This is a genomic window from Paenibacillus sp. TC-CSREp1 (assembly GCF_050171015.1).
Taxonomy (GTDB): Bacteria; Bacillota; Bacilli; order Paenibacillales; family Paenibacillaceae; genus Paenibacillus; species Paenibacillus silvae.
The window spans coordinates 1-115,343 of sequence record NZ_JBNOKM010000016.1 but is presented as its reverse complement, the minus strand read 5'-3'; the positions used below and the strand labels follow the sequence as shown (position 1 = coordinate 115,343).

The 115,343-nt window shown below is 48.9% G+C and carries 91 protein-coding genes, 1 pseudogene and 1 riboswitch (1 of these 93 running past the window's edge); of the genes and pseudogenes, 68 read left to right on the top strand and 24 right to left on the bottom strand.

Going from position 1 to position 115,343, the window contains the following annotated elements:
- From ACQSGY_RS23360 to ACQSGY_RS23350, 3 genes are all read left to right on the top strand, one after another.
- A protein-coding gene (locus ACQSGY_RS23360; protein ID WP_427181092.1) for an AraC family transcriptional regulator crosses the window boundary here: on the top strand, positions 1-1,729 show its 3' portion. The gene continues 275 nt to the left of window position 1, outside the view; the window shows 1,729 of its 2,004 coding nt (coding positions 276-2,004); its start codon lies off the left edge, out of view; it ends in the stop codon at positions 1,727-1,729.
- Positions 1,730-1,878: 149 nt separating this feature from the next.
- A complete protein-coding gene (locus ACQSGY_RS23355) occupies positions 1,879-2,730 on the top strand; it encodes an aldo/keto reductase (protein WP_427181090.1) in 852 nt (283 codons plus the stop codon).
- A 30-nt stretch (positions 2,731-2,760) separates the two neighbouring features.
- Complete coding sequence (locus ACQSGY_RS23350; protein WP_427181088.1) at positions 2,761-2,940, top strand: hypothetical protein; 180 nt, start codon at positions 2,761-2,763, stop codon at positions 2,938-2,940.
- 83 nt (positions 2,941-3,023) lie between these two features.
- Here ACQSGY_RS23350 and ACQSGY_RS23345 read toward each other — a convergent pair whose 3' ends face one another.
- A complete protein-coding gene (locus ACQSGY_RS23345; RefSeq protein WP_427181087.1) occupies positions 3,024-6,203 on the bottom strand; it encodes an alpha-mannosidase in 3,180 nt (1,059 codons plus the stop codon).
- Positions 6,204-6,419: 216 nt separating this feature from the next.
- On the opposite strand from ACQSGY_RS23345, the gene ACQSGY_RS23340 reads away from it, so the two are divergent.
- Positions 6,420-7,349 (top strand): AraC family transcriptional regulator, encoded by a 930-nt coding sequence (locus ACQSGY_RS23340; RefSeq protein ID WP_427181085.1) that lies wholly within the window; start codon positions 6,420-6,422, stop codon positions 7,347-7,349.
- Positions 7,350-7,509: 160 nt separating this feature from the next.
- Here ACQSGY_RS23340 and ACQSGY_RS23335 read toward each other — a convergent pair whose 3' ends face one another.
- From ACQSGY_RS23335 to ACQSGY_RS23325, 3 genes are read right to left on the bottom strand one after another with little or no spacing between them, the layout of a single operon-like run.
- Positions 7,510-8,196: an ABC transporter ATP-binding protein gene (locus tag ACQSGY_RS23335; RefSeq protein ID WP_427181184.1), complete on the bottom strand. Its 687-nt coding sequence runs from the start codon at positions 8,194-8,196 to the stop codon at positions 7,510-7,512.
- Positions 8,196-8,663 (bottom strand): ABC transporter permease, encoded by a 468-nt coding sequence (locus tag ACQSGY_RS23330; protein ID WP_427181083.1) that lies wholly within the window; start codon positions 8,661-8,663, stop codon positions 8,196-8,198. Before ACQSGY_RS23330 ends, ACQSGY_RS23335 begins: the two co-directional genes overlap by 1 nt.
- Before the next feature lie 32 nt (positions 8,664-8,695).
- Positions 8,696-9,031, bottom strand: coding sequence for a winged helix-turn-helix transcriptional regulator (locus ACQSGY_RS23325; RefSeq protein ID WP_145405802.1), 336 nt, complete (start codon positions 9,029-9,031; stop codon positions 8,696-8,698).
- A gap of 105 nt (positions 9,032-9,136) precedes the next feature.
- Here ACQSGY_RS23325 and ACQSGY_RS23320 point away from each other — a divergent pair, with 105 nt between their 5' ends.
- The 3 genes from ACQSGY_RS23320 to ACQSGY_RS23310 all read left to right on the top strand — a co-directional run bounded on the left by ACQSGY_RS23320 (position 9,137) and on the right by ACQSGY_RS23310 (position 11,117).
- The gene (locus ACQSGY_RS23320) at positions 9,137-9,517 is read left to right on the top strand and encodes a RidA family protein (RefSeq protein ID WP_427181081.1); all 381 of its coding nucleotides are present in this window, start codon (positions 9,137-9,139) and stop codon (positions 9,515-9,517) included.
- A gap of 78 nt (positions 9,518-9,595) precedes the next feature.
- On the top strand, positions 9,596-10,579 hold the full coding sequence (locus tag ACQSGY_RS23315) for a carbohydrate deacetylase (protein WP_427181079.1): 984 nt from the start codon (positions 9,596-9,598) through the stop codon (positions 10,577-10,579).
- Positions 10,580-10,877: 298 nt separating this feature from the next.
- Positions 10,878-11,117 carry an AbrB/MazE/SpoVT family DNA-binding domain-containing protein gene (locus ACQSGY_RS23310; RefSeq protein WP_188594445.1) on the top strand — a complete coding sequence of 80 codons (240 nt, stop codon included), beginning with the start codon at positions 10,878-10,880 and terminating at the stop codon, positions 11,115-11,117.
- 170 nt (positions 11,118-11,287) lie between these two features.
- On the opposite strand, the gene pdxA is transcribed toward ACQSGY_RS23310, so the two are convergent.
- From pdxA to ACQSGY_RS23290, 4 genes are all read right to left on the bottom strand, one after another.
- On the bottom strand, positions 11,288-12,289 hold the full coding sequence (gene pdxA, locus ACQSGY_RS23305) for a 4-hydroxythreonine-4-phosphate dehydrogenase PdxA (RefSeq protein WP_427181077.1): 1,002 nt from the start codon (positions 12,287-12,289) through the stop codon (positions 11,288-11,290).
- On the bottom strand, positions 12,286-13,581 hold the full coding sequence (locus tag ACQSGY_RS23300; protein ID WP_289376145.1) for a four-carbon acid sugar kinase family protein: 1,296 nt from the start codon (positions 13,579-13,581) through the stop codon (positions 12,286-12,288). Before ACQSGY_RS23300 ends, pdxA begins: the two co-directional genes overlap by 4 nt.
- 316 nt (positions 13,582-13,897) lie before the next feature.
- Positions 13,898-14,884, bottom strand: a complete 987-nt coding sequence (locus tag ACQSGY_RS23295; protein WP_111270184.1) for a 2-keto-3-deoxygluconate permease — start codon at positions 14,882-14,884, stop codon at positions 13,898-13,900.
- A 251-nt stretch (positions 14,885-15,135) separates the two neighbouring features.
- Positions 15,136-16,785, bottom strand: coding sequence for a PrpR N-terminal domain-containing protein (locus tag ACQSGY_RS23290; protein ID WP_427181075.1), 1,650 nt, complete (start codon positions 16,783-16,785; stop codon positions 15,136-15,138).
- A 185-nt stretch (positions 16,786-16,970) separates the two neighbouring features.
- Between ACQSGY_RS23290 and ACQSGY_RS23285 the strand changes: the two genes are divergently transcribed.
- The 5 genes from ACQSGY_RS23285 to ACQSGY_RS23265 all read left to right on the top strand — a co-directional run bounded on the left by ACQSGY_RS23285 (position 16,971) and on the right by ACQSGY_RS23265 (position 20,957).
- Positions 16,971-17,189 (top strand): hypothetical protein, encoded by a 219-nt coding sequence (locus tag ACQSGY_RS23285; protein ID WP_427181073.1) that lies wholly within the window; start codon positions 16,971-16,973, stop codon positions 17,187-17,189.
- Between the two features lie 145 nt (positions 17,190-17,334).
- A complete protein-coding gene (locus tag ACQSGY_RS23280) occupies positions 17,335-18,042 on the top strand; it encodes a PspA/IM30 family protein (protein ID WP_427181071.1) in 708 nt (235 codons plus the stop codon).
- Between the two features lie 42 nt (positions 18,043-18,084).
- Complete coding sequence (locus tag ACQSGY_RS23275) at positions 18,085-19,116, top strand: TFIIB-type zinc ribbon-containing protein (protein WP_289376140.1); 1,032 nt, start codon at positions 18,085-18,087, stop codon at positions 19,114-19,116.
- Positions 19,117-19,139: 23 nt separating this feature from the next.
- Positions 19,140-19,910 carry a TPM domain-containing protein gene (locus ACQSGY_RS23270; RefSeq protein ID WP_216518876.1) on the top strand — a complete coding sequence of 257 codons (771 nt, stop codon included), beginning with the start codon at positions 19,140-19,142 and terminating at the stop codon, positions 19,908-19,910.
- A 21-nt stretch (positions 19,911-19,931) separates the two neighbouring features.
- Positions 19,932-20,957, top strand: coding sequence for an SPFH domain-containing protein (locus ACQSGY_RS23265; RefSeq protein WP_427181069.1), 1,026 nt, complete (start codon positions 19,932-19,934; stop codon positions 20,955-20,957).
- Positions 20,958-21,062: 105 nt separating this feature from the next.
- Here ACQSGY_RS23265 and ACQSGY_RS23260 read toward each other — a convergent pair.
- Positions 21,063-22,078 (bottom strand): annotated as a pseudogene (locus tag ACQSGY_RS23260) (zinc-binding alcohol dehydrogenase family protein).
- Between the two features lie 179 nt (positions 22,079-22,257).
- On the opposite strand from ACQSGY_RS23260, the gene ACQSGY_RS23255 reads away from it, so the two are divergent.
- The 6 genes from ACQSGY_RS23255 (at position 22,258) to ACQSGY_RS23230 (ending at position 28,792) form a co-directional block, all read left to right on the top strand.
- Positions 22,258-22,638 carry a winged helix-turn-helix transcriptional regulator gene (locus tag ACQSGY_RS23255; RefSeq protein WP_426333887.1) on the top strand — a complete coding sequence of 127 codons (381 nt, stop codon included), beginning with the start codon at positions 22,258-22,260 and terminating at the stop codon, positions 22,636-22,638.
- 287 nt (positions 22,639-22,925) lie between these two features.
- Positions 22,926-23,153, top strand: a complete 228-nt coding sequence (locus ACQSGY_RS23250) for a DUF896 domain-containing protein (protein ID WP_090924289.1) — start codon at positions 22,926-22,928, stop codon at positions 23,151-23,153.
- A gap of 146 nt (positions 23,154-23,299) precedes the next feature.
- Entirely contained in the window at positions 23,300-24,259 is a 960-nt protein-coding gene (locus tag ACQSGY_RS23245; RefSeq protein WP_427181067.1) for a ring-cleaving dioxygenase, read from the top strand.
- An 80-nt stretch (positions 24,260-24,339) separates the two neighbouring features.
- On the top strand, positions 24,340-25,428 hold the full coding sequence (locus ACQSGY_RS23240; RefSeq protein ID WP_427181065.1) for a low temperature requirement protein A: 1,089 nt from the start codon (positions 24,340-24,342) through the stop codon (positions 25,426-25,428).
- 196 nt (positions 25,429-25,624) lie between these two features.
- On the top strand, positions 25,625-28,408 hold the full coding sequence (locus tag ACQSGY_RS23235) for a glycoside hydrolase family 3 C-terminal domain-containing protein (RefSeq protein ID WP_427181063.1): 2,784 nt from the start codon (positions 25,625-25,627) through the stop codon (positions 28,406-28,408).
- A 192-nt stretch (positions 28,409-28,600) separates the two neighbouring features.
- The gene (locus ACQSGY_RS23230; RefSeq protein ID WP_090924244.1) at positions 28,601-28,792 is read left to right on the top strand and encodes a hypothetical protein; all 192 of its coding nucleotides are present in this window, start codon (positions 28,601-28,603) and stop codon (positions 28,790-28,792) included.
- A gap of 324 nt (positions 28,793-29,116) precedes the next feature.
- On the opposite strand, the gene ACQSGY_RS23225 is transcribed toward ACQSGY_RS23230, so the two are convergent.
- Positions 29,117-29,317 (bottom strand): hypothetical protein, encoded by a 201-nt coding sequence (locus ACQSGY_RS23225; protein WP_427181062.1) that lies wholly within the window; start codon positions 29,315-29,317, stop codon positions 29,117-29,119.
- Between the two features lie 820 nt (positions 29,318-30,137).
- Positions 30,138-30,377: a hypothetical protein gene (locus ACQSGY_RS23220; RefSeq protein WP_427181060.1), complete on the bottom strand. Its 240-nt coding sequence runs from the start codon at positions 30,375-30,377 to the stop codon at positions 30,138-30,140.
- 80 nt (positions 30,378-30,457) lie between these two features.
- Here ACQSGY_RS23220 and ACQSGY_RS23215 point away from each other — a divergent pair, with 80 nt between their 5' ends.
- The 19 genes from ACQSGY_RS23215 (at position 30,458) to ACQSGY_RS23125 (ending at position 57,631) form a co-directional block, all read left to right on the top strand.
- Entirely contained in the window at positions 30,458-31,207 is a 750-nt protein-coding gene (locus ACQSGY_RS23215) for a hypothetical protein (RefSeq protein WP_427181058.1), read from the top strand.
- Positions 31,208-31,443: 236 nt separating this feature from the next.
- Positions 31,444-31,590: a hypothetical protein gene (locus ACQSGY_RS23210; RefSeq protein WP_427181056.1), complete on the top strand. Its 147-nt coding sequence runs from the start codon at positions 31,444-31,446 to the stop codon at positions 31,588-31,590.
- 662 nt (positions 31,591-32,252) lie between these two features.
- Positions 32,253-33,275 carry a sialidase family protein gene (locus ACQSGY_RS23205; protein WP_427181055.1) on the top strand — a complete coding sequence of 341 codons (1,023 nt, stop codon included), beginning with the start codon at positions 32,253-32,255 and terminating at the stop codon, positions 33,273-33,275.
- Positions 33,276-33,372: 97 nt separating this feature from the next.
- On the top strand, positions 33,373-34,125 hold the full coding sequence (locus ACQSGY_RS23200; protein ID WP_427181053.1) for a copper homeostasis protein CutC: 753 nt from the start codon (positions 33,373-33,375) through the stop codon (positions 34,123-34,125).
- Between the two features lie 459 nt (positions 34,126-34,584).
- Entirely contained in the window at positions 34,585-36,051 is a 1,467-nt protein-coding gene (locus tag ACQSGY_RS23195; protein ID WP_427181051.1) for an alpha-L-fucosidase, read from the top strand.
- 1 nt (position 36,052) lies between these two features.
- Positions 36,053-37,876, top strand: a complete 1,824-nt coding sequence (locus tag ACQSGY_RS23190; RefSeq protein WP_427181049.1) for a beta-galactosidase — start codon at positions 36,053-36,055, stop codon at positions 37,874-37,876.
- A 109-nt stretch (positions 37,877-37,985) separates the two neighbouring features.
- Complete coding sequence (locus ACQSGY_RS23185; RefSeq protein ID WP_427181182.1) at positions 37,986-38,852, top strand: sugar phosphate isomerase/epimerase family protein; 867 nt, start codon at positions 37,986-37,988, stop codon at positions 38,850-38,852.
- Positions 38,853-38,947: 95 nt separating this feature from the next.
- Entirely contained in the window at positions 38,948-40,006 is a 1,059-nt protein-coding gene (locus ACQSGY_RS23180) for a Gfo/Idh/MocA family protein (RefSeq protein ID WP_427181048.1), read from the top strand.
- A gap of 877 nt (positions 40,007-40,883) precedes the next feature.
- Entirely contained in the window at positions 40,884-42,296 is a 1,413-nt protein-coding gene (locus ACQSGY_RS23175; RefSeq protein WP_427181046.1) for an alpha-L-fucosidase, read from the top strand.
- Positions 42,297-42,644: 348 nt separating this feature from the next.
- On the top strand, positions 42,645-43,589 hold the full coding sequence (locus ACQSGY_RS23170) for an ABC transporter permease (RefSeq protein ID WP_253299407.1): 945 nt from the start codon (positions 42,645-42,647) through the stop codon (positions 43,587-43,589).
- A 15-nt stretch (positions 43,590-43,604) separates the two neighbouring features.
- A complete protein-coding gene (locus ACQSGY_RS23165) occupies positions 43,605-44,513 on the top strand; it encodes a carbohydrate ABC transporter permease (protein ID WP_111273468.1) in 909 nt (302 codons plus the stop codon).
- A gap of 192 nt (positions 44,514-44,705) precedes the next feature.
- On the top strand, positions 44,706-46,340 hold the full coding sequence (locus tag ACQSGY_RS23160; protein ID WP_427181043.1) for an ABC transporter substrate-binding protein: 1,635 nt from the start codon (positions 44,706-44,708) through the stop codon (positions 46,338-46,340).
- A 355-nt stretch (positions 46,341-46,695) separates the two neighbouring features.
- Positions 46,696-48,933, top strand: a complete 2,238-nt coding sequence (locus tag ACQSGY_RS23155; RefSeq protein WP_427181041.1) for a helix-turn-helix domain-containing protein — start codon at positions 46,696-46,698, stop codon at positions 48,931-48,933.
- 146 nt (positions 48,934-49,079) lie between these two features.
- Positions 49,080-51,392, top strand: a complete 2,313-nt coding sequence (locus ACQSGY_RS23150) for a glycoside hydrolase family 3 N-terminal domain-containing protein (RefSeq protein ID WP_427181180.1) — start codon at positions 49,080-49,082, stop codon at positions 51,390-51,392.
- Positions 51,389-54,613 carry an alpha-mannosidase gene (locus ACQSGY_RS23145; RefSeq protein ID WP_427181040.1) on the top strand — a complete coding sequence of 1,075 codons (3,225 nt, stop codon included), beginning with the start codon at positions 51,389-51,391 and terminating at the stop codon, positions 54,611-54,613. Before ACQSGY_RS23150 ends, ACQSGY_RS23145 begins: the two co-directional genes overlap by 4 nt.
- Positions 54,614-54,699: 86 nt before the next feature.
- A complete protein-coding gene (locus ACQSGY_RS23140; protein ID WP_427181038.1) occupies positions 54,700-55,578 on the top strand; it encodes a sugar phosphate isomerase/epimerase family protein in 879 nt (292 codons plus the stop codon).
- Positions 55,579-55,590: 12 nt separating this feature from the next.
- Entirely contained in the window at positions 55,591-56,463 is an 873-nt protein-coding gene (locus ACQSGY_RS23135; RefSeq protein ID WP_427181036.1) for a sugar phosphate isomerase/epimerase family protein, read from the top strand.
- Between the two features lie 225 nt (positions 56,464-56,688).
- The gene (locus ACQSGY_RS23130; protein WP_111270376.1) at positions 56,689-56,913 is read left to right on the top strand and encodes a DNA-binding protein; all 225 of its coding nucleotides are present in this window, start codon (positions 56,689-56,691) and stop codon (positions 56,911-56,913) included.
- Between the two features lie 289 nt (positions 56,914-57,202).
- Complete coding sequence (locus ACQSGY_RS23125) at positions 57,203-57,631, top strand: VOC family protein (RefSeq protein WP_427181034.1); 429 nt, start codon at positions 57,203-57,205, stop codon at positions 57,629-57,631.
- 170 nt (positions 57,632-57,801) lie between these two features.
- Here the strand turns inward: ACQSGY_RS23125 and ACQSGY_RS23120 are convergent, their stop codons facing one another.
- On the bottom strand, positions 57,802-58,662 hold the full coding sequence (locus ACQSGY_RS23120; protein ID WP_427181032.1) for a hypothetical protein: 861 nt from the start codon (positions 58,660-58,662) through the stop codon (positions 57,802-57,804).
- A 236-nt stretch (positions 58,663-58,898) separates the two neighbouring features.
- Between ACQSGY_RS23120 and ytxJ the strand changes: the two genes are divergently transcribed.
- The 10 genes from ytxJ (at position 58,899) to ACQSGY_RS23070 (ending at position 71,471) form a co-directional block, all read left to right on the top strand.
- The gene (ytxJ, locus tag ACQSGY_RS23115; RefSeq protein WP_427181178.1) at positions 58,899-59,438 is read left to right on the top strand and encodes a bacillithiol system redox-active protein YtxJ; all 540 of its coding nucleotides are present in this window, start codon (positions 58,899-58,901) and stop codon (positions 59,436-59,438) included.
- A gap of 87 nt (positions 59,439-59,525) precedes the next feature.
- Entirely contained in the window at positions 59,526-60,290 is a 765-nt protein-coding gene (locus ACQSGY_RS23110; protein WP_427181030.1) for a hypothetical protein, read from the top strand.
- 32 nt (positions 60,291-60,322) lie between these two features.
- On the top strand, positions 60,323-61,510 hold the full coding sequence (locus tag ACQSGY_RS23105) for a helix-turn-helix domain-containing protein (protein WP_216518816.1): 1,188 nt from the start codon (positions 60,323-60,325) through the stop codon (positions 61,508-61,510).
- Between the two features lie 371 nt (positions 61,511-61,881).
- Positions 61,882-61,959 (top strand): potassium-transporting ATPase subunit F, encoded by a 78-nt coding sequence (locus ACQSGY_RS23100; protein ID WP_145405852.1) that lies wholly within the window; start codon positions 61,882-61,884, stop codon positions 61,957-61,959.
- A gap of 95 nt (positions 61,960-62,054) precedes the next feature.
- Positions 62,055-63,734, top strand: coding sequence for a potassium-transporting ATPase subunit KdpA (kdpA, locus tag ACQSGY_RS23095; RefSeq protein WP_427181028.1), 1,680 nt, complete (start codon positions 62,055-62,057; stop codon positions 63,732-63,734).
- Positions 63,735-64,055: 321 nt separating this feature from the next.
- Positions 64,056-66,056: a potassium-transporting ATPase subunit KdpB gene (kdpB, locus tag ACQSGY_RS23090; RefSeq protein WP_427181176.1), complete on the top strand. Its 2,001-nt coding sequence runs from the start codon at positions 64,056-64,058 to the stop codon at positions 66,054-66,056.
- Between the two features lie 69 nt (positions 66,057-66,125).
- Positions 66,126-66,689 carry a potassium-transporting ATPase subunit KdpC gene (gene kdpC, locus ACQSGY_RS23085; protein WP_427181026.1) on the top strand — a complete coding sequence of 188 codons (564 nt, stop codon included), beginning with the start codon at positions 66,126-66,128 and terminating at the stop codon, positions 66,687-66,689.
- Between the two features lie 63 nt (positions 66,690-66,752).
- Positions 66,753-69,044, top strand: a complete 2,292-nt coding sequence (locus tag ACQSGY_RS23080) for a histidine kinase (RefSeq protein ID WP_427181174.1) — start codon at positions 66,753-66,755, stop codon at positions 69,042-69,044.
- Positions 69,045-69,131: 87 nt separating this feature from the next.
- Complete coding sequence (locus ACQSGY_RS23075) at positions 69,132-70,766, top strand: ATP-binding protein (RefSeq protein ID WP_427181025.1); 1,635 nt, start codon at positions 69,132-69,134, stop codon at positions 70,764-70,766.
- Positions 70,767-71,471, top strand: a complete 705-nt coding sequence (locus tag ACQSGY_RS23070) for a response regulator (RefSeq protein WP_427181023.1) — start codon at positions 70,767-70,769, stop codon at positions 71,469-71,471.
- A gap of 88 nt (positions 71,472-71,559) precedes the next feature.
- Here ACQSGY_RS23070 and ACQSGY_RS23065 read toward each other — a convergent pair whose 3' ends face one another.
- Both ACQSGY_RS23065 and ACQSGY_RS23060 read right to left on the bottom strand, forming a co-directional pair.
- Complete coding sequence (locus tag ACQSGY_RS23065; RefSeq protein ID WP_427181021.1) at positions 71,560-72,816, bottom strand: sensor histidine kinase; 1,257 nt, start codon at positions 72,814-72,816, stop codon at positions 71,560-71,562.
- A complete protein-coding gene (locus tag ACQSGY_RS23060; RefSeq protein ID WP_427181019.1) occupies positions 72,809-73,492 on the bottom strand; it encodes a response regulator transcription factor in 684 nt (227 codons plus the stop codon). The genes ACQSGY_RS23065 and ACQSGY_RS23060 overlap by 8 nt, the downstream gene beginning before the upstream one ends.
- 116 nt (positions 73,493-73,608) lie before the next feature.
- Here ACQSGY_RS23060 and ACQSGY_RS23055 point away from each other — a divergent pair, with 116 nt between their 5' ends.
- Genes ACQSGY_RS23055 through ACQSGY_RS23045 form a run of 3 tightly spaced genes read left to right on the top strand, consistent with a single transcriptional unit; the run spans position 73,609 to position 75,818 of the window.
- A complete protein-coding gene (locus tag ACQSGY_RS23055; protein WP_427181018.1) occupies positions 73,609-74,106 on the top strand; it encodes an FMN-binding protein in 498 nt (165 codons plus the stop codon).
- Positions 74,103-75,035, top strand: coding sequence for an FAD:protein FMN transferase (locus tag ACQSGY_RS23050; protein WP_427181016.1), 933 nt, complete (start codon positions 74,103-74,105; stop codon positions 75,033-75,035). The genes ACQSGY_RS23055 and ACQSGY_RS23050 overlap by 4 nt, the downstream gene beginning before the upstream one ends.
- Complete coding sequence (locus ACQSGY_RS23045) at positions 75,036-75,818, top strand: RnfABCDGE type electron transport complex subunit D (RefSeq protein WP_145405769.1); 783 nt, start codon at positions 75,036-75,038, stop codon at positions 75,816-75,818. It abuts the gene before it with no gap.
- A 69-nt stretch (positions 75,819-75,887) separates the two neighbouring features.
- Here ACQSGY_RS23045 and ACQSGY_RS23040 read toward each other — a convergent pair whose 3' ends face one another.
- The gene (locus ACQSGY_RS23040) at positions 75,888-77,189 is read right to left on the bottom strand and encodes an alpha-glucosidase/alpha-galactosidase (protein WP_111270387.1); all 1,302 of its coding nucleotides are present in this window, start codon (positions 77,187-77,189) and stop codon (positions 75,888-75,890) included.
- 195 nt (positions 77,190-77,384) lie between these two features.
- Here ACQSGY_RS23040 and ACQSGY_RS23035 point away from each other — a divergent pair, with 195 nt between their 5' ends.
- The 6 genes from ACQSGY_RS23035 to ACQSGY_RS23010 all read left to right on the top strand — a co-directional run bounded on the left by ACQSGY_RS23035 (position 77,385) and on the right by ACQSGY_RS23010 (position 83,764).
- Complete coding sequence (locus ACQSGY_RS23035) at positions 77,385-78,218, top strand: AraC family transcriptional regulator (RefSeq protein ID WP_427181014.1); 834 nt, start codon at positions 77,385-77,387, stop codon at positions 78,216-78,218.
- A gap of 128 nt (positions 78,219-78,346) precedes the next feature.
- Positions 78,347-78,542: riboswitch (cobalamin riboswitch) on the top strand.
- Positions 78,543-78,707: 165 nt separating this feature from the next.
- Positions 78,708-79,646, top strand: coding sequence for a nickel ABC transporter permease (nikB, locus tag ACQSGY_RS23030; protein WP_289376115.1), 939 nt, complete (start codon positions 78,708-78,710; stop codon positions 79,644-79,646).
- The gene (gene nikC, locus ACQSGY_RS23025) at positions 79,647-80,480 is read left to right on the top strand and encodes a nickel transporter permease (RefSeq protein ID WP_427181011.1); all 834 of its coding nucleotides are present in this window, start codon (positions 79,647-79,649) and stop codon (positions 80,478-80,480) included.
- A gap of 17 nt (positions 80,481-80,497) precedes the next feature.
- Complete coding sequence (locus ACQSGY_RS23020; protein ID WP_427181010.1) at positions 80,498-82,111, top strand: ABC transporter substrate-binding protein; 1,614 nt, start codon at positions 80,498-80,500, stop codon at positions 82,109-82,111.
- Positions 82,108-82,935, top strand: a complete 828-nt coding sequence (locus tag ACQSGY_RS23015) for an ABC transporter ATP-binding protein (RefSeq protein ID WP_427181008.1) — start codon at positions 82,108-82,110, stop codon at positions 82,933-82,935. The genes ACQSGY_RS23020 and ACQSGY_RS23015 overlap by 4 nt, the downstream gene beginning before the upstream one ends.
- Entirely contained in the window at positions 82,925-83,764 is an 840-nt protein-coding gene (locus ACQSGY_RS23010) for an ABC transporter ATP-binding protein (protein WP_427181006.1), read from the top strand. Before ACQSGY_RS23015 ends, ACQSGY_RS23010 begins: the two co-directional genes overlap by 11 nt.
- Positions 83,765-83,954: 190 nt before the next feature.
- Here ACQSGY_RS23010 and ACQSGY_RS23005 read toward each other — a convergent pair whose 3' ends face one another.
- The 6 genes from ACQSGY_RS23005 to ACQSGY_RS22980 all read right to left on the bottom strand — a co-directional run bounded on the left by ACQSGY_RS23005 (position 83,955) and on the right by ACQSGY_RS22980 (position 91,940).
- Entirely contained in the window at positions 83,955-86,915 is a 2,961-nt protein-coding gene (locus ACQSGY_RS23005) for a DUF5704 domain-containing protein (RefSeq protein ID WP_427181004.1), read from the bottom strand.
- Positions 86,916-87,362: 447 nt separating this feature from the next.
- On the bottom strand, positions 87,363-88,640 hold the full coding sequence (locus tag ACQSGY_RS23000; RefSeq protein WP_427181002.1) for an S-layer homology domain-containing protein: 1,278 nt from the start codon (positions 88,638-88,640) through the stop codon (positions 87,363-87,365).
- 334 nt (positions 88,641-88,974) lie between these two features.
- The gene (gene csaA, locus ACQSGY_RS22995; RefSeq protein ID WP_427181000.1) at positions 88,975-89,304 is read right to left on the bottom strand and encodes a chaperone CsaA; all 330 of its coding nucleotides are present in this window, start codon (positions 89,302-89,304) and stop codon (positions 88,975-88,977) included.
- A 150-nt stretch (positions 89,305-89,454) separates the two neighbouring features.
- The gene (udk, locus tag ACQSGY_RS22990; RefSeq protein WP_184187096.1) at positions 89,455-90,087 is read right to left on the bottom strand and encodes a uridine kinase; all 633 of its coding nucleotides are present in this window, start codon (positions 90,085-90,087) and stop codon (positions 89,455-89,457) included.
- Between the two features lie 205 nt (positions 90,088-90,292).
- The gene (locus ACQSGY_RS22985; protein WP_427180999.1) at positions 90,293-91,420 is read right to left on the bottom strand and encodes a DUF4179 domain-containing protein; all 1,128 of its coding nucleotides are present in this window, start codon (positions 91,418-91,420) and stop codon (positions 90,293-90,295) included.
- Positions 91,404-91,940, bottom strand: a complete 537-nt coding sequence (locus ACQSGY_RS22980) for an RNA polymerase sigma factor (RefSeq protein WP_427180997.1) — start codon at positions 91,938-91,940, stop codon at positions 91,404-91,406. The genes ACQSGY_RS22985 and ACQSGY_RS22980 overlap by 17 nt, the downstream gene beginning before the upstream one ends.
- Before the next feature lie 355 nt (positions 91,941-92,295).
- Here ACQSGY_RS22980 and ACQSGY_RS22975 point away from each other — a divergent pair, with 355 nt between their 5' ends.
- From ACQSGY_RS22975 to ACQSGY_RS22960, 4 genes are all read left to right on the top strand, one after another.
- Positions 92,296-93,132: a PRD domain-containing protein gene (locus tag ACQSGY_RS22975; protein ID WP_111270398.1), complete on the top strand. Its 837-nt coding sequence runs from the start codon at positions 92,296-92,298 to the stop codon at positions 93,130-93,132.
- Between the two features lie 212 nt (positions 93,133-93,344).
- On the top strand, positions 93,345-95,279 hold the full coding sequence (locus ACQSGY_RS22970; protein ID WP_427180995.1) for a beta-glucoside-specific PTS transporter subunit IIABC: 1,935 nt from the start codon (positions 93,345-93,347) through the stop codon (positions 95,277-95,279).
- A 249-nt stretch (positions 95,280-95,528) separates the two neighbouring features.
- A complete protein-coding gene (locus ACQSGY_RS22965) occupies positions 95,529-96,995 on the top strand; it encodes a glycoside hydrolase family 1 protein (protein ID WP_111270400.1) in 1,467 nt (488 codons plus the stop codon).
- A gap of 134 nt (positions 96,996-97,129) precedes the next feature.
- Complete coding sequence (locus ACQSGY_RS22960; protein ID WP_427180993.1) at positions 97,130-97,597, top strand: hypothetical protein; 468 nt, start codon at positions 97,130-97,132, stop codon at positions 97,595-97,597.
- Positions 97,598-97,723: 126 nt separating this feature from the next.
- Here the strand turns inward: ACQSGY_RS22960 and ACQSGY_RS22955 are convergent, their stop codons facing one another.
- Both ACQSGY_RS22955 and ACQSGY_RS22950 read right to left on the bottom strand, forming a co-directional pair.
- Complete coding sequence (locus ACQSGY_RS22955) at positions 97,724-100,756, bottom strand: DEAD/DEAH box helicase (protein ID WP_427180992.1); 3,033 nt, start codon at positions 100,754-100,756, stop codon at positions 97,724-97,726.
- Positions 100,753-102,597: an SWIM zinc finger family protein gene (locus ACQSGY_RS22950; protein WP_427180990.1), complete on the bottom strand. Its 1,845-nt coding sequence runs from the start codon at positions 102,595-102,597 to the stop codon at positions 100,753-100,755. Before ACQSGY_RS22950 ends, ACQSGY_RS22955 begins: the two co-directional genes overlap by 4 nt.
- A 224-nt stretch (positions 102,598-102,821) precedes the next feature.
- Between ACQSGY_RS22950 and ACQSGY_RS22945 the strand changes: the two genes are divergently transcribed.
- Positions 102,822-103,640: an endonuclease/exonuclease/phosphatase family protein gene (locus ACQSGY_RS22945; RefSeq protein WP_427180988.1), complete on the top strand. Its 819-nt coding sequence runs from the start codon at positions 102,822-102,824 to the stop codon at positions 103,638-103,640.
- 187 nt (positions 103,641-103,827) lie between these two features.
- Here the strand turns inward: ACQSGY_RS22945 and ACQSGY_RS22940 are convergent, their stop codons facing one another.
- The gene (locus ACQSGY_RS22940; RefSeq protein WP_427180986.1) at positions 103,828-104,655 is read right to left on the bottom strand and encodes a methyl-accepting chemotaxis protein; all 828 of its coding nucleotides are present in this window, start codon (positions 104,653-104,655) and stop codon (positions 103,828-103,830) included.
- A gap of 371 nt (positions 104,656-105,026) precedes the next feature.
- Here ACQSGY_RS22940 and ACQSGY_RS22935 point away from each other — a divergent pair, with 371 nt between their 5' ends.
- From ACQSGY_RS22935 to ACQSGY_RS22905, 7 genes are all read left to right on the top strand, one after another.
- Positions 105,027-107,303 (top strand): glycoside hydrolase family 88/105 protein, encoded by a 2,277-nt coding sequence (locus ACQSGY_RS22935; protein ID WP_427180985.1) that lies wholly within the window; start codon positions 105,027-105,029, stop codon positions 107,301-107,303.
- 219 nt (positions 107,304-107,522) lie between these two features.
- Entirely contained in the window at positions 107,523-108,854 is a 1,332-nt protein-coding gene (locus tag ACQSGY_RS22930) for an ABC transporter substrate-binding protein (protein ID WP_216518862.1), read from the top strand.
- 101 nt (positions 108,855-108,955) lie between these two features.
- Positions 108,956-109,906 carry a carbohydrate ABC transporter permease gene (locus ACQSGY_RS22925; protein ID WP_221443899.1) on the top strand — a complete coding sequence of 317 codons (951 nt, stop codon included), beginning with the start codon at positions 108,956-108,958 and terminating at the stop codon, positions 109,904-109,906.
- On the top strand, positions 109,903-110,751 hold the full coding sequence (locus ACQSGY_RS22920; RefSeq protein ID WP_427180982.1) for a carbohydrate ABC transporter permease: 849 nt from the start codon (positions 109,903-109,905) through the stop codon (positions 110,749-110,751). The genes ACQSGY_RS22925 and ACQSGY_RS22920 overlap by 4 nt, the downstream gene beginning before the upstream one ends.
- A 27-nt stretch (positions 110,752-110,778) precedes the next feature.
- Positions 110,779-112,614, top strand: a complete 1,836-nt coding sequence (locus ACQSGY_RS22915) for a histidine kinase (protein ID WP_427180980.1) — start codon at positions 110,779-110,781, stop codon at positions 112,612-112,614.
- Positions 112,611-114,218 (top strand): response regulator, encoded by a 1,608-nt coding sequence (locus tag ACQSGY_RS22910; protein ID WP_427180978.1) that lies wholly within the window; start codon positions 112,611-112,613, stop codon positions 114,216-114,218. Before ACQSGY_RS22915 ends, ACQSGY_RS22910 begins: the two co-directional genes overlap by 4 nt.
- A gap of 267 nt (positions 114,219-114,485) precedes the next feature.
- Complete coding sequence (locus ACQSGY_RS22905) at positions 114,486-114,977, top strand: GNAT family N-acetyltransferase (protein ID WP_427180977.1); 492 nt, start codon at positions 114,486-114,488, stop codon at positions 114,975-114,977.
- Positions 114,978-115,343 lie beyond the last annotated feature (366 nt).

Here is a 115,343-nt window from a genome sequence, read left to right as displayed (position 1 = left end):
GGGTGAGGGTACAGGGCTGAGCTTTGAAGCACCGGATCAAACTCATGCATGGTCTGGTTATCTCGTCGTATATGAGGTGGTACCAGCATCTTCAAAGGATCGACAGAGCCTGGCACAATCGTATAGTTTTGCTCCCGCTACACTATTGCCGATTCAGGAGAAATGTGAAGCCATGGAGCGTTTGCTGCAAGCCAATGATTCGCTGGACAAGCTGCAGGCCCAGTCCTATTTTGTGCCCTTCGTGCACGAGATTCTCAGACAAAGAAAACAGCTGCTCACGCAGACCGGGAACACTCGCACCAACATGGTTTCTCAAGCCATTCAATATATACAGGTACACTATAGTGAACCGATTACTGCGGAGAAGCTGGCGAGCAGGTATCATTGCAGCACCAGTTATTTATCACGTTTATTCCGAAGTCAGATCGGTCTTGGGCCGATCGAGTATTTGATCCATGTACGTGTGCACCGGGCCAAGCAGCTGCTTCTGAAGTCAGGTGCCAAAATTCAGGACATTGCAAGCCAGGTGGGTTATGCAGATGTCTATTATTTCAGTCGGTTGTTTAAAAAATATACCGGTCATTCCCCGCTTCGATATCGCGCAGAGCATCAGGGGAAATTGAACACTCGGGTTCAGAATAATCCATTGCGTGCGTTAGAATCGTCTATTGTCTCCAACTCCTCACCTTCTCATAATGAGAATGAATCTTATTATCAGTGGAGTTGGGAAGGGGATACATCCATGTTTCGATTTTCAAGACCAGCCTTTGGAGCCATGATGGTACTGTGCACATCATTGATTCTGAGCGCTTGTCAGGCAAGCACAACTACGGGGGGAACTACTGCTCAGCAGCCCGCCAGCTCTGCGGCTGCAGCGACTGTATCAGACAGCACAGCTGTAGAAATGCGGACATATACACATCTGAAGGGCCAGTCGGACATTCCTGTGCACCCGCAGCGTGTTGTCAGCCTCTTTCATCTGGGGGAGCCTATAGCACTTGGCGTGAAGCCAGTGGGCACAACGACATACGTTATGGATAATCCGCATATCAGTGACAAGACCGGCATTACTGATGTTGGAGTTCCGCCGGATGCAGAGAAGATTTTGGCGCTGGAGCCTGATCTCATTGTCACGACACCAACCTTTGCCGAGCTTGTGGAAGGCGGGTATGAAGCGTTGAACCGGATTGCCCCGACAATTGTTGTCGAGCAAAAAAATGATCCGATCCAAGATGTGGAGATGTTCGGTGATATTCTTGGAAAGCAGGAAGAGGCGAAGGAATGGATTGCGCAATTCGAGGCCAAGATTGCAGCCTACAAGGAGAAAATCAAACCTTATGTCAAAGAGGACGAGACTTTCACGATCCTGAATGTGCGTCCAGACACACTGATGGTATACGGGGATACCAACATGGGAGGCAATATTTTATACAAATACCTTGGTCTGAAGCCAGCGGCGAAAGTTGATTCGGATGTCATCCATGGCGATACGTGGGAAATCTCGAGCGAGGTCATTCCCGAATATATCGGTGATCGTTTGTTCCTGGCGGTAAACAAGGGAGCAGAGGAGAAGGTCAAGGATGTGCAGAAGCTTATCGATGCCTCACCAGCAGGGAAATCGGGGCATGTGTACTTTATTGATTTTGATGAATTCCTGCCAAGTGACACTATTGCGGTAGAAAAACAGCTGGACATCATTACAGACATATTAACGGGGAAAGCTCAGTAATTCTATTTTCCCGGAACGTTATCCGGGCTGGAGCGTAGTTTGCATTGATTCAGGCTTGTGTACAAGGGTAGAATAACGAGAGAGCGGTTCAATTTTTCCCATCTTATTCAGGAAGAAGGATACTACCTTATACAAAGGAGAGTTCTCGAATGAATCATATCCCGGAGTACACATTAAATGATGGCCTGAAAGTACCTGCGATTGGATTTGGTACATACAGTCTGAAAGGGGAGGCTGGCGTTCAATCGATTGCTTCTGCACTGGAAGCAGGGTATCGCTTGCTGGACACGGCTTATAACTACGAAAATGAGGCGACAGTTGGCAGAGCAGTCAAGAACAGCTCCATTACGAGAGACAAGCTTCTCATTACCTCCAAGCTGCCCGGACGATATCATGCCTATGACAAAGCGCTGGTCGCAATTCAGGAGTCGTTGTACAGAGCCGATCTGGACTATTACGATCTGTATCTGATCCACTGGCCGAATCCCAAGCAGGATAAGTATGTTGAGGCGTGGCAGGCTTTAATCGAAGCGAGAAAACGTGGATATATCCGCTCCATCGGTGTCAGCAACTTCCTGCCGGAGCATAATGAACGGCTGATTCAGGAGACGAGCGTGGCGCCGAGCCTGAACCAGATCGAGCTGCATCCGTTCTTCGATCAGGCGAATCAGCGGCAGCAGGATGCGAAGCATGGCATTGTCAACGAATCTTGGAGTCCGATTGGACGGGGCAATGATGCGGTGCAGGATATTTTGAAGCATGAGGACATTCTTCGGATCGCAGATACACATCGCAAAACGCCAACTCAGATTATTCTGCGCTGGCATGTGCAGCTCGGCTCCATTCCTATTCCCAAAGCAGGCTCGCTGCAGCATCAGCAGGAGAACATTGATATTTTTGATTTCGAGCTGAGTGGAGAAGAGATGAAGATTCTGGCCTCGTTTAACCGCCCGGATGGACGATTGTGGAATCAGGACCCGAGTGAGTATGAGGAATTTTAATAAGCTGCTGCAGGAGAGGACGATGAACATTTGGCGGCGAATTGGTGGCTTGCGCTAATCATTATGGTTGTGGTTAACGGAATTACAGCCTGGAGTCTATGGACAGGCAAACGAATCAGCCCGAGAGCGAGAAAATGGTTTTTTGCTGTGACCAATGTGATCGGATTAGGTCTGGCCATCTCTCAATTTTTCTGGATGGATTTTAGCTAAAATAAAGAAGGGCTGCCTCCGTGTCGGAATGACAGGAAGCAGCCCTTTTCTATTGGTTGAAGTTAGTTGGTACGGCCATTGATTCAGTTGTTTACCCGTGGAATGCGGAACGTTAAAATCTCATATGGCTTGATGTCAAAAGTAATACGTGCATTCTCTACGTGGAACTCCGCTTCGATGTTCTCCATCAGATCACATGCATACGCTGTTGAAGCTGCTTGCTCAGGCAATTGCAGGGAGGCACGGCTGCGGCGGCCATGGGCTTCATACACACGGATGATCATGTCATCGTTGTCCTCGGCTTTTTTAATAACCTCAAGCACCACATTTTCCTGATCTACGGAAGCAAGGGACCACGTACCCGGCAGCGTACCGCTTTGTGAACCTATTTCCAGGCCGACCAAAGGACGGTTCAGATCATAAGCGGCCTGAATGACACGTCCCTCACGGAAATCACCCTGATGCGGATAGAGCGAGTAGGTGAATACATGCTGCTCTTTATCGGCATTTTCGTTCGGATACGTCGCGCTTTTGATCAGGGACAGACGCATCACCGAATTGTGAATGTCATATCCGTATTTGCAGTCGTTAAGCAGGGCAGCACCGTATCCGCTCTCGGCGAGATCCGCCCACTTCTGACCACATACCTCAAACCGCGCCTGATCCCAGCTGGTGTTGCGGTGTGTAGCACGTTCCACGTTACCATACTGAATTTCATAGACGGCTTTCTCACTCCAGATATCGAGTGGGAACGCAACTTTGAGCAGCAGGTGCTCCTGTTTCCAGTCTACAAAGGTACGGAAATCAATTCGCCGTGTATGTGCATAGAAAATGATCGTCTGCTCAACGACAGAGTCCAGGAACTGTCTCTTCACTTGAAGCACGGAACGAACCGGCCCGTTTTCGAGCCATTCCATCGACTGCAGGTCGTTGATCTCCCACATATGCTGTTCGTAATAATCGTCAATATTCCATGCCTCATACTCGGCAGGACGATCCTCGAATACCTGCAGCACGTTGCCACGCTCGCTGGCTTGCAGCAGTTCACGCCCCTCCAGCTTGTCCCATACCGATATGAATTCGGCACTGTCATTCAGGCGAATATCGTACCAAGGGGTTTCGATGGAGCGCTGTTCGGACTGCCACTGGGCAACGGATACCCCTGCGATGCCAAGTTCAGCGGCGCTATCCGGTATGATGCGGAACGTTTTGTATCCTGCAGCCGGCACGCTCTCAGCGAGGAACACAAGGCCGCCTTCTTTCGTGAGCTGGCTTGGTACAGGACGCTCACCATCGTACACCGTTACTTTTTTCGCCAGTGAAGGCAGCTCCACCACATCGGTCCGGGCAAAGCCGGTTGTGTTAAATACAACAATCGCTTCACCATCTGACGTAATCCGGCTTACGATGCCGTTCAAGGCGCTGTTCTTCAGCTCGTCCGTGACACGCAGCACCTCTTCATACTGCTCCTGCGAATCGACGTAAACCTGCTCAATTGAGCTACCCGGCAGAATATCATGGAACTGGTTCAGCATCGTCAGTTTCCATGCATGCTCCAAAGCATCGGTTGGATATGCTGCCTGTGCATCCGCCTGACGTTGAATCATAGAGAACAGCTCTGCATCTGCCAGCGCAAATTCACTGTGGCGGTTGTAGCGTTTGTTTCGGGCCATGGATGTGTACGTACCGCGATGGTACTCCAGATAAAGCTCCCCTGACCAGCGCGGAACCGAACGGACTCCGTCCAGATTCTGTTCCAGCTTCTCAAAAAATTCACGTACAAAGGTGCGCTTCACCGCCGGTAAACCTGGCAGTCCTTTTTCAAGCCGTCTGCCGTGCTCCAGCATTTCATCCGTTGGCCCGCCGCCGCCGTCTCCAAAGCCGAAGCACTGCAGCACATCGGTGTTGATATTTTTGTTCTGATATCGCTGCCACGTGCCCTTCACTTGTGAAGCATTAAAACGTCCGTTGTATGTTGTTTCGAAACGGTGCTTGCCGAATTCCGGGTGGGGAATATAGTCTTTGGCCGTAATGAAATGCGTCAGCACCTCGGAGCCGTCAATACCTCTCCAGTACATCGTGTCGTTAGGAATCTGGTTGGTATCATTCCAGGCAATTTTGGTCGTCATAAAATAATCGATCCCGCTCTTGCGCATAATCTGCGGCATCGCTGCACTGTATCCGAATACATCGGGCAGCCAGAGCACACGGTTCTCTACGCCGAATTCTTCTTTGAAGAAACGTTTGCCATAGATAATCTGACGGATCATCGATTCGCCCGAGATCAGATTGCAATCGGCCTCCAGCCACATCGAACCTTCCGCTTCCCAGCGTCCCTCGGCAACCTTTTCTTTAATTTTCTCATATAACGAAGGGAAGTCGGCTTTCAGGTATGCATAGAGCTGCGGCTGCGAGGACATGAACGTATACTCCGGGAACTTGTCCATCAGATAGAGCACACTCGCGAAGCTGCGAATGACCTTCTCCCGTGTCTGATCGAGCGTCCACAGCCAGGCCACGTCGATATGGGTGTGTCCGATACAGTGAACGGTCGGGATATGATCAGCTGCAGGACGAGTTTCGCCATAGACATGGTTTTGCAAATACTCCCGTGCCTCCAGCACGGATGCATGGAACGCTGGGCTGTTTTCCTGACGTAAATCGAGCAGATTCACCGCTTTGTTCAGTTGTTCAATCAGCTTCAGGCGCTCCAGGTCATCCTCGCGCAGCAGGTCTGCAGCATCCAGTGCAGCCTTGATGTCATAATACAGATCGGAGACGGCCTGATGATGCTCGGCAATATAGACGTTCAGGAAAACATCGGCAGCGGATGTGCTGCAATAGGCATACAGCGCAAGCTCGAACTCTTCGCCTTTGACAGCGGCAGGAGTCAGGTCAATTTCAGTATGGTTCACATCCAGGCCGCAGATCAGCTCACCATTCAGGAATGCCAAAAACTGCGGATTATCATAGTTCCAGATGTCGGTCGCACCGGTTACGATAGCACATACGACTTTTTTTCCTTCCAGATGATCAGGAATACGGATGCGTGTTTTGAAGCAGCTGTGTACATCCTTACCGCCCCACCCGTCACCCTTGCGGAATACATTCCACGAAGAAGGATCTTCATGTACGAGGTCCCACGAGTGGTAACCACTCTCTTTATGATAAAGCTCTGGTATATACGTTTTGGAAGTCAGGCGTGCGCTTTCCAAATGTTTAACAATCGTATGGATTCGAGTGGACAAGGAGTTAGCTTTCATATTGGTTTCCCCACCTTGAGATTTAGTAAGTAGACTGTAAGCCTAGCTGTGACGGTTAGCTGTGTAAAAAGAACAACGTTGAAAACGCTGACATTCAGCTCCATCATATCAAACCCGCAAAGCTCCAAACTACGTAATGTATGCTGAAAATACCGTCTTTTTATTGCATTTCATGCTAAAATAAAGTCAGGCATGATCAAGAAAGGAGGCATATCCATGACATCGTCGGTTCTGTCATATGAGAAGGGATATGCGATCCAGGTGAACCAGCCGGGTGATCCACTGTTCTATCATCTGGATTATGACGAGCGCTCGCATGAACTGAATATGGAGTTTCAGCATTTTCATGATTTTTATGAAATCTGCATTCTGTTAGACCGCAGTGCGGCGCATATTATTGAAGGCAGTTTGTACGAGATGCAGCCCTATGATATCGTTCTGCTCCGGCCTTCCTTGCTGCATAAAACCCAGTATCCCAAAGGCCTGCCGCCCAAAAGGTTAATGATCAACTTTGCTATGCCTCGCAGCTTGCCTGGACTTGAGAGCGATTACAGGGAGCTGTTTAACCTATTTCATGCGCAGGTTCCGATCTTTCGCTTCTCGGAGGAGCGACGGGGGGAAATCCTCGCGCCTATAAACGATATTTTTGCGATATCACAGCATCCTTCACCTATACAGTCGGTGGCTATTCATCATAAATTTGTTGAGTTTCTATGTGGTCTTCATCGTTATGCGGCAGAGAATGCCTATGTACGTGAGGAAACAGGCTCGTCCATGTCACGCCGTATGTATGCCATTGCATCGTATATTCACAGTCATTATCAGCAGGAGCTATCGCTGGATGAGGTGTCCAGACGTTTTTATGTAAGTGCTCATCATTTATCTCGCCAGTTTAACAAAGTAACAGGTTTTACGTTTACGGAGTATGTGCAAATGACCCGGATTCGTAATGCGCAGCAGCTGCTGCTGCATTCCAGTGAGAAAATCACAGATATTGCTGCCAAGTGCGGCTTCGCAAGTTTCTCCCAGTTCAATCGTATCTTTAACAAGCAGAGCGGTATGTCACCAAGTGCCTATCGCCGCAGCAGACCCGCGCAGGATGAGCGTCAGTCGGTGTTTGCAGCGGCAGGGCAGAAGGTGAACTGAGCGAACGAGCGGGTGTAGCGCATAGAGCGTCTGAACGGGATAAACGAATAGAGTGAGGAAGCCTCACGCCAAAACAGGAAGAGTCAGCTGCCAAGAAGCGAGCTGACTCTTCACCATATAGGGGAATGATATCATTTTGATTCAGTCGGTCAAGCTTGGTTTAAGATGATGCGGCGAGTGTTAAAGTTCCGTCATTCATCCTGTATACCTTATCGCAATAAGCGAGCATACGTTCATCATGAGTAACCATAATCGCGGCTTTTTGGCGTGATTTTACCTCTTGCGCCATAAGACTGACCACTTCATGTGCCCGTTTGGTATCCAGGCTTGCTGTCGGCTCGTCCGCCAGGATCAGATTCGGATCATTCATCAGAGCACGAGCAATGGCTGTCCGCTGTTTTTCACCGCCTGACAATTCCTCCGGGAATTTTTGCAGCTTCTGTCCAAGCCCCAGCTCTTCCAGCAGCTTCGTGGCAAATTGTCGGTGTTCCTTGGTGATGGCTCCAGACATTCGTTTTACGACGAGGAGCTGGTCCAGAACATGCAGATAAGGAACTAGATTCGACGATTGCATAATAAAGCCGATTTCTCTTAATCGGATGTGAGATAATTTTTTCTCTGTAAGTGTCGATATTATATTTCCGTTCAGTCTGACTTCTCCTTCGGATGCTTTCAGCATCGCTCCGGCAATAGACAAGAAGGTACTTTTACCAGACCCGGATGGTCCAACGACAGCGACAAATTCTCCCGGCTCCACGGATAAGGATACATGATCGAGCGCCTTAACCTGATGACTCCCTTCACCGTAAACCATCGTGACTTCATCCATCTGTAATCCTTTAGTCATCATTCAACCCTCCCGAGCGCTTTGAGTGGATCAAATGTGATTTTGCGAACGGATACCATCGAGCTTAACATGGCTATTACGAGCAGGATGATGGAGTAAGTCACTACTAGGCTTGTCTCCAGCTTGAACGGCATGCCTTTAGGCCTTATTGCGGCAGTTGCATAAGTTAGCAGGATTCCAACAACAATACTTGTCAGCGACAGTATGAATACTTGCGATACAATCGCTTTACTCAGAAACCGGTTGCTGGCACCGATTGCTTTCATAATGCCGAACTGATTCGTTTTTTGCATCGTGATGACATAAAAGAATACACCAAGTACAAACGCAGAGATGGCAAGCAAGAAGGGAAGCATCATCAGAATCGTACCGTTCTCTTCCTTGTATCCAGGCATGCCTTGTACTGCCTCGCCCCGAGTAACGGTATCCGTACCGGACAGCTTGTTGTTGATTTCAGCTGAATCCAAATTTTTGCATGAAGGGGTAACACAAACAAGCATTAACGATTCTGTGTACCCCACTCGCACAGCTGTTCCAGTACAGGTAGAAGCGTCTGAGCTTTGGGTGTCAGTGAATATTCTACCTTGGGCGGAATTTGCGGAAACTCCTTGCGCTTAACTAATCCATCGGTCTCCAGCTCTTTGAGCTGTGCACTTAAAACCTTGTAAGTGATCGTTCCAATCTGCCGCTGCATTTCATTGAAACGAACGGGTTGTTTGGCGGCTAACAGATATAAAATAATCATCTTCCACTTCCCACCGATCACTGACATGGTGTAGCCAAAAGGTGTATCTTGAATAGCCATATTCTCGCTGTTTAAGTCGGATATGCCCATGCTTACACTATCCTTTCAGATAGTACCTATCATCATTGTGCGTACTATCCTAATCTTTTTGCCCAGTCTATACTAGCCTTAATTCAAAGTAAAGGGGCTAGGAACATGACCAAAATTCAAACATACAATCACCATCTTTGGGATCATGGCATCTCTCAAGGCTACTGTGTCGACAACACCCTATATATCTCTGGACAATTTTCTCACAATACAGAAGGCAGCTTTGTTGGATTGGGTGATATTCAGACACAAGTATTACAGACATTAGAGAATCTGGATACCGTGTTGGCGCAGTTTGGTGCAACGAAGTCCAATCTTGCATATGTTGAAATATACTTAACCCGGGCGCAGGAGCATGGGGAGGCTGCCATCGAACTGTTTAAACAATATGTTGGTGAGCATCGGCCAGCAGGCAGCATGATCGGGGTGAGTTATCTGGCGTTTCCAGAGCAATGGGTAGAGATCAGAGCCGTTGCTAAAATATAAAAGGCATGTGCCCCAATCTATCCTCTGATCTATTGCATTTAATATGGGAAACAGGTGAGAGAACGGAGCGATCACGTCATGAAACAATTGATCATCAATGCCGATGATTTCGGTCTGTCACCAGGCGTGAACCGAGGGATTATTGAGGCATATCAGGCTGGAGGGATCAGCAGCACAACGCTAATGGTGAACATGCCCGGCTTCACAGATGCCGTAAGGCTGGCACGCTTGCATCCAGAACTGGGGGTGGGTCTGCATTTTAATCTGACCTATGGTCGACCTGTATCTGATGTGGGGCTTGTTCCGTCTCTTGTTCAAAAGGACGGCTGCTTTCATTCAATTAGCGAGATCAGCAGCAGAGAGCGGAGCGAGATCGAGATCGAATTGTTAGCCCAGTGGGATCGGTTTATTGCCTCAGGCTTGTACCCGACACATCTGGACGCACATCATCATTTGCACCAGGTTTTGCCGGAAGTATATGAAGCTATGGCACAGTTAGCTGTCAAAGAAAACATTCCGATGCGGCGACTCCAGCAGCCACATACCTTGAGTGGAAACCCGGTTTTGATTCCAATCCAGGTTGATCAGGTTTTGTTGGACACTTATGATGCGGAGCATGGGTTACAGAAGCTGCTCGGTTATCTTCAACATCTGCCACAAGGTTCGACTGAAATCATGTGTCATCCCGGATATGTCGACGAGACATTACAGGCGTTGTCCAAATTAACCAAAGAACGGGAATCCGAGCTGGCTGTGTTTTGCAATCCTGCAGTCACCAAAACCATTCAGGCCCTTGGTATTCGCATGATCCATTATGGGTTGCTTGAATCTGCCGTAAACGAACCTGTTCCTACATCTTCCATCGTTGTATCCGATGCAGACAACGCGTCTCCCGTAGTACCCGTACAGTCACTGAGGCCAAAAAGATCCGTATCGCAACGGAAGAGCTTTGGAAAGCGAAAGCTCAAACTTCACCCGTTGCAAAGGAGGAAGGGGCGTCAGCGGGCACTACCAAGAAAAAAGACAAGAATCACTATGAGGAAAAAAGAGAAAAAGAGGTGAGCAACCGCTGCTCTTGCATCTAATTATTTGCTGTTTATGCAATATGCATAGCAGCTCTCCATACATATGGATTATTCGGTTACAGGCTGTTTCAGATTCATTTCTACGAAATTATTTTTTGCGTTCTCCTTCTTGATCTGGCTAGGGATTGTTCTGCTGAGATGGATTATAGGTTTAGATGCAAAATCTCTAGTTCAACTTATATAGTAGATTCATGTTTTGAATGTATATACTATGTGTATACGAAAGAGGGCGTGATAAAATGAAACAAAGAACTCTAAATCAAGAAGGGGTATGTATGTCAACGACCGTACAGAAATGGGGAAACAGTCTGGGTATTCGAATTCCTGGTCATATCGCTGGCAAAATTGGGGTTCATCAAGGGACGGAAGTTGAGCTGATTGTAAGTGACGATCGTAAACTTATCATAGTACCTCAAAAGAAAAAGCCAACGTTGGAGGAATTGTTGGACAAATGCAAGCCAGAAAACCGTCATGACGAAATTGATTTTGGTAGAGAAGAGACGGAATTAATCTAAATGAACGCAGATCGGGGAGATTTAGTCTGGATAAAGTACGCACGTTTTTGTAGTCATCTGAGTCATACATAAATTAAATTCAAAAGAGCAAACCCGCTGAAACAAACGGGTTTGCTCTTTTCTCTAATATTATATTGTCTATATAGGTATATGTGAAAAAAGTGCTCCCCTTACACCAAGTCCTTCGGCGCAAGCTCAATGGCGGAACGAATAGCGGCCAGCATGCTTTTATCGTCGGCAATGTTTTTGCCTGCGATATCAAAGGCAGTACCGTGGTCAACCGATGTGCGGATAATGCCGCCTTTCAGGCCAACCGTGATGTTCACCCCTTCTTCAATGCCCATCACCTTGATTGGGGCATGGCCCTGGTCATGGTAGCAGGCTACGACAATATCGAAGTCACCCCGGCCGGCGCGGAAGAAGAGTGTGTCCGCCGGAAGTGGACCAACGACGTTAATGCCTTCCTGCTGCGCGCGCTCAATGCCGGGCTGCAGCTTCTCTTCTTCTTCCCCATTGCCGAACAGGCCGTTCTCTCCGGCATGAGGATTAATCCCGCATACTGCGACGCGCGGATTCTCAAAGCCTGCTTTTTTCAACGTATCATGAGCCAGCTTAACAACCGTGTAGGTTCTTTCCGGGTTAATGCTCGCAATGGCATCAATCAGGCCCATATGTGTGGTCAAGTGAATAACGCGCAGATTCGGCGTAGTCAGCATCATGGAGAAGTCCGCGGTGTCCGTCAGGTCTGCCAGAATCTCCGTATGGCCTGGATACAAATGGCCTCCCATATGCAAGGCTTCCTTGTTGAGTGGTGCGGTGCAGATCGAGTGAATCTGTTTCTTTTTCGCCAAGTCAATGGCTTTCGCAAGAAATTGGAAGGCCGCATCGCCCGCAGCAGCAGATACTTTACCGTACTCCAGATCAGCAGGCACGAGATTCAGGTCGATGACATCCACTGTGCCGAATTCGTATTTTGCTTCCGTTGGCTCCTGAATCGCATTCACCTTCAACGTGGAACCGATCACGGGCAGCACACGCTCCAATATTTTGGCGTCACCGATGACAAGCGGGTTGCACTGATCATACACTTCTTGATGGCCCAGTGCTTTCATAATAATCTCGGGTCCAATGCCTGCGGCATCACCCATCGTAATACCTACGGTTGGTTTCATACGAGAATGCCCCCTTTTAATTTTTGAATCGCATGGATAAAGACGTCCGGTTTGCCGAATCCGCCTGCTTTGGTAATCACATATAAATCTTCAATACCCATAAATCTGGAGATCGGCACGCCGATTTCAAGCTCATCTAGTAGCTCAAAGCCGCTGATGTTCCATTTTATACAAATCTGTTTGGCTGTATCGCCACCTGTCATGGATACCCCTTTGAACAGTCCTTCCTCCAGCAATCTGGCACAGATTTCACCGATGGCACGTACAATTTCGTTGCTCACTTCGGTAGGGTTCAACCCCCGATTCTCACCGGTGGCCCGTGCCAGCTCGATATCGATCGATTCAGCGGTGGAGTAGAGCACCACATCTTGTCCCTCCAGCGCTTTGGTTCTGATCTCGTCGTAGACCCGTTCCATTTCCGCTGTACGGTCTTCCTCTGCCGATACGGCTTTGAACGAGTGGAAGGATACGGATGCAATCCGGGACTGGCGAAGCAAGCGATATAACTGCTCACGAGAGTTTTTGTTCACGCTGCCGACAACGGTCAGGATCGGTCCTGAATTCGGCGTTATCGTTAGCGCTGCTGGTTTGGATTCAAGCTCGTAGTGAGCGGGTAGATAGTTGGCAATTCCTGCTGAACCCGCCCAGGCAAAGGTATAGGGCATGTCATGCGTCATCTGCAAAATCAGCTCCAAATGCCGTTCCTCAGTGGAATCTACCAGCACATACGGAATGTTGTTTTGTTTCAACCGCTCCAGTTTGGCATGAACTTGCTGTTGTCCGGCTTCCAGATCACCAATGGTAATCTCGCCCACGTTGTACTTGGTCTGCTGTTTGAGCAAGTCTGGCAGATAAGAGATCGTCACAGGTGTCTTGGGATCAAGGGCAATCTCCGTCTCCGCGAGCGGTACACCGTTCAGGTAATGAATACCCTCGCGAATGGTGCGGTTATTTTTCGGATAACCTGGAGCAATCATCATAAAGTCCGGCTGTACAACGTCATATACTGCATCAATTTCGATGCCGATATTGCCGCGCATGGTGGAGTCCATTTTTTTGAAAATAGTATCAAATCCGTTATCCATCAGCAGCTTGGCCGCACGGTATACACGATCATAAGCTTCCTCTGCCGAGATGGAACGGCTATCTGTATCAAAAACAACGGTATCATACGATGCCAGGGATCCTTCATCCATATTAAATAGAACACTTGTCTTCAAGCCGTGGCGGGCAAGCTGCACCCCGCTGTCATTGGCACCGGTCAAATCATCTGCAATAATGGCCAGTTTCATGCAGTTATCCCCTCCTTATTATTTCGTTTGTTACGTTACCCATATCAATTGAACCAAAGGTGTTTACACGGATCACTCCGATGACAGAATAACCTTCCAATCGCTGTTATCCCCGGATTTCTTCGATTCCCTTGTCCAAAGGGGAAAATCCGGTGAACAGCATATGCTTCCGATGCAGCTTTCTTTCAGAAAGCTTTCAGGCGACCGCTTCGCTTTTCCAGGTTTTTTCTGTCCTCTCCGTTAGTGTGTAAATAAATAGTCCAACTTTTATGGTTGAAAAATTTAGAAATGAAATATCTCAGTTTCACGTCTGCATTTATGTGGTCGGTCGTTCATTATATTTGGCGACACCGCCTGATTTCTCCAGTCGTTTGGAGAGGAAGCCAATAAAGATCGGCAACAGTATCGCCGTTGTCACAACACTTGCTGCAATTTGCACCGTAGCGATCTCTGCAATGGGACCAAAGGAAGCGTTGGCAGCCACAATCGCCGCTGGAGTCCCTACCGCATTACCTGCTGTGGAGCCTTCGGATGCGCCGACAATCGGATTCCAGCCAATCGCTTTGAAGAGCAGGTATCCAATACCACCCGTCAGAAGCACGGTCAGCACACCAAGCAGAATTCCGCCAAGTCCACCCTGGATAATGGAAGAGAAGTTAATCCCCATACCTAGTGCAAAAGCAAAGAACGGTACGAGCTTGTCACTGCCTTTGTGCAGCCATTCAGCCATATTGCGATCCAGATTACCAATAATGACACCAACGATCAGTGGAAGCAATACCGCAACAAAGGACATCGGAGAGAACATTCCGTTGGCAAAGCCCATTGCGCCGAAGATCGAGAGCGCTACCATTGTGAGAAACGGTCCGTCACTAAGTGCAAGGAACGGATAGGCTGCTTTGTCATCTTCTTTGCCGTATTGACCTGCAAGTGCGATGTACAACCCACCGTTGGAATTAGTCATAGCCGCGATAATCGCCAGCGGGGCAAGTCCCAGGAACAAGCCGCTCGAGTCGGCAAATAAAATCGCGATAAAACCAAGACCTGCACCGATCGCCCATTTGAATGTAAGCAGGGTCAAGCCTTTGCCGACAGAGGAGCCGGCTGTTTTAAACGTAATTTGTGTACCCGCGATCAACAGGAATAGCGCAATGAGTGTGCTGGCGCTGTTGACAAAGAGTGCTTCTGTAAAACCGCCGATGCGCAGGGCATTCGGAAAAAATGTATTGATTGTTGCACCAAGCAACAGGGGAACAACCATCATACCGCCAGGGATGCGATCAAGAGTAGCTTTAATGTTCATTGTCGTAGCTCCTTATGAAGTAATCGTTTTCTTGAAGCGCTTGCAGGGATTATGTTAACGCATGTTGTTTAATTTAGCAACAATAAATTATTATAAATTTAAAATACATTTAAAAATGTTTAAAAATGCAACACATTGGCGTGTAGATTAAATCCAATCAAACGATCAAATAAAAGGACAAAGAAAAATTGATACAACAGCTCGTAGAGATACCATGAAAAAAGTCCATAAAAAAAGACGTAAACTTAAAGTTAATCTTTAAGTTTACGCCATAATGTGGCCCGGTTAATCCCCAGGCGCTCAGCAGCTTTGGATTGATTGTTATTTTCCTCTTGCAGCACGAGCTGAATCACTTCTTTCTCAATCTCTTTCAGCGTGCCATTCAGCTTCATCGCACCTGCATTTACCGCAGACTGTTGGTGGAGCAGACGGGTTAAGGTTCCGCTTGTGATCACATATTCCGGCTCGTTAAGCGCGGCTTGTTTGATCAGATGTTTCAGCTGGCTGACGTTCATGTGTGCAGCCTGATCACGGATCAGCTGAAGCGCATCCTCCTTGATTCGAACCGCTGTTGTGCCGTATTGGTGATAATATCCGGTCAGGAAATGCTGCATCAAGGGCTCAAGGTCCTCGGTACGGTCAGCAAGTCCTGGCATGATGAGGATGTTTAGCTCTAACTTGAGTGTCCAGTCTGGATCAGGCACGTTATCGCTCAGAATAAACAGACCGATGTTATTCTCTAGACACGACTGGATAAAGGTCAGCAGCTCGGGATCATGCAGGCGTGACTCGATCTGATTCAGCTCCACTGTTTTTACCTTGGCCAGTGGAATTTTGTGCAAATGGCCTGATGGCACTTGAGAGAGATCAATCTGTAACAGAAGTCCGCCACCAGAGTGCATCTGATGCATGTGTTTGACCAGAAAAGATTTACCCGAATCGGCTTCACCCAACAAGTATATCGGTTCATGATGCGTATACAGCGCGCGAATGTTCTTTACTATCGCCTGCATAGCAGGTGATTCGGCAACAATGGGTTCCATCGAGGAATCGGTAAAGGTGGTAATGCCGAATTGTGCAAAGGCATAGGGCTCTCCTTTTTCCAGCAGATACACCTTGTAGCTCTTGTTATCCAGCGTTGTTTCGTAAGCCTGCACCGTTAATTGATAATCGTCTACCATGAATACGTTCTGAATTCTGGATTGGTGGAATTCCAGGCTTGTATTCATCAAATACAGGTGGTTTGCGGTGAGTGGATTGTGGTCAAAATCAGTCAGGTTCTCCAGCACCACTTCATTCTGTTCGCCCATGATGAGCAGGTTCGGGTGCTCTTGGGTAACGAGGTCATTCAGAATGACGGATACCGTCTGATTTTTGCTTAAATACCGGTATACCAGTTGTGCATCCTCCATGGCTCTGAGAATGGATTCCGTGCCGGATTGGATCAATAAACCTTCCAGACCGTAGGCCTTGGCCGTGTTCACAGTGATGACGTCACCCACAATCTGCTGGTAACCGGATGCTTTCAGCTCCAGCAGCAGCCGGGCAACCTCCTCCGAGCTGTGGATCGTATACACCTTGAGCGGCAGATCCATCAGGTCGATAATAGACTGTGCACCCGATGTAATATTGGAAAAACCCACGATCGCGGTATGTCCGTTGAACTGACTTGCGAGTGTGAGGGAACGGATCATATCATAGCCGGACAACTGCACATCAATGACCGGTACGGTCACCGCCTGTTTGATGAGCTGCGCGGTTCCGCCGCGGCTGATAATGATCTCGGCACCATTTTTTTCAGCCTGCACAGCCAGCTCCACACCCTTCGCCAGGTCGCCCACATCGGTTTGAACGGCTAACTGAGGATAGCGGGGTATACAGTCTTGTATAATAGGAATCATTGACTCGTAAGGAGCAATGAAGTGAACTCGTGTACGCATAGTTTTCCTGCCTTTTATAGATTCATTGATCCCTTTATTATAGCTAACTTGAAGAAGAAAGGCATCCTTGGAGCGATGTGATGAACTGCACTGAAGGGAGGAGAGATCTATTTCAAAATTAAAGCATTCGGAAGGAGTGGGGACATATGCCGAATATTCATAAAGCAGCTGATCCTGATCAGATTATCCAGAGTGTGGTGGAGCGTTTCCCGTGCAGAGTGCTGTGGAGTGAAGGACGTCCATGTCTGGAATATCAGCAGGAGGAGGATGTGGCGGTGATCACTGAATATGTTCAAACGACATACGGGGTGCAGCTGCTGGATGTATTTTTCACAGCGGTAGAGAGCTTGCCTGAGGAGACATAGTGGGAGTTGCAGAGTGCTTGGAAGAGATAATTCTGTTCGGAAAATGAGACAATGACGAGTTGTACTCGTATGAAAAATGAAACGTATGCCGTCCTATTCATGTATTATAGTATACATATGAACACACCCGAAGGAGGAACGATTAATGGGAATCTTATCGAGGTTTAGAGACGTGATGAAAGCAAACGTGAACCACATGCTTAGCCGGGCAGAGGACCCGGAGAAGACGGTCAATGAGTATATGCGTAGTCTGAGCAGTGACTTGGGACAGGTGAAGGCAGAGACGGCAGCGGTGCTGTCGGATGAAAATCGGGCAAAGCGGGCACTGGATGAGTGCCAGGCTGAGGTGAACAAGCTGCAGCGTTATGCGGAGAAATCCGCCGAGTCGGGTGATGTAGACAAGGCACGCAGTTTCCTGGAGAAAAAGGTGAAGCTGGCGGATAAACGCAACGAGCTGCAGGCGGCTTACGACCGGGCATCGGCTAAAGCACAGATGATGAAACATATGAACGACAAACTCGTTGCCGATCTGGAGAAGCTGGAAGCGAGACATGCCGAGCTGAAAGGTCGAATGGCAGATGCCAAGGCGCAGCAGCAGTTAAATGAACGGAATGTGTCTGCGAGCCGTGCGGAATCCGCGTTTAAAGCGATGGAGGATCAAGCGAATCAGGCACTGAATGAAGCGGAAGCATTGGCCGAGCTTCGTGCGGGCACGCAGGAGGACGATCTCGACGAACTTATTGCACAGCTGGAGCGGGATATGAACGCAGATGCGGGTAATAAGCAGAGTGAGCAACAGACTCCGAGCGCAGACGAGGAGCTGGCAGCGATCCAGAAGAAGCTTGGGAAATAGAGGGGAAGCCAGTACATTTGATTCAGACATGGAGGTGAGCAGATGCCGGTAGTAGAGTATAAATGTCCGAACTGCGGCAGCGGCATGATCTTTGACAGTGTATCCGGTGCATTGTCTTGCCCGAGCTGCGGAAGAGAGGACAATATTGAACAGCTCCCCGATCCGATGAAGAGACAGGTATTCACGGAGGATGAGGTGAAGGAATACCACTGCAACAGCTGCGGAGCAGATATTGTTACCGAACCGGAGACGAGTGCAACGACATGCAGCTTCTGCGGTGCGGCGGTTGTTCTGAGTGATCGGCTGACGGGCAAGCTGGCCCCGGCGATGGTGATTCCTTTTTCCATCAACAAAGAGCAAGCGAAACAGGCATTCAAAAAATGGTGCAAAAACGGTCTGCTCACACCCGGCGGCTTCATGACCGCAGATCGAATCCAGAGCATTACCGGCATCTATGTACCGTTCTGGCTGTATGATTTACATAACCGAATTGAAGTCCATGCTCAGGGCACCAAGGTCAGGTCCTATACGCAGGGTGACTACCATTATACAGAGACGCAGCATTTTGATATTTATCGTAAAATTCGGTTGGAGTATGTGAATCTGCCTATAGATGCGTCCGAGAAAATGAATGATGAGCTGATGGATAAGCTGGAGCCCTTTCCATACGGTGAGCTGAAATTGTTCAAAACCCCGTATCTGGCGGGATACATCGCGGAAAAATACAGTTATACCGAAGACGAGCTGCTTCCCCGAGCCAAGGATAAAACGAGATCTTATATTGATTCATACATTGCGTCTACTGTCTCGGGATACACCAGTGTGAGCTATACGGATAAACAGATTGATACAACGATGAAAAATGCAGATTACGTGCTGCTGCCGGTATGGATGGTAAACTATAATTACAATCGGAAACAGTATACCTTTGCGATGAATGGACAAACGGGTAAAGTGGTGGGCAAGCCACCGATCAGCAAAGCCAAAGTCGCAGGATGGTTCACGGGTGTCTCTGCGGTGTCGTTAATATCGCTGAAGCTGGTGTCCTGGATGATGGGAGGCGGATTCCTGTGATTAAAAAAAGACCTCTGACTGCCATGGCTGCGCTTATTGTCCTTATAGTGACCCTGTTCGCTCCGATCTTGCCGATGTCATCGGCTTCCGCAGCGGAGAACAAAAATCTCATCTATGATGAGGCTAACCTGCTCAGTGAGCAGGACCGCAATGAATTGAATGCACTGGCGAATCAATATTCGGCGGAGCGGCAGACAGACTTGATCATTTATACAACCAACAACGATGAGCATAAGGATGAGAAGCTGCTGACCGAGGAATTTTATGATGATCGGGCACCGGGATATGACAAGCCGCACGGCAATACGGTAATGCTTACGTTAGACATGTACAATCGTAAAGTATACGCTGCAGGTTTTTATAAAGGTGAAGAATATGTCGATAACAGCAGGGTTGATAAAATTACAGAAAAAATAGCTCCAGACCTGACAGACGGTAATTACCGAATGGCTTTTGAAAAGTTTCTAAATCTGTCTTACGAATACCTGGACCTCAAGCCTGGGGTAAATCCAGATAATATTCTTTTTAAAACATGGTTTCAAGTGGCTGCATCCTTGGCTGTTGGTGGCGTTGTTGTTGGAGTGATGATGTATCGCTCCGGCGGACGTGTGACGGTGAACCGTTCAACCTATGAGGATTCCAGCAACTCTCATGTGATTGATCGTCAGGATCGATACATTCGCACAACGGTCACCAAGCGTAAGATTGAGAAGAATAACAACAACGGCGGAGGCGGCGGTGGAGGTACAACCGCGGGTGGACATTCTCACAGCGGCAGCAGCCGGTCTTTCTAAATTGAAGGGATGGGATCGAGTATGGGATTTTTCAGAAATCAGTTTTCCAACGTGGTGGAGTGGGAAGAATTCAGAGATGATATGATCTTCTGGAAGTGGAGCAATCGCGAGATCAAGAAAGGCAGTAAGCTGATAATTCGCGCAGGGCAAGATGCGATCTTTCTGAATAACGGCAAGGTGGAAGGGATTTTTGAAGACGAAGGTTCCTTTAATATTGATTCGGAGATTATTCCGTTTCTGTCTACGCTGAAAGGTTTCAAGTTTGGATTTAACAGTGGGATGCGTGTTGAGGTGCTGTTTGTAAACACAAAAGAGTTCACCGTACGTTGGGGCACGCAAAGTCCGGTGTTAATTCCGACACCGCAGCTTCCGGGCGGTATGCCGATTCGGGCGAACGGGACGTTTAACTTCAAAGTGAGCGACTATGTGACGCTGATTGATAAGGTTGCGGGCATTAAGCAGAGCTATCTGGTGGAGGATGTCAAAATCCGCATCACATCGGTGCTGGATCAGCTGCTGATGAAGTGGATTAGCCGTGAGGGCAAAGATATGTTTAATTTACAAGCGAATGCTTCGGATATTGCACGCGGTATTCAGGAAGACCTGGATATGCAGATGATGGATATCGGAATTGGCATTACCGGCTTCCAGGTGATGAGCTTCAACTATCCGCAGGAGATTCAGGATATGATCACCAAAACAGCCTCGCATGAAATGATCGGCAATCTGCAGAAGTATCAGCAGGTGAGCATGACGGACGGCATCTCATCCGGTAAAGTGCAGGGCGGCGGCGCGGCCTCGGATATGGCCGGCATGATGATGGGCATGAACATGGCAAATGAAATGATGAAAAACATGAACCAGAACAATTCAAGCTCGAATCATGCAAACCAAAGCAACCAGAATCAAGGTCAACAACAAAATAGTAATGGGGGAGCGTCTCAGCCTTCCAATGGCGATGGCAAGAAGCCAAACTTTTGCCCGAACTGCGGCACTAAAAATGAAGGGGCTAATTTCTGTCCGAACTGTGGACAAAAGCTGGCCTAATGTAACAGATATATGAAGAGCCTGCTCCGCAGTAAGTTTTGACTACGGTGCAGGCTCTTTCTTCTCGCTTTTCGCATGGTATAGCTTTACTTGCTCGGGTTTATATTAAAAATGTTCTAACACGATTTTTCCAATCGTTGTGCCTTTTTCTAATAATGAATGGGCTTTTCTTAAATTTTCAGCATTGATCGGGGTAAGACGTTTGTTTAAAGTCGTTTTGATGACTTGGCTATCAATTAAATCAGCCACTTCATTCAAAAGTCGATGTTGTTCGATCATGTCTTCTGTCTGAAACATGGATCTTGTAAACATCGTCTCCCAAACAAAGGTGGCACTTTTGTTTTTGAGTACAGTTAGATTAAGCGGAACATCTGTTTCAACAATAGAGCAAATTTTCCCTTGAGAGGCAATGGACTTCGACATGTTTTCCCAATGTTTTTCAGTTGTGTTCAGGCAAAGAATGTAATGAACAGTTTCAAATCCCACCTGTTTTAATTGTGGAACGAACTCTTCAAAGTGATTGATGGTATGATCCGCCCCATGTTCCTTTGCCCAGGCAATGGATTCAGGTCGGGAGGCTGTACCAATAACGGTTAACCCAACCCGTTTCGCCAATTGAATGGCTATAGAGCCAACTCCGCCAGCGGCACCAATAATTAAAATGGTTTTATTTTTATTTTCATCAGGATTACGACTAATGTTCATACGATCAAATAAAGCCTCATAAGCCGTAATTGTCGTTAGAGGCAGTGCCGCAGCTTGTGCAAAATCCAAAGATTTCGGCTTTTTGCCTACAATCCGTTCGTCTACAAGTTGAAATTCACTATTCCCACCTTGCCGAGTGATGTCACCAGCGTAGTAGACCTCGTCTCCTGGTTGAAATAATGTACAATCCGCTCCAACTTCTTCAACAATGCCTGCTACATCCCAGCCTAATATTTTAGGATCTTCCTCAACTTTTTCTTTTGGTGATCGAACCTTGTAGTCAACCGGGTTTACAGCCACCGCTTTGACACGAACAAGCAATCCCGACCTGCAGCAACTGGCTTATTGAGCTCTACATCTAACAAACTTTCTGGATGCTCAATGGGTAAGTAACGATACAAACCTACAGCTTTCATTGTTTCCAACATTCTTCATCCTTTCCTATCATCTGATTATGGTTTAAAGCAACAAGAGCAGATAGATCGTTTTAATGTCTTTACATTTGTTATAATAGGGTAAACACTTATTTTTCGTAAGTACGCACATTTTTGTCGTATAGTATTCATTTTTATACTAATACATGATGGAGGTACACATGGACGATAGTTATAACCCATACTCTGCTTGTCCTGACCCCTACGGATGCCCTGTGGAGGCAACGCTCGATGTCATAGGAGGGAAATGGAAGGGCATTATTTTATATTACTTGCTTTCAGGGACAAAGCGTTTTAATGAATTTCGCAGACTGATACCTGACATTACACAGCGGATGCTGACTCTTCAGCTTCGTGAGTTGGAAAATGACGGAGTCGTGCACAGAGAAGTCTATAGAGAAATTCCACCGAGAGTAGAATATTCGTTAACCCCGTTCGGTTTTACACTGGAACCCATTATTATGCTGATGAGGGATTGGGGAGAAAGATACAACAAAGAGATTGCTATTAAAAGGGGTGCTTCGGAAAGTACTGAGTCTTAGTTCAGGTAATGGACTCTTTAAACATTGGAAATAGCAGATGATACTGTTCTCTGCTGTTTCCTTATTCAAATGGCTTATTTCCATTCCGGTCAGTGTTGTATGGAGCAGCTTAAAAATACAGGACAAGGAGTTTTTAAAACAAAGTGTTGACATCCGTTCCGTAATCATTTATCTTTATATTAAGATATTTAATTTGAATACAACAAAGAATAGTGACAGCAACCGCAAGGCAAGAATATACTCAAATAAATATCTATAATCCAGGTACAGGAGGAGTGGTCCAGATGATGATTCCAACATTGACGCGAATTAATGAGCTCGCGCGAAAAGCGAAAGCGGGTGGATTGACGGAGATGGAGCAGGCAGAGCAGACTCGCCTTCGGCAGGAATATCTGCAGACCTTCCGTGGTTCGGTCAACGACATTTTGCTGAATGCGACCATCTATGATCCAAACGGCGATGACGTGACTCCAGATAAATTGAAACAAGAGCAGGCTTCCAGACAGAATCCATAGAGGAACTGCTCGGAAGATAAACACTAGTGCGGATGAGGCATTATCTCTGCACTAGTTCTACAGATCATATATCTTAATTTAAAGATAATAAAGAAAATATAAAAATTGCGATATCAACGAACATACAATCCAAGGAGGAAATAATTATGAACATTCAAACAACAGGTATCCACCACATTACGGCTTTTGCCGGAGATCCACAGGCCAATGTTGACTTCTACGCCGGAGTTCTGGGACTTCGTCTCGTGAAAAAAACAATAAACTTTGATGCACCGGATGTATACCACCTGTACTTTGGAGATGAACACGGCAGCCCTGGCACAATCATCACCTTCTTCCCGGCAGCAGGGTCACCTCGAGGTCAGATCGGCGGCGGGCAGGTCGGCATCACGTCTTATGTCATCCCACCAGGCTCAATGGACTTCTGGCAAAACCGTCTGGAAGGCTTTAATATCGAAGTGACCAGAACCCAGCGCTTTGATGAACCGCTGCTGCAATTCGAAGATAGCGAAGGTTTGCGTCTGGAACTGGTTGAACGGGAAGAGGGCGCAGCCAATACGTGGGTGCAGGAAGGCATCCCGGCTGAACATGCGATTAAAGGTTTCGGCGGAGCTGTTCTGTTCAGTGTGAACCCGCAGCGTACCATGGATGCATTGGAACGTATTCTTGGATTCGTGAAAGTAGGCGAAAATGAAGAGTTCGCCCGCTTCCGTTCCATCGGTGATATCGGGAATATTGTGGATGTACCTGTTACCCGTGTTCCGCTGGGTATGGGCGGCGCAGGGACTGTGCACCATATCGCATGGCGCGCGGTGGATGATGCACAGCATGTCCAGTGGAGCGAGGCTGTGCGTGACTACGGATACCAGCCAACCCCGGTGCGGGATCGTCAGTATTTCAACGCTATTTACTTCAGAGAAGCAGGTGGTATACTGTTTGAGATCGCAACTGATCCTCCGGGCTTTGCAAGAGATGAACCGGCTGAAGCGCTGGGACAGAAACTGATGCTGCCGGAATGGTTCGAGCAATACCGCACGCAGATTGAGGATAATCTGCAGCCGATCCAGGTCAGAACACTCACACCTGCAACAGCTGTGACGGAGTAAGGTAGAGATATTAAATAAGATGTGCCCGGAGCACGTTCTCTGGGCACATCATGAATTTTAACCCAAAGGAGCATTGAGGGATGATGGAGAAAAAGGTCACCTGGCTGGAACTGTTCTATGATTTGCTTTTCGTCGCGGCAGTCTCCAAAGCTGGCCATGTACTGCTGCATGCCGAGCATGGCGTAATACCATTTGAATATCTATTGAAATTCGTGCTGATCTTCATCCCGGTATGGTGGGCATGGGTGGGGCAGACTCTGTTCATTAACCGCTATGGTCAGGATATTCTGAGCCACCGGATTTTCCTCATCCTTCAACTGCTGTCCGTGCTGGTGATGACGGCGAGTTTGTCCACTCATTTTGACGAACACTATCTGGCCTTCTTTGTTGGATATATCGGTTCCAGAGCGTTTACCGCGATTCAATATCTGACGATCCATAAGTCAAAAAGCAAGCATCAGCAGCAGGCTGCCCGTTTTCTGGGCCTCTCCTTTATCATTGGCATTGTGATTTCATCCGGCTCCCTGTTCTTTGATTCATGGGTGCGTTATGTGATCCTGTACGCGGGCATCGCTGTAGATATTATTTTACCGCTGCTCGGTCGTAAAAACCTGGTCAGAGTGCCTGTGCAGACACATCATCTGCTGGAACGTTTTGCCCTGTTTACCCTGATCCTGCTGGGAGAGTCCGTGGTAAGTATTATCGCGGTATTGTCAGCGGATCATTGGGACCTGCCGTCTATTCTGTTTACCGTCTTCACATCGTTGTTTGTCATCGCTATGTGGTGGCAGTACTTTGATAACGTGGAGAAAAAGGTGAGCAAAGAGATGCAGACAGCCGGGCAGGCCATCATCTACGGGCATCTATTTATATACATCTCCATGAGCATGATTGCCGCGTCCATTCAACTGCTGTACCTGAATCAACTGAACTACGAATTTATGCTGGCCTTTGTGTTTGGCTCGGTGCTGCTGTATTTCCTGTCAACGACGCTGGTGTTCCATCGCTACAGACACCCGCATCTGCGTCTGAGTCCACGTCATATGGTAATTATGTTGAGTTTGTTAGCTGTCTTTGTGGTGGTGGATCTGATCTACCGTGTTCCCGCATATGTCATCATGGGTGAGGATATGCTGTTCTTCCTGGTGTATGCGAAGCTGACGACCTGACCTGTGCTTATATAAAATAAGAGAGCCGCGAACAGAACCTGTTCGCGGCTTTAGTATTTGTTATATGAACATAAATATTTCTCATATATTTTCATACCTGCAATCTGTTAATATGAGACTATGTACAAGTAAATCTGCCATATTCACGAATTTCGTTATTATACAGATATGGGGATGACAATCAGGAGGGAAATCTTTGAGTACAAATCTAATTGGTGTTCCATTGGAAGGGTTTGCAGAGTTTAGCAGAACGGTAGCTGCAGAAGGAGCCGTTTTGCTTAAAAATGAGGGACAGGTTCTTCCACTCGGACGTTCCGAAAACGTTTCAGTTTTTGGCCGAATTCAAGTGAATTATTATCGCAGCGGCACAGGGTCAGGCGGCAGTGTGCACGTCGCGTACACAACGAATCTATTGGACGGACTACGCAGCAAAAAGAACATTACCGTTAACGAAGAATTGGCGGCCATTTATGAGAAGTGGATCGAGGAAAATCCATTTGATGATGGCGGGAAGGTTTGGGCTGCCGAGCCGTGGAACCAGAAGGAAATGCCGCTCACAAATGAGCTGGTGGCACAGGCCAGAAGACAATCGAGCAAAGCAATCGTGGTCATTGGACGCACCGCAGGGGAAGATCAGGATAATGCAGATGCACCCGGAAGTTATCGTCTGACCGACGATGAGAAGGCGATGCTGAAGCATGTGACGAACCATTTTGAACATACGATTGTGGTTCTTAACGTCTCGAATATTATGGATATGAGCTGGCTGAACGAAACGGTTCTGCATCCGATTCAAGGTGTAATCTACTCCTGGCACGGGGGCATGGAAGGCGGTAACGCCATTGCGGACGTATTGGTGGGAGACGTGACGCCAAGCGGAAAATTGACGGATACGATTGCCTATTCTATTGAAGATTACCCGTCTACAAGCAACTACGGCAATGAGTTCAAGAACCTGTATCAGGAAGATATTTATGTAGGTTATCGTTTTTTCGAAACGTTTCGACCTGAAAAAGTACAATTTGAGTTCGGTTATGGTCTTTCTTACACGACATTTGCGACTCAAACCGAGGAAGCTCGAACCGTTACCGAGAACGGGGAGACGTTGATCGAAGTTCGGGTGAATGTGACCAACTCTGGCACGACTTATGCGGGTAAAGAAGTGGTTCAGATGTATTATGAAGCACCGCAGGGAGAGCTGGGACAACCGGTGAAGGCGCTCGCGGCTTTTGGCAAAACAGGATTACTGCAGCCCGGCGACTCCGAGCTGTTAACGATCCGCTTCCCTGTTTATCGCATGGCTTCCTATGATGATGCGGGTGTGACGGGATATGCTTCTGCCTATGTGCTTGAAGCGGGAACATATCGTCTGCACGTGGGTACGAGTGTGAAGCAGACCAGTCATGTTGGCATCGATGGCCAGGAGGGTTATGTTGTAGACAGCGTTCAACTGGTAGAGCAATTGCAGGAAGCGATGGCACCAACGGAAGACTTTACACGTATGAAACCAGGCGCACGCAAGCCAGATGGAACCTACGAGCTGACTTATGCAGCTGTACCAAAACGCAGCGTGTCCATCGCGGATCGGATCGCACAAAACCTGCCGCAGACGCTGGAGCAGACGGGCAATCAGGGCTACAAGCTGAGCGATGTGAAGGCGGGTAAAGTGAGTCTGGAGGCTTTTGTAGCTCAGCTGAGCGATCAGGATCTGGCAGCGCTGGTGCGCGGGGAAGGCATGAGCAGTCCGCTGGTTACTTCGGGAACCGCCTCGGCTTTTGGTGGCGTAAGCGACAGTCTGTTTGGTTATGGCATTCCAGTGGCTTGTACGGCAGACGGCCCATCCGGTATCCGTATGGATAGCGGGGAGAAGGCGACACAAGTCTCCATCGGTACACTGCTAGCAGCAACGTGGAACGCAGATTTGGTAGAAGAGCTTTATGTGATGGAAGGACAAGAGCTGCTGCGCAATCAGGTGGATACACTGCTCGGGCCTGGACTTAACATTCGCCGTAGCCCGCTGAACGGTCGCAACTTCGAATATTTCTCGGAAGATCCGTTCATCTCGGGTGTATTTGCCGCGGCATGTACGAAAGGCATTATGAAGGGTGGCTCCAACGCCACACTGAAGCACTTTGCCTGCAACAACCAGGAGAAACACCGCAGCAAGGTCGATGCTGTTGTGTCCGAGCGTGCCTTGCGTGAAATCTACCTGAAAGGTTTCGAGATCGCAGTAAAAGAGGGTGGAGCCAACTCCATCATGACCTCCTACAATCCGATCAACGGACACTGGGCCGCGTCCAACTATGATCTGAATACTACCATCCTGCGCGGAGAATGGAACTTTGATGGCATTGTGATGACGGACTGGTGGGCCATTATGAACGATGTAGTAGAAGGCGGAGAAGCGGATCGCAAGTTCACGAACTGGATGGTTCGCGCACAGAACGACCTCTATATGGTCGTGCCAAACTATGGTGCAGAGATCAACGGCTGGGACGACAACACGATGGAATCATTGGAAAATGGAACCCTGACTCGCGGTGAGCTGCAGCGCTCCGCGATCAACATCTGCAAATTCATCATGAATGCGCCGGTATCCTCACGCAAACATGAGATTGTAGAGAACGTGGCTTCCTTCCAGGCCAATGCGTCCCTGTCCGCTTCGGACGCTCAATTACTGTCTGAGAATGCACAAGTTAAACCTGAGGTAACAGGGCCTGTGTATATGAAAGTCAATGAAGCTGGCCAGTATCGGATTATTGTGCAGATCATGTCTCCAGAGCCTGAGCTGGCACAAAGCGCATGTAATGTGCTGCTGAACGGTCAGCTGGCAACAACGATTCAAACGAATGGTACGGAAGGGAAATGGATCAGACAAAAGCTGGTGAAAGTACAGCTGGAAGCCGGACTGTATGAGCTGAAGCTCGACTTTACCAAACCGGGCTTGCAGATCGACTGGATTGAGTTTAAACAGGTCTGATATAGATGTGTTTAATCTGTCCTTGAGGTCTAGCTGACCAAAGTGGTCTGCATTCTTACTTATCCAGGCTGGTTTAATAACAGAGGACACTGCTTGCGGTGTCCTTTTGTTGTAACCGGAGAAGCGGGCTGTTATGATCAAGGTACGGGATCGTGGAGAAATCGAACAATGGGGTCAGGGGTGTGGTAATCAATGAAAAGATACAATTATTTAAGTCCGATTCTGCTGATTGTTGTGGCGTTGATCGTCCGGGGGCTGGTCACGAATGTGTGTATGCTGTTTGGACTGTCTCAAGAGGTGTCCAGCAATATAGCCATGCTTGCGATGATTATTGTGGCTTTGATTATGTTTAACCGAATGACAAAAGCCCGGCGTAACAAGTAGATAGTTACAATCTGCGATGGGTCAAGTAGATAGAAAAGAGAAAATTTGAAAGCCCTTTATTTATTTTATAAAGGGCGAGGAACATGGCTGACTTGAACAGGTCACGAAGACGTTAGGACACGATACAAAGACGATGTAGAGATTCTTCTGCCTCGTCTTTTTTGCTTATGTGTGAGAATTTCTTTATACATAAAAGAAACGGCACAGGATATTTCCTATACCGTTTCAGATTTGATTTTTATGCTGAGTTCTGCGTCTGAGCTAAACTTATGACATTGCTCTTGAAAACCATTTGTCTTGGATGGAGAAAGTAGTGTGAATATATTAATTTCTTTTTTCATGATCTAATCGCCGACGAAATACCAGAGCCGAGACAGCAAATATAATAAAAGATAATGTTGAGGCAGCAGTAACCATCTTCAACACATTTCCTATTGGTGGATTAAACCATAGAGCAACAGAGAAGATTAAAACGGCACCAGTTAAACCCATTCCCAAAATCGAAAATGCTAAAATTTTGTTCATCGAATCACCTCACATATACAGACGCAAAAAGGTGGAAACAGTTTTCCTTTTTTATTTTGTTTAAAATTCCAAAAATAATAGTTCAACTGCTTATATGTACGACACACCATATCAACTAATTTTATATATTAAGTACGAGAATCCAATCATAGAAGTATATCGCGTTGGTTGGCATGATGTTTATGATGATGCTGTTAAGAAAGATTCGAGGATAGTTGTGTTGAACATCATAAACAACATTCAGCTTGAAATATTCACAACATTTGATTCATAGAAATTGTAGTTTACGCCACCACGTTGCTCATCCGTTGTTGCACCTTCATATGACCATCCTATGGTTTTTACCGAAGGGGTAACTAAGTAATCTGGATTCAATCACACTTCTATGGAGCCTGACACATGGTATCATCCGTAAAGGTATACCTTTACGGACGATGTTAAACCCTCAGGAACAGCCTATTTCTTTTGATAATTGTCCTGGGAAGATCGATGAGAAGAAACAGAGCAAATTGCAAGTTACTCTGTTTCTTTATCTACATATATTTAAACTACCTAGGATAAATCTCTTATAGTAAATCAAATAATTATATTCATATGGTCAACTTAATTCGTATAAATGAACATCTGACGGTTGCCAACCTTCAAACTATATGTTCCAGAGTATTTTACATTTCCTGTGTACGACCAGTAATAAGTGGACTTCCCTACCTTCACTATCTCCTAGATTTGAGTTAAAATTTTTCCCTGCAAACATTTTGTAGTATAAGGAATATTTTTTCGGCGGATCCACCACTCGTGTGATTCAGTTTTCACTCCTGATTCACTTCGAATCATTTTTTTTGTTCTTTAGCATATAGTCATATATTAGTAAAACAGCTGCTAATAAAATGAAAAACACAACGAATAAATTATCAAATATACCCGGATACGAAGGTGTCAAATCAAATCCGGATTTCCCTTGGGCCGCTATCCCTCTAGCTATAACGGCAGATACTCTTTCTACTGTGAAAAAAAAACCTGCCACAATTAAGGAGATAAAAGAAATCGCTTTATAATCCAAATAAATCAATCCTTTCCAAATATAAAATATATGATACAATTACATAATAACACCAAATAATGTAGTAAAGAGGAGGAATTATGAAAGAAAATATTCTAAAGTCATTTTTAGCCGTAGGAGTGGTTTCTGCTTTATTTGCAGCTAACGTAGGTGCAAGTGCTTCATCAATTGAAAATACTAACATAGAATCAACAACAGACCATGTGTTAATAGATGTTCAAGGCAAACAAATCGAATTCAATCTTGACCCAGAAGTACAGGGGAAAATCTCCAATAAAGCATTAGAAGGAATTGTAGGACAAGTAGATGATGGAGATGTTATTACTATTCATAAAATAGTTCCTGCGTCATCTTCGCCTGGTCCAATTTCATCTATTACGAGGTTGAGTAATACGGGGGATGTGTCAACAAATGCCTGGTATGATTTGTGGGTCAACTGGGATCCCTTAATTAAAAGCAATATTTCTCGCGATAACGCAACCTCAGCTCAACAAATTATTTCAGTTGCAGCAGGGAAAACGATATCTCTTAGTTCAAGTGTCACCAAAAAAACTAGTGCAAGTGTCGGAGTACAAGCAAGTGCACCAACAGCACAAATAAATGGTAGCATAACACAAGAAATTAGCACTACTTACAGTACGAATGAAACATGGACAGGTCCATCTGAAGCTTCCGGCTATAGATCCAGAATATTTTATTGGACTGGATACGTAGATAGAGGTAGTTATTCCATCCGAGGTTACGGTAATCTTTCTGGTGATCTCTATGGCCCTTATACTGGTAGTTATACAGAACCTACGTACTATATTGAATGGTCTAGAGATATTTAATAAAACGCAAAAAAAGAGTGTTTGAAGATAAGTGATATTATCCCCTTTAGGTGGATAGTGTGAAAAGAGCACACGTATGATGTGATCTGGCACTATCTTTCAAAAGGGGATTTTTTCATGGCCATTAAAGGCCAGAAGTTTAAGATATATACACCTGAGTTCAAAATGATGGTGGTACGAATGCATTTGTAGCTACTTCCCTTTTCATACCCTGTCCTCACTATATCAATTACTACATGAATGAGTTCTTCCTATTACGTAATTATCGAGGAAGGGGTGTTGGAGAAGAAGCGATGCGACAGATTATTGGAAGCTCCAGGGCAATGGGAATTGCAAACAAATCCCACCGGACGAAACGAATGAGCGAAACGCTTCTGGCGTAGAACACTTAGCACATGTACTAACGGGAAATGCACCGAAGAACTTGGTCATCATCCTGAAGATGGAGAAAAGCTAGTCTTTCGCTTCAGCACGAGTTCTGAAAAAGTGAGTAATTAGAGAAGCTGTTCCTTATTCATAGGTTTAGTAATAAACAAGGTTATACGATATTCTTTGAACTAAATGGAACGCTAGCTTAATAAAAAATCATCATCGTGATGAACTGTGGTTTACACCCAGTAGATGATAATAGGGATCGTTGTAGAAAATCAAACGATCCTTTTTGGTATAGCCTTTAACATATTGTCAATGTTCTGTTCACAAGTATATGTCTAAAAGGAATTACTACCAGCATTACGCCGGTATGTTACAGGGATTAGGGAGATATTTTTGAGGAAGCTCATATACAAGTATTGACGTTCAATACCTAACGTTTTAGACTAAAGATATAATTTAATAACAATAATAATAACAAAAATAACGAAAGTAACAAAAGAAGTAGATAGCAAAATGGATAAAGGTATAAGAAATTAAAAGAATCAAATTGTAATAATTATAGCCAAGCATGAAGTTCATGAAAGCCGTGGAAACCTAGACTAGATTAACTGGATCAACTATAAACTATAGTTTACCGTCTTTATTACTCCATTTTACAGGAGGCTCACTCATGGCCATGATGGCTAACAAACAATATGTTTTTCGGGAAGGTCAGCCGTTTCAGAGCAGTCATGGTTCTACGGTAGCGGTTCTGCCAACGGGTGTTGTTATTGTGGCGTGGTTTGCAGGGCTGCATGAGAAGTCGAGTGACACGGCCATATGGATAGCGGTTCAGGAGCAGGAAGGTTCATGGTCTGCACCGCGTAAAGTGGCGGATGAAGAAGGCGTTCCACATTGGAACCCGGTGCTGTATGCACAAGGCAGTTCACTGGTACTCTTTTACAAGGTAGGGCACGAAATTACACATTGGCACACTCGCTTCATACGCTCGGAGGATGGCGGGTACACGTGGACTGCTGCTCGTGAGCTGGTATCTGGTGATGTGGGCGGTCGTGGTCCGGTGCGTAATCATCCAGTGCAGCTGGCGAGTGGAACGATATTGGCGCCAGCTTCTATAGAACGTTTGGACCCGGAGATGCCGGGCAAGCAGGTGTGGGAAGCCTTTGTTGATATTTCAATGGATGAGGGCAGGACATGGACCAAAAGCGCATCTGTGCCGATGAATTTATCTGTTTATGTAGGGGCCGGGCATTGGTTTGCCAAAGGTCTGATTCAGCCTGCCCTGTGGTCTGCTTCGGATGCTGAACATGTACATATGCTGCTTCGCAGCACCGAGGGATGGATTTACCGCAGTGACTCGGCGGATGGCGGGTACACGTGGTGTGAAGCTTACCCGACAGAGCTGCCAAACAACAATAGCGGCATTGATGTCACACGCATGGAGAGTGGCTTGCTTGCGCTTGTTTACAATCCAGTTAGCGGATATTCAACAGAGAGCCCCCGGACCCCGCTGGTAGTTGCTTTTTCGAATGATAATAGTGAGACCTGGGGGCATGAATGGGTGCTGGAGGATGAACCCGGAGAGTATTCTTATCCTTCCATCGTATCTCAAGGGCAAAGTCTGTACATTACGTATACGTGGAAAAGAGACCGGGTTGCGTTCTGGAAACTGAACGTTCAATCATCGGAATAAGGAAGGACCGCAGAGACGCTGAGCAGGCGTTTATTCGGTCCTTTATAGCGTGGTTTGCTGGATGTTTTTATGTTGATCAGCGTGAGGAGGTGCCTCTATGAAGGAGCAGTCTAAAAGACAGCCCATATTAGAAGTCATTGCTACAGACACAGCAGATGCCCGAGCGGCAGAGCAGGGCGGGGCCGACCGTATTGAGCTAGTAGCGGCAATGACCGAAGGCGGGCTTACACCCAGCTATGGTGTGATTGAACAGGTTGTAGCGAGCGTTTCGATTCCCGTGTATGTAATGATTCGCCCTCATAGCCGCTCGTTCTGCTATAGCCCGGACGATATTCGCGTAATGACAGAAGATGTACGTGTAGCCAGAGCGCTGGGAGCGGCGGGGGTTGTGATTGGGGCTCTGACAACAGAGGGAGAGGTGAATCGGTCATCTTTACAATCTTGTCTATCCGAAGCCAACGGACTGGGGGTTACGTTCCATCGCGCTATGGATGCAAGTTCAAACTTGCTGGCAGCGCTCAAGGACCTGGGCGGTATCCATGATGCGAGTGAGAGAAATGTTGTCGAGCGGGTGCTTACATCGGGAGGAAAGTCAGCGGTATCCGAAGGTCTGCCTGAGTTGAAGCAGCTTCAGGAGCTGGGACAGGCGCTGAACATCGCTGTTATGGCGGGATCGGGTGTGACCATTGAAGGCATATCAGACCTCGTGAGTGCAACCGGTATTACAGAAATTCATATGGGATCAGGCATGCGCCAAGGAGGCAGCTTTCAGCAGCCTGTTGACACACAGCTTGTTACCGAGGCCAAAGCACGGCTAATACGTGCCGTGCAGCAGTTGGAGTCGTACTAGTATTAAGCAATGAGGGTTGCGAGGTGTAGTAGGTTATCGAGAAAGTCAGTGACATCAATCGAGATCAGAACCACGTGAAACACGTAACGTAAATTGTAAAGCGAACAGAAGCACGAATGACAGAACGACAGAGGCCAAGGAAGAACGATGGATTAAACATGGGATGATCAATGTAGGTATAGATAGCTTCTATATATAAGTTTAACTATTCATTTACACGTTAACGGAGAGGACAGAAAAAACCTGAAAAAGCGGAGCGGTCGCCTGAAAGCTTTCTGAAAGAAAGCTGCATCGGAAGCATATGCTGTTCAACGGATTTTCCCCTTTACAAAAGGGAATTAAAAAAATCTGGGGATAACCGCTACTCTTCAGGTTATTCTGTCATCGGAGTGGTGTGTGTAAAATCTTTAGTTCAATTTATATCGTAAAGAAAGCATGCACACAAGGGAGTGAGAGTCCATGAGTTCAACGCAATCACCAGCCGATTGGATCAAAATGGCGGCACAGGTCAGCCCGTCAGAACGGCAGAAGAGATGGCAGGAGCTGGAGTTTTATGCGTTTATTCATTTTACCGTGAATACCTTTACAGATCGGGAGTGGGGCACAGGGGAGGAAGACCCGGCAATCTTTAACCCTTCCGAGCTAAGTGCGGAGCAGTGGGTGACGTCCTGCAGGGCAGCAGGCATGAAGGGACTGATTCTGACGTGCAAGCATCATGACGGGTTCTGTCTGTGGCCGAGCCGTTATACAGACCATACCGTTGCTGCGAGTCCCTGGAAAGAGGGCAAGGGTGATCTGGTGCGGGAGGTTGCGGATGCCTGCCGTGAAGCTGGCTTGAAATTTGGAGTATATCTCTCTCCTTGGGACCGCCATGAAGCTTCATACGGGGATTCGGAGCGGTATAATACATTCTTTCTATCACAGCTGCGCGAGCTGCTTACGAATTATGGCGATATTTTCTGTGTGTGGTTCGATGGGGCATGTGGTGAAGGTCCGAACGGGAAAAGACAGGTCTATGATTGGGATGCATATTACGCGCTCATCCGTGAACTTCAGCCGGAGGCTGTCATTTCAGTGTGCGGCCCGGATGTCCGCTGGTGCGGTAATGAAGCGGGACATACGCGGGAATCGGAATGGAGCGTGGTACCCGCGCATATGCAGGATAATGAGAAGATTCAGGAGCAGTCACAGCAGGTGGATGATGGCGAGTTTGCCAAAAGGGTCAATACACAGGACAGTGATCTGGGCAGCCGGGGTGTTATCCGTAATTATGCTGACAAGCTGGTGTGGTATCCGGCCGAGGTGAATACCTCGATTCGCCCAGGCTGGTTCTATCATGCTCATGAGGATGATGAAGTCAAAACACTGGAAGAGCTGCTCTCCGTATATCACGGTGCCGTAGGTGGCAATGCCTGTTTTCTGCTGAATCTGCCGCCAGATCGGCGTGGATTGATTCATGAAAATGATGTCGGGCGGCTGCGCGAGATAGGCTCAGTGCTGCGTGCAACGTTTAGCGAGAATTTGGCTGCAGGTGCGCAGGCAGCGGCTTCGGAGACGATGGACGACGCGCATGGAGCATCAATGATACTGCATTCAGGTGAACAGAGAGATGTCTATTGGTGTCCGCCCGAAGGGACGGAGCAGGCATGGATTGAATTGCTTTTGCCGGAAGAACGGACATTCGACCGTGTAATGCTGATGGAGCACATCCAATCAGGGCAGCGGATTGAGCGATTTACACTGGAGGTGTGTGGATTGGATGGTCTGTGGCGAGATATTTATGCTGGAACGGTCGTGGGGTATAAGCGCATCTGTTGTTTTCCCAAAGTGACAGCCCGCCGCGTTAGGTTAACCATTCAGGAGTCCAGATGGTATCCAACATTATCGACATTCAGCCTACATAACAGTAAGCGGGAGGGCGTGTAGGATGGCAGTGCTGACATATCAGGGATCGCAATTCATGCTGGATGGCAAACCGATTCACCTTCTGTCGGGTGCCATTCATTATTTCCGAGTTGTGCCGGAATATTGGGAAGATCGGCTGTTGAAGCTGAAGGCCTGCGGGTTTAACACGGTGGAGACGTATGTGCCGTGGAATGTGCATGAGCCGCAGCCGGGAGTGTATTGTTTTGAAGGCATGGCCGATGTGGAGCGGTTTATTCAGCTGGCAGGAGCGTTAGGTCTGCATGTAATCCTCCGCCCGAGTCCATATATCTGTGCGGAGTGGGAGTTTGGCGGCTTGCCGTCCTGGCTGCTGGCAGATGACAACCTGCGGCTGCGCTGTACCGATCCGACCTTTCTGGCGCATGTAGATCGGTACTATGATGTGCTTTTGCCCAGATTAAAACCGTTTCTGAGCACCCATGGCGGGCCTGTTATTGCCATGCAGATTGAGAATGAATATGGCAGCTTTGGCAATGATGCGGGTTATCTGAGCTATTTGCGGGATGGCATAGTACAGCGTGGGATCGATGTGCTACTCTTTACCTCAGATGGACCAACCGATCATATGTTACAGGCCGGTTCGGTGCCTGGGCACTTGGCAACCGTTAATTTTGGCTCAGGTACGGAATGGGCATTTGCCAAGCTGCGTGAATACCAGAGAGAAGAACCGCTAATGTGTATGGAATTCTGGAATGGCTGGTTTGATCACTGGGGCGAACCTCATCATACCCGGGAATCGGCAGATGTAGCCGAGGTGCTGGAGGAGATGCTTGAAGCTGGCGCGTCGGTGAATTTTTATATGTTCCATGGCGGTACAAACTTCGGATTTTATAATGGCGCCAACTGTCAGCAGAAGCATCAGTATGAACCGACCATTACAAGTTACGACTACGATTCGCTGCTTGGTGAGTCAGGTGAGCCGACAGCCAAATTCTACGCCGTGCAGGACGTTATTTCACGATATCGTCGTTCGAAAGAACAGACTAATGGATCTAAATCGAAAAATAATGGATCTAAAGAGGAAGATATGGCCTTGCCAGAATCCATTAAAACGGCCGCCTATGGCAGAGTGGAGATGACGCAAAGGGCAGCGTTGTTTGAGCAGCTGGCTGTGCTGGCTGTACCGGTGCAGCGTACCAATCTCGAGCCGATGGAGAAGCTGGGGCAGGATTATGGTTTTATCAGCTACCAGACACACATATCAGGGCCAAGAGAGCGGCAGGAACTGGTCGTTCAGGAGGTGCGAGACCGTGCGTTGGTGTATGTGGATGGGAAGCTGCTCGGTGTGCTTGAACGTGGGCCCGGGGGAGCGACCATATCATTTGAAGTCCCGCCGCAGGGTGCAGACCTTTGCATTCTGGTTGAAAATATGGGGCGAATCAATTACGGTCCGTACCTGAGAGACCCGAAGGGCATCACGGAAGGGGTGCGGCATGGATTTCAGTTTTTATATGACTGGACCATTCACTGTTTGCCGATGCGTGACCTTTCAGGTCTGAGATTTACGGAGCAGCAGCACGGCATGACGGCAGATGCAGCAGACACACCATTTTTTTATAAAGGCAGCCTTCATATTCAGGACACAAGTGATGTAAAGGATACATTTCTGCGTCTGGATGGCTGGACGAAGGGTGTTGCATATGTAAACGGATTCAATCTGGGTCGCTACTGGAGCATAGGACCGCAGCAGACGTTGTATGTACCTGCGCCGCTTCTTCGCCAAGGAGATAATGAAATTATAGTATTTGAACTTCATGGAACAGCCGATGCAGCTGTAATGTTCGTAGATAAGCCGGTTTTAGGCTAGAAAAGGAAAATCGTTGAGCCATGCGATTATTGGCAATTGCTCTGTGTGCTGGAAAACGGTATACGTTGGGTATGGATACCCATCACAGGAGAGGGAGAGGATGAGCAAGATGAAAGTTGGACTTAGCACGTACAGTTTACAGCAAGCTTTGGATCGTAAGGAGCTGAGTGTGCCGGATGCCATTCGCTGGATTGCCGAGCAGGGCGGTCAACATGTGGAGATCGTGCCGATGGGCTTCAATCTGATGGACAATCCAGAGCTAATTGAAGAGATCAAAACGGCTGCGCAAGAGGTGGGCATTGAACTCTCCAATTATGCGGTTGGTGCAAACTTTGCTGTTCAGGAAAGTGCCGAGGCGGTGGAGCAGGAGATTCAGAGCGTTATGCGTCATGTGGACGTGGCGGCGGCTCTGGGGGTGAAGCTGATGCGGCATGATGTTGCTTTCCGGCCTGCAGCCGAAGGAACGGTAGCTCAGTTTGAAGCAGACCTGCCCGGACTGGTCAAAGCATGCCAGCGCATTGCCGATTATGCGGCAGGTTTTGGAATTACGACAAGTGTGGAGAACCACGGATATTACGTACAGTCGAGCGAGCGCATCCAGCGTTTGCTGCATGAGACGGGGCGGGATAATTTCAAAACCACACTGGACATCGGTAATTTCCTCTGTGTCGATGAAGATCCGGTGAGTGCGGTGAAAAACAACATCCCTTATGCGTCCATCGTGCACGCCAAAGACTTCTACTGGCGACCTTCTACCCGCAATCCTGGCGAGGGCTGGTTCCAGACATCCCACGGCAATTATTTGCGTGGAGCCATCGTGGGTCATGGCGATATCAACATGCCTGAGGTATTTCGTGTGCTGAAGCAATCCGGGTATGACGGTTACATCTCGATCGAATTTGAAGGTATGGAGCACTGTCAGACCGCTTCGCGGATCGCCATGGACAACGTGCGTCGTTTGTGGGAAGAGGCGTGATCTGAGGTAATATCGGGCTTGACTTGTCTTATATATATAGCTCTGCGGAGCTGAGCATCATAAATTCATTTTTTATCCAATGGAGGGATAGTGAAATGTCCAAATTAAAAGTCGCCGTTATCGGTGCCGGTTCCATATCGGATTGTCACCTGCAAGCCTATGCCAGCAACCCGGAAGTGGAGATTTATGCAATCTGTGACCTGAACGAAACTCGTGCTGCCGATGTAGCCAAGCAGTATGGTGCAACTCATGTGTTTACGGACTATAGGGACCTGCTTGCCCTGCCAGAAATCCATTCCGTCAGCATCTGCACATGGAATGATTCACACGCCGAGATCAGTATTGCCGCTCTGGATGCAGGAAAAAACGTGCTGTGCGAGAAACCGCTCTGCCAGACCGTTGAGGATGCGTTGGAGGTTGAAAAGGCTGTGCGCCGCAGCGGAAAGCTGCTTCAAGTTGGCTTTGTTCGCCGATATAGTGACAATGCTCAGATTTTGAAAAAGTTCATCGACGAAGGCGAGCTGGGTGAAATCTATTATGCCAAAGCCTCCAGCCTGCGCCGACTTGGCAATCCGGGCGGCTGGTTCTCGGATAAGAGCCGCTCCGGGGGCGGCCCTTTAATTGATATCGGCGTACACGTCATTGACATCTGCTGGTACCTGATGGGCAGACCGAAGGTGAAGTCCGTCTCTGCCAACGTCTCCAATCGGCTGGGCAATCGTGCCAATATCCGTAACCTGTCGTTCTATAAGGCCGCAGACTATGATGCGGAGCAGAACAACGTGGAGGATATGGCCAATGCATTAATTCGTTTTGAAAATGGAGCAAGCCTGCTGGTCGATGTCAGCTTTACCCTGCATGCCAAGGCGGATGAAACCTCCGTCAAGCTGTATGGCGACAAAGGCGGCGCCGAACTGGAGCCGGAAATCTCCATCATTGGCGAGAAGTTCAACACCATTCTGAATATGACACCACAGGTGGACTTTAAGTCCTTTGACTTTATGGGCTCGTTCCGCAACGAAATCAACCATTTTATTGACAGCACGCAGGGGCGCAAAGAAACCCTGAGCCCCGTAGAGGACGGCGTAGAGGTAATGAAAATGCTGTGCGCCATCTACGAATCCGCACGCGAGGGACGGGAAATTTCGTTATAGATTACACAAAACGGAGTACTCCCGTGTAAATCTGTTTTTGAGCCCCCCTAACCGGAGGGAACAGATAACCCGACGTACCCAGTTACCCAAACGACAAGGTAAACCAGTCTGTGCCCGTTGTAAAAATTCCATTTACATGTGAAACGGAGAGTGCAGAACCAATCTGGAGAAGCGAAGCGTGCGCCTTTGTCCCCGGATTTCCCCATCAGGGAAAAATAGTTCGAAGAAATTCGGGGATAACAGCGATCGGAAGATGGTACTGCAATCGGAGTGACCGAGTGTAAATCTGCATTAGGCGAACGTTAAGGTTTTTGATCCCACCTAACCGGAGGGAACAGATAACCCGACGTACTCAAGTTACCCAAACGACAAGGTGAAACCGTCTGTGCGCGTTGTAAAAATTCATTTACACGTGAAACGGAGAGTGCAGAACCAATCTGGAGAAGCGAAGCGTGCGCCTTTATCCCCGGATTTCCCCATCAGGGAAATAGTTCGAAGAAATTCGGGGATAACAGCGATCGGAAGATGGTACTGCAATCGGAGTGCCCCAGTGTAAATCTGCATTAGGCGAACGTTAAGGTTTTTGATCCCACCTAAACGGAGGGAACAGATAACCCGACGTACCCAAGTTACCCAAACGACAAGGTAAACAGTCTGTGCGCGTTGTAAAAATTCATTTACACGTGAAACGGAGAGTGCAGAACCAATCTGGAGAAGCGAAGCGTGCGCCTTTATCCCCAGATTTCCCCATAGGAAAAATAGTTCGAAGAAATCCGGGGATAACAGCGATCGAAAGATGGTACTGCAATCGGAGTGACCGAGTGTAAATCTCACTTTTTTCCAACGCGAGACATTTTAACTTAAGGAGATGACCCTTTTGACCGAAACCAAAATCCCCCTGCCAGAGCAGGAAGAGCAGATCGTTGAAGCCGGTGTACACAACTTTAGCAAAGAGGATGAATGGGTAAAGCCTGAAGATCCCTTGCTGCTGGATCGGCTGGAGTGGTTCAAGGACCAGAAGCTGGGGCTGATGATGCACTGGGGACCATACTCCCAGCTCGGTTTGGTGGAGTCGTGGGCGCTGAGCGATGAGGATGGCGACTGGTCGCGGGATGACGTCGACTGGACGGATGATATGGAAGACTTCAAGCGAGAATATTTCGACCTGAACAAAACCTTCAATCCGATCCGATTCCAGCCCGAGCAGTGGGCACAGATGGCTGCAGACAACGGCTTCAAATACTTCCTGTTCACGACCAAGCATCATGACGGCTTCTGTATGTGGGATACGAAAACAACCGATTACCGGATCACGGGAAAGGACACACCGTTCCACAAGCACAAATACGCTGATATCTGCCGGGTGCTGTTCGATGCTTTCCGGGCCAAGGGGCTCGGCATCTCTGCATATTTCTCCAAAGCCGACTGGCATACCCCGTATTACTGGGCTCCGGGAATGGAGCGCGGACGCCATATGTGGCGCGGGCCTTCTTACGATCCGCACAAGTATCCATGGATGTGGGATAAATTTGTAGAGTTCACCCATGAGCAGATCATGGAGCTGCTGACGAATTACGGACGCATTGAATGCTTGTGGCTGGATGCGGGCTGGGTTCGTGAAGGCCGCCATGGGCAGGATATCCGGCTTGGTGAAGTGGTTGAGCGAGCAAGAAAAACAACGCAGCCATGGCTTCTGTCTGCCGACCGTACTGTAGGCGGGCCGTATGAGAATATTGTAACCCCGGAGCAAACGATTCCGGAGCATCCGATGAATATCCCGTGGGAGAGCTGTATTACCGTGGGACATTCCTTTGCATTTGGCTTCGATGATCAGTACAAATCAGGGCGTCAGCTTGCCCACATACTGCTTGAGGTCGTGTCCAAAGGTGGCAACCTGGCATTAAATGTTGGTCCTCAGCCGGATGGCCGCCTGCCGAAAGGAGCGATTCGGGGCATTCAGGGACTGGGGGAATGGCTGAACACCCACGGCGAGGGCATCTATGGCACCCGCATCTGCGCACCGTATTTCACGAAGGACTGGGCCTTTACACAAAAGGCAGACATCAATACCGTTTATGCCTTCCGTATCTATCGCAACGAGAACGAGAACCTGGAACAGCAACTGATCATCCCTTATTTGGAGAAGGTAGAGCGTGTTGAACTTGTAGGTAGCGATGACGTACTTTCGTATCAGCAGACGACAGACGGGCTGCTCGTGGAGCTGCCGCGATCCGCTACGGATGGGGAAGCACCCATCACACATACGTTCAGATTGGTCACCACATCATAAACATACATGTCAATTCCGGGGGAGATATAAGAGCCCCCGGAATTTTATTTTGGATACATATGAGATGTAATTCCTGAAGATAAACAGCTTTAAACGCTTGCTCCGCAAGGGTTTTTGGAATAAAGAGAGGTCGGAGAAAATTGCAAATTGATCAAAAAGCCCCCGGCAAGGTACTATCAAATCAAGAAAGCGCTACCTGATATGAATGTTGACATTGATTAGATCGTAAGCCATGAATTAGTCTCTTAAAAGAAGATTTAAGGGATGTGAATGTAATGTATTATTACACTTGAGGTTTGAGAAGGAGTGACGCAAATGAGTCGAGCTACGGAAAGCATACCTGCGAACATGGACCTGCAGCAGATGAATCAGGCGGAGCCCAAGCGGCAGCATCCATTCATCCGAAGCCTCAAGAAGCACTGGGAGCTTTACCTGCTAGTGCTGCCCCCTGTACTGTATCTGCTGATTTTCAAGTACATTCCGATGGTCGGTGTACAGATTGCCTTCAAGGATTTCAGTGTAGTCAAAGGCATTTGGGGCAGCCCGTGGGTAGGATTCAAGCATTTTGAGGCTTTTTTTGAGTCCCCGAACTTCTGGTTGTTGATCAAAAACACGATTGGCATCAGCTTTTACTCCCTGCTTGCCGGTTTTCCGATCCCGATCCTGCTGGCGCTGGCGCTGAACGAGATTCGAACGGGATATTTCAAAAAGACTGTGCAGATGGTTACGTATGCACCGCATTTTATCTCTACCGTTGTTATGGTCTCCATCATCATTCTGATGCTGTCCCCGCATGTGGGCGTTGTTGACAAGCTGTTCTCCATGCTGGGCTTCCCGATGACCAACTTCATGGGCATTCCGGAATACTTCAAGTCCATCTATGTATGGTCGGGGGTATGGCAGGGGATGGGGTACTCCTCCATCATCTACATAGCGGCCTTGGCGGGAGTGGACCCGTCCTTGTACGAGGCAGCGAAGATGGACGGTGCTTCCCGGCTGCGGAAAATATGGCACATTGACCTGCCCACCCTTGTTCCGGTCACGGTGATCATGCTGATCCTGAGTCTCGGCAGCATTATGGGCGTAGGCTTCGAAAAAATATATCTCATGCAGAACCCGCTTAACACGAGTGCCTCAGAGGTGATCTCCACGTATGTGTACAAGGTCGGTCTGATCGGAGCCAACTTCAGCTTTTCCTCGGCCGTTGGATTGTTCAACTCCGTAATCAACCTGATTCTGCTGATTATTGTTAACGGCATTTCCCGCAAAGTATCCGAGAACAGCTTGTGGTAAAGGAGGAGTGTATCCATGTTTAAACGGATGAACCGTAACCGGATCAAGGACCCGATCGGGGACCGCATCTTCATGACGCTTAATTATATTTTTCTCATCGCCATTCTGTTGACGGTGTTCTACCCGCTCTTGTACATTGTCAGCTCCTCGTTCAGCTCGTCGCGTGCCGTAACATCCGGTCAGGTGTGGCTGTTCCCGGTGGATTTCAATATCAAGGCGTACATCTCCATCTTCAAAAGCCAGCAGCTCATGCTGGGCTTCTACAATACGATCCTCTACACCGTGGTCGGTACCTTTATTAACGTAGCGCTGACCGTCATGCTGGCCTACCCGCTTTCCCGCAAATCGTTCTACGGACGGGGAGCGATCATTATTTTTATGATGATCACGATGTTTTTTGACGGGGGTCTGATTCCGACCTACCTGCTGATGAAGGATCTTCATCTGCTGGATACCCGCTGGGCGATGTGGCTGCCTGGAGCGCTTGCGGTGTTTCAGGTTATCGTTGCCCGCACGTTTTTCCAATCCTCCATCCCGGAAGAGCTCGGGGAAGCGGCCGAGATGGACGGGTGCCGCGATATTCGCTACCTGATCAGTGTTGTACTGCCGCTATCCAAGCCGATTCTGGCGGTCATGACCCTGATGTATGCGGTCGGTCACTGGAATGCGTATTTCGATGCGCTCATCTATCTGCGTTCCGAGAAGCTGTTCCCGCTGCAGTATGTGCTTCGTAATCTGCTGATTCTGAACGCGGCTGACCCGGCGATGCTGGCCAATACAAGCCAGCAGCTGCGAGATCAAGGGTTCGAGCAGGTATTGAAATATGCACTCATTGTTGTCGCAAGTATTCCGATCCTGATCATGTATCCATTTGTACAGAAGCATTTTGTCAAAGGGGTCATGGTGGGTTCCCTCAAAGGTTAATCTGCCAGAGGATAGAGGATCATCTTTATTCATTTCACGATCATATACGTGCTCTGCTATAACTCCAGTGGGAGTCGGCCTTTGAAGGGAGGTGGGGGTACGTGCCGGCTTCCGGGATTGGTTTTCAGAAACCTGTATACCCGTATAGCATGACCCAAGGTTTGCCGTTATGAACAAAAAGGAGGAGTCAGATTGAGAAAATCCTGGATTTCGATGTTGTTTCTGATCTTTGCTTCAATGGCTTTGTTGTCGGCATGCAATTCGTCCGAGAAGGCAGAGGGAGGAAGCGAGGGGAGCGGCGAGAGCGGCGGCCCGGTTACGATGACCTTTTTTGCTCCGCAGGGCAAAGCGTCGATGGAAGAGAATGAATTTACCAAGTTTATCGAGAAGAAATTCGACGTCAAGCTGAAATGGGATCTGGCTCCGACCGATGCGCTGCAGGACCGCAGACAGCTGCTGCTTGCCAGTGGCGATTATCCTGAAGTTTTTCTCCACGGCAAGTTCACGACCTCAGACCTGCAAACCTATGGTAAACAAGGTGTGTTCCTGCCGCTTCAGGACTTGATCAAGCAGTACGGCCCGAATCTGACCAAAGTGATGGAGGAGAAGCCGTACTTCAAGGACGCCATTACGGCACCGGATGGCAACATCTACGCCCTGCCTATTTTTAACGAGTGCTACCACTGTACGTATGCCCAGAAATATTGGATCAACACCGATTGGCTGGATAAGGTGGGTCTGAAAATGCCTACAACGACCGACGAACTGTACACCGTTCTGAAGGCGTTCAAAACACAGGACCCGAACGGCAACGGTAAAGCCGACGAGATTCCGCTCACAGGTGCTCCGAACAAATATGTATGGAACGGCAATATTGATGCGTACTTGATGAACAGCTTTATATACAACGATAACGACAAATACCTGATTGTGAACGATGGCAAGGTGAGCTTTGCGGCCAATCAGGAGGGATGGAAGAAAGGGCTGGAGTACATGCACAAGCTGTATGCCGAAGGTCTGATTGATCCGGCTTCCTTCACGCAGAATGACCAGGCTGTAGGTCAGCTGGGGAATAAGGAAGGTGATGAGGTGGTTGGCTCCATTACAACTGCACTCGTCAGCTATCTGGTGAATACGTACGACAAAAACATTACCCGCCACCAGCACTGGGATATCGTGCCGCCGCTGAAAGGGCCAGATGGTGTGCAGACCACAGGGGCAACGCAGAGTGTAGGCGAGTTCGAATTTGCGATTACCAACAAAGCAACCGAAGCGCAGCAAATCGCCGCAATCAAAATCGTGGATTATATGTTCAGTGAAGAGGGAGCGCTGTACGCAGAGTATGGCCCGACAGAAGGAAAGGGCTGGAAGAAGGCTGATCCGGATGAGAAAAACATCAACGGTGAGCCTGCCAAGTACAGCTACTACAATCTGCCTGAGCGTGATCCAAACGTAGTTGTGAACGAGAGCTGGTCACAGATCGGTGCGCATGACTTGTCCAATACATTCCGCAATCTGTTTGCAGAGGGTCAGGACCCGCTGTCTGCGGAAGGATACGGTACACGCCTCGCCCAGGCGACAAATGTATACGCACCATATGCACCGAAAGAGGTCTATCCGGCGAATGTATTTATTCGTCCAGAGGACACCGAGTCAGCAGCTCAGCTGACGACAGCGATCAAAGATTACGTGCAGACCAATATGGCACAGTTCATCATTGGCAGCAAGAGCATTGAGAAGGACTGGGATTCCTATGTCAAAGGATTCGATGGACTTGGCCTGAGCAATTATCTGGAAATTTATCAGCGTGCAATTGAGAAAAAGTAATCTATATAAGTTGAACCAAAAATATTACACAGTCCACTCCGATGACAGAATAACCTTCCAATCGCTGTTATCCCCAGATTTTTTGAATTCCCTTTTCCAAAGGGGAAAATCCGGTGATAAAGGCGACCGCTCCGCTTTTTCAGGTTTTTTCTGTCCTCTCCGTTATCGTGTAATTGAATAGTTCAATTTATATATATGGACTGTCCCGTCTGTCACCTGTGACCGGGGCAGTCCTCTCCTATGACAACCCCACGTCATTCGATATAATGTACAGCATATTTACGAAATTTCAGTGAACAAGGCAAGTGGTTGTCGTCATGCAGCATGAAATGGAATTGGTGGGGGGACGCGGGAGATGAGCAACAATTGGTTCAGACGTTTGCTGTTATCGTATTTGCCTATATTTTTTATTGTGACGACGATTCTGTTTTTTATTTTTTTCCAGGTTTTTAATGAGCAGAACCGCAGGGAAGCACTCAAGGCGAATGAATTTCTGGCCTCACAGGTCACACAGTATCTGGACAATTCCTTGCGCTCAATTGATTTCAAGGTGCTGCGCGAGATTTTGACCAATTCCAATCTGAAAAACTATTTCTCGGTATCTGGCAGCGAGGATGTATATGCCGGCATTCAGGCAGTCAAGGTCATCGATGAATTGAAGATAGAATATCCGCTGATTGACTCGGTGTATTTGGTCAGATACAGCGATAACACGGTTTTTAGCAACGGTAAGGCCGTACCAATTCATGACTTCCCGGATGCTGCATTTATTGAAGATAGCCGCTCCAGGGATGAGCAGAAGTGGGTCGGTGCGCGGTCATTCAAGGCATTCCCATCCCAGACGGCGGAGCAGGTCATTACGATTGTACGCAATGCCGCCAACGGACGAGGACTGGTTGTGACAAATGTGGAGCTGAACACACTGCGCAAATCCATTATGCAGATGTATGACCCGGAGTTTACGTTTGTGAACATTTACAATCGGGCAGGAGGCAGCCTGTGGCACAACGGAATGCCTGAGGATTACACATCTGGCCCTACCCTTGCCTCCAAAACAGCAGCGGCTTCGGGAGAAGTATTCTCTGAATTTACGTCCAGCTACAGCGGCTGGAAGGTGCAGACCGGGCTGAACAACGGAAAGATCGTCAAGTTTGCCCTGCAATTTTATAATATCTGGTTTATCTTTGCTGCTGGTGTTGTGCTGGTCGGGGTGGCATGGGTCGTCTATGTGACTCGTAGAAACTATAAGCCCATTCAGCAGATCGTGACGTTGATCCAGACCGTATCTTCACAGAAACCGTCTGCGCTGAATTATGGCAAGGAGAATGAGTTCCGTTTTATTCATACGACACTGGAGCGCATGATTGATCAGACACGGCAGTATCAGGAGGAGCATGAGGAGAATCTGATTTTGCAGAAAAAAGTCTTCTTTCAGGAGCTGCTCGAAGGTACACGAGATTACTCGGGTCATGAGCTGTCTGCCAATATGAGCAGGTTCAAGCTGCCGGAACTGGAGCATCGCTGGGCTGTGCTGGTGGTGGAGATGGATCGGTATGACGTATTTGCAGCGGAGTACCATCAGCAGGACCAGGCTCTTCTGAAATTTGTGCTGTCCAGCATTCTGCAGGAAAGTGCGCGGCATGAAGGAACAGACGTGTGGGCCGAGTGGGTCTCCGATCAGCGTCTCTATGCGATTCTTTGGCTGCCGGAGACAGAGCATTCGGAAGAGATGGAAACACGTTTGCTCACCGATTATCTGGACCGGATTGGGCAATATCTGAATTTTACCGTCACGATCGGGGTGGGCCGGGTTGCGGTTGATCTCCGCGGGCTGCGAGCTTCCCTCAAAGAGGCTGTGCACGCGCTGGAATACAAGGCTGTGCTTGGCACCAATCGTATTATTCCATGTAGTGACGTACCGAATTCCACCAATGATGTGTATGAGTTTCTAAAAACAATCTCCCTGCTGGTGCAGGCACTGCGTCTGTCGGATGACGTCTGGGAGCAGCATTTCGAGCGACTCTTCAAGCAGATTCGCCAGTCGGTCCTGTCGCGCCAGGAGATTATGAACACGGTGCAGCTGTTGTTCCAGCATTATAATCGGGAATTTGCCGAGCTGCCGCAGGAATATAAGGAGACGTGGGCTGCAATATTTACACCGCTGCTGCCAAGGCTGGAAGGCTGGGAGACGCTGGACGTTCTGCGAGAGCTGTGTCTGGAGGGTTTCCGGGAACTGGCCCGTCAGATGCAGACACTGCATTGCTCTCGCAAGCATCGGTCACATATTTTGGAGATTCGCAAATATATCGAGGAGCACTATAACAATCCTGACCTGTCTCTGAATTACCTGAGTGATCTGTTCGATATCAACCCGAAGTATCTGAGCAAGCTTTTCAAAGATGAGCTTGGAGAGAAGTTTGTGGATCTGCTCATCAGTCACCGCATCGAAAAGGCGAAGCAGCTCATGCAGGAGACAGACAAAGCCATTCAGGAGATCAGCGAAGAAGTGGGGTACACAAACTATAATTCCTTCAACCGGGCTTTTAAAAATGTCGTGGGCATGGCTCCGAGTGACTATCGCAAGGCGATGTGAAGGCGGTGAGGTTGAAAGTATGGGAAGTGTGAAGGGATGCTGGCAGCGCAGGTGATAGACTCGGGAGTTGCTAGTCAGGTGATGCTGGTGATAGCCGTGCCAGACCAACTCAAACACAGGAGGAGAATGTGCACATGCAAACGCAAATGGGCTACAAAGACGCTTCGCTCCCCATTCAGCAGCGGGTACAGGACCTGCTTGAACGAATGACTACCGCAGAGAAGATCGGGCAGCTGATTCAGCCTATGGGCTGGAAGATGTACAAGAAAGAGACAGATGGCACCGTACAGATAACGGAAGAGTTCAAAGCGGAACTGGCGCAGGGTGGTGTTGGCTCGCTATACGGTGTGCTCAGAGCTGATCCGTGGACAGAGGTCACGCTGAAGACGGGACTGACACCGCGCCAAGGGGCGGTAGCAACAAATGTGATTCAGCGCTATGCAATAGAGCATTCCCGTTTGGGGATTCCGATTCTGTTCGGAGAAGAGTGCTCCCACGGGCATATGGCGATTGGTTCAACGGTTTTTCCTGTGCCGCTAATGGTAGGCAGTACGTGGAATACCGAGCTGTATCGCAGCATGTGTGAGGCGATTGCTGTGGAGACCCGGAGTCAGGGCGGCGCAGCCACGTATTCTCCAGTGCTGGATGTCGTGCGTGACCCGAGATGGGGACGGACGGAGGAATGTTTTGCCGAGGACCCGTATCTGATCGGGCAGTTTGCCGTGGAAGCGATCTACGGATTGCAGGGGGAACGCCTGGATTCCAACCATACCGTAGTGGCGACACTTAAACATTTTGCAGCATATGGCAGCTCGGAGGGAGGACGCAACGCGGCACCTGTGCATATGGGCATGCGTGAGCTGCATGAGATCGACCTGCTGCCGTTCAAACAAGCGGTGGAAGCCGGAGCCTGCTCAGTCATGACCGCTTATAACGAGATTGATGGCGTACCCTGTACGTCCAGTACGTATCTGCTTCATGACCTTTTACGGGAGGAGTGGGGCTTTGACGGATTTGTAATTACGGATTTTGGAGCCATTCAGATGCTGGTGAACGGACATAACACGGCTGAGAACGGCGAACAGGCTGTAGCACAGTCACTCAGGGCAGGTGTAGATATGGAAATGTCGGGTTTCATGTACCGCAAACATCTGGCACAGGCACTGGAGCAGGGTTTATTGGAGGAGAAGGAGCTGGACCTGGCTGTACGGCGGGTGCTGGAGATGAAATTCAGGCTGGGCTTGTTCGAGCAGCCGTATGTTGATCCTGATTTTGCTGAACGTGTGATTGGCTGTGAGGAGCATGTGCAGCTTGCGAGAGAAGTGGCACAAGAGGGCATCGTACTGCTGAAAAATGAAGGCAATGTGCTCCCGCTTGCTGCACAAGGCATTAAACTGGCTGTCATCGGGCCGAATGCCAATCATATGTATAACCAGCTTGGAGACTATACCTCCCCACAGCCAAGGAAGCAGATTGTCACGGTGCTGGATGGTATTAAACGCAAGCTTGGAGCCAATTCGGATCAGGTGCTGTACGCACCTGGATGCCGCATCAAGGGAGATTCAAGAGAGGGGTTCCCGCAGGCGCTTGCTTTTGCCGAGCAGGCAGATGTGATCGTCATGGTCATAGGCGGATCAAGTGCGCGTGATTTTGGCGAAGGTACGATTGATCTGCGCACGGGTGCGTCTGTGGTGACAGATGATCCGTGGAATGACATGGAATGCGGGGAAGGCATTGACCGCTCGTCATTGAATCTGATGGGGGTGCAGCTGGAACTGGTGCAGGAAGTATATAAACTGGGGAAACCGGTTGTTGTGGTCTATATTAATGGACGCCCGATTGCCGAGCCTTGGATTGACGAGCATATCCCAGCGATTGTGGAAGCGTGGTACCCGGGGCAGGAGGGTGGAAATGCCGTTGCGGATATCCTGTTCGGGGATGTGAATCCATCCGGTCGTCTGACGGTTTCCATTCCCAAGCATGTGGGACAGCTTCCCGTGTACTATCATGCCAAGCGGACGCGCGGCAAAAGGTATCTGGAGATGGACCTTGCGCCGCAGTACGCGTTTGGACATGGGCTGAGCTACACGCAATTCAAGTATGACAACGTAAGAGTAACGCCGGAGGTCATTGGACCGGAGGAGCAGGCCGAGGTGCAAGTGGAGGTTACGAACATTGGAGAAGTGGCAGGCAAAGAGGTCGTGCAGCTGTACATCACTGATGTGTCGGCTTCTGTCACCCGGGCAGAGATATCATTGAAAGGTTTTCGCAAAATCCATCTGGAGCCAGGGGAGACCCGTACGGTGACGCTCCCTGTGCATAAGGAACATCTAGCCCTGATCGACTCCCGTCTCCGGTCCATCGTAGAACCGGGTGAATTCAAGCTGATGGTTGGACGCAGCTCGGTGGACTGGACGGCATGCAGTCTGCATGTACAGCAAGTGGAGGTGACCGTATGATCCGAATTCAACGATTCATTGAAGATATGAAGCAGCGGCAGTGGCTGGATGTGGTAGAACTTCCCGAGTGGCAGATGCAGCGAGCGCGATATATACTGCCGGGAGAATATGAGTACGGGGCGGAGGCAGCAGCAATGCAGCCTTTAAATCCGTTAAACAGCACGCACGGCACGACTTATTTTCTGAGCAAAACCGTGCAGATTCCCGAGACGTGGCAGGGCCAGGCCGTCGGATTTGTTTTTGAAGCGGGCGGGGAAGGATTGCTCAAGGTGAATGGGGTTCCTTATCACGGACTGGATCGCAATCATTCCTTTGTGCCTCTGCCAATAGAGCGTGTGGGTGCTGAACCGAAGCTGGAGATCGAACTGTATGATCCAGTCCCTGAACCGCATGATCCGCTCAATCGGCAGGCAGTGATTCAGCCTCCCATTCAGGGGATACGAGCTGCACTGGTGCATGTGAATCAACCGCTTCAGAGCCTGATATACAGCATGATGGTGCTCTCCGAATCGTTGCAGGTCCTGCCGGAGAAAGATGCCAAGCGCACAGCACTGATCCGGGCAATGCATCAGGTGATGGATGAGATGAATCATGAGCTGCGCCGCTGGCAGGATGGGGTGTGGCTGCAGGAACTGGAGCAGAGACTCGCTCGGCACGTACAGCAGGCAGACCCGGAGCAGTACCGAAGCGGCTTTATGCATCTGGTTGGACAGTCTCACATTGATGTGGCCTGGCTCTGGCCTGTACGGGAGACGGTGCGCAAGTCGAGCCGAACGTTCTCTACGATGTGCACACTGATGGACACGTACCCGGATTTTGTGTATTCCCAGAGCCAGCCCCAGTTATATGCTTTTGTGAAGGAGCATTATCCAGAGCTGTATGAACGGGTGAAGGCACGGATTGCCGAAGGGCGCTGGGAACTTGTTGGCGGTATGTGGGTGGAGCCGGACTTGAACATCCCAAGCGGGGAATCGCTTGTGCGCCAGATTTTGTATGGGCAGCAGTTTTATCAGTCCGAGTTTGGCAAACGTTCAAATATCGAGTGGCTGCCCGATACGTTTGGATACTGCGCTTCACTGCCGCAGATTTTGCGGCTTGCGGACATTCCTTATTTTATGACCACCAAATTAAACTGGAATGATACGAATGTGTTCCCGTATGATCTGTTCGACTGGGTAGGGATTGACGGTACATCCGTGCTGGCTTACCTCAACCATGGTGTGAACGAGCATACACGTCCCAAGGATGTTGATGAACACTGGCAGTCCTTCAAACAAAAGGACGTACATCCAGAGCAGATGCTGCTCTATGGTCATGGCGATGGCGGCGGCGGGGTGACGCATGAGATGGTGGGATTTGCCGAGCGTGCGCACCTGATGGTGGGGCAACCTGTCAGCAGATTCAGTACGGCCGGGGCATTTTTCGAAGGCATTGAGGCAGGTGAACCGACATTGCCGAAGTGGCATGGTGATCTATATCTGGAGCTGCATCGTGGAACCTACACAACCCATGCGAGGAACAAACGAAGTAATCGCAAGGCGGAGGTGCTCTATCGCGAGGCAGAGATCTGGAGCCAGTTCGGGGCAGATGACAACAGGGTCACGCATAACAAGGGAGTACTGGATGAAGGCTGGAAGCTGATGATGCTGAATCAGTTCCATGACATCATCCCGGGCACGTCCATCCCTGAAGTATACGTTACCTCTGCCGAGGAATATACGAAGGTGTTTTCCATGGGCAATGACGTCCTGCAGCATACACTTGGCGCACTCACCAACACCGTTACAACAGATGAAGTACCTGGCACACCGTACGTGATCTTCAACAGCCTTGGCTGGGAGCGCAGTGAAGTGATCTGCATCTCCGGGGGAGCGGAGCTGGCCGGAACGATAGCGTATGATTGCCATGGCAATCGTTTGGTTAGTGAGGCCGAGCATTATGAGGGCGGGGCAAGTCTGCATATTCTTGTTCCTTCCATTCCGGCTTTCGGGTACAGCACGATATGGCTTCGAGAGTCGAAGGACGTTATTTCGATCGCAGAGCAATCCAGATTGGAGCCGGCTGCAGCATCCGAGGTAGTACACGATAAGGTCAAGATTTCAACGGACTTGGGTACAGTGCAAGCGGCATTCACAGATAACGCGAAAGAACAAGGCGCGGCTAAACTCGGGGTGATTCCTGCGCGATGGGAAACTGCATTTTACACGCTGGAGTTCAACGATTTGGGCGAGATCACGAGATGGTATGACAAAACGGTAGAACGTGAATGGCTGAAGCCGGGAGACAAAGCGAATGAATGGCAGCTTTTCCATGACCGACCGACATACTGGGATGCGTGGGACATTGATCCGCGATTTGAATCGCAGCGGGCGGGGACTGTTCAGCTCGTATCCAGAGAGGTTGTACAGCGCAGCGCTGTGCAGGATGTACTGCGTTTTCGCTGGCAGCTGAACGATTCGCAGATTAGCCAGGATGTGATTCTGTACCATCATCAGCGCCGGGTAGATTTCAAGACAAGTGTAGACTGGAACGAGAGCCACAAGCTGCTCAAGGTAGCATTCCCGGCAGATTTGGTGGCAGCCAAAGCAACGTATGAGATTCCGTTTGGTGCCTTGGAACGTGCAACCCATAACAATACAAGCTGGGAACGGGCACAGTTTGAGGTCTGCGGGCATCGCTGGGCTGATCTTTCGGAGGGTAACAGCGGCATCAGTCTGCTGAACGACTGCAAGTATGGTTATGACATCAAGGATCGTATGATCCGCCTGTCCCTCCTGCGAGCGCCCAAATGGCCGGATGTGCACGCCGATCAAGGGCAGCATGAGTTCACGTACGCTGTACTGCCGCATGCGGGAGACTGGCGTCAGGCGAGTGTTGTGCAGCGCGCCATGGAGCTGAATCATCCCGTACAGGTCGTTGCGGCGACTCCGCACAAGGGCACCCAGCCTTCCAGACACAGCTGGCTTCAATTCAAGAGTGAACATGTCATTCTGGATACGATCAAGATATCGGAAGACGGAACAGGCACAGTGCTTCGATTCTATGAATCCAGTGGAGGGCGGGAGAAGGTGCAGGTGAAGTGGAATAAACAGCATGTCCATGCGTCCATCATCAATCTGCTGGAGGATGAACTGGAGCGGCTTGCCTGTGAAGACGGAGCTTTTGAGCTGACCTTCAGGCCCTTTGAGATCAAATCGGTGAAGCTTGTTCCATTGAACTGATGTATATAACAGGTATCGAACGTACAATGGGCTGAGCGTGTTTAAAAAACAGGATTATCCATCCAATCATTCGCGGGAGGTACGACATGAAATTAACGAACAAGATCGGTGTCATCGTGGATAGCTTTGGCGTAGGGGTCAGGGAAGGGCTGATCAAAGCCAAGCACGCAGGTGCAGAAGGTGTGCAGATCTATGCGGTGAAGGGGGAGATGGACCCCGAAAATCTGTCTGCTGCGGCACGTAAAGAGCTTCGGAGCTACATTGATGGTCTGGGGCTTGAGATTTCAGCACTGGTTGGCGATCTGGGCGGTCACGGCTTTCAGGTTCAGGCGGATAATGCATGGAAAGTGGAAAAATCCAAGCGAATTATCGATCTGGCTCTTGAGCTGGGCACAAATATTGTAACTACACATATCGGGATTGTCCCGCATGATGCCTCCTCAGAGGTATATGCCACCCTGCACGCCGCTTGTGAGGAGCTGGGGCAATATGCGAAAAGCGCAGGCGCCTACTTTGCCATTGAGACTGGACCGGAAACGGCTGCTGATCTGAAAGGCTTTCTGGACACACTCTCCACAAACGGAGTGTCCGTCAATTTTGACCCGGCCAATATGGTGATGGTCACCGGGGATGATCCGGTGCAGGGTGTGAAGCTGCTCAAGGATTACATCGTGCACACCCATGTGAAGGATGGTTTGCGTCTGAAAGAGGTTGATCCACGCGATGTATACGGTGCGGTGGGGTATGCGCCTATGGATCATGACAAAATCGCTGAAATGGTCGCTTCGGGTACCTTTTTCCGGGAAGTGCCGCTGGGTGAAGGGGCAGTTGATTTTGATGCGTATTTTGCCGCACTGCAGGAGATCGGGTATAAGGGGTATTTGACTATTGAGCGTGAGGTCGGTCACCAGCCGGAAGTGGATATTCGTAAAGCTGTGCAATTCATTGAGCGATATCGACAATAGGGAGTGGAGCAGATGAAGATTGGTCTGAGCACGTACAGTTTGTTGAATGATCTGAACTCGGGAGCCATGACGGTGCTGGATGTCATTGACTGGATTGCAGCGAACGGCGGCGAACATATGGAGATGGTGCCTTACGGATATACCGTGGAGGATAATCATGAGCTTGCCCATGCCATTCGGGAGCGAGCCGCAGCTGCGGGCATCGAGCTGTCGAACTATTCCATGCCGGCTAATTTTGTGCAGGAGACAGAAGAGGCTTTTGAAGAAGAGATGGCCCGGGTCAAAAGACATGTGGATGTGGCACACCTTATGGGTGTCCGGCATCTGCGCCATGACGTTACTGCCTTCAGGCTGCCGAGGGAGAGTACGACAATTACCTGGTTTGAACAGCATCTGCCGCTGATGGTCAGAGGAAGCCAGATCATTGCGGATCACGCTGCGCAGTATGGAATGACCACAACGATTGAGAATCACGGCTTCAGCGTTCAGGCCAGTGATCGGGTACAGCGGGTGCTGCATGCTGTCGATCGACCAAACTTCAAAACGACGCTGGATATCGGCAATTTTATGTGTGTGGATGAGAACCCGATCATCGGAGTGATGAACAATCTGCCGTATGCTTCGCTTATCCATTTCAAAGACTTCTACTTCCGTCCATATGACGAGCATCCAGGAGAAGGGGAGTGGTTCACGACAACCTATGGCAACTTTCTGCGTGGTGCAATTGTAGGTCAAGGGGATATTCCCATTCGCAAAATCGTCAAGCTGATCAAAGACTCCGGCTATGATGGCAATATCACGGTGGAGTTCGAAGGCATGGAGGAATGCAAAGCCGCTTCCAAAATCGCCATGGACAATCTGCGCCGCTTCTGGGACGAAGCCTAGAATGGGTTGCCAGAGTATGCTGTGCAAATATCAAATGAGATCAAATGATATGCTATCCCTTCCGGGCCGCGAGATCGCGGCTCTTTTTGACACGTGGAGCAAAGCCTTTTCCAATAAACACCTGAGAGTCACAGGTCAGACATAAGTTCCAATGATCACAAGTATGGTATACTGAGTGTATTCAGCCTGAACATAACTGGCTATGGATAGGAGAGGTACAGATCTATGCAGGTATTTGAGGACTGGAACCAGAAGGTAAAGAAGACCTTTAACGCAACGAATCCCGAAGTGGTGCTGACAGTGACTGAAGCGGGCAACCTGCTGGGGCTGAGTAAAGACCAGATGAAGCTGTATGTTGATAAAAATAAACTCACCAAGGTACCTATTATGAGAAGTGTGCATCGATACCTTTTATTAAAAAGTGAGATTGATCGTATTGTGCAGGCCTGATCAATCCTAGAATACAAGGCGATGCAACCCTGTTCAGCAGGGTCATAACAGAATAGAACATTTACAGCCACTTGACCGATAATGCTCGGAAGAGTGGCTTTTTTTTGAATAGAGAAGATATGGTGAGAGCAGGGAATATCTTTAGCATATTTGGAGAAATATAGCTCTGTCACGGCTTGCGAATATAGTTGAAAATTTGTGCTTGTCAGCGGACAATGCATTCCTATATACTCTTGTCGCAACCGGCATACACCGTATGATTAAACGAATTCAAGGAGATGAACAATCCATGGCAATTAGCTTGAATGTGTACCTTGTAACTAACGGGAATGGGCGTGAAGCTGTCGAGTTCTATAAAGAGGCATTTGGTGCGGAAGTGCTTGCAATGCAGACTTTCGGAGAAGGTCCATCCAGTCCGGACCATCCGATCCCACCGGAAGCCAAAGACTGGATTATGCATGCTTCTCTGCAAATTGGAAGCTCGGTGCTGATGTTATCGGATACCTTGCCTGGTATGCCGCACACCGTTGGAGATAATATCACGATTACGGTCAATACGGACACGGCTGAGGAAGCGAAGAACATTTTCAGTAAACTTGAAGTGGGCGGTAAAGTGAATATGCCGATTCAGGAAACGTTCTGGAGCCCGGCTTACGGTAATGTAACCGACAAGTTTGGCGTGCTGTTCCAGATCAGTGCAGCAGCAGGACAAGCCTGAGTAGCTCGTTAAACGGGGATTGTATCATTTCTGGTATGGGAAAACGGATCGGCATGCTGCGGAATAAAGGCTGGGGTATACAGCCAATTCCTAAGTAATTGCTAAAAAAACCTCCATCAGCTACAAGTAGCGTGGAGGTTTTTCGGGTTAATTTTTCATAAAAATAGAGACTACTCTTCCTTCTGAATCTTGGACGGGTTGTTGATTTTATAAGGCACCGGGTTGCGGGTCAGCTTTTTCTTGATGATTTTCGCTTCAAATGTGAGCACGTCACCGACCTCCAGCTCCTGCTTCTTCATCGTTGCACTATGGCTGGACCACGCGTCACCCACCTCGATCACTTCCGGCTCCGTAATAGTGACGGATTCGTAAATGATGACCTCATCGTCATTATCCGAGAAATGATTCGGTACCGTCGTAAATTCTTTGACCACTGCGCTCATCTTCACTTTCCCATCGGGCAGATCAATTTTGGCGGCTTTGGCCTTCGGTGCCGCTTTGGTTTTAGGTTTGGCTTCTGCATCTGTACCTGTACCGCTCTGAGGACCGATGTATTCCTCCACCAGGCCATCAGGGTCACCCTTGAGTCTGGAGGATGATTCCGCGCTATCTTCATCTTCTTCCATATCATAAGAACGGGCTGAAGCGTCAGCTTGATCAGAGGTATCGGCAGGCTCAGAGGTTTGTTCAGGTGTTTCAGCACTTTGGCCCCCGGCATCCTGTTCTGTTCCTGGCTCTGTCCCCGCTCCGCTTAGTCCTCGTGTGCTGTAGCCGGAGGCCTGCATTTCTTTCAGATACGAAGGGTGAATACAATGCTTTTGTCCGTTATCCAGCTCGATGACTGCGGTCATGTGATCTACAAAGCCGAGAATGGTGCAGGGCAGATTCTGCCCGTTTCCTTTATAATAGAACGTTTTGAGTTTGGTGGCTTTGGCCGAGATCAGGCCCCACTCCTGACATTTTGCTATTAACTCTTGCTCGTTATCCAGTGCGTAATAATCCGGTGGTTCAATGGTAAAAGCGTATGTCATATCGAATTTCCGCCTTTCAGCTGCTCTTATGTTCATCGTTTCCAAATTAACACCAGTGTATCACAATTAGAACCCCGAAAGATGCAGATTCTGAAAGCTCGGGTGCAGAGGGCTGTGCTATAATTTGATCAAAATGTGAGTTGGAGTCTCTGTCAGATGCATGTCCGTGAAGGCCATCGTTAATTAAATCTACACAACCGAAATGCTTGATACATACTTGAGGAAGGGTGGTTTTGGTGGAGAAAAAGGTGAATCATCAAGCCCTTTGGCTGGCGGTCGGTCTGGCAATTGGAGTCAGTATCGGTACAGCCACCGGGCAGATCGGGCTGGGTATCGCATTTGGCGCTGCGCTGGGGGTGGTCATCGGTTCAGTGGTTAGCAAGCGAACAGGCGCTGATTCGCATGACATGTTAAGCGAGCATGTGCTGGAACTGCACAAAACGCAGGATTGGGAAGAGGTGCTTCTCGATTCCCGGGAGCATCCGGTGCTTCTGTTGAAACACAGCACTACCTGCCCTGTCAGCGCGCGTGCGTACCGGGAATTTATGGCTTTTGTCGGCGCCAATGCCTCTGACCCGAAACAAAACATGCAGTATCGCATCGTCAAAGTCATTGAGAACCGTCCGCTGTCACGCCGTATTGCTGAAGAGACCGAGATTCGCCATGAATCCCCGCAGGTGCTGCTGCTGGATCAGGCGCAGGTTGTAGAGCATACGTCACATGGAAAGATCACCAAAAAGCGACTGATGCAATGGGCGCAGAGTCATTCACTTTAAAAATATAAGAAAAAATCATATCTTCCACGCTGTATATCATTTAAAATAAAAGGAGCCTTTATACCTTCTGAATCGGAGTGATTATAGATGGAACAATATAAATTCAAGCCTGAGCATAGCGAGATTATTGTTAAAGCTATTATCGAAGGGTACCGAGAATATATTGAGCACCGTATAGATCGACGAGAGCGGATGGAGATTAGTTCAGCCTTTGCCTGGACAAAGGGGAATTTTATTGAGAGTAAAATCGCAGAATATTTTAAGGAAGATGATGGACAGGCATTCACGCATAAAAAGTCCAAAGCAGGTCTAACCTGGGATTACCTTCAATTCACACATAAGGACTCCAAAGTTCTGTTTTTGATTAAAAATGCAGCCTACTTTAATGAGAAATGTTTTTCCCGGGCCAAGTTACCTGCAGGCATGGATCGTAAAGATGCACTGCGTACGTATTTACATGACCTGTCGAAAATTAATGCAGATCTGAAATTTCCGACGGACTCTTCATATCATGAATTGCATCAGTCCGAAGAGGTGGTGCAGCTTTCCTTGCCTATTCCATTAAATCAGGTGACTCGTGTAAAAGAAGAGATCAAACAACTATCATCTATGTATAATGAGTTTCATATTCTCACTTATGCTATGGATGATGCATATCAAATCTCCAAGGTAAAGCATTATTTGCCCAATCCGCATGATAATATAGCCTATTTGATAGAGGATATGTCTGATCTTATCTCGGGTGCCGAGCTTGATGATCGTGAACGCGAGGTCCTCGCGCCTGATTCGGATGGCATGCTTGATCCGGCAGCTTATGATATTGAAATATTGGAAGAAGAACGGCAGGGGTAACCCACCCCGTAGTCTAGTAAGGAGGGAACCGTGTGTTCATGGGTGAAAATCTGACCAATCTGCGCATCATGCACGGGTATTCGAGGAAAGAGCTTTCCGAGAAGCTTGGTGTGACTGAGCAGGCGGTCTGGCAGTATGAAAATGCGTACACTTCCCCCAAAGTGCCGATTGTGAATGAATTGATACGAATTTTCAGCGTCAAAAGCAAATATTTTTACGAGAAGGATATGCTCGCCAGGCAAAATAATGCGACCAACATCAATGTGATGAACATTGCGTACCGGTCCAAGGTAATGAATGTGATCTCCAAGACACAAACGGAGGCCAAACATGTAGAGTATCTGGATACGTTTGTTAACTATATTACCTCTCAGATCAGTCTTCCCACCTTGAAGATCATTGAGCTCAGGGAAGAAGCGATTCAATACATGAATCATTCGCACGAGAATCGCCCTACCCAAATTCAATATGTGGCAAAGCTCGCGCGGCAGCGATTAAATCTGGAGCCAGCGACCAACGAGAACCTGATGTTCTGGATTGAAAAGAGCGGAGTCTACGTCTTCGAGAAGGCGATTGGTGAAGGGATTGATGCATACAGTCTGTGGACGAGAAAGGATCGCCCGTTCATTATATTGGGTAACATCAAACGATCGGCAGTACGCCGAAATTTTGATATCGCTCATGAGCTTGGTCATCTGTTGCTTCACTATCGTCAGGAGTTTGTGAGTCTGGATCGGAAAGAGCACAAAGAGATTGAAAATGAAGCCAATTTGTTTGCCGGTGCATTTTTGTTGCCAGAAGAAGAGTTTGCACAGGATATAAAGGCTATCCCCCAATTAACCAATCCTGATCATTATCTTGAATTAAAAAATAAGTGGAAAACATCGTTGCAAGTGTTAGGTTATCGTGCCGCCAACCTGGGACTGATGGATGCCAAATCGCATCGTAATTTTTATGCCGCGATGCACCGAAGAGGGTATTTGGAGAGAGAGCCGTTTGACCAGACGATTCCCTTGCAGACACCGATGCGGATTCGGACGATCATTGATCTTCTTGCCAAGAAAGGGCTTGTCGATATTCGACATATGATCGAGCAGGACTGGAAGGTGGAGACGTCCTTCTTTCATCATCTGACCGGGATCAAAACAGAGTTTTTTAACAGTTACATGACGAATCGTTCAACAGCTACCATTCGGGATATGAAGAATATACCGACCTAGAATAGTATCACCTGAAGTTCTACAAATGAAGGAAGCGCCAATCTATCTGGCTCGGATTCCACCATATTTACGAGAGACCCGTTTTTTTCAGCTTGCCGCTGAGAAGATCGGGTCTTTTTTACGCTTTTTTTACAGCGGTGGCAGCATATCTTTACCCCCTTTTTACAGCGTTTCGTAATACGATTTTGACTGTAGCAAGGCAGACCCCGGCTTGAATTTTATATTTGTTCCATCTGAAGGATAGAGAGGATGAAGGGCACATGGTCAATGATGCAACGATGGTTGGGCTGATTCTCTTGTTGTTTGTAGTGTTTTGGGGATTTGTGAAATTTTGCGAGAAGGCCTGAGGGCAGGGAGGGTGAGCTCGAATCATGATTTTTATCGGCATGCTTGTGCTTGTATTGATTATCTATCTCGGGTATGTGCTGGTGAAGCCTGAGAAATTCTGAGGCAGCTGTTCAAACAATGCACCGAAAAACGAGCGGAGATAAAAGGATGTAAAGGTCAGGGCAATGTTGAGGTCGATTAGGGAGGATATACAGATATGGGTATCGGTGTAGTGCAAGTTGTGGTAACGTTGCTGATCATTTTGCTGTTGGTGAAGCCGGCAGGCAGTTATCTGGTGAAGGTATTTGACAGGCAGCGAACAGGACTTGATCGTGTGTTTGGCGGGCCGGAGCGATTGTTATATCGGCTGATGGGTGTGCGGGAAGAAGAATCCATGGGGTGGAAACAATACGCAGCCGCTGTGCTCATCTCTAATGCGGTCATGCTGACCCTGATGTATCTGGTGCTGAGACTGCAAAGGTTTTTGCCGCTCAATCCGGACGGAATCGAGAATATGCCTGCGGCGCAGGCGTTTAATACAGCGGTATCGTTTATGACCAATACGAACTGGCAGTCGTACACGGGCGAGAACGCCCTGTCGTATCTATCGCAGCTGCTGGCCGTGACGTTTCCGATGTTCACCTCGGCAGCAACAGGCTTCGCGGTGGCGATTGCCTTTATTCGCGGATTAGTAGGACGCAGGGATGATCTAGGTAACTTTTATGTCGACCTGGTTCGGTCGATTACACGTATTTTTTTACCGCTGAGCTTCGTTGTGGCCTTGTTTCTTGTGTTCCAGGGAGTGCCGCAGACGCTGGAGGGTGCGGTGAATGCAACGACGCTGGAGGGTGCGCAGCAGACGATTACCCGCGGTCTGGTTGCTTCGCTGGAGTCGATCAAACATATCGGAACCAACGGTGGCGGCTGGTTCGGCACGAACGCAGCGCATCCATTCGAGAATCCGACGGCCCTGAGCAATCTGGTGCATATCGTCTGTATGATGCTGCTTCCCACAGCACTCGTCTATGCATTTGGCTTGATGGTGAAAAACCGGAAGCAGGGATGGGCAATTTTCGGGGCGATGGGTTTCCTGTTCCTCGTCATGCTTACAACCGTGTTTGTGTCGGAGTATCGAGGTGTGCCAGCGCTGGATGCTGCGGGACTGCAGGGCAATATGGAGGGCAAAGAGGTCCGGTTTGGCATTCCTGAGTCGGCTTTGTTTACGGCGGTGACCACTGCGGCAACGACAGGTTCGGTCAACAATATGCATGAGTCGCTTACTCCGCTTGGCGGGCTGGTTTCGCTTGCCCAGATGATGCTGAACAACGTATTCGGCGGGAAGGGGGTCGGTTTGTTAAACGGCCTGCTCTATGTGATCATTGCGGTATTTATATGCGGGCTGATGGTGGGGCGGACACCGGAGTTTCTGGGCAAAAAAATCGAAGGCAGAGAGATCAAGCTGGCCTGTATCGCCTTGCTGATCCATCCGTTGATTATTCTCGCGCCATCTGCGCTCGCCTTGATGCGGCCTGAGGCCGTGGCTTCCATCTCCAACGGTGGAACACATGGGCTGACCGAGGTGCTGTACGCGTTTGCCTCCGGGGCTGCCAATAACGGATCAGCATTTGCCGGATTAAATGCCAACACGGATTTTTACAATATCGCGATCGGTATCGTCATGCTGCTGGGCAGATATGTTTCGATGATCGCCATGCTAGCGATTGCAGGCTCACTTGCCGTAAAACGGGTTGTGCCTGTCACCACAGGTACACTAAGGACGCATACCCCGCTCTTTGCCGGCATTCTGGTCATGATGATTGTCGTAGTGGGCGCATTGACGTTTTTTCCTGCACTTGCTCTCGGTCCGATTGCCGAGCATCTGGCGATGGTTCACTGAATTTACGTTAAGAAGATGCCTTAAGAGATACAGTGAGAAGATGCATTGGGAAGATACAGTAAGAGATGCATTGGGAAGATACAGTAAGAAGGTAAAGTAAGAAGGTACAGTATGGAGGTGGCATTCACGATGAATGCAATGGAGCGTAAGAAGGAGCAAAACATGCGGCGAACGGTTAATGCCGAAGAGGATATAACGCATAATGGCACATGGAATGCGGACCCTGAGTTGCCTGGGGTCAAAACAAATATTGAGCCGCAGCATCAACCCCGAAATAATCTACAGCGTGATCCTGGATCGAAGAGGTCTTTGGACAAACAGATGCTGCTCCAGGCGATGCGAGATGCATTCAAAAAGCTCAATCCGATGGTTATGATCAAAAATCCGGTAATGTTCATTGTGGAGGTCGGCACGTTCATCACGCTGCTGTTATGTATAGATCCCAATCTATTCACCGCGTCTGAGGCAGGGCAGGGATACAATATTGCCGTATTTTTCATTCTGCTGTTGACTCTGCTTTTTGCAAACTTTGCCGAGGCACTGGCAGAAGGCCGAGGTAAAGCCCAGACGGATACACTGCGCAAGACCAAATCGGAGACGTTAGCCTATCTGGTGCAGAAGGACGGAACTTTGAAACAAGTGGCTTCGACCCAGTTGAAAAAAGGGGATTTCGTCCGCGTGGAAGCAGGTCAGCTCATTCCAACGGACGGGGAGATTGTTGAAGGCCTGGCCTCTATCGACGAATCGGCCATTACAGGTGAATCTGCACCGGTTATCAAGGAAGCGGGCGGTGATTTCTCTTCCGTGACCGGGGGTACACGGGTCTCTTCGGACTACATTATTATGCGAGTGCAGACAGATCCGGGTGAATCGTTTCTGGATCGCATGATCTCCCTCGTTGAAGGAGCACAGCGTCAGAAAACACCGAACGAGATTGCGCTGACAACCCTGCTCGCTGTGCTGACGCTTATCTTCCTGATTGTCATTGTGACGATGGTTCCTATGGCCGATTATCTTGGCATTCATCTGGATCTGGCAACCTTGATTGCCCTGCTCGTTTGCCTGATTCCGACGACGATCGGCGGCTTGCTGTCGGCCATCGGTATTGCAGGCATGGATCGGGTGACACAGTTTAACGTACTCGCCATGTCAGGCAAAGCGGTGGAAGCCGCTGGTGACATTGACACGTTGATTCTGGACAAAACAGGCACGATTACGTACGGCAATCGTATGGCTTTCGAATTTACCCCGGTGCAAGGTGTGACGACAGCCGAGCTGGCTCAGGCGGCGCTTCAAGCTTCTGTTAGAGACGAGACTCCCGAAGGCCGTTCCGTTGTAGAGCTGGCAGGCAAGCAGGGGCACAGCTGGGCGGAGAGTCATTACGCGGGAGCGGAGAGTGTGGAGTTTACCGCCGAGACACGGATGTCTGGTCTGAATTTGACTGATGGAACGAGGATTCGCAAGGGCGCAGTGGATGCAATCAAACGGTATGTAGTCTCTGAAGGTGGCCGTGTACCGGGTGATCTGGAGGAGATGGCAGCACGAATAGCCAAAGCCGGGGGTACACCGCTGGCTGTAGCGATCAATAATCGTATCTTTGGTGTGATTTATTTGAAGGACACGGTGAAGCCGGGACTCAAGGAGAAATTTGCAGAGATGCGTGCAATGGGCATCAAAACCATCATGTGTACAGGAGATAACCCGCTTACGGCAGCGACGATTGCACTTGAAGCGGGCGTGGATGATTTTATCGCGGAGGCGAAGCCCGAGGACAAGATTGCAGCGATCAAAAAAGAGCAGCAGGAGGGCAAGCTCGTCGCCATGACGGGTGATGGCACCAATGATGCTCCTGCTCTGGCGCAGGCCGATGTTGGCCTGGCGATGAACTCGGGAACCATGGCGGCCAAGGAAGCGGCCAATATGATTGATCTGGACTCTGACCCGACCAAGCTGCTATCGGTCGTCTCCATAGGCAAGCAGCTGCTCATTACTCGCGGGGCGCTGACGACCTTTTCCATATCCAATGATATCGCCAAATATTTTGCCATCATTCCAGCCATGTTCATTCTCGCCATGCCGCAGCTTCAGGCGTTGAACATTATGAGACTGGCATCCCCGCAGACTGCAATCCTGTCCGCCTTGATTTTCAACGCCATTATTATTCCGTTGTTGATCCCGATTGCCATGAAGGGCGTGAAATATCGGGCAATGTCTGCCGAACGGCTGCTAGGGCGTAACGTGTTTATTTACGGTTTAGGTGGGGTGATCGTACCTTTTGTGGGTATCAAGCTGATTGATCTGGTGCTGTCGGGTTTGATGTGATTCAGGGTGAAAGTTGCCGGACTGCTTGATTGGAATTGATCCATTAAATCTATTCAGGACGTGATATGTATGAAAATGTTTATACCCGCTTTGCGGTTGTCCGTAGTGCTGATGTTACTCTGTGGTCTTGCCTACCCTCTCCTGACGACGGGAGTTGCGCAGTGGCTGTTTCCAGCTCAGGCGAATGGCAGTCTGATCACACAGGATGGAAAAATTATCGGTTCTTCTCTGCTCGCGCAGGAGGTGAAATCGCCGGGGCTGTTCCAGCCCCGGGCATCAAGCGCCAATTATGATGCAACCGCATCGGCAGGGTCTAATCGCGCTGTTGCATCCCCGGAATATATTGCCGAGATGAAGGAAAAGCTGGCTGCTCTCCGCAAGCAGAACCCCGCATCCCCGCAGCATATTCCGGCTGATCTGGTGACGGGTTCTGGCTCGGGACTTGACCCCGACTTGTCACCTGAGGCGGCTAAAGTGCAGATTCCACGCATCAGCCAAGCGACAGGTTTGAGCGAGCAGCAGCTTGCCGAGCTTGTGAAGTGGCATACGCAGGGCCGCCAGCTAGGCATATTCGGTGAACCACGCGTGAACGTTAACGAACTGAATCTGGCTTTGATAAATGCAGAGAAATAAGGTGGCTTCGGGAAGGAGGATACAGGTGTGGAGGACAGCTTCAAACGCAAATCTCCTGAAGAGATGCTTCGTATGATCTCGAAGCTGCATGAGGGTACACTTAAAATTTACATCGGGCCAATCAGTGGTTCGGGCAAAACCTATCACATGCTTCGGGACGGCAACCATCTGCGTGAGCAGGGCGTAGATGTCGTAATTTGCGCTGTGTCCACGATGAGAAGACCGGAAACGGTAGAACAGCTCGGCGAGCTTGAACGTGTACCCAGCATTCACTGGATCAGACGCAGTGATGGAGCAGAGATGAAGGATCTGAATCTGGATGCTTTGCTGGTGCGCAATCCCGAGGTTGTACTGGTTGACGGGCTTGCCCATCGGAATCGGGTGGGGGCAGCACACGCGACCCGGCTGGAGGATATCCGCTTTTTGCTGCGACATAACATCAGTGTCATGACAACAGTGAATGTATATGAGCTGGAGGGTTACACGGAGCTGGCGAGACAGCTGACGGGGGTAAGAGCTATGCACACGGTGCCCGCAGACACGCTGGAGCTTGCAGATGAAGTAAAGCTGATTGATGTTACGCCAGAGGCCCTACTCATTCGCCTGGCCGAAGGACATCTGCAAGATCATGACCATAAGGAATTATTCCGCCAAGGTAACGTAGGGATTTTGCGTGAGCTCGCGTTGAAGCTGGTAGCGGAAGGCGTTAATGAGTCTTTGCGTGAGCATCGTGAGGAGCTGGGCCTCCCTGTCACGACAGGCATTATGGAGCGTATTCTTGTCTCTGCGCAGTATCAATGGAGCGGTTCGATCTACATCCAGCGTGGGCAGCAGATTGCTCGCAGATTAAACGGGAGTCTGCATGCTGTTGTGTTCCGTCAGATGAAACAGCCGCTAAGCAAGGAGGCGGCTGTTTTTCGCCGCAGCATGATGAAGCTGGTGGAGAAAATCGGAGGACAGATGCAGGAGCTGCCAATTCTGCATCGCCGCTACATTCCCGCTGCATTGGCGAATTATGCAATGGAACAGCAGATTACCCGAATCGTGATGGGGCATTCCCGGCGTACACGCTGGCAGGAGATATGGCAAGGCTCCATTATTAACTCTCTGCTTCGCCAATTACAGGGGGTGGACCTGCTGCTGGTGGCGGATCGGATAGCCTGTGAAGGTGAACGAGTACTTCCGGCCAAAGTCAGCGATGCGGAACCGCGGACTTACCGCAGACTTAGCGAGCAGGAGATGAAGGAAAAGATTGGATTGATTCGCCGAGGTACGTTCAAAATCTATATCGGAGCTGCTCCGGGCGTGGGCAAAACCTACATGATGCTGCGGGAGGGCAATGACCTGCTGCGGAAAGGCATCGACGTACAGATCGGAATGCTTGAAACGCATGGCAGGGCAGACACCGTGAAGCAGATTGGCTCACTTCCCATCGTTCCGCGGGTGAAGCGCTTGTATCAAGGAACGCAGCTGGAGGAGATGGATACGGAGGCCATATTGCAAAGCCATCCTGAAGTGGTCCTGGTGGATGAACTGGCACATACGAACGTGCCTGGCGGTGCCTGGCACAAGCGTTATGAGGATGTGCTGCAATTGCTGGATTCGGGCATATCTGTTATTACAACCGTGAATGTACAGCATCTTGAAAGTTTGAATGATGCAGTGGAGCATATTACAGGTGTTCGGGTGCGTGAGACTGTTCCTGACCGGATTATTCAATTGGCGGACGAGGTGCAGCTGATTGATGTGGCCCCCGAGGCCTTGCGGCAGCGCATGCGAGAGGGTAAAATCTATGCAGCTGACAAGGTTCCGCAGGCGCTTGCGAATTTCTTCAGAACGGGCAATCTGATTGCGCTGCGAGAACTTGCCCTGCGAGAGCTTGCAGATGTCGTGGATGAACGGCTCGAAGCCCAGCAATCCCCACGAACACTGAGGGGTCCATGGCGTCAGGAGGAGATCGTGTTTGTCTGTGTCAGCAATGACCGTCACGCCGAGCGCTTGATTCGCAGAGGTTTTCGCATGGCTTATCGTTTGAAAGCGGCCTGGTATGTCCATCATGTGCACATTGGTACAACGATAAGCGGCGAGCTGCAGGAGCATCTATCCAGCTTGGAGCAGCTTACGGTTCGGCTTGGAGGTTATTTTCACATCCACTACAGCTCCAGGTTGAGGGAAGTTCCGGATATTCTTGCTGCCAAGGCTGCGGAATTGAAGGCAACCCAGCTTGTGGTAGGGCAGGCGAAGCGAGTCTGGTGGCTGAATGGTCATCGGGGCTCCGGCTCCGTTGTCAATCGGCTTGTGCGTCTGTCGAGACATCGGGATGTATTGATTGTGGCAGATGATGACTATAAATAATGAAGATTATGAAGAGCAGTGGAAGACGAATTGTCTATGAAATAAAGATGGATTATCTATGAAAGCAGCCGGAATCGAAATTGTCTGATGAAACGGGTGGGAATGAATTTGTCTGAGTACACAGAAAAGGACGGAGATTCGAGCCGTATGCGGTTTTATTTTCGCTGGAAAAGGGTACCTGCCTATCTATCGGTTACGTTTGGCATCATTCTGTTAACTGTGCTGCTTCATATCATAGGCATGAGTGATGATCTGGTAAATGTTGCTCTGGTATACCTGTTCCCCGTACTGGTGAGTGCCGTATTTTGGGGAATGGGACCAGCTGTCTATGCCGCTACCTTGAGTGTTATTATGTTTGATTTCTTTTTTGTCCCGCCATATTTAAGTTTTACGGTAGAGGATCTGCGGTATCTGATTTCGTTTGTCGTATACCTGGCCGTTGCCATCATGACGGCGAGCCTTGCAGGCCGATTGCGGCAGCAGCTGGATCGGGTTAAATCACGTGAAGCAACGACAAATGCGTTGTACGATCTGAGCCGTCAGATTACAGCGATTAGCGATCTGGATACCTTACTGGATAACATGACAAGCCATATATCACGGATGCTGGGCAGCACGGCGGTCATGTATCTGCCTGATTCGCAAGGGGAATTGAAGCTGTGGGTGAGCAGTGGGTCTGAACCAGATGATTCGGAAAAGCATATCTGGGGAAGCCAGTCCGCGGAACTGGCGATCGCGGGTTGGGTGTACAAAAACGGGCAAATCGCGGGCCAAGGTTCGCCTATGCTCGGGAAGTCCTCCGGCCTGTATATTCCGCTGCGGACGGAGGATCACATCCATGGCGTGCTGGCGGCAGACATGACCGCAAGCGAGATGGAGAAGCAGCAGGAGCGTCGCCAGCTGCTGGAAGCCTGCGGCAGTCTTGCGGCTGGAGCTATCGCGCGGGTTAAGCTGGCGGAGGAGGCTCGCCTGGCTCAGGTGACTGTTGAATCGGAACGGATACGAACCGCACTGCTGGATTCCGTGTCCCATGAACTGCGCACACCGCTGACCGCGATTATCGGCTCGGCCACGGGGCTGATCGAGAATGATCATCTTTTTACAGCCGAGGATCGAAAAGAATTGACGAGCAACATTCGCGATGGCGCTTTGCGTATGAATCGTCTGGTGACCAATCTGCTCGGGATGGTGCGTCTGGAGAGCGGTATGCTGCAATTGAACCGTAAGTGGTGCGATGCAGGTGATATGATCAGCATTGTGCTCGCGAAGATCAGGGAATTCAGTCCTCAGCGAGAAGTTACGGTGCAGCTGCCAGAGGAGCCGGTCTTTTTTTACGGAGATGAAGTACTGCTGGAGCAGGTGCTGGTGAACGTCGTTAGCAATGCGATCAAGTATTCGCCTGAGGGAAGCAAGGTGACCATACAGGTGAGTGAGGATAAAAAAGAGGGCACATTGATCCTCATCGTGGATGATCAGGGGATTGGAATTATGGAAGCGGAGCGGCATAAAATTTTTGATAAGTTTTATCGCTCTCCATCTACGCTCCATATAACGGGAACGGGGCTCGGTCTTGCCATCTGCAAAGGAATTGTAGAAGTTCATGGAGGCACGATCCAGGCGGGGACTAACCCGGACGGAGGAACAAGAATACGTATAGATTTGCCTGCGGGAGCGGAAGAATTACCGTTGACCTGTTCAGTGCAAGGAGAGGCTGGAGAATAGATGAACACTGCATCAGGGGCCCGCATTCTGGTGATTGATGATGAGCCGCAGATTCGCAAACTGCTGAAAGTGACCCTTCAGGCTCACCAATATGAGCATTATGAATGTGTGGATGGAGAAGAGGGCATCGTGCAGGCGAGCATCGTTCATCCCGATCTGATAATTCTCGATCTGGGCTTGCCCGGCATATCGGGCATGGACGTGCTTCGCCGGATACGAGAGTGGTCACAGGTGCCGATTATTGTACTTACAGCCAAGGATCAGGAGGCGGATAAAATTGCAGCACTGGATGGAGGGGCAGATGATTATGTAACCAAGCCGTTTGGTATGGGTGAGCTGGTTGCCCGGATTCGGGTGGCGCTGCGCCATGTCGCCAAAACAACAGATGAACCCGTACTGCGCTTCGGATCACTGGTTATGGATCTGGCCCTTAGACAAGTTGAGCTGAATGGGGAACAGATCAAATTAACGCCGACAGAGTATGAAATGCTCAAGGTGCTGGCCTCCAATGCAGGCAAAATTATTACGCAGCGTCAGCTTTTGCAGCAAGTGTGGGGTGCGCATCATCATGAGTCAGACAGCCACTATCTGCGGGTTTATGTGGGCCATTTGCGCAAAAAGTTAAAGGAAGACCCCACCCGTCCTACATTTATCCAGACCGAGCCCGGGATAGGGTACCGTTTTTTATTACAGGATGAAACCTAACCGCTCTATACGTCTATGCAAGTAAAAAAAGCCGAACTCACCCCTGCGGGCAAACGTTCGGCTGTATTCATTTCTTTCATGTTCTCCTTCACTTATGAATGGGAAAACGAATCTGAACTTCTGTACCCTGGCCAAGCTCGGACTTTATACGGATGCTGCCGCCGTGAGCGTCCACAATCCAGCGAGCAATGGATAACCCGAGTCCAGTACCTCCTTCCAGACGTGACCTTGCCTTATCTCCGCGATAAAATCGTTCAAATATAAGCTGCAAGTCTGCCTTAGCAATGCCTGCCCCCGTATCGGATATGCGGATATCAACCTGGCCGGATAGTATTTGTCCCGATATACGGATATGTCCACCTTCAGGCGTATACTTGAGTGCATTGTCCAGAATGATGATGAACAGCTGACGTATACGGGCATGATCTCCCCACAGACGCAGCGGCTCTACCGGCTCAAGTGTGATTTGAATATCCCGGGTTGCAGCAAGTAGTTGGAATTGTTCAGCCAGCTCCACCAGAATGATATCGGCTTCGACCTGAGCTTGTTCAATCTGCAGCTGATTGGAATCTGTGCGTGCGAGGGTTAACAGGTCGTCCAGCAGTTTGCTCATGCGCATGCTTTCCTGGAGAATGGCAGCGATGTGAGGACTCTGATCTTCAATGGATGAGTCCGGGTGTTGAAGCAACAGTTCCGTTTCTGCACGAATGATGGCGGTGGGTGTGCGCAGTTCATGGGAGGCATCTGCTACAAAACGCTGCTGTCTATCCCAAGAGCTGCGAATTGGAACCAGGGCACGACCTGCCAAAAATAACCCTGCCAGCAGGGAAATCAGAACTCCTGCGACAATGCCCATGATCAGGTCACGCAGCAGCGAGTTGAGCGTATGGTTCACATCCCCTAAGCTTCTCACAATGGTCACAGTTACCTCCCCGCCAGCTACAGGGTTTGCAGCGAGGGGAAGATTGGCCTGAAGCACCCGGTAACGGTGATCCTCAAAACTCAGGGTCTGTGGTGTTTTGGAATCTGCCCCATTTTGAAAATAACGGATAGCACCGGGTGTGAAGGATTGTGGTGGTGATTGGCCCAGCAGCTGCCGATTCGGGTTCCAGATCAGGTAGGTTGTCTGCTCGTCCTGTTCGGGGTCGCCCGGAGAAGGCTGGAGCAGCGCTTTTACACTGTACATGGATTGAATCCGTTTTTGAGCCTGTTGCAGAATCTCATCTACTTCATGAAACAATCGAAAGCGCATATGCACATAAAGCAGTGAGCTCAGGACCGAGAGCACAATCAGAAATACAACGGTATTCAGCATTACAAGCCTGCGATGGGTCTGATTAAACATAAGGCTCACCCTTGAATAAATAACCAATGCCACGAACCGTGCGAAGTGCCTGATCGGCCCCGGTGCCTGTCAGCTTTTTGCGTAAATGATGGATATAGACGTCTACTGCGCTGGTAGCTGAGCCGGAATCAAATCCCCATACACGGTCGAAAATCTGCTCACGCGTCAAAATTTGATCTTTATTACATATGAAGAATTCCAATAACTTATATTCCGTTGCTGTAAGCTGCAGCATGCGTTCTCGGTGATTGGCATCCCTGACTGCTGGCATCAGGCGGATCGAATTCCAGACCAGCCCCCCTTCCTGATCAATTGTACCGTGTCTTCGCAGCACCGCCCTCGTTCGCGCTAGTAATTCGGATATAGCAAAAGGCTTGGTGACATAATCATCGGCCCCTGCATCCAATCCGGCAACCCGATCCTCTACAGCATCCCGGGCCGTCACCAGAATGATCGGCACACGATTCAACTGTGAGCGTAATTTACGTACAATATCGACACCGTCAATCCCCGGCAACATAACATCCAGAATCATCAGATCATATATGGCCTGTTCAGCCATGTAATATCCCTCATCTCCTGTCTCTGCTCTATCGACAAGGAAGGATTCCTGTTCGAAAATATCGCATATCACTTTCAGCAGCGATGGGTCATCCTCTACGACTAGAACTCTCATCTCACTTCCACCTTTCAGCTCGCCTGACCGCATTTTAAGAAAATTTAAATAATAAGCTCCTATACTCAGATTATCGACAATGCCTTACAGGATTCATTCGTATTGGAGGAATATAGATGGCGAAGATGGACAAGAAATGGATTGTGTTATGTTCAGCTGCTGTAGCGGCTGTATATACAGTCGGTTACTCTATCACAGAAACTGCGGCGATCGCTCAATCGCCAGCACAGCACACTCAAATTAACACTCTGGTAAATCCGGTGTCAACGGGTACTAATGAGGATAATGGCAATACACCAGCTTCACAAGCTAAGGTCAAGCAAAGGAAGCAGGCTCAGTATACGAGTATGTATCGTGATGGCAGCTATGAAGGAGCAGGCAGCAATCGAAGAGGCTCCATTCAAGTCGTGGTTACGATTCAGAAGGATAAAATTACAGATGTAGAGATCAGCCGGTTTGCTATGCACTATTCCGAACAGGATGTGGTTGACATGCCGGACGAGGTAATCCGTAAGCAAAGCGCACAAGTGAATAACGTATCTGGAGCTACTTATAGCACCGAAGCATTCTCATCGGCTGTACAGGATGCACTGGATCAGGCTCGAAACTCATGATGATTCGAAGACGGAAGCTGTTTATGGATACAATTGTTGATATTCAGGTAGTAACAGGATTAGGTACAGTAGCAGAGAATACGGATGAAAAAGGAAATCGACTTGCATCTGAACAGGACATGCAGAACCAGATAAACCGCGCTTTTCATGCCTTCCGGCAAGTTGAGCAGGCTTGCAGTCGATTTAGCCTGGATAGTGAACTGATGAGAGCAACCAGACAGATTGGGGAACCCGTGCAGGTCAGTTCATCTTTGTTTGAGCCTTTGAAGCTGGCACTGCACATGGCTGAGCTTACATCGGGTATCTTTGACCCGACCGTGGGGAAAAGGCTGGAGCAGCACGGATTCAATCAACACTATCTAACTCACCAGTATATAAACAGTCCTGCTGTGGAATCTGCAACCTATCGAGACATTGTGTTGGATGAAGTTCATCAGACGATAACATTGCTTAAGCCCTTGGTGATTGACCTGGGCGCAGTGGCAAAGGGATTTGCGATTGACCTTGCTGCGCATGAATTACAGTCGTTCGCAGGCTTTATGGTAAATGCGGGGGGAGATCTATATGCCGGAGGGAGGGATGAACAAGACAAGCCATGGGAGATCGGTATACAGCATCCCACACATGCAGATGAGGTTATATGTACGCTGGAGCTATCTGATGCAGCGATCTGCACCTCGGGTGGTTATGAGCGGAAGAGCAGAGTAGCAGCGGATATCCATCATCTGCTCCATCCAGTAACAGGACAGTCTCCCAAGGAGTGGGTCAGTTCGAGCATCATTGCCCCCTATGCGATGATGGCGGATATCTTTTCAACTGCTGTTATGCTGCTGGGCAAGGAAGAAGGGAAGAAATTAATGGAACAGGCGAATGTGCAGGGCATTCTGATCACACCTGATCTAAAGCTTGTTCGGGAAGGAGCGTACTAAATGACGATAAAGCAATGGATCAAATCACCGAAAGGATATGTAAGTATATCCATGGCCGTTTGTCTTGTCATAGCTTCTCTGGCGGCACTGGATATGAAAGGCATCGTCCATGGGCTGGTTGCTGCAGGTACTGCTATCATTGTAGATATGATGTTTGGTCTGGTGAACCGGAAGAAGAGATTGATGCCTGATGGAGCATTGATTACAGGTCTAATTGTAGCTCTGATTCTCAGCACCTCCACCTCATGGAAGGTTGTCGCGGCTACTGTAATACTGGCAATTGTGTCCAAATACGTGCTTGTTTCTCGCAAGAAGCCTATATTTAACCCGGCAGCGCTCGGTCTGCTGCTTTCGGTTCTGATCTTTGGGACAGGGGAAAGCTGGTGGGGAGCCTTTGGGGATCTGCCGGTATGGATGATGGCGCTTCTCTTGGCAGGCGGTTATATGGTTACGGGGCGTGTAAATAAGTTTCCTCAGGTTTTTGCTTTTCTGGGAACCTATTTTACCCTGCTGCTGATGATGGGGCTGCTACACACCGGTGATGCAGGAGATGCGCTTCGTACCCCATTTATCAATGCACTGCTTTTCTGTGGCTTCTTTATGGTTACCGATTTACCAACCTCTCCAGCTAAATATAAGGATCAGTTGGTGTTTGGAATTGTTGCTGCCTTAGTAGGTGCGTTGATCTATAGCCTGTTTGGCGGATTAATGTATTTGTTCATTGGATTGTTATGTGCCAACTTGTATCATTTTCTGCGTACGCGCTTTGCCATATTTGCATAGGTGTAGGATTGTGGAAGCAAAAGCGCCGTTTCCAGGTAGTCCAGAAACGGCGCTCATTGACGTCTGATTTTAAGAAGTGAATTTGGGCAGCCAGTCACCGTGTGCTTCAATCAAATCGTCGCACATGGCTACGATGTCATCCATGGAGAGCTCGGCAGCTGTATGCGGGTCAAGCATGGCGGCATGGTAGATATGTTCTTTTTTCCCCGTCATCGCGGCTTCGATTGTAAGCAGTTGTGTGTTAATGTTGGTGCGGTTCAGCGCTGCCAGCTGAGGCGGCAAATCTCCGATGTATGTCGGGCTGATACCGGAACCATCGACCAGACAAGGCACCTCGACACATGCTTCACGCGGCAGATTGGTGATGAGTCCGTTGTTCATGACGTTGCCGCCGATTTTGTACGGACGATCCGTCTCCATTGCTTCCATAATATGCGAGGCATATTCACGGCTGCGCGTATGCTGAATATTTTCACTCGCAAACAGCTTCTCCCGCATTTCCTTCCATTCTGCAATCTGGTTTACGCAGCGCCGTGGATATTCATCCAGCGGAATGTTGAAACGTTCGATCAGCTCCGGGTAGTTGCGTTTGATAAAATACGGATGATACTCCGCGTTATGCTCGGAGGATTCTGTGACATAGTAACCAAAGCGGTGCATCAGCTCATATCGTACCATGTCGTCATGGGTTTCCTGCTGCTTCTGTCTCGCAAGGCGTTTGATTTCAGGGTACAGATCGACGCCATCCCGTGTCACCTCCAGCAGCCATGCCATGTGGTTAATGCCTGCGATTTTGGCAACGACACCTGTCTGGTCCATTCCGAGCGCATCGAACAAGTGGGGTACGCAGACCTGTACGCTATGACACAATCCTACCGTTTTGATGCCCCCATGTACATTCATGACGTTGGTGAGTACAGCCATCGGGTTGGTATAATTCAGGAACCAGGCATCCGGGCATACCTCCTGCATGTCACGTGCAAAGTCGAGCATTACCGGGATGGTACGCAGGTTGCGGAAAATGCCTCCAATGCCGAGGGTATCGGCAATCGTTTGACGCAGGCCGTACTTCTTCGGTATTTCAAAATCCGTGATGGTGCACGGATCATATCCGCCGACCTGAATGGCATTGATTACATATTTGGCTCCGCGCAGCGCTTCCTTGCGGTCATGATATGTTTTGACGGAACAGCGACTGCCCAGGGATTGAGCCAGGCTTTTTAACAAGCGCTCCGAGTCACTTAGTCGCTCAGCATCAATATCAAACAGGGCGAGTTCAAAATCCTGCAGAGCCTCCGTCATCATGACATCACCCAATACATTTTTTACAAAAACGGTGCTGCCCGCACCAAGAAACGTAATTTTGTTCATCTCAAGTTTATCCTCCCTGAAAAAATGTTGTACCCCAACTATAGGCCGAACAGGCCCATATCACTATGGCTCAACCCCTCTCAAACATGGCATAATCCCATTTGTGTTTCCGTTTTCAGTCCATATTTGCGTTCTACAGCTGTTATAATTTAAGGTGAAGTAAGTGAGAGAGGAATCATCGAGAGGAGGAGGAGCATGAGCCGGAAAATAGAGATGAACGTGGTTTCTGCGGGCTGGACGCAGATGGAGCTGGTTTTGTTATTTTACGGATGGGAAGCGTGTGATCCTGCTCATTACTGGGGGCCGGGTGTTCGGGATTCCTATATCGTGCACTACATCCATGAAGGCTTCGGCACAGTGTATATGGGGGATCAGAAATATCGTCTGACTCAGGGGGACGGATTTATCATATTGCCTGAAACGGTCATCCATTATGAGGCTGATGCGCACGAGCCCTGGACCTATTCATGGTTTGGCTTCAAAGGGGTGCAGGCCAAGGCGTTTATGCAGCGTGCGCAGCTAAGCGCCGAGCATCCGGTGTTCAAGGCACGTGATGCTGAAACGATGGCGCATTTATACGACGAGATGGTTCAGGCTGAAGCGAGCCCCCTTCCGGGAGGGGATGTGCTTCATCAGAGCTTGTTATATCGACTGATGGCGGCTTTGATATCTTCCGCCCCTGCCAGTGCTGAGGATCGCCAGCCGCTTTCGACCAAAGAAACTTATATTCGTCAGGCTGTGCAGTTTATGGAGAACCGCTACAGCCAGCGCACCTCTATTCTGGATATTGCTCAGGCTGTCGGACTGGACCGTACATATTTATCTGGGCTCTTCAAAGAACGATACGGCAAGTCACTTCAGGCCTTTTTCCTTGAGTATCGTATGAACCGTGCGGCGGAGCTGCTTCGCAACCCTGCTCTTTCTGTGAGTGAAGTAGCCCATTCTGTTGGTTACACGGACCCGCTTTTATTTTCCAAAATGTTCAAGCGTGTGACAGGTGTATCCCCAAAGGGCTCACGAGGGTCGTGAATTCGTAATTAGCGGTATCCAGGATTTTAATTTTGAAATAAAAGTTTTGAACATTAATCGGCATGCCGCTATACTGATACAGAAGTGCAATCCTTTTTGTGTAATTCTTGAATTGGTACTACGATTTAATTGAATATGTGGAGCTTGGTGCTCTGCCCCGCCGGGGCAGAAGCTTAAAAGGGAAGTCCGGTGTGATGCCGGCGCGGTCCCGCCACTGTAACAGAGGAGTCTAGCAGCATATCCACTGGTCTGGAACAGACCGGGAAGGAGCTGTTATGGCAATGACGCTGAAGCCAGGAGACCTGCCAGGTTTGACAAACACAGCAGTACCCTACGGGAGATAGGAAGGTGTTTAAAGAGCATGATTTTTTCTGAAAATCTGTTTATTTAAGGCGTCCTTATCCAGTACAACGGAGAGGGACGCCTTTTTGGAATGCACAGAAAATGGCGGTATATGTATGCATTACATCGGGAAGGACGTTTTGTTCATTGGGCAGGTACATCATTAAACGATTATTACAGCTGGTCGCCGTTCTGTTTGGCATTACATTTCTGACGTTCCTATTAACGTATCTGTCTCCGGGAGACCCTGCAAGGTTAATGCTGATGTCCACAGGAGTTACGCCTTCGGATGAGCTCGTCAGACAGGTGAGATCTGAACTGGGGCTGGATCAGCCATTTCTGGTGAGATACGGAACGTGGCTTGCACAGGTGGTTACCGGAGACTTTGGTACCTCATATAAATATGGACGCCCGGTTCTGGACGTTTTGATGGCAAGACTGCCTGCTACGCTGTGGTTAACAGGAAGTGCGATGCTGCTCGTTATTCTGATCTCTTTTCCGTTAGGGATACTTGCGGCTGTGCATCGGAACAGGCTGTTGGATGCTGTGATTCGGCTGTTTTCGTTTGCCGGTCTGTCGATGCCCGGCTTCTGGCTGGGCATGCTGCTGATGCTGGTGTTTGGTGTGCAGCTGAAGCTGCTGCCTGTCATGGGCAGCTCGGGCTGGACAAGCCTTATTCTGCCTGCAGTCACACTGGCTATTCCGTTGATTGCCCAGTACAGCAGGCAGATTCGCGTAGTTCTGCTGGAGGAGACCAGCCAGAATTACGTGGTGGGAGCAAGAGCAAGAGGGGTAAAGGAGTCGATCATTATGTGGCGACATATACTGCCCAATGCCATGCTGCCGATTGTAACCCTTCTGGGCATGACAACCGGAGCATTGCTTGGCGGGGCAGCGATTGTGGAGAGCTTGTTCGTATGGCCGGGCGTAGGCCAGATGGCCGTGGATGCAATTTTTACACGGGATTATCCGTTGATACAGGGATATGTCATGTGGATGGCGATCATCTATGTCACATTGAACCTGCTTGTTGATCTGTGGACACATCTGCGTGATCCGCGCATTCAACTGGATGTGGATGTCTAGATGCGCAGCATTCGATGGATGCTGACGGAGCGTCGCACATTTATGTTTCTGCTGTCTCTGACCGCAGGCTGGATCATTCTGGCTATCGTGGGTCCGCTATTTGCGCCGCATGATCCACTCGCTGCGAATTTTACCCAGGTGCTGCAGCCGTCCAGCCTGGAATATCCGCTTGGTACAGACCAGCTCGGGCGCTGTGTTCTGTCCCGTCTGCTGTACGGGGCAAGGACGTCGCTGCTGCTTACGTTCATGATGATCGGCATTGTATTCACTCTCGGTGTTGTGATCGGTGCAATTGCCGGTTTTGCAAGAGGGGTGACGGATACAATCATGATGCGGTTGTGTGATACGTTGATGGCGTTTCCGGGATTGATTTTTGCCATTGCTGTGGTCGGTATGTTGGGTCCGGGTCTGTTTAACACCGTCGCTGCGCTTTCCGTTGTCTGGTGGGCAAAGTATGCGCGGATGGCTCGAAGTCTGGTCATTTCTCTTCAGCAAAAAGAATTCGTCACCACCGCTGCCTTCAGCGGCGCACGCAAAATTCAGATCATCGGCAGAACGATTCTGCCCAATATGCTGTCGCCCTTAATTGTAATGGCCATGATGGATGTGGGGGGCATGATGCTCTCCATCTCGGGCTTGTCTTTTCTTGGACTTGGCGCACAGCCTCCAGACCCTGAGTGGGGAGCGATGCTGAATGAAGGCAGACGATATTTGCAGACAGCACCGTGGCTGTTAATTTATCCGGGGCTGGCGATATTCAGTACCGTGATCATTTTTAATTTGCTGGGAGACAGTTTGCGAGATGTGCTTGATCCCAAGAAAAATACAGTGTAACAGGGGGAAGTAAAGGCATGAGCAAGGTTCAAAGAATAGGGTTGTTTGCTCTCATATCCATGCTGGTTGTTCTGGTGCTGGCTGCTTGCGGTACCAATCCAAATTCATCGGCTTCATCATCATCGAATGCAGCAGAGAATGCGGGAGAATCATCAAGTGCAGATGCGGGCGGCACAGGTACTGCAGGCAAGAAATCACATCTGAATGTGGCATTGTTCTGGCTGGGCAGCAGCCTTGATCCTGCCGAGGAGTGGAACGGGTGGACGCTGGCACGGGCTGCGATCGGGGAGACGCTGATCCAGTTCGATGAACATATGAAGATGATTCCCAAGCTGGCGGACAAGTGGGAGCGAGTCGACGACACAACGTGGCATTTCCACATTCGTGACGGGGTTACATTTCATAATGGCAATCCGGTAACGGCTGACGCGGTCAAAGAATCGATTGAACGCTCCATCTCGCTGAATGAGCGAGGTCAATCTACACTGCCTATTGCTTCCATGACGGCTAACGGGCAGGACCTTACGATTAAAACGACAGAGCCGGATGCCTCTCTTCTGGGCAACATTGCCGAGCCGCTGTTCATTATTGTAGATACCAGCGCAGATACGTCGAAGTTCAAGAGTGAGCCGATTGCTACCGGGCCGTTCATGGTTACCGGATACATACCGGACCAGGAGATCAAGGTCAAAAAGTATGAAGGATACTGGGGCGGAGCGGCAGACCTGGACACGATGACCTTGAAGTATATCAAGGATGACAGCACACGTGCGCTTGCGTTGCAATCAGGGGAGATTGATGTAGCAAGTAATATAGGACGCAGCAGTATGTCTCTTTTTCAGGACAAAACACAATATACAATCGATGAAATTCCTAGCCTGCGTACACAGTTCGTATGGTTTAATACGACTCATCCGTTGCTGAGTGATGTGAAGGTTCGCCGTGCCATCTCTTACGGGATTGATCGGGAGATGTATGCAAGTACGCTGGTTGGCGGACAGGCAGCCAAAGGGCCATTTACATCTGCCTTGCCTTTCGGGTACGACAAGATAAACGGATATAATTACGAGCCTGCAAAAGCAAAACAGCTGCTGGATGAGGCAGGTTACAAGGATACAGACGGGGATGGTATTCGGGAGAAGGAGGGGAAAAAGCTGTCTCTGCAGCTCATTCTTAACTCGGCATATGAGTCAGATTCCATTGTGGCAACGGCAATGCAGTCTCAGCTTAAAGAGATTGGCGTCGGACTGGAGCTGACTTCATATGAAGATCTTACGGATCATCAGAAGAGTGGAAATTATGATCTCGCCCTGACGAGCATCAATACGGGGATTACGGGTGACCCGCAGTATATTCTTGACTTTTATTTCAAGACCGGGGCAGAGTGGAATGTTGGCGGATACAGCAATCCGAAGCTGGATGACATCATTCAGCGTCTTCATTCGGAGTTTGATGTAGAGAAACGGTACGCCCTTGCCGCAGAAGCACAGCAGATTATTCTGGACGATGCCGCATATATGTTTGTGACCTATACACCGATTAATATTGTCAGCAAAAGTAATGTGAAGGGTGCAACGATGTACCCGATTGACTTCTATCTGCTGGATCGCAATATCAAGGTTGAGCAGTGAGCACGTCGGGACAAGTGGCAGGGACACCGTTGCTTGAGGTAACGAATTTGTCTGTCAGTTATAAGGAGGGCACTGCTTCCTTGCACAATGTGTCCTTTTCCATGAACCCGGGGGAGATCATTGGCATCGTAGGTGAGAGTGGCAGCGGGAAGTCCACCTTACTTAGGGCAGTGCTGGGACTGCTGCCAGCAGGCGGGAGATATACGAGCGGAGAGATTGTTTTTCGGGAGCAGATGCTGTTCAGTAACAATAATCGGAAGCAGGATTGGAAGAGGGTACGCGGCAAACGAATAGCGATGGTGTTCCAGGACAGCGGGGCGTACCTTAATCCGATTCGCCGTATCGGGAGCCAGTATGTGGAAGCGATTCGTGCCCATCTTCCGATATCCCGCAAAGATGCTCAGGAGCTGGCTGTTCGGACATTGGCGAGTATGGGGCTGAATGATCCCGAATGGGTGATGCGTTCCTATGCTTCCCAGCTTAGTGGCGGGATGAAGCAGCGCACTGCAATCGCAATGGCGGCTTCGCTGGAGCCTGAGCTGCTGCTGGCAGATGAGCCCACCAGCGCACTGGACGTTACGATTCAGAACGAAGTGCTGAGCGAATTGAGCAGGCTCTGTGCTGAACAGGGAACAGGTCTGATCATGGTGACACACAATATGGCTGTTGCGGCTCATATGGCTGACCGCATCGGTATGATGCTGAATGGCAGACTGGTGGAGCTAGGGGATACGATGGACGTCATATCTTCTCCCTCGCATGAATACACGCGTAGGCTGCTGGATGCTGTACCTGAGTTGGAGGAGGATATGCATGACGGATAACCGAGGGCCTATTTTGAAGTTAAATCAGGTATGCAAAACCTATGACTTGAAAGGGCAGCAGTCCGTTCAGGCTCTGCAAAACATAAATCTGGCGTTATATCCGGGGGAATGTCTGGGGATTGTCGGACAGAGCGGAAGCGGCAAAAGCTCTCTCGCGAAATGTGTAACTCAACTGGAACAGGTGACTTCAGGGGAGATCTGGTATCGTCAGCAAGAGATCACTCGTCTGAAGGGTGAGAAGCTGCGACAGATGCGCAAACAGATTCAGATGGTGTTTCAGGAGCCTGCGGCAATATTTAACCCACGTATGAAGGTAGGCAGGTTTATCTGCGAGCCGCTGTTGAATTATAAAATGATGAAGCGGGAGCAGGCCGTTCAGGAGATGCGGGTTCTGCTTGAGCGGGTCGGTTTGTCTGCTGCGGATGCGGATAAATATCCGCATGAGCTAAGCGGTGGGCAGCAGCAGCGAGCGGTCATTGCTCGTGCGATCGGTTTGCGTCCGGATGTCATTCTGTATGATGAGGCTACCTCGGCACTTGACGTTTCCATTCAGCAGCAGATTCTCGATTTGTTGATTGAGCTGCGAAGGGAGACAGGAGGTTCCTCCATTTTCATCTCACATGATCTTGCGGTGGTGCAGCAGGTAAGCGACCGCATTGCTGTAATGCATGGAGGGAAAGTGGTGGAGATTGTGGACAGCTCCAAGCTGACCAGTTCGGCGAATCATGGATATACCCGAAGACTAATGTCCTCCGCATTGTCCCTGCGAGCATTGAGAGACAGCATGCAGATGCAGGAGCGTATAGAGGTTCTGGTAGGTAGTAGATAGAATAAGCCAATGATATAAAAGGTACAAGATAGCAGGGTTATCTGAAGTGAGTTCATGAGCTGCATGAACTTGTTCTGGATAACCCTGTTGATGTGTCAGGCGTATATATTCCGATCTAAACCTGAATGGACATCTTATATCTATACATGGCTATATCCCATCTAAAGTGATCCTGTAGTACGATGCCTGCTTAATGTGGCACCTGAGACTGGAAGTCGCTGCGGCTGGACTGACTTGCATCATAGAAGAGGATATCCCCATCACTGAGCGGCCACCTGCCACTGTTGTTGTTGGCAGGTGAGCGATCAAAGCCTTCTAATTGCCACTGGTTCATGAGTGGGGCATGGATATACTGTAAATGCGGTGCCGCTGTATTACCGTTGCGTAGACTTTCGATATTAAAATTAACGATGATGTACCCGTTTTTCAAAAATAGTTTCGACTTTTCATCTAACGTATTCTCTCTGGCCAGAGTTTCCAGATTAGTACCCTTGGGCACAGCGTACACATCAGCTGGCAGACTGTACTCTCCATACCACCGCTGAATCGCGGCGTTTGCCCGATCTGCATTGACACTTGCGGGCAGGTTTGTCTTGGGGCCAATGAGGGTACGAATTGGAGCCGTCAGAATCATCCAGTCGTAACGTCCTGTCCATGTTTTCTGATGCGAAGTCTGGGTGACCACCTGTATCATATGCTCCGCTAACGATTTTCGGCTTCGTTCGTCTGCGGAGAGCTCATAAGTATATTCGTAACGTGCTGCATCACTTAACTCTGTGCCAGGCACATTGCGAAGTCGTGAATTCAGAACAACAAAACGTTTCTCCATATCCTGCGCAGAACCAATCCGGATCAAACGCTCCTGTCCCCGATGATAATAGAGATCCACGTCCTGACGGGAAGCCCCGTCCTTGCTTATAAAGGAAAACGTAGGTGTGATCCGAATGCCGTCCTGTTTGCCAAACATGTTGCCTTTTGTTTTGAGGTCAAACTTAAAGTGATAACCTGTTTTTACGGATGCATTCGCAAAACCCTGCACCGGATGGCTTCCGGGGCGGATGGGCAGCACAAATGGTGCGAAATTGCTTCTGGGGTCCCCATCGATGTTACGGAATCCTGTCCAATAGCTATTACCCGTATGCTCTGGGCTGCCAGGGGCTTGGCGAAATACATTCTCCCAGCTGTAGTCCGAGATGTCGGTGACATGAAAATCATACAATCTTCCAATCACATCTACAGGTATTCTGTCACTTGCCGTATGGTGTGCCAGATTGGTGTTGGCGTCGGGCTGCTCTGTAAAGTCGACTGGTGCATTCTCCGCTATATTGCGAAGCTCAATCGTATAGTTCCCTTCATCCACCCATACTGGAAGATAAAAACGGGTGTCCAACTGCTGTACGGGGATGTCTATCCATGTATGAGATGGGATGAAGCGTGCTCGATCGGCAGTGTATACATCAAACGGGAAGCGGACCTGCTTTATTCTGAAATATTTGGCATAGTCCTTGTTTCCGTAGCCAGGATAACCGGAGGCATCCAGATGCTGACCCGATGTAGGGGTGCGTACAATAAACTCACGCTCCAGAATAAGTGCAGCTCGGGTAGGGTCAGGTACCGTTCTCTGATTATGCGGTTGATCGTCTGACACCCAAGCGTAGTTGACGACAGGAGTGTGAACAGTAACCGTGTTGATGCCGTTGATCGGCAGCACTTTGTCGGCTCCGCCGTTCACGTTGCCAGGCAGCAGTTCATAGTAGATCTGGCCCGAGCTTTCCGTGTTCGCCTTGTTAGGCAGGGAACTGCTAATTCGAAGATTCGGTGTGTACAAGACGTCCCGCCCAATCGTTGCAGGTGGCGGGATATGAGATGGTGTCGGGCCGTCTTTGGTTGTTTCCGCATCATTCATAATGGTTGCATGGTTAAACTTTACCAAGTCATTTTTCACAGTATTCTGCGGTGTGTTGGTTTCCGCCATTCCCTTCAGTAAGTCTGTATGATCCGGTACATCCGGGGGTGAATTCAGACTGCCTGTTAGCTTGGTAGGCGTGTATGATATGGTGGTGGTTTGTCCTGGCTTTACATGATTTGCAACGGAGGAATCGTTTCTGGATTCCAGCGCAGGTGCAATATAACCGGATGGATTCATCGTAATGGTCTCACCCGGCAAAGCATAGTTCTTCATCGTAGCTTTGGCGATTTTATACACTTCAAGATTGCTGATGCTCCAGTAGGAGTAGTCTCTTGTAATCTGGAAGCTGTATGGCTTCTTCACCGTATCGTTTCTGGGTTCAGGGGTGCCATCCGTACAGCCTTGGCCTTGTTTATCGCATAACTTTGGTCCAGGCACAGTCCATTCTCTAGCATAGGAGATTGTAACGCTGCAGTCATAGGTAACTTTGCCGCTCATTTTCGTCCAAGCTTGTTTGAACAGATACTGATCGGCGAAGGCATTGGTGTAAAGAGATTCGGACGTTGGAATGCCTTTTAATACATTGAATGTCTCATTATCTCTGTTATCTGACTTTATAACACCTGAAGCGTTAGGTTCAAGGTCACTCATGTTCATCGTTACACCTGGAGTTGGTGCCCCAATACTCGGGGTGCAGCCTCCACTTCCACCGCTACCGCCACCCTCGTTATCTTCGTCCTCTCCGCCACCGGTTTCCTGTGCAACACCAATGGCTGTTCTGGTCGTTAATTCGAATCCATCCTTCTTCCACAAAACCGTGATAAATGTCGTTCCTTTGCTAACTGCCTGGACCAGTCCCGAGCTGCTCACGGTCGCCACTGCGGGATTGGAGGACTCCCATGTGGTCGTTCCTCCACTGCCAGTGTTCACATTGGTTTCAGCACCAAAACTGCCATCCCCGGTCTTGGTTTTGACGGTAGCCTGCAGCTGTTTTGTCTGGTTTAAGCTGATTTGTCCCCCGGGCGTGAGGTTGATTTCTTTGGTTATTTCGGCGTTAGCTCGCCAATAAATATCGGTATTAAAAATATAGTCAGCAGAGTATTTTGGAGGATTATAGGGTCTGTACTCAATGGGTTCAATTACTCCACCAATTTGTGTTGTAAATTTAACTTCTTTACCGGTGAAAGACTCTACACTTACTAGAATAGGTCTACCAGGACGATAATGGGCGGTATCATTCATGTAGATGGGTTTTATAGAAGAAGAAGTGAGATTGCTCCTAGGATGTGTATTTCCTAAGTTATCTTTATAGTCTGCAGGCTGATAACTAGGCTCTTCCAAAGACAGTCTGACACATACTAACGATGATACAGGCTTGTTAGTTGACTGAATATTAGATAACTCTTGACCGTTACATTCGCCTTCAACTTTCCACTTTAGATTATCCTGTTGGTATATATAAACTCCGATATTAGTCGTTCCTTTACCCTCTACAGGAGTTATCCTCTTCTGTGATTTAGCTGGTGTTGGGGGCTCAAAATGTGCCCCCTCCAAGACAGGTTTTGTTCCTGGTCCGCCTCCTGCAAAAGCATTGTGAATCGGAAATAGTAAAATGCTAGCCGTTGTTAAACATAAGACAGACTTTTTAAAAAGTAAGCCTATATTCAAAAATGATCATCCTTTAGTGAGTTATTTTGGTGCTACATAAAAATCGGTGCCATCTCTTAGCGTAAGATGGACTTCTGGATTAAGAGTCTTATCAAAGTGTAATAAACCTTCTCCCCAGTAAACGGGATTCTTTAGAACAAAAAAGCCTTTGGAGCTAAGTAAATTATTGATGTGAGGTCCTGCATAATTTTTAAATGCTTTGCTGCTAGGCGATGTCAATGGGTTTATTGTTGGAGAACTAAAGAGACTGCCCGCCTGCAAGCGATTCATAGAGTTAATGATGTTCAAATCATATTCTGTGAAAGAGTAGTAGGCTCCTCGAAGTAACCTATCTGTTTCATCAACAAATGCTGGATAATAAATGCTTCTCTCACTCTCTTTAACATAAGGATTGATAATGATCCAATTCTTTATCTTAGCCTTAGCATAATTAGTTACAGTAACCAGCTCTCGATTCCGAATTTTTGAGAAATCGCCAGTTATCTTGCTGTAATCATAAGATTCTGAGAATTTTTCAGGTCCTGGTTTCTGATACCTAGGTGCGATTACACTCAGATTAGTGCCCGTCAAACCTACCTGCCGCAGTTCATTCAAACCTTGAATATCTGATGGCTTCGTTTGGGCAGTGGAGGTATACCGGGCGATCAATACAGCAACCTCGGCACGGGTTGTGGTACGGTCTACACCAAAGGTTTTATCATTAGCAACGCTCATGAGTCCTGTTCCGAGAGCGACAGCAACAGCATTTTTGTGTGAATCTGCCATCTTGCCTGTAAAATATTCCTTCGCAGGAATTACCGTGTTGGTGACATCGGAGAGAGCCTGTCCGTAGTCTGAATTCACCGCACTCAATCCTTGTGTCAGCCAGACAGCCATTTCACCTCGACTCAATGGAGCCTGAGCATCCAGTTTACCCTTGTAGCTGGAAGGATGAATAAAACCTTTTGCTATAGCCGTAGAAACGCTACTCTTGGCCCACTCGGGCACATCCGTGAAATTATTCGGTTCAGGCGTCGGCAGCTCCGGCTGATCAGTCAATCGTGCTAAAATACTGGCCATCTCTGCTTTGGTCACTGGAGCTCCTGGTTTGAACGTGCCGTCTGTATATCCCTTGAAATAACCCTGCTCTACTGCTGAATAAATCGCTGTAGCTGCCCAGTGGGAGGCGGGTACATCCTTGAAGTTGCTTGCATCTTGTGCGGCTTTTGCAGAACTGTAGCCCACTGTGCCTGCAATTCCTGCAATGCCTCCTGTCAATAGTGCAAAGGTGGTTAAACTGGAAATGATCTTTCTTCTCATGAATCTTACCCCTCTCGATAAATGATGCTGACGCTGTTATGTACTGTTTAGGTTTATACACACTAAATTTGTAATAATAATTAACATTCTACCATGTATTTCTAATCTGCTGGCACTAATTATCACCGAAACGCCCCCTTGTCAGGATAAATAGATGAATGCTGAGGACCCTGTATATCTTCAAAAAACAACAAAAAAGGCCATGAATCCGCAGATTCACAGCCTTATGCTTTAAGGTCCAAAACAAAATTTATGTAGTTGATGCATCAATACATAAATCATACTCGATTTCCAAACATTTGAAAAGACTTTTTACGCTAATTCAAAAATATAGTCAGGCAATGGGTGTTCCATTGGGCAACGGATGATCCGGTGAAAGCAGGACTACGTCTCCTTCGCCAGGCACACCACCCAGTACAAGCACCTCGGAGACGAAGCCCGCAATCCGTCGCGGTGGAAAATTAACGACAGCAACGACCTGTTTGCCAATCATCATGTCCGGCGAGTAGCGGTGGGTAATTTGAGCACTGGAATTTTTAAGACCAAGCGGCCCAAAATCAATTTTCATTTTAATTGCAGGAACACGCGCCTTCGAGAACACTTCAGCTTCCACCACAGTACCTACTCGAATGTCATGCTGCATAAATTCTTCAAAAGTAGCCATAAGGTAAAACTCCTTTCAACCAACTATGCTATATAGTATAAATGAAGAATTCGTTAGAAAAAAACAAAAATCCAGATTACGCTGTATCGTAATCTGGATTTTCCTTGAATTGCAGTGATGAGATGCTCCCCCGAAATGTGATGCATTCGATCAGGATCTGTTCCAATTCTCTCCCGTGAGATACTTCTCGGTAAGAATAGACAGCATCTGAATACCAACTTCGTTATGCCCGCCTTCAGGGATAATGATATCGGCATATTTTTTGGACGGCTCAATAAACGCATCATGCATTGGTTTGACCGTTTCAAGATACTGCTTGTATACGGATTGGATTGTACGTCCACGCTCTTCCATGTCCCGCAGCACTCTGCGAAGAATCCGTACATCGGAGTCGGTATCCACAAAAACCTTGATATCAAGCAGTGTGCGGAGATGTTCATCAATAAGCACATGTAAACCTTCTACAATGACAATGTGGTTGGGCGCAAGTTCGATTGTTTCGCCTGCCGCACGGTTATCTATGGTGAAGTCATATACAGGAGCATAAGCGGCTTGCCCTTTTTTCAAAAGAGTAAGATGCTCAATCAGCAGGTCATTATCAAAGGCAAACGGGTGATCATAGTTCGTAAGCCGACGCTGCTCAGGTGTAAGGTCTGACTGGTCCTTGTAATAGTTGTCCTGGGATATGAAGGTCACTTTGCCTGATCCCAAACGTTCAATAACGGAGCGGGCTACCGTTGTTTTGCCGGAGCCAGTTCCTCCGGCGATACCAATAATGAGCATGGTTGTTCCATAAACCTCCCTAAAGTGGCAGTATGATCAATAGATGAAGAGCACTCAAAATGTTTACGTTTTGAGCTCAATCTGCATGTCTGTCTGCGAATACACAATTCCTTCATTGTATCACAGCTCGCAGACTTTTTCATCTAAAGCAGCAGACCATGTTTTGCCTTTCGGGACCAAACAAACATATACCATGCACATGCAGCTATTGCAGCTGGATTTTCATTTCCATTCCCTTAATAAACTGATCGTCTTGGATCTCTTCCGAGAAATCATCATTGATCTGAAAAGGCTTCACAACCAGGTATCTGACATCCTTGGAAGTTGTCGCATAGATGCTTTCCAATGTTAACTGGTTAGCTTCATACATGCCTTCCCCGCTAAGAGCAGTCAGTTGTCGACCCTGATCATCATAGACTGCAAATCGGATTTTGCGCAGCTGTTCTTCTTCTTTGGCAGTTAATACTTCTTTTCTATTAAAACCGATAGAGGCAGTTAAGCGAGTGGTGATCGGCGTAACCTCGGCTTTGGCAACTGTAGCTGTAAGCAGATCCTTTTTCACACTCATATTCGGTTGTACATTATAAGTGTCGGTTGTAGATTTGGTAAAAGGAACAGTTAGCTCAAACTCATGATCTATGCCTTGCAGTGTCAGTTTAACCTTGGCATCGAATTGATCCGGAGTTGCCCCCGTTTGATTGGACGGAATGACCTGCTCAAAGAGCAGGGTGTCGGGCTCGTTGGCCCCGGCTGAGCTATAGAAAAGGCCGCCATTTTGAGGAGAGCCGTTCATATCGAAAAACACATTCTCAACGCTGCTGCTCAGCTTCACAATATCCTTGCCATTGTCGTACATGCCCTGATTCAGATTAGGCGCAGTAACGTGAACGAGGAATGCTGCGCGTGTACCGTCATAGACCGTTTCAAGCACTTTGAACTTAACGTCCTGATATGCAAAGGAACGGTTCACTGGTGTAGCCAAGCCTTCATTACCTGCATTTCTCAGACCCATATCGGCTTCAATCGAGCTGAAGAGACTGCCTACCAGCGGGATGTTACGTAACGAGTCGGCCATCGCTGGAGAAACAAAGCCTGATGCGAACACCATTACGCCCAGCACACCTGCTGCAACTACAGCTCCAGCAGTACGGCGCAGTCCTTTATGAACATGTCTTGCATGCTGAGCCGGAATCCGCTCCACATTCATTGAATCCGGTGATTCAGGAAGAGATTTAAGTGTGGCATCAATGCGGTTACGTACGATTTCAGACATGGCAGGGTGCTCCTTGGCTTGTTCTTTTAATTTCTGATCTAGATTAAATGGGTTTGACATGTAATTTTACCTCCCGAAAGTTTTTGAATTTCTGGTAGAGTTCTTTTCTGGCGCGATTCAGCCTCATCTTCACAGCACTTTCGGACAGGCCCAGCGTGTCAGCAATCTGACGCAGACTCATATCTTCAAAGTAGTGCAATACAATCACAATTCGTTTGGCTTCCTCCAGCTGATCGACTGCCTCCCGCATATCCACCTCATCGTATGGGCTGGTTTGTGCCTGATGCCCTGTGGGCACTTCGGCATAAGAAGTAGAGAGGGAACGGCGGGACAACAAGGTGTTGCACTCGTTAATGAGAATACGGAACATCCATGTTTTGAAGTATCGGGGCTCCCGAAGGGTGTGCATGGATTTATAGGCTTTCAGGATCGTTTCCTGAATGGCATCGGCCGCATCCTCTTCTTTGCGCAGCATGGATATTGCAGTATTGTATAGGGAATGTTCGATGTCTCGGATGAGCCTGATAAAGGCATCGCGATCTCCCTGTATAGCCTGTTGGATGAGATCGGGTAATTCCATGGTCATAGCTCCTTTCAATAGGTTTATATCATGTCTGTGTGCAGTTCTTGGCCGGTTTTACATAGATTAGACTGCCGGGCAAGGCATAGGGTCACATTTATTTTTGGATGTAAACAAGTTCCCGTCTGTTAGACGCTAAGGGGCGGTATGTACCCTTCACAAGGGTCAGTACAAGAATAGAGGAAGACTGATCCGTTTTCCTGATATTAACGGATTGACTTTTCGAAGGATGTGCCTATAATAAAGGTATATTGCTAACACGGACTGTTACTGGGGAAACCAGGCATGACCGAATTCGATTGCTTTAGTGTAATCGCTTTCGGTCTTTTTTTATTTCTAGCGGGGGGTGAGAACATTGAAGGTTATCAAGAAAGTGAACAATAACGTGGCGATTGCCATTAATGAACATAACGAAGAGGTTTTTGTCGTAGGCAAAGGTGTGGGATTCCTCAAAACGCCATATGAGCTGACCGAGACGGACCTGGTGGAGAAAATTTTCGTAGCCCCAAAGAACATCCGAATGTATGATCTGCTGAACAGTATTCCGATTGAGGATATATATCTGGCAGAGGAAGTCATGAAGCTGGGCAGTGAAATTTTGAACAAAACCTTCAATCCTAACCTGCTTCTCACCTTGTCCGACCATATCAGCTTCGCCCTTTCTCGAACCAGAGAGGGTATCAGCATCAAAAATCCGCTGGAGTGGGAAGTGCGAACGCTCTATCCGAACGAAACACGAGTGGGTGAAGCTGCACTGAAGCTTATTCAGGAGAAAACGAATTTGGCACTGCCGTCAGCCGAGATCACCCTGCTTGCCTTGCATTTTGTCAATGCACAGGTAGGCTCCGGCGAGATGAGTGATACAACCAAGGTAACTACTGTGACGGGAGAGATCCTTTCCGTAATCAAATACGCACTCAAGATTGATTTTCAAGAGGATTCCATTCATTTCATGCGATTTGCAACTCATATAAGGTACTTCATCATGCGACAGATGAGCGGCAAGTCGTTGAAAGATGAGAATGAGTCACTGTATACGATGGTGAAGGAAAAGTTTCCGAAGGAGCTCGCCTGTGTGGAGAAGATTGCCGATTTCCTGAAAACAAACTATGGCTGGACATGTTCCGATGATGAAAAATTATATCTGATCCTGCATATCCAGCGATTAACCTCCAACGAACCGGCGGAATGATTCCTTTAATTCTATATAGGCTAAACTCCTTGATTTACACAAAAACTAAGAGGACAGAAAAGACCTGGAAAAGCGAAAGCAACTGAATACTCATTCATGGACTGTTACTGATTCGATCAGGCATGACCAAGCGTAGGGAATGACGATTCCCCGGCTTGGTCATTTTTCATATATATCTAATTATCCATCATGAAGCAGAGGAGAAGAGGGTTATGAATAACAAAGACTTGGCTAAAAACGTGCTTGAACTCGTTGGCGGCGAGCAAAATATATCTGGACTTACACACTGTGCTACCCGTTTACGTTTTGTTTTGAAGGACGACAGTAAGGCTGATCTGAAGACACTGAATCAGTTGGAGGGTGTGCTTAAAGCTCAGAATTCCGGCGGACAGGTTCAGATTATCATTGGAGCGAAAGTGGATGCCGTCTACAGTGAAGTCAAAAACTTAACATCAGATCGACTGGAAAATTCCGAAGAATCCGCAGCAAGCAGTGGATCGAACAAAAAGCGCAACCCGTTCAATGCGGTACTTGAAACAATTGCCGGTATCTTTACCCCGATCCTCCCGGCACTGGTAGGCTGCGGCATGATCAAATGCTTGGCAACGGTAATGGCAGCACTTGGATGGCTGGAAGGGTCTGGATTCATGGTCATCATCAATATGATCGGTGACCTGATCTTTTATTTCCTGCCGTTCTTCCTGGCAGTCAGTGCAGCACATAAGTTCAAAACGAATCCCTATCTTGCGGTAGCTCTTGCCGCTGGGCTGATGCACCCGACGATTCTGAATGCGGCAGCTAAAATTGCGGAGACAGGTGTTAGCACGGTTGATTTTCTAGGCATGCCGATTTTGTTAATGAAATACTCGTCTTCCGTCATTCCAATCATCCTGGCGGTCTGGATTATGAGTTACTTATATCCACTCGTCAATCGAGTAGTCCCTAAGTTTTTGCAAGTGTTGCTTACGCCAATGATCGTGCTGTTCATTATGGTTCCACTTGAACTCATCGTATTTGGCCCTGTGGGTTCACATATCGGTGACTGGCTGACGAATGGTATTAACTCGCTCTTCTCCACCGCAGGTGTGCTGGCAGGTGCAATTCTCGGTTTCTTTAAACCGATTATGGTTATGTTCGGTATGCACTATGCCATCATGCCGATTCAGATTCAACAAGTGGCTACACTGGGTGCGACTGTTCTGCTGCCTACGGCACTTGCCGCAAATCTGGCCCAAGCTGGCGCGGCCTTTGGTGTATTTGTCCTGACGAAGAACAAAACGATGAAATCTGCTGCGGGATCAAGTGGATTAACAGCCCTATTCGGCATTACCGAACCTGCGATTTATGGCGTAACATTGAAGTACAAACGCCCTTTCTTTGCAGCTTGTCTTGCAGGCGGTATCGTTGGCGGATTTTACAGTCTGGTTCATACCACGGCTAATGCAATCGCCCTTCCAGGTGTATTGGCATTAGGCACGTACACAGCAGATCGTTATATCTATGTCATCCTCGGATGTATTGCTTCAGTGGTATTAGCCTTTGTATTCACGCTGATTGCAGGCATTAAGGAAGATACAGATGGAACAAGTCTGGCAAAGCAAAAAAATGCTGGCTCAGCAGATAACAATCCAACGATGGCTGCGGGAAGCACAGTACAATCAGAAGCATCCCTTTTGACATCTTCCTCCACAGATATGCTCATCGTAAGTCCGATGACAGGGGAGATTAAACCGATCTCCGAAGTAGAGGATCAAGCCTTTGCACAGGAACTGATGGGAAAAGGCATTGCGATTGTGCCGACGGAAGGCAAGGTGTATGCCCCGTTTGACGGTGTTGTTGAAGCTCTTTACCGCACGAAACATGCTATTGGCCTGAAGGCAAATAACGGCGTAGAAATTCTGATTCATATCGGGGTAGACACCGTCAGCCTGAAAGGCAAATATTTTAACGCACACATCAAGCAGGGACAAACCATCCAAGCAGGAGAATTGCTGGTGGAGTTCGATCCAGAAGGCATTACTTCCGCAGGTTATAACACGATCACATCAATTGTTGTTACCAATATGCAGCAGTATGGAGATGTGCTGACAACAGCGAGCAGTGGCCCGATCCGGGAGAGCGAAGCATTGATCAAGCTCATTCCGTAAGTGAAGCTTGTCCGAACTGAATGAAATAAGAAAACTATACAAGTTGAACGGTTCTTTTACACATTAACGAAGAGGACAGAAAAAACCTGGAAAAGCGGAGCGGTCGCCTTTATCACCGGATTTTCCCCTTAGGATAAGGGAATCTAAAAAAATCTGGGGATAACAGCGATTGGAAGGTTATTCTGTCATCGGAGTGGACTGTGTAAAATCTTTAATTCAACTTATATAAAATAACAGGAGGAAACTAGAATGACCAATATAACCAATTCCAATTTTCCAAAAGATTTTCTATGGGGTGGTGCACTATCTGCTTGCCAGGCCGAGGGTGCGTACGATGTGGATGGCAAAACGCTGACCATTCCCGAGGTGATGAAGTTTAACGAGAAAAACGACCGTAAGGTGACCAAGCAGATTCGTGTAAATTGGGACATGATTGAGGAGGCTCGAAAAGACCCGAATGCGGGGAACTATCCGAAGCGGCGGGGGATTGATTTTTACCATCGTTTCCGTGAGGATATTGCCTTGTTTGCCGAGATGGGCTTCAAAGTGTTCCGTTATTCCATCGCTTGGGCCAGAGTATTTCCGGGTGGGGATGATGCCGCTCCAAACGAAAAAGCACTGCAATTCTATGATCAGGTTATTGATGAGTGTTTGAAGCACGGCATGGAGCCGCTGATTACGATCAGTCATTTTGATACCCCGATTGTGCTGATGGACAAGTTCGGCGGCTGGTACAACCGCAAGCTCGTCGATCTGTATGTGAAGTATTGCGAAGTTCTGTTTAATCGCTACAAAGGCAAAGTGAAATACTGGGTTACGTTCAACGAGATCAATATGAGTGTAAAAGCATCGGCAAAAACGCTCGGCATCATTGATTATGACGCGCCGAATTATGAGGAAATGCTCTTCCAGGGGCTGCATCACCAGTTTGTGGCTGCGTCCAGAGCAACCAGGCTGGCACATGAGATCGATCCGAATAACCAGATTGGCAGCATGGTGGCCTATTTCACAACGTATCCATATACGTGCAAGCCGGAGGATGCGCTTCAGATGCAGCAGGATGATCAGATGAAAAATCAGTTTTATCTGGATGTGCTCAACAAGGGGGAGTACCCATACTACAGCAAGACGTATTTTAAAAATAAAGGCATTCAGCTCCGTATCGAAGAGGGCGATCTGGAAGGGATTCGGGCACATACGGCTGACTTTGTAGGCATGTCGTATTACAATTCCATGATCTCCAGCAGTGATACCGAGCAGCTTGAACTGACAGCAGGCAACGTGCACAGCGTTTATAAAAACCCGCATCTGCCTGCAAACGAGTGGGGATGGCAGATCGACCCGATCGGCCTTCGTTATACGCTGAATCTGGTCTATGACCGGTATCAGAAGCCCGTATTTATTCTGGAGAACAGCTCGGGATTCTACGACACACTGAATGAGGATGGCACAGTGAATGATCCGTATCGCATTGATTTCCTGAGCAAGCATATTGAACAGATGGGACTTGCTATTGCTGATGGCGTAGAGGTGCTGGGTTATACGATGTGGGGGCCCATTGATATGATCAGTTCAGGCACGTCCGAGATGAGCAAACGCTACGGATTTATCTACGTGGATCAGGACGACTACGGCAAGGGTACGCTGAAAAGGTACCGCAAGGACTCGTTCTATTGGTATCAGAACGTGATCCGCACCAATGGGGCAGAGTTGTAGCTGATACCGAGCTGAAGGAGTTTATCTAAAATTTAAAATAAATAGATTTAAAGTCCTGGGCCTTCTGGTATAATCATGTCGAAAGATGTCAATCTCCACCAGATGTCTTCTACATATGTCGGGAGGTCTATTCCATGAAAAAGTCAATCAAGCTTCTCTCTTCAACAGCTGTTGCCGCAATTGCAGCTGTATCGGTTGTTACTTCTGCTTCGGCAGCAAGCAGTTATGCGATTCAACCGATATCTTCGTTATCCAGCGTGGACATCTCTTCCATGGATATTGAAACGGCAATGATGATGGTTCAGCAGGAGCGCAGCAAATTGCTGGAATCCCAGCTGCAATCGCAGATTCAAGTAGTTCAGCAGCGCAATCAGCAAATTGCAGAGCTGAATGCACAATTGCAAGCGGCGCAGCAAAGAGGGGATCAAGCAGCGGTGCAGTCACTGAAAGGGCAGATTGATGCCCTCAGCAATTCGCAACAAATGGATATGCTTCGTTTGCAATCCCTGTCTAACAAACGGAATGAAGCTTTTGATCTCATGACAAATTTCATTAAAAAAATGCAAGACTCCAGATCCTCCATTATTGGCAATATGCGTTAAGCGATTGATACGGCAGCATGTCAAGGTTGTCCGATCGTTTACAGATTCATAACATAACGGCATGAAATGAGAAGAGCGAAGCCGGGACTAACCTTCCCAAGCTTCGCTCTTTTTTAAGAATAAAATTTAACCAGACCAGTCTCTGCGCCGGGTGAACAGATCCTTCAGCTCATCCGTAGACAGCTCGGTAATCCAGTTCTCGGAACTGGTAATGATGTTGTCGCTTAACTGCTGCTTGCTCTCCAGCATCTCGTCGATTCGTTCTTCCAGTGTGCCGAGAGAGATGAACTTGTGCACCTGAACATCCTTGGTCTGGCCCATCCGATAAGCCCGGTCTGTCGCCTGATTCTCTACCGCAGGGTTCCACCAGCGGTCGAAGTGGAAGACGTGATTGGCGGCCGTCAGATTCAGTCCCACGCCGCCAGCTTTAATCGACAGAATGAAGACCGAGGGCTGTTTGTCCGCAGGCAGACTGCGAGACTGAAATTCCTCAATCATACGGTCCCGTGCGGTCTTCGATGTGCCTCCATGCAGATACAATACAGGCTCCTGCAGTTCCTGCCGCAGCACTTGCTGAAGCATCTGCCCCATACCGATGTACTGGGTGAAAATAAGGCAGCGCTCGCCCTCATCACGCAGCTCGCGGACAAGCTCCATCAAGCGCTCCAGCTTGGCAGAACGGCTGATCAGCATCGCCATATCCTGCGGGCTGTACACGTCATAAGCCGAGCCAGCCGAGCCCTCATCTGCAAGTTCCTCCGGCAGCGTTTCCTTGGTCAGCAGCAGCGGATGGTCACACAGCTGCTTCAACTGGGTTAAGGCGGATAGAATCGCGCCTTTCCGCTTGATACCTTCAAGTTCCTTCATTTTATCCATCAGTGCCTGCACGGTTTGATCATATAATGCGCTTTGTTCACCTGTGAGGTGAATATAGGTTTTCATTTCATTTTTATCCGGCAGATCGAGCTGGATATTCGGGTCCTTTTTCTTGCGGCGAAGCATGAAGGGTTTCACGAGCTGCTGCAGATCCTGCATGCGCTGCTCATCCTTATCCTTCTCAATGGCACTGATGAAGCGAGTCTGGAACGCGCGAGCGCTGCCGAGATACCCCGGATTGATGAAGTCATAGATGGACCACAGCTCGGCTAACCGGTTCTCAATCGGCGTACCCGTGAGCGCGATGCGGTGTTTCGCCGGGAAGCTGCGCACGGCCATGGATTGTTTGGTCTGCGCGTTTTTGATATTCTGCGCTTCATCCAGACAGATCGCAGACCATGTGTAGCTTTCGAGCAGCTCCTGATCCAGTGTCGCTGTGGCATACGAGGTAATCATGATATCCGATTGCTCAGCCTGTTCCTGAAATTCCTCCCCGCTTAACCGCCGCGCGCCATAATGCAGGCTCACCCGAATGGATGGAGCGAAGCGGCTGATCTCCTTCTGCCAGTTACCCAGCACAGAGGTGGGGCAGATGAGAAGTGCCGGGGCTTGTCCAGGCAAACGTGGCTCATGCTCTTTGATGTGCAGTAGATACGTAATAAACTGAATGGTTTTACCAAGCCCCATATCGTCAGCAAGACAGGCTCCCAGACCAAATCTGCGCAAAAATCCAAGCCAGGCAAAGCCCTCCTTCTGATAGGAACGCAGCTCTGCATGAAGTCCTCCCGGAACAGGAAGAGAGGGAGCGCCACCTTGGCCGCCTCCGAGCTGGGCAATGACCCGATTCAGGTGCTCGTTTAACTCCACTTCAAGCCGGACACTCTCGCTGGCCTGAGCTTGCGGCTGCTCTTCTTCGGTCTGCTGACCTTCCTTCCACTTCTGCTTGGCATATTCCCGCTGCTCATTGTGAAGCAGGTGCAGGTGCAGAATATCTTGAAACGAGAGCCCCTGCTCCCGATCCACACCGCCCATTGCTCGTTTGATCTGTTCCAGCAGATCGGGATCGAGCGGTATCCATTCGCCGCGAAAGCGAACCAGTCGCTCGTTACGGGCCACCAGGTCCGCAAATTCCTCTTCACTAAGATCGGTATCTCCAATTGCGATGCGCCAGTCAAAATGAATAATAGAGTCCAGTCCGAAGAAGGACTGTCCACGCTCGCTGCCTTCTTCCGGTTTCACCTTGGCACGCAGCTTAGGTTTTTTCTTGCGGGCTGCTTCCCACCAGCCTGGCAGAAGCACTTGCCAGCCTGCTGCCAGCAAGCGGCCGCTCTCCTGAGTCAGGAACTGCCAGGCCTGCCTGTCATCCAGCGGATCACCCAGCACATCACGTCTGCCGCTGATGGAGCTTCCAAGACGCGGCAGCTGAGCGCGTAATTGCTCCAGCCAGCCCGATGCACGATCCAGAATGAACGGCGTCCACGCTTCAGGCCACTCGCCTTCCAGTCGTCCGCGTGAATCAAGCATAACGGGCACGAGCCCGGCAGCGTCCAGCTTGTTCTGAAGCACCAGGCGCAGGCGCCAGGATGTGTTGTCCTCATCTGGCTCCTGCAGCTGCAGCATCGGCCGGAATGGTGCGGCATCGGCCTTCCAGCCGATGGACACCAGCCATGACCGGGCATCAAGACCAGCCGTGCGCGGAATCATCCCGCGCTCGGGAAAGAGCTGCGGGAACTCGCGCCGCAGATCGGCGGCTGCTTCTTCGGTGCTGTACCATTGCTGGAATACAGCGGCAGAGTAGGCAGCGCCGAGCCCTTCGGCATAGCTCTCGTCCGTATGCCGGAACGCTTCATGCAGTGCGGCGAGGTCCTGCTTTTTCAGGCTGTCAGAGTCCCAGCTCCATTGCAGCTGACCAGCGCGGTAGGCCTCGAAGCTGGGAACATATTTGCGGTTCTCGATAGAGGAAGCAAGCATGGGTGACAGCTGAATGAGATACGCTGCCTGCTCGTCCCATTTCCACTCGATATGAGTCAGTGTATTCATTGAAGCGAAGAATGGAAGGACTTCTTCAGCGGGCAGTACGACCAGCTCTACTTCTTCAACCTGGCGGATTTCCAGCTCCGTACCGTAGAAGGACGGAACATGCCAGGCGAAGAGACGCTGCTTCAGCGACTGACCAGAGACAAAGTGATGTGTATTCAGGGCACCATAGAACAAGGCGTCGCCATATCCGGTCAACGCAACATGTACCTCGATTGTTTCTGTATACGGATGTAATAGACTCATGGAATCAGCTTACCTTTCCGAAGCTCCTCCTGCAGGGCGCGTAACCGGCTGTTGCGGACAGCGAGGGTAGTGATGAAGTGCTCCCACTGCTCATCATGCTTCAATTTTTTATAGATCTTGGACAGTCGTTTCAGCAGCTTGACTGCGGCTTTGTAACCATCCCTGTTTTTATGTCCAATATATCGCTCCACCGCCTGATGATAGAACGGAAGCAGCAATTCAGGTGCTTCCTTCTCGATCGGCTGCAGCACAGCAACGCGGAATTCAAGCGGCTCCGTACCTGTACTCAGCTGAAAATCAATCCACCTGCGCCACTGTCCGCGTGAATGCATAGCCTCTTCGTAGGCAGGGCGAGAGTGAGGGAGCATGCTGACGAGCGTGTCCCACATCTGATGCTCTGATTCCGGCACATGCTGGATGGTTAAATCCCACAGCTGCATGTAGTCCTGCAACGGCGTGTTGCGCCGATTGGTCAGCATAGGGCCTAGCTGCACCAGCCATTCGGCTAGACGTGTCCATTCAGCTGCATCGACCAGTGTATGCAGGAAATATAGCAGCTGCTCAGGAGGTACGCCGTACGCAGTGCTGCCATGGACAAGCTTTTGCCATGCAGCTGTATCCTGCTTCAGATGGTAGTGCATCCAGCCTTGAGCCAGAACAAGCGGCAGCGGAAGAATGACTTTTTTGACCGGTCTCTGCCCGTTAAGCTCCTGCTCCTTCGCCTGCTGCACAGCATCCTGCTCAATGCTGTCCAGGGTAGCCAGTTCTGTCTCCAGCAGATCTGAATTTCCCTGCGGCTGTGTTACAATCCAGTTCAGCCATAGCTTGGTGTATACTGGCGTAAAAAACATCATGTTTGCCGTCTCGGTTAACATTTCTGTGCGTAAATAACCTGCGGTCTCGACCAGCCTTGCCCAGAACTGCTCAAGTGCCACACCCTGAAGACCAGAACAGTCAAGCGGCTGGAGCAGCAGGGCTTCAAGTCTCTTCTGGAGTGCATCCACGGCCAGCTGGGCCGGGTAACTTAAATATACAGGTGTATTTGTGATGGAATTACGTGCAGGCGGGATGCAGTACCGCATAAGGTAGAGCAGCACATGCAGCTCAAACAGCTGCTCCATGGCGGCGGGTAGCTTGGGCTTGATGGCATACAGCTCATCGGAAGCCTCCTGAATGTAAGCTGTAGTTGCTGTACCTGTTCCCAGCCGACGGAGGCTGTCACGAAACAGCTCATGCCATTCCGGTATGCTTATGCCGGCCAGTGCTGCTGCTTGCTCCCTGATCTCGCTGTACTGGCGTCCGTCCACAGCGTTCTTGTCTTCGAAGGTCTGCCCGTGATCCGAGGTACTGTCAAAGCTGTATGCTCTCCCGGAGGAGGCAGTGACCACGGATTTGGCAGCTTGCTTCAAGGAGGTAGTTGCATGTGCATTCACAAGTGCAGGGACAGGGCGCCCCTGCTGCTCGGCATAACTCATCAGTACGGCAGCCATATGTTTGCACGGCGTGTTAACAGGACAGGTACAGCGGCTGGTCGACAAGGCTTCCATGTACAGCACAACCGTATAAGCTTCCGTTCCCTGTACCTCGGCTGTAATCGTCCCGGATTCTTGAGAATCTGCCTGAGTAAGATTCCCAGTGAAATTCTGAGTATGATCGTAGATTGCCGCATTATTATGATGCCTTGTCTGGCGGTGACTGAAGAGTAATGGTCCAACACGTTTTTGTTTATAATATTGGAATCCGCGCATGATCGTCAGGTTGTTATAAAGCTCCGCCACCTTAAAAATCAATGCCTGCCACTGCGCATCATCCATTTTCCATTCGTCAGGTATATTCATCATTCCATCTCCTGGGGTAAACATGGGTTAACTAAAGGTGACGTCTGCCACGTCCATGCCTAGAGTATCAATGATTCTATCATATCAGTTCCAGGGCTGCTCGTGCAGATATGCAGGAATAGTTCATATTGTGTATGCTTATCATATGTATTCCTTTTGAGAGCAATGCAGAGAGCAAGGCGGCCAGAAGCTGTGGTCAGATTATTTTAGAGCAGGAGAGAGACATCGTGAAGATCCTTACATTAAATGTCCATGCCTGGGCAGAAGAAGAGCAACGGAACAAAATCAGCCAGTTGGCTGACTTTATCAATAAGCATCAGTTCGACGTTATTTCCATGCAGGAGGTTAACCAGCCCATTGAGGAGAGTGCGTTGCCTGAAGAAGCGTTAAAGACGTATGTACCCACTGATGCGCACGCTGTGATTAAAAAAGATAACTATGCCCATGTCCTGCTGCAGCAGTTGACAGAGACGTATTATTGGACCTGGGTTCCAACCCACATCGGGTTTCGAACTTATGATGAAGGACTGGCGATTCTAAGCCGGACGCCAATTGCACATTCGTTTGGGGAGTATGTATCCCACATTCGGGACTACAACAATTACCGCACACGCAAAATCGTAGGCATAGAGACGAATGTACACGGAGAAGCGGCATGGTTTGTTAATGGACATTTCAATTGGTGGGACGATGCGCAGGAACCTTTTAAGGGCCAGTGGGATTTGACGGAGAGCAAGCTTGCACCTTACATGCATCAGCCCCTATATCTGATGGGCGATTTTAACAACGTGGCGGAGATTCGCGGAGAGGGATATGACTACATGATGCAGCATGGGTGGAATGATCTGTATACGACAGCGAAGCAAAAGGATGATGGAGCCACGGTTGTCAAAGCGATTGCCGGATGGGCCAACAATGAGCGTCCGCTGCGGATAGATTATATTTTCTCGAATCGTCCGATACAGGCTCAGTCTTCCACAGTGGTGCTTGATGGCAAGAACGGCCCTGTCGTGTCGGATCACTTTGGGGTTGCTGTTGAAATCTGATGCTCCTACCTGGACAAAGTTCTCATTCTGACATGCTGACTTGAGAGCTGCTAAATTTGCTTCAACATAAGAAACCTCTGTTCATTGTCTTACTAGAGAAAACGAACAGAGGTTTCTTCATTTTGTATTGAATTCATATGTTATGTATATCGTGATGGCTAGTATGGTCGTTCTTAATTAAACAGAATTACTCGAGTGCCAGCATTTGCTGTACAAAAGTTTTCAGGCTGGCACTGGTCTCGCCCAATTGTTCTATACTCTGCATAAATTCGGTTACAAGCTTGGCCTGATCCACCGTGGCTGTTGATATTTGTGCAATCTCCTGCTCCATATGTTTCATGGAATCCTGCACGCTTCCCAGCGAGGTTTCGATATCTGACGCAGCCTGCTTCGTATGGTCCGAGAGCTTGCGAACTTCACTGGCAACTATGCCGAATCCGGCTCCCTGCTCCCCGACACGAGCGGCCTCGATCATGGCATTCAAGCCAAGCAGATTGGTCTGCTCGGATACCTCACGAATGACATTGGTTACTTTGGTGACGTTCACAGAGTTCTCGGAAGCCTTCTTCGAATTTCGCAAAATTTCCTCCGAGGTTGCCGACAGCTGCTCTGAATGAGCTGCGATTTGTTGAATGCCGCCAACGAGAGCATTGATGGTTGTTTCATTTTCGCTAATCAAATTTTCCAGCTTCAGGTGGTTATCAAGAGCGTAGTTAACCCCGAGAATACCAACAACTTGCCCGTTCTGCTTCACAGGAATAAGGATGGAATCAAAGGGTCTGCCCTGGAGATCACCCGGCATGCGCACGATGGTACGCGAGTCTTTGTTCGTCAGCATCTTGAAATCCTTATAGTCATTATGCAGCTCGTCTCCGGCTTTTACACCGATATCCAGACTTTTGGCTTCGGAGAAATATAATACCTTTTCATGATCATTAATAGAGATGGAGATATCATCACGGAACATTTGACTGACAAACGGCATTGCGTGGATTAGAGCTTCAAGTGTATTCAATATCAATCTGTCCTTCCAAAATGAGATGGGATAATATGGAGATATATGATATATTTATCGGTCATGTTTCCAGAAATGATTAAACAAATATTGTCAGATTATGACGATAATCTTGTAACGGTTAGGTAAATGACAGATTGCAGTGTAAGCGTAAACAAAAATCTGTAGCCACCATGAGCCATGTCAGTTATACTAAGGATATTCATTCAGAGGTGTTCATTAAAAGTAAAGCGACTACCCTCCCGACCAAGGGAAAGTTCTACGGAGGTTAAGCGCTATATCTACTTATTGAGAAAATAGATTGTCGTCCTGCATACAGGCGTGATTTGAAAATTAAAAGTGTATTCCAACATGAGAGGGATGTGGCATTCATGACAACATATTTCAGTGAACCGCAGAGCATGTATTATCGATTTGGAGAAGATCAGGAGCAGGTTTTGAAGGTGCTTGCAGAGAGATATATTGGTGCCAATGCACAGGCTGATTTCGTATACCGCGTGTTTCAGCAGTCGGGCATTTTGCAAAATGACAAAGGGCTTTATGATCTGAATTTGAGTAAACGCTTTCCTGATGCTCCCAAGGATCACATCTCCTACGCTGCTGCGCTGGTATGGGGGGATGAGAACCGTAATCTGGATGTGCTGGTACGCTGCTATGGGCCGGTACGCTTCCATTTCAACAATGAGTTAATCTACCGTTCAACAGTTATTGATGAAATTACACCGGATGCAACGGTGAAGTTGAGCATTGACATTCAGCCTGGCTGGAATACGTTATGGCTGGAGATGAAAAATACTCCTGCCGGTTTTGGATGCCAGTTCGGTTCTGATGAAGGCAAAGTGCGGATTTTGAATGTGCTTGCGCCTTTTCGGGAGCGTTCAGGGCATGCGGGCTGGGTGTTCTCCGAGCCTGTGTCATCCCAGCGTACGCAGCCGAACCTGCTCACAGGCCAGGATGAAAGTGATTTGAAATGGCTGCCAGAGGTTCAGTGGTCAGCATCCGAGCAGAATAAACCTGCTCTGGAACGAATCTATGGGCTGCTCCCTGGAAGACATGCTTATGCTTGGACACACCTGGACAATCGCGATGCAACTGGACGTCCGGTTCGATTAACCGGACAATCTCAGGGCTCTTTGCGCATATGGCTTGATGGTCAATCTGTTGCAGAAGTCAACGAACCGGGACCGTTTGAAGTCGAAGTAACAGCTCCATTTGGCCAGAGTGATCTTCTCATTCGCAGTGAATGTCAAGCAGGCTCTGACTCATGGGGGTTCGAACTGGAGGCATTCGCCGGGACAGAATTGCTTCAACTCAAGCTTCCGCTCCGAGTGCAGGGAGCGTCAGGCGATAGCTGGCTCTATGCTGGTCCATTTGAGGCAGGGGCGGAACCCGAGCTTGCGGATTTAATGCGCATGGATCGTGTGTACCAGACAAGTGCAGCGAAGCAAGGAGCAGAACGGACATACTGGCGGCTGGATCGGCCAGATGCCTTCATCCGACCTTACTATGAGAATGCGATGCTGAGCAATAAATGGACAGTGGGCAGTGTGACCAACTATGGTCGCTGGGATTATCCGCTGGGTGTTACCGTTTATGGATTGCTGCAAGCTGGACGTTACCTGCAAAGACCGGATATTACACGTTATGCGGCTGAGCATGTGCAGGCATGCACGCAGATGTATGAATATTCGCTGTGGGATCGTGAGCAATACGGCTTCCCGGCAATCAATCAGCAGCTGATTATGCTGAAAATGCTGGACAACTGCGGTTCCTTTGGCTCGGCGATGCTGGAGTCATATACCGAATGCAAGGAACCAACCTTCCTGCCGATTGCTGATCGCATCGCAGATTTCATGCTTTCCCGCCTGGAGCGCAGACCGGATGGGGCATTCTATCGTATATGTGCCGGAGAGTATGCGGAGAACACCATGTGGGCAGACGATCTATATATGAGCACCCCATTCCTCGTGCGGTATGCACGTGTGACAGGGAAGTCCGAAGCGCTCGATGAAGCAGCGAAACAGTTTACATTGTACCGGAAATATCTGTTCATGCCAGAATACAAGATTATGTCTCATGTGTATGATTTCAAATATGAACAGGCAACACAGATTCCTTGGGGCCGCGGCAACGGATGGACGCTGTTCTCCCTGACAGAAGTGTTGGAGGCTCTGCCGGAAGAACATCCGGAGCGCCCCGCTCTTATTGCCTTTTTCAATGAACTATGTGAAGGTTATGCAGCCCTGCAGAGCGAGAGCGGACTCTGGCATCAGGTGCTGAACAATCCAAAGACATATCTGGAAGCCTCTTGCACAGCCATGTTTGCTTATGGTTTTGCGCGTGGAGTGCGTTTCGGCTGGTTCAAGGATCCGGCAGCCTATGTCGCGGCCGCTCAGCGGGCCTGGAAGGGACTCGTATGCAGCGCAATTGACCGTCAAGGCAATGTTCACGGTGTATGCAGCGGATCAAGATATGCATTTACAGCCGAGTATTACGATCAGGACTTGCGTACAGTGACCAACGATAACCACGGCATTGGGATCATGATGCTGGCCGGGACAGAGGTAGCCAAAATGGAGAAGCACCTGTCGGAACGTATCAGTAACTCGCCCGTTGCTTCTGTTTCAACGGCTTCAGCAGCACATTAAACATGAAATATTTGAAAAGCTTACAGTGAATGAAGGATGTCCATCATGTTTAAGGAATGGAGCGCCACCGGGGATAATTTCCGGTGGTTTTTCTTCCCCGGGAACCCCTTACTTTTTTGACAGGATATCTTACTTTTGTTTATGTCATGTGCAGTGACAGGCGTTTACAATATGTTTGTAAGCGATTTCATATAAGCAAAAAGGGGAGGAAATTCATTCATGATCAGCACAAAAAAGTGGGTAACCCTGTTCTGCCTGTCCCTGTTATTATTTGCTACAGCCTGTTCCAATGGAGCCTCAAATGAGCCTGCATCTTCGGGTGAGACAAGCCAAGGCGATGCAGCTGACAAGATTGAACTGCGCATGACCTGGTGGGGATCACAGACCAGACATGATCTGACCACCAAAGTGATCAAATTGTTCGAAGAGAAGCATCCAAACATTACGATTAAACCTGAGTATTCAGGATGGGATGGATATTTTGACAAGCTGACAACTCAGGTTGCCGGCTCCAATGCCCCGGATATTATCCAGATGGACTATGCCTTCCTGACAGACTTTGCACGGCGCGGAGCCCTGCTCGATCTGACTCCGTATGCGGATAAAGAGCTGCGGATCGCAGATCATGACAAAAGCATGATCAAAGCGGGCTCGATCGACGATAAATTATATGCGATTACCCTTGGAGTGAACGCACCGGGCGTCATCTACGATGCAACTTTATTCCAGCAGCTGGGCATTGAAGAACCAAAAGAAAGCTGGACTTGGGATGATTTCTCCGCGATTGCAGCCAAAATCGCTGCGGACAAGGGAGATGGCTTCTACGGCTCGGCTGACATTTCCGGTGCTACGAATATGTTTGAGGTATTTGTGCGTCAGTCAGGCAAAGGTTTGTTCGAAGACGGTACGATCACAGCGACTAATGATCAATTGAAGCAGTGGTTCGAGATGTGGGCTAAGCTGCGTGAGAACAGAGGGGCTACCTCTGCCGAAGTTACAGCTTCTACAACAAATGCCTTGGAGACAAGACCGATCTCCTTAGGTACAGCCGCAATGGATTTTGCATGGTCGAATCAGTTGCTGACATTCCAGCAGGTGAACAAAAACCAGGATCACAAGCTCGGCATTCAAGTGCTGCCTCACGGCGTGAATGAACAGCGGATTGGTGAGTACCTGAAGCCAGGTCAGTTCATGTCCGGTTATGCCAAGTCCAAGCATCCGAAAGAAGTTGCCATGTTCATTGACTTTATGGTGAATGACCCGGAAGCAACGGCGATTCTTGGCTCGGAGCGCGGTGTGCCTGTTAATGCAAGCATTCGTGAGCAGATGCAGCCGAAGCTGTCAGAGTCCGAGCAGGTTATTTTCCAATTCATTGATACGGTATCCAAACATTCCAGTGAGATTAGCCCGCCATACCCGCAAGGATTCGCTGAAGTGGACACGAGTTTCAAAAGTGCAAGCGAACAGATCGCTTTTGGCCAAGGCAGCATGACAGACATTATCACTCAGTTTATTGAAGGTGCCAAAGCAACGCTTGCATCCAGCCAGTAACGAGTTGAAGCCGTAACGGTAAACAAGCTCAACTTGTGCCTTACATGTAACTGGTCGATAACAGTTCCGAATACTTCAAATACTGCGGGGAGGTTGCGAAAATGACGACATCACAGGTCAGTCAAGCCAGAATCGAGAAAGTAGCCGCCCGGCGTGTGAAACGTCGCTACGCCCATAATGGAGCCGCCTTATTATTTCTCGCGCCCTGGCTTGTCGGATTATTGTTCCTGACCCTGGGTCCCATGCTTGCATCGTTATATATTTCCTTTACCGATTACAGTATCCTGGCCGCCCCGAACTGGGTCGGTCTGGATAACTACACTACGATGTTTACGTCTGACAAATTGTTTGCCAAGTCGCTTCAGGTGACGTTTACCTATGTTGCTGTATCTGTGCCGCTTAAATTGATCTTTGCCCTGTTTGTTGCCATGCTGCTCAATAAAGGCATCCGCGGCCTGGGGATTTACCGCACGGTGTATTATATCCCGACACTGCTCGGGGGCAGTGTAGCTATTGCGATGTTGTGGCGTAAAATGCTGGGCGGTGACGGACTGCTCAACAGTGTGCTGGCGATGGTCGGTATCAAGGCACCAGATTGGGTAGCGAATCCGAAATATGCACTGTACTCCATTGTACTGTTGTCCGTATGGCAGTTCGGTTCGTCGATGATCATTTTCCTGGCAGGACTCAAGCAGATTCCACCGGAGTACGATGAAGCCTCGGCTGTTGATGGAGCAGGTCCGATGCGCAGGTTTTTCTATATCACATTGCCGATTCTGTCTCCAGTCATTTTCTTTAACCTGGTTATGCAGTTGATCACATCCTTTCAATCGTTCACGCAGGCCTTCATCATTAGCAACGGTAGTGGTGGACCAGTGAATTCAACACTGATGTACTCGCTTTATCTGTACAAAAAAGGATTTTCCTTCTTCCAAATGGGCTATGCTTCCGCGATGGCGTGGGTGCTGGTGATTCTGATCGGCGTATTTACATTGCTCGTATTCCGCAGCAGCAAGCTGTGGGTACACTATGAGGATGGTGGAAAATCATGATTGGACAACGGAATTCTGCAGCATGGATTGTGACCAAGCACATACTGATCTCGGGCATCGCCTTTGTTATGCTTTATCCTGTTTTGTGGATGCTGGGCAGCTCGTTCAAGCCGGGACATATGATTTTTACGGAGACCTGGTTCTGGCCGAAGGAGTGGAATTGGCAAAATTATATGACAGGCTGGTCGGGAATTCAGGGGAATGCCTTTTCCAAATTTCTGACGAACTCCATCGTTCTATCGCTGGGAGCTGTGCTGGGCAATGTGATCTCCTGCTCTATGGCGGCATATGCCTTCGCCCGGCTGAATTTTCGCTTCAAGGCTGTCTGCTTCGGATTGATGCTGATGACGATTATGCTGCCTCATCACGTTACGCTGATTCCGCAGTATATTCTTTTTAATCATCTGGAGTGGGTGAATACGTACTTGCCGCTAGTCATCCCGAAATGGCTGGCGACGGATGCCTTTTTCATATTCCTGATGGTACAGTTTTTCCGGGGACTGCCTCAAGAGCTCGATGAAGCGGCGACGATTGATGGATGTGGTCCAGTGAGAATCTATACGAAAATCATTATCCCGCTCGCTTTTCCGGCACTCGTCACCACGATGATCTTCACGTTTCTGTGGACATGGGATGATTTCTTCAGTCAGCTGATCTATCTGAGCGATGTGAGCAAGTACACCGTTCCGCTGGGACTGCGGTTGTTCCTCGATTCCAGCTCACAATCCGATTGGGGTCCAATGTTTGCGATGTCTGTTTTATCCCTTGTGCCATGTTTCATCGTATTTATCGTGTGTCAAAAGTACTTCGTGGAAGGAATCGCGACCTCCGGGCTCAAAGGGTAATTCCAAGACGAAACGAGTTGATTCCGTATGCGAAAGGCAAGATGGTCTTCCTATATTCTTCAAAAGCTGCAACAAAGCAAGCTCTCCACGTTGATGGTGACTTGCTTTATTGCGTTTAATCTGTTGCTTGTTTCTATTGTCGTCTGGTTGTCCTATCAGTCCTTCTCCGCCGTTACCTTTACTGAAATCAGTAAAGCGCGACTCGCGCTTCTGAATGAGAGCACAAGACGGGGCTTTGACTTCATCACAGGAGTGACGGGTACAGCCTATAGCCTGGCGAGCAACAGAGAGTTGTCGAGTTTGCTAGAAACGGCCAATACGGAAAGGCTCGCACAGATCCACCAGCGGCGAGAGGTTTCGCGAATTCTCGATCATACCATCGTGGTGAGCGAAGGCATCACCTCAATTGAGTTGTATACGGATGCATTTAATGAAGTGACGGTTACGATGGCTGACCATATTTTTACGTTAGATACCCTTGCGAATGATTCATGGTTTTCTGCGCTGGAAAAGGCAGATGCCGCCTGGGTTCCCCTTCGTGAGAATGAATCAGGGCAATCCTTGGTTGGATATGCACAGCGGATCTATGACAGTCGAGGCGGGACGGTCGCTTATGTGCTCATTCGTCTAAGCAGAGCGGATATCGTACGCAGGTTCGCTGATGTACCGATGGTGCTGGATGGCAACGTGCTGCTGGTAGATACTGCTGGCAATGTCGTGATGCAGATGGGGAAAGCTGCGGCGGCAGGGGGGAATGCCTGGTCCGATCAGGCTTATACAGATTCGTCTTCTTCTATTATAGATAGCGATTGGATCCAGAAGCATGCCCGTCCTGGTGAAGATGGGTTTGAAGTGGTGTCGGGTCAACCTGGAGGTGCTCAACTGGTGCTCTATTCCAAACCGGCGATGCTCCAATGGCGGCTGGTGCAGACGATTCCCGTGTATACGCTGTTGTCTCCAGTTCGGCAAGCGGGCTGGCAGATCCTTGGTATCGCGGTGCTCGGGCTGCTGTGCTCCGCTGTGCTTGCTTATTTGTTTGTACGACAGATTATCCGCCCGTTGCGGCAATTGATTAAACGTATGAGACAGCTTGAAAAAGGAGACTTCAGCACCCGTGTGCAACTGTCGTTTACAGAAGAATATGCCCACTTGGCATACGGTTTTAACCATATGGCTTCACAGCTAACGATGCTGATGGAGCAGGTCAAGGACGAGAGTCGTGCCAAACGCGAAGCCCAGACCAGCCTGCTTGAAGCGCAGATCAAACCCCATTTTCTGTACAATACGCTGGATATGATTCACTGGCGTGCTCTCGATTATGAAGCCAAGGACATCAGTCGTATGATTGTTCAGCTGAGCAAGCTGCTGCGGATCGGGCTGAGCGGGGGCAGGTTGTTTATTCGTGTACGTGATGAGCTGGAGCATGCCCGGTGTTACGTCAGCATTCAATCCGAACGTTTGCCGTTTGCTATTCAATATCAGGAACGGATTGATCCGCGCATTAGGGGGTGTTATATTCCGAAGATCATTTTGCAGCCTTTTATTGAAAATGCCGTTATGCACGGACATGCAAATGAAGAAACACTCCGCATTCAGGTGCATATTGACCAGATCGATGAGCCTGTGCCTGATATCAGGATACGGATTACGGATAATGGACAAGGCTTGCCGAATGAATGGAGCATAGAAGATTCGAAAGGCATCGGTGTACGCAACGTGCATCAGCGCATACAGCTGTATTGCGGGCAAAGGTACGGCGTGCAGTTGAGTAATGGAGGTTCAGGCGGTGTGGAGGTGCAAATCACGCTGCCGCGCATTGAGACCGAAGAGCAATTAAATCTGTGGCTGGACGGTGAAAAATGATGAAGACCATTATGCTTGTGGATGATGATCCGCATATTGTCAAAGCGCTGACCGAGCATATCGACTGGCCCTCATTGGGCCTGAGCATTGCAGGTACAGCTGCAAGCGGGGAGGAGGCGTTGGAGCTTTTTGACCGTATGCACCCTGATCTCGTGATGACCGATGTGTATTTGCCAGGCATGACTGGACTTGAGGTTACACGGGCGCTGCGGCGCGACTATCCTCATCTGCCGATTATCATCCTTAGTGGATATGACGAGTTCGAGAACGCCAGAGCGGCTATGCGCTGGGGCGTGAATCACTTTTTGCTGAAGCCGGCGGAGGTGGAGGAGATTGAGTCTGTGCTGCGGGAGGTACTGCTGGAACAGGATGTGCGAGAGCGGCATGAGCGACTGGAGCGGACGTACAAACAAGAAGCAGGGCGGGTGCTCCCTTATCTGCGCAAACAGTTTCTGCAGGAACTGCTTACCACCCGCTATCGAGTAGATGAATTGCCTGAAGCGAGAATGGAATATATCGGATTTCGGATATACGCTCGGGTTCGAGCCGTTAGTCTGCATCTGAATCGTCCTGGTTTTATGACACGTATGAAGGAGCGGGACTGGCAGCTGTTGCGCTACGGAGCGGCGGATATTATTCAGGAGACGGTGAAGGAACATGGCTCCCGTATGGCAGATTGTCAGCTGGAGATTGTAGACTATTCGGATCAGGTATTTGTGCTGCTGATGCTGGGTGAGCAGGATTATTTAGAAGAATTGCAGGTGCTTGTAGGCCGAATGATGGATCAGATCTTCACGTATCTGAAAATTGAGGTCAGTGCAGGGATTGGCCGGGTAAAGCACCATCCTTGTGAGGTCATTGACTCATATCTGGAGAGCCGGGAAGCGGTAGAACGGGCAGAGTTTCAAGGTGGAAGCCGTATATATCACTATGAGGCATCCGAGGGAGCAGAGCGTAGTGAAACGGATTATTCCTTGCTGCTTCACCAGTGGAATGAGGCTTGGGCTGATATGCGAATCGGTCTGGCAGAGGAAATATGGCTTCAATTGTTCCATTCTTTGCAGGAAGGAAATTGTGCGGGCATTCAGGATGCGCAGGTCATTGTAGTCAGTTTGTTTGATACGATGATGCACAGCTGGAAAAAGCAGCATCCGATGTTGACCCCTCCGCTCACGATGAGTGATTTCTTGCGCGAGATACAATCGAAGTATGCCCTGCATGATCTGATTGGCTGGATGAATGGTGTGATCCAGGACTGGCTGGAGCAGCTTCGCAAAGAGATGGGTGAAAAGAAAAGCAACAAGCTCATTGCACAAGTGAAACAGTATGTTGAGGAGCATTACGCAGAGGAGATCAGTTTCGAGGCCATTGCCAAAAGTCTTTTTGTGCACCCCAAATATTTGAGTCAATTATTCAAAAGGGTGACGGGAGAGAATTTTGTCAGCTATCTGAATGGATATCGTATCCAGCGAGCAATGGAGCTGCTGCAATCAGGACATTATATGGTTTATGAAGTGAGCGAGATGACGGGATTTCGCAACGCGACGTATTTTAGCCAGGTATTTAAGATGCTGACGGGAAAAAGCCCGTCCGAGATTGGTTAGTGTGGGCGATCTGACAGATCGGTGATGGCTTGTAACGTAAGATAAGCATGGGTCAGATAAGTAAGGTTCAGATATGTATGAATCAGATGAGGAAGGTTAAGGCAAGGTTGGTGCAGTTTTAGTGTAGGTAAGACATGGGTTCGGGATAGATAGGCTTCTTTATAGAAGAAACAGGTCTAAAGACGGCTTAAAACGAGCGTGATTTGTGAATGGAGTGAGGATTTGAACGGTTTTATTTTATAATGGGAAGGAGGAGAGTGGATCAAGGTGATTATTAATCAGCAGGAGTATGAAGTTAAAGGCATGAGATACACGATTCGTTCAGCCGAGGTAGAGGATGCCGGCATCTTAAGCGCACTGCGTGTGCAGTTGGACGGGGAAACGGAAAATATGGATCGTGAAGCAGGGGAAGCTTTCATCGATGAGGCGGGTTTTGAAGAACTCATTCGTCTGGATGCTGAAAGGAGTACGAATCTTTTTCTGGTAGCCGAGGTATCGGGTCAGATTGCTGCATACTGCCGGTGTGCGGGAACAGAGTTGAAGCGTTTCAAGCATCAGGTAGAGTTTGGAGTGTGTGTCGCCCGTTCTTTCTGGGGGTACGGCATCGGCAAAGAGTTATTGAAGTTGTGTCTGGAATGGGCGGACAAGAATGCTGTGGAAAAGGTAACATTAAAGGTGCTTGCAACGAACGAGAAGGCCATACGCCTATATGAGATGAACGGGTTTGAGGTTGAGGGCTTTTATAATAGGAGTCTTTGAATCGAAGGGACTCTTACACGGCCAGATGTTGTAAGCATGATCAGAGAAAAAAATGTACTATGTGGATTGATATGTGGATTAATATGTTGATTGTGACTATACAGTCAAAGGTTTTCTATGATGATAAGTATTTTTGAGGGGAGCAGTTGTGGGATATTTTACAAGTTGTCAACCGTTTCGTTGTATGGTATATTCTAATTCCGGCCAAGAAAACACGGTTTACACGGTGCGGCAAGCAACTTACAAAAATGCTTCGAAAGAAGCTTGAAAAAAAGCTTGCAAAGTTGGCTCGGACATGATAAGATATAAGAGTTGCTGAAGCGAACGAGCGAAGGCGACGAAATAAGTTTGATCTTTGAAAACTGA

Excerpts from the sequence above, each read along its gene's own strand:
- kdpA (WP_427181028.1), top strand. The coding sequence starts at position 62,055 with ATGGGTATCGGTGTAGTGCAAGTTGTGGTAACGTTGCTGATCATTTTG.
- ACQSGY_RS22970 (WP_427180995.1), top strand. The coding sequence starts at position 93,345 with ATGAATAACAAAGACTTGGCTAAAAACGTGCTTGAACTCGTTGGCGGC.
- ACQSGY_RS23020 (WP_427181010.1), top strand. The coding sequence starts at position 80,498 with ATGAGCAAGGTTCAAAGAATAGGGTTGTTTGCTCTCATATCCATGCTG.
- ACQSGY_RS23100 (WP_145405852.1), top strand. The coding sequence starts at position 61,882 with ATGATTTTTATCGGCATGCTTGTGCTTGTATTGATTATCTATCTCGGG.
- ACQSGY_RS23310 (WP_188594445.1), top strand. The coding sequence starts at position 10,878 with ATGTCAACGACCGTACAGAAATGGGGAAACAGTCTGGGTATTCGAATT.
- ACQSGY_RS23230 (WP_090924244.1), top strand. The coding sequence starts at position 28,601 with ATGAAAAGATACAATTATTTAAGTCCGATTCTGCTGATTGTTGTGGCG.
- ACQSGY_RS23315 (WP_427181079.1), top strand. The coding sequence starts at position 9,596 with ATGAAACAATTGATCATCAATGCCGATGATTTCGGTCTGTCACCAGGC.
- ACQSGY_RS23125 (WP_427181034.1), top strand. The coding sequence starts at position 57,203 with ATGGCAATTAGCTTGAATGTGTACCTTGTAACTAACGGGAATGGGCGT.
- ACQSGY_RS23150 (WP_427181180.1), top strand. The coding sequence starts at position 49,080 with ATGGGCTACAAAGACGCTTCGCTCCCCATTCAGCAGCGGGTACAGGAC.
- ACQSGY_RS23010 (WP_427181006.1), top strand. The coding sequence starts at position 82,925 with ATGACGGATAACCGAGGGCCTATTTTGAAGTTAAATCAGGTATGCAAA.
- ACQSGY_RS23120 (WP_427181032.1), bottom strand. The coding sequence starts at position 58,662 with ATGACATACGCTTTTACCATTGAACCACCGGATTATTACGCACTGGAT.
- ACQSGY_RS23130 (WP_111270376.1), top strand. The coding sequence starts at position 56,689 with ATGCAGGTATTTGAGGACTGGAACCAGAAGGTAAAGAAGACCTTTAAC.
- ACQSGY_RS23240 (WP_427181065.1), top strand. The coding sequence starts at position 24,340 with ATGATGGAGAAAAAGGTCACCTGGCTGGAACTGTTCTATGATTTGCTT.
- ACQSGY_RS22950 (WP_427180990.1), bottom strand. The coding sequence starts at position 102,597 with ATGATGAATATACCTGACGAATGGAAAATGGATGATGCGCAGTGGCAG.
- ACQSGY_RS23110 (WP_427181030.1), top strand. The coding sequence starts at position 59,526 with ATGGAACAATATAAATTCAAGCCTGAGCATAGCGAGATTATTGTTAAA.
- ACQSGY_RS23225 (WP_427181062.1), bottom strand. The coding sequence starts at position 29,317 with ATGAACAAAATTTTAGCATTTTCGATTTTGGGAATGGGTTTAACTGGT.
- ACQSGY_RS23335 (WP_427181184.1), bottom strand. The coding sequence starts at position 8,196 with ATGACTAAAGGATTACAGATGGATGAAGTCACGATGGTTTACGGTGAA.
- ACQSGY_RS22935 (WP_427180985.1), top strand. The coding sequence starts at position 105,027 with ATGACAACATATTTCAGTGAACCGCAGAGCATGTATTATCGATTTGGA.
- csaA (WP_427181000.1), bottom strand. The coding sequence starts at position 89,304 with ATGGCTACTTTTGAAGAATTTATGCAGCATGACATTCGAGTAGGTACT.
- ACQSGY_RS23135 (WP_427181036.1), top strand. The coding sequence starts at position 55,591 with ATGAAGATTGGTCTGAGCACGTACAGTTTGTTGAATGATCTGAACTCG.
- ACQSGY_RS22965 (WP_111270400.1), top strand. The coding sequence starts at position 95,529 with ATGACCAATATAACCAATTCCAATTTTCCAAAAGATTTTCTATGGGGT.
- ACQSGY_RS23215 (WP_427181058.1), top strand. The coding sequence starts at position 30,458 with ATGAAAGAAAATATTCTAAAGTCATTTTTAGCCGTAGGAGTGGTTTCT.
- ACQSGY_RS23070 (WP_427181023.1), top strand. The coding sequence starts at position 70,767 with ATGAACACTGCATCAGGGGCCCGCATTCTGGTGATTGATGATGAGCCG.
- ACQSGY_RS22960 (WP_427180993.1), top strand. The coding sequence starts at position 97,130 with ATGAAAAAGTCAATCAAGCTTCTCTCTTCAACAGCTGTTGCCGCAATT.
- ACQSGY_RS23290 (WP_427181075.1), bottom strand. The coding sequence starts at position 16,785 with ATGATTCCTATTATACAAGACTGTATACCCCGCTATCCTCAGTTAGCC.
- ACQSGY_RS23265 (WP_427181069.1), top strand. The coding sequence starts at position 19,932 with ATGGGATTTTTCAGAAATCAGTTTTCCAACGTGGTGGAGTGGGAAGAA.
- ACQSGY_RS22925 (WP_221443899.1), top strand. The coding sequence starts at position 108,956 with ATGACGACATCACAGGTCAGTCAAGCCAGAATCGAGAAAGTAGCCGCC.
- ACQSGY_RS23075 (WP_427181025.1), top strand. The coding sequence starts at position 69,132 with ATGAAACGGGTGGGAATGAATTTGTCTGAGTACACAGAAAAGGACGGA.
- ACQSGY_RS23005 (WP_427181004.1), bottom strand. The coding sequence starts at position 86,915 with ATGAATGATACCGCCCATTATCGTCCTGGTAGACCTATTCTAGTAAGT.
- ACQSGY_RS23170 (WP_253299407.1), top strand. The coding sequence starts at position 42,645 with ATGGACCTGCAGCAGATGAATCAGGCGGAGCCCAAGCGGCAGCATCCA.
- ACQSGY_RS23205 (WP_427181055.1), top strand. The coding sequence starts at position 32,253 with ATGGCCATGATGGCTAACAAACAATATGTTTTTCGGGAAGGTCAGCCG.
- kdpC (WP_427181026.1), top strand. The coding sequence starts at position 66,126 with ATGAAAATGTTTATACCCGCTTTGCGGTTGTCCGTAGTGCTGATGTTA.
- ACQSGY_RS23300 (WP_289376145.1), bottom strand. The coding sequence starts at position 13,581 with ATGAAACTGGCCATTATTGCAGATGATTTGACCGGTGCCAATGACAGC.
- ACQSGY_RS23035 (WP_427181014.1), top strand. The coding sequence starts at position 77,385 with ATGAGCCGGAAAATAGAGATGAACGTGGTTTCTGCGGGCTGGACGCAG.
- ACQSGY_RS22985 (WP_427180999.1), bottom strand. The coding sequence starts at position 91,420 with ATGTCAAACCCATTTAATCTAGATCAGAAATTAAAAGAACAAGCCAAG.
- ACQSGY_RS22910 (WP_427180978.1), top strand. The coding sequence starts at position 112,611 with ATGATGAAGACCATTATGCTTGTGGATGATGATCCGCATATTGTCAAA.
- ACQSGY_RS23000 (WP_427181002.1), bottom strand. The coding sequence starts at position 88,640 with ATGAGAAGAAAGATCATTTCCAGTTTAACCACCTTTGCACTATTGACA.
- ACQSGY_RS23050 (WP_427181016.1), top strand. The coding sequence starts at position 74,103 with ATGATGATTCGAAGACGGAAGCTGTTTATGGATACAATTGTTGATATT.
- ACQSGY_RS23345 (WP_427181087.1), bottom strand. The coding sequence starts at position 6,203 with ATGAAAGCTAACTCCTTGTCCACTCGAATCCATACGATTGTTAAACAT.
- ACQSGY_RS23285 (WP_427181073.1), top strand. The coding sequence starts at position 16,971 with ATGCCGAATATTCATAAAGCAGCTGATCCTGATCAGATTATCCAGAGT.
- ACQSGY_RS23325 (WP_145405802.1), bottom strand. The coding sequence starts at position 9,031 with ATGGGCATATCCGACTTAAACAGCGAGAATATGGCTATTCAAGATACA.
- ACQSGY_RS22955 (WP_427180992.1), bottom strand. The coding sequence starts at position 100,756 with ATGAGTCTATTACATCCGTATACAGAAACAATCGAGGTACATGTTGCG.
- ACQSGY_RS23340 (WP_427181085.1), top strand. The coding sequence starts at position 6,420 with ATGACATCGTCGGTTCTGTCATATGAGAAGGGATATGCGATCCAGGTG.
- ACQSGY_RS23060 (WP_427181019.1), bottom strand. The coding sequence starts at position 73,492 with ATGAGAGTTCTAGTCGTAGAGGATGACCCATCGCTGCTGAAAGTGATA.
- ACQSGY_RS23245 (WP_427181067.1), top strand. The coding sequence starts at position 23,300 with ATGAACATTCAAACAACAGGTATCCACCACATTACGGCTTTTGCCGGA.
- ACQSGY_RS23250 (WP_090924289.1), top strand. The coding sequence starts at position 22,926 with ATGATTCCAACATTGACGCGAATTAATGAGCTCGCGCGAAAAGCGAAA.
- nikC (WP_427181011.1), top strand. The coding sequence starts at position 79,647 with ATGCGCAGCATTCGATGGATGCTGACGGAGCGTCGCACATTTATGTTT.
- ACQSGY_RS23355 (WP_427181090.1), top strand. The coding sequence starts at position 1,879 with ATGAATCATATCCCGGAGTACACATTAAATGATGGCCTGAAAGTACCT.
- udk (WP_184187096.1), bottom strand. The coding sequence starts at position 90,087 with ATGCTCATTATTGGTATCGCCGGAGGAACTGGCTCCGGCAAAACAACG.
- ACQSGY_RS23275 (WP_289376140.1), top strand. The coding sequence starts at position 18,085 with ATGCCGGTAGTAGAGTATAAATGTCCGAACTGCGGCAGCGGCATGATC.
- ACQSGY_RS23210 (WP_427181056.1), top strand. The coding sequence starts at position 31,444 with ATGAATGAGTTCTTCCTATTACGTAATTATCGAGGAAGGGGTGTTGGA.
- ACQSGY_RS23280 (WP_427181071.1), top strand. The coding sequence starts at position 17,335 with ATGGGAATCTTATCGAGGTTTAGAGACGTGATGAAAGCAAACGTGAAC.
- ACQSGY_RS23320 (WP_427181081.1), top strand. The coding sequence starts at position 9,137 with ATGACCAAAATTCAAACATACAATCACCATCTTTGGGATCATGGCATC.
- ACQSGY_RS23145 (WP_427181040.1), top strand. The coding sequence starts at position 51,389 with ATGATCCGAATTCAACGATTCATTGAAGATATGAAGCAGCGGCAGTGG.
- pdxA (WP_427181077.1), bottom strand. The coding sequence starts at position 12,289 with ATGAAACCAACCGTAGGTATTACGATGGGTGATGCCGCAGGCATTGGA.
- ACQSGY_RS23055 (WP_427181018.1), top strand. The coding sequence starts at position 73,609 with ATGGCGAAGATGGACAAGAAATGGATTGTGTTATGTTCAGCTGCTGTA.
- ACQSGY_RS22915 (WP_427180980.1), top strand. The coding sequence starts at position 110,779 with ATGCGAAAGGCAAGATGGTCTTCCTATATTCTTCAAAAGCTGCAACAA.
- ACQSGY_RS23040 (WP_111270387.1), bottom strand. The coding sequence starts at position 77,189 with ATGAACAAAATTACGTTTCTTGGTGCGGGCAGCACCGTTTTTGTAAAA.
- ACQSGY_RS23080 (WP_427181174.1), top strand. The coding sequence starts at position 66,753 with ATGCTTCGTATGATCTCGAAGCTGCATGAGGGTACACTTAAAATTTAC.
- ACQSGY_RS23270 (WP_216518876.1), top strand. The coding sequence starts at position 19,140 with ATGGCTGCGCTTATTGTCCTTATAGTGACCCTGTTCGCTCCGATCTTG.
- ACQSGY_RS22920 (WP_427180982.1), top strand. The coding sequence starts at position 109,903 with ATGATTGGACAACGGAATTCTGCAGCATGGATTGTGACCAAGCACATA.
- kdpB (WP_427181176.1), top strand. The coding sequence starts at position 64,056 with ATGCTGCTCCAGGCGATGCGAGATGCATTCAAAAAGCTCAATCCGATG.
- ACQSGY_RS23180 (WP_427181048.1), top strand. The coding sequence starts at position 38,948 with ATGTCCAAATTAAAAGTCGCCGTTATCGGTGCCGGTTCCATATCGGAT.
- ACQSGY_RS23165 (WP_111273468.1), top strand. The coding sequence starts at position 43,605 with ATGTTTAAACGGATGAACCGTAACCGGATCAAGGACCCGATCGGGGAC.
- ACQSGY_RS23255 (WP_426333887.1), top strand. The coding sequence starts at position 22,258 with ATGGACGATAGTTATAACCCATACTCTGCTTGTCCTGACCCCTACGGA.
- ACQSGY_RS23155 (WP_427181041.1), top strand. The coding sequence starts at position 46,696 with ATGAGCAACAATTGGTTCAGACGTTTGCTGTTATCGTATTTGCCTATA.
- ACQSGY_RS23195 (WP_427181051.1), top strand. The coding sequence starts at position 34,585 with ATGAGTTCAACGCAATCACCAGCCGATTGGATCAAAATGGCGGCACAG.
- ACQSGY_RS23140 (WP_427181038.1), top strand. The coding sequence starts at position 54,700 with ATGAAATTAACGAACAAGATCGGTGTCATCGTGGATAGCTTTGGCGTA.
- ACQSGY_RS23045 (WP_145405769.1), top strand. The coding sequence starts at position 75,036 with ATGACGATAAAGCAATGGATCAAATCACCGAAAGGATATGTAAGTATA.
- ACQSGY_RS22930 (WP_216518862.1), top strand. The coding sequence starts at position 107,523 with ATGATCAGCACAAAAAAGTGGGTAACCCTGTTCTGCCTGTCCCTGTTA.
- ACQSGY_RS22980 (WP_427180997.1), bottom strand. The coding sequence starts at position 91,940 with ATGGAATTACCCGATCTCATCCAACAGGCTATACAGGGAGATCGCGAT.
- ACQSGY_RS23190 (WP_427181049.1), top strand. The coding sequence starts at position 36,053 with ATGGCAGTGCTGACATATCAGGGATCGCAATTCATGCTGGATGGCAAA.
- ACQSGY_RS23185 (WP_427181182.1), top strand. The coding sequence starts at position 37,986 with ATGAAAGTTGGACTTAGCACGTACAGTTTACAGCAAGCTTTGGATCGT.
- ACQSGY_RS23200 (WP_427181053.1), top strand. The coding sequence starts at position 33,373 with ATGAAGGAGCAGTCTAAAAGACAGCCCATATTAGAAGTCATTGCTACA.
- ACQSGY_RS23295 (WP_111270184.1), bottom strand. The coding sequence starts at position 14,884 with ATGAACATTAAAGCTACTCTTGATCGCATCCCTGGCGGTATGATGGTT.
- ACQSGY_RS23065 (WP_427181021.1), bottom strand. The coding sequence starts at position 72,816 with ATGTTTAATCAGACCCATCGCAGGCTTGTAATGCTGAATACCGTTGTA.